This is a genomic window from Legionella nigrisilvae (assembly GCF_977063395.2).
The window spans coordinates 1-115,343 of record NZ_CDRUGZ020000021.1 but is presented as its reverse complement, the minus strand read 5'-3'; the positions used below and the strand labels follow the sequence as shown (position 1 = coordinate 115,343).

Here is a 115,343-nt window from a genome sequence, read left to right as displayed (position 1 = left end):
TATTCTGGACGAAGCCGACGAGATGTTGCGTATGGGCTTTATTGAAGATATTGAAACCATTATGGCAAAACTGCCCGAAGAAAAACAAATTGGTCTTTTTTCGGCAACGATGCCACATCGTATACGCCAAATTGCCAATACCTATTTGCACAATCCGGTTTCTATCGAAATACGAACAGAAACGGCAACGGTTAAAAGTATTGAGCAACGCTTTTTATTTGCTTCTGGACATCAAAAACCTGATGCATTATTGCGGGTGCTAGCTGTAGAAGAATATCAAGGGGTTATCGTATTTGTGCGCACTAAAAGCAGCACTGAAGAAGTTGCCGAGTGTTTACAACAACAAGGATTGCGCGCGATGGCCATTCATGGCGATATTACCCAGGCATTACGTGAACGCATTATTGCGCAATTCAGACAAGGAGCAATTGATATCCTGGTAGCAACAGATGTAGCTGCACGGGGTTTGGATGTAGAGCGTGTAACTCATGTAATTAACTATGATTTACCTCATGATAATGAAACGTATGTGCATCGTATCGGTCGAACAGGGAGAGCTGGACGTTCTGGAGTCGCTGTTTTATTCGTAACACCTAAAGAATCGCGTTTAATAACCAGCATTGAGCGACATACCCGTCAGCGTATTACCAAAGTAGCCGTACCCAATGATCATATGATCCAAGTGGCGCGGCAGGAACGTTTTATGGCCAATATTACTGCACGTTTGGAACATGAAAACTTGCCTTCATACAAACGCATCATTGAAGAGTACATTAAAGAACATGACGTTTCCGCTGTAGATGTTGCTGCAACACTTGCCTTATTACTCCACAAAGATCTTCCTTGGCAAAAGGAACAAGCGTTACCTAAAGCGTCACGTCCTGCTAAAGAGGGACGTGTTGAGCGTGGTGGCAAATTTGAACGTTCTCGGCCAGATGAGCGAAGAGGGGGTTCTAGTGACAAGAAGGGGTTCCGAGAAGGTCGTGAACAGCGTAAAAAATTTAATGACGACTTTGTAGAACAAGATTTATTCCGGATTGATGTAGGTAAAGTTCATGGAGTAAAGCCAGGGAATATCGTCGGTGCGATTGCCAACGAAGCGGGTTTACAAAGTAAACAAATCACAGGTCTGAAAATTCATGAAGATCATTCAACAGTACGCTTACCTAAAGGGATGCCTAAAGAGGTCATGAGTGATTTAACGAAAGCCTGGGTTTGTGGGCGCCAATTAAAAATAACCTTGATTGGTAGCGCTTAATAAAGTCGTAACCGGATCTCTATAAAAATATCCTTCCTCCGGGTGTTGTTGCACCCGGATACTTCCTCGTTTTATTCTTTCAGTTATGCTTTATAAGCCAAAAATGCTGCTGTGGTAGCGGCGGCAGCAATCACCACCAAGCCTGCAGTGACCGGTGTAAAAAAAACATAGGGGTTTTCAGTTCGTTCTATCTTATTTTTGAGATCGTTTTTAACATCTATAATCTTTTCTTTCACTGAATTAATTCGGTTATTGGGATTGGTATTTTCAGTTAAGAGTGGTAGATATTGTTCCAAAAATATTGTATTGGCAGCACTTAATTCTTGAACTCGTTCATCGTCTTCAGAGTAAAATGATAAAGAACTGCGAGCAATTGCTTCAAAAACAATGGCACTAAAATGTAATTTATCCTGTTCACTCCAGTGTGATGCATCAGTTATTTTGGAATTTAGTTGGTAACGAGAGGTAGGCGATTTATTTTCGAGATAATGATGAATTGCTTTGGCTAATTCATCCTCATCAGAAAGAATTTGTTCCATACAATCCAGACATTTAAGGAGGAAATTTTGTTCAAAAGTCATTTTTGGAGCTTCCCTGGCAAAAATACTAATATAAATATCTTTTGATTAAGGAGCAATGGGAAACCCTTCGAGATGGTCTTCTTGTCCATGAAATAAGCATATTTATGATTTAAATAGTTGATTTTAGAGTGACTGAATTTACTTAACCTTTTGATAAATATATTAAAATAATGAAAACTAGGTTTATGCAAAAAAATTGCTTATGAATGATCTTTCATACTATAATGCGGGTGGCTTTTTGTTTTTAAAATAACCAGATACACTCTTCAAAATTCAGTGCAGTAGCAATTTTATAATAAGATGTCACTGCTTTATTTAGGATTAGACTTAAGGGTATTCATGAAACTGTTAGCAACTATAGGGGCTTTTTTATTTTCCGGGATTATTTGGGCTACACCTCTTCATAATATAGTTGTATTTGGTGATAGTTTATCTGATAACGGTAATTTATATAAATTTATGAAGTATCAATTACCCCCATCCCCACCTTATTTCGAAGGTCGTTTTTCAAACGGACCTGTTTGGATCGAATATGTAATTGCTTCGTACTTCCCTGAAAACCCTGCGGGACATTTATTAGATTATGCTTATGGTGGTGCTGGTGTGTCTGAGGAAGAAGGGGCTGATGATGTCTTATTTACTTTAAGAAGAGAAGTAAATAATTATTTGATGGAGCATAATGATAAAGCGAGTGAAGACAGTCTTTTTGTAATATGGATAGGCTCAAATAACTACCTTGCTTTTCCATCTGATACCGAACAAACATTGCATGATGTGCATTCAGGAATTGTAAACAGCATCCATCGATTAGTAGAAAAAGGGGCGAAACATATTTTAGTGGTTAATTTGCCAGATTTAGGACGCACTCCCGCTGCAATTGAATTCGGTTCAATTAACGAAATGACTTATTATGCTCAAGAGCATAATAATATGTTAAATAAGTCCATTGAGGAATTTAAACAAAAATACCCCGATGTAGAGTGGTTATACTATGATTTGCATCAGGCATTTGAGGAAGTCATGATGCATCCTCAAGATTATGGATTCACCAATATCACGGGCACTTGCGTTAATTCTGTAGTGGATGAGATAACCAAAAAATCGGTTTTAAAAATGGCGGCAGCCGTCAAAAATAAAATTGCGCCGGATGCATGTAACGGTTATCTGTTTTTTGATTTAGTACATCCAACTGCCTTAGCGCACCAAATTCTGGGAGAAAAAGCCAGAATAATGTTGGATCAAGCGGGTATAGAATTAACAGATTAACTCGCCTTTAATTTATCTGGATGCAGCATATTTCCCTATGTTGTATCAAGCATAAATTGAGCTAGGAACATGTATTAGGATGATATGAAAAATAGTACAAGGATAGTTTTAATATTTTTTTTGGTATGTTCAGCTGCTTTTGCAGACAAACTAACCATCAAGGTAGAGGGCAAGAGTATCGATTTGCCTTATTGGCCCGCCAAGAAAGAAAAATATGGCGCAGTGCTCTTAGTAAATGGAGGAGCACAGCCACAATCTACCCTTCTGTTAGATAATCTGGCAAATGAATTAGCACAAAATGGATGGCAGGTTGTATTACTCAATAATAAAAGCAGTACTGCTGTAACCTGGATCAAACAATTTCCGGAAGTGGTCACGACTTTGCGGAATCAAAAAAACATGCGTATAGTGGTCGTACACTATGGGGAACAATTAAAAGAAACATTTGATTATCTTGAAAAACCCCCCGTTCCTGAAATTGAAGGATTGGTCTTGTTATCCGCATACGATATTCCTCCATCTAAAAATAAAAAGCCTAAATTAAATATGCCCGTCTTTGATATTGTTGCTCAGTTTGATTTTGATTTGACAAAAGAAGAGATGGCAGCAAGGAAAAAAGAATTTGGCCCGGATAAAAACAATTATTTAGCTTTAGAGATACCCGGTGCTCATCATGATTACGAATACAGTAAACAACTTCTCTTTTCATTTATTCATGGATGGATGGTAAAGTTGCCCAAGTTTCACCCTAAATCCCCTCCCGTGATGTACTCTTATTTAGGGCCGATCACCCCTTTTTTAAAAGATTCGGCTTTTAACTGACCCTGAAGATTTCTTTTGGTGCACTTTATTTCGATGAAGTTACCAGCCTTTACTGGTGCAAATTAATTCATAAGCTTTCACTATTTTCTGGGTTTTTTCATTGGCTATCTTAATCATTTCTTGGGGTAAACCTTGGGCAATTAATTTGTCCGGATGATTACGACTTAACAAACGCCTATAAGCCTTTTTTACTTCTTGTTTGGTGGCATTTGGCGATACCTCCAAAAGAGCAAAGGCATAATCCATATTGGTTTTACTGGGTTGGTAATTGTATCTACTGTAGGATGAATACGAGTGAGATGACGAGGAGGATTGTTGGGATTGTTGCTTCGCGTCATCGGGTGCTTCCGAGGAATAACTGGTGCCAAAATCTTCATAAAAACGATATTGTCTGTGCAGTGGTGCAAAATCGAGTTTCGAAAAAATTTTATCTAATATTTGGATTTTCTTTGTCCCAAGTCCATCTGCTTGGGCGGCGCGATACTGAATATCAATAAACAATCGTAACAAGTCACGATTATCCTTACAGGCCTTCTTTAATTGTGCAAGCACTTCATCTAAGTTAAATTGGGGTTTTTTGCCCTCATTAAATAATTGTTTTGCCCGAGTTTTTTGTTCACTACTTAAACGCATTTCGTCCATAAAAAGACGCGCCATGTCTAGTTCATGTTCCGAAACACGTCCATCCGCTTTGGCCAAATGTCCCATAATGGAAAAGGTGGCTTCGAAAAAAACATTTTGAATTGCTTTACGTTTTTCGGTGTAATACAGCCAATTAGGATTGGAAAAATAATTGTATAAACCCCGATCAAAGAAATTACCCACCAAAAGACCAAAGATAGCCCCTGTAGGACCGTCGATTAAATAGCCAAAAAATGCGCCAATAATCTTCCCCCACCACGTTGATACAATAAAAAAGTCTCGAAGAGACATTACAAAGGATTCCTTATATTTAGTACGTTAAATTGATTTTATCGCTTTATACCACACTTTAAGTATATACTGTCGGTTTTTGGGTTTGGTTTTATATGCGATTTTTTTACTCTTTTTTGATGTATTTGCTAAGTCCTTTTTTAATCATTCGTTTATGGTGGAAAGGAAGAAGCTTACCTTCATATAGGGAGCGTATATCCGAACGTTTTTTTCTTGGAAAGCATGATTATAAACCTTTTGATGCTTGGATTCATGCGGTATCTTTGGGTGAAGTAATTGCCGCCATCCCCTTGATTGATGCCCTGTTGGAAAAAAACTGGTCCGTATTGGTCACTACGATGACTCCAACGGGCTCAGAGCGGGTGCAAGCACGCTTTGGTAATAAGGTTACTCATCAATACATACCCTATGATCTTCCTTGGGTGCTCAAACGCTTCTTTAAACAAACTCAGCCGCGTGTTGGTGTGATTATGGAGACAGAGTTATGGCCAAATTTAATTTATGAAGCTCGTGCAGCACAGGTGCCACTGTTACTAGCTAATGCACGGATATCTGATGATTCCTTGAATGGATATAAAAAGATTAAATTTTTAATTAAACCTATTTTGAATCAATTCTCTGCCATTTTGGCGCAAGGTGAAGAGGATGCCAGACGTTATATCACTCTAGGTGCAAGAAAAGAGATAGTACATGTCTTAGGGAATATGAAATTTGATTTGCAAACCAATAAGATAGACAGCGAACGTTTTAGCGATTTAAAAAGTCACTGGGGCGCAGAGCGAGTGGCTGTGATTGCTGCAAGTACTCACGAGAACGAAGAAATGCAGATTTTATCGCATTTAAAACGATTGCAACAAGCAATCCCTGGGGTCGTTTTATTAATCGCGCCTCGTCACCCTGAACGGTTCCAAGCGGTTTATCACTTATGTCTGCAATCAGGTTTTAAAACGGGATTACGCTCGGATCTAAAATCCTTAAGTCCCGAAAACGAAATTGTTGTATTAGACAGCTTGGGTGAGCTTTTAGGTTTATATCAAATCAGTAATTATGCTTTTGTAGGCGGAAGCTTAGTTCCTGTAGGTGGGCATAATGTCTTAGAACCCATTGCGATGGGAGTACCGGTATTAAGTGGAAATCACATTCATAACTTTAAAGCCATTTGCGATGAATTACAGGCGGCTGAGGGAATCATGTTGGTGGATCAAGCAAATGCAGTGATTGATGGAATTATTAAACTGCATACACAGTCCGAGCTCCGTCAACAGATAATTCAAAATGCGACTGCCATTTTTGAGAAAAATAAAGGTTCAGTAGTACGGCATTTACAGCAAATCGAAGGGCTCATTTAGGTTCAATGTTTCGTTCAAGTCACCTTGAGGGAATCTATCCATCCAATTAATTCTGAACTTTGTTTTTGAGATGGATTCTTGCGTGCGAGGAAAAATGACATGAATTTGAGGTGAATGTCATGAATTTGTGTATCAAATTCGGGATGACCTAAGGTCTCCGAACTAACGTCGTTGCGTCGGGGATGAGGAATTCAGGTATTAAGTAATAGAACTCGAACGCACTGTATTGAATTTTGAAGAGGCCTCTTCTTTTCAGAAGAGGAGGTCTATTAAATTAAGAACCTTGATTTTGTTTTTCTTTAATCTCTGACAAGGTCTTACAATCAATACATAAAGTGGCTGTAGGTCTTGCTTCTAAACGTTTGAGGCCGATTTCGATACCACATGCTTCGCAATAGCCAAAATCTTCATTTCGCAAACGCTCTAAGGCATCCTCAATCTTCTTAATCAATTTACGCTCACGATCACGCGTACGTAATTCAATACTGAATTCTTCTTCTTGACTGGCTCTATCTGAAGGATCTGGAAAATTAGCCGCTTCATCTTTCATGTGCGTCACGGTGCGGTCGACTTCTTCCATCAACGATTGACGCCAAGCTAGCAATATTTTTTCAATATGTGCTAACTGCTTTTCATTCATATATTCTTCACCAGGGGCTTCCTTATAGGGGGTGATTCCCATACTACCTATCGCGTCGTTTTTCACGTTGTGTCGTCTCTCATTGGTTTTATCAATTAATTGCTCGGTCATTTTTAGCCTCCGTTCCCATGTACAACTTTGGGTTTACAGAAAGCGGTTAGGTATACCAAAAAACGATTGTATCATCAATAAAATTATCGCCAACCCCCACTTACTCTGTCATTTCCCTGTATATCTTGCCAACATTGTACGTTCTTATATTGTAATTCATTAAGTATAGTTTGTACTTTTAACTTTTGATCATACCCGTGTTCTAGCAAAATCAGGCCATCCGGTAACAGGTACTCATAACCTTGTTTAATAATACATTGTAGATCAGCTAAACCTTCTTGACTACTGACTAAAGCATTTCTTGGTTCAAAACGTAAGTCACCTTGGTGTATATGGGGATCCTGTTCTGAAATATAAGGCGGATTCGCAAGCAGTGCATGATATTGGCGTCGAGGGATAGTACTAAACCAATTGGATAAATGAAATGTTACATTCTTTATCTCATGGCGTTGTGCATTTTCTTGTGCAATATTTAAAGCTTCTGCACTGATGTCCGTCGCGATGATGTGCCAAGCGGGTCGCTCTTTAGCGAGAGCCAAGGCGATTGCTCCGCTGCCAGTTCCTAGATCAAGGACATAGGTATCTGGGCGATTGGGAATAAGCTCCAAGGCTAATTCCACTAATCGTTCGGTTTCATGTCGTGGAATTAAGGTATGCTCATTAACTTTTAAATTCAGGGACCAGAATTCGCGTTCACCAATGAGATAGGCAATGGGAACTCCTTGGGCTCTTTGGACTATTAAATTTTGAAAGAATTCCCATTGTTGTGAAGTAAGTAATTCTTCAGGATGTGCAAACAGGTAAGTCCTGGTTTTTTTTAAAGTGTGACACAGTAAAATCTCAGTTTCCAGATCCGGGGTTTTTCCCAGGGCAGAACGAATATTAATCATTTCGTCCCAGCTCTGCGAGTAATTCGGCATGGTACTCGCGTTTTAATGGTTCGATTACTAATGCTAAATTTCCTTCCATCACGTCATTGAGTTGATAGATGGTTAAGTTAATCCGATGATCCGTCAAACGTCCTTGAGGATAGTTATAAGTACGAATTCGCTCCGAACGATCGCCTGTTCCCACTAGGGATTTGCGAGTTTGTGCTTGTTCTTTCTTTTGTTTGCTTTGTTCTGCGTCCAGCAAACGTGTTTTAAGTAACGACATTGCTTTAGCACGGTTTTTATGTTGAGAGCGCTCATCCTGGCATTCTACTACCACACCGGTTGGGATATGTGTAATCCGTATGGCAGAATCCGTTTTATTGACGTGCTGACCTCCAGCGCCCGAAGAACGATAGGTATCAATTCGCAAATCATCGGGATTAATTTGAATGTCGTCAATCTCATCTACCTCGGGCATAATAGCTACTGTACAGGCAGAGGTATGTACCCGACCTTGAGATTCGGTTTCAGGAACACGTTGTACACGATGAGCCCCAGATTCAAATTTAAGTTGCGAGTACACAGCATTACCACTAATACGGACGATGATTTCTTTATATCCACCGTGCTCGCCATGGCTGGCACTGATTAACTCTTGTTGCCAACCTTTTCCTTCTGCATATCGACTATACATCCGATAAAGATCCCCTGCAAAAATTGCGGCTTCATCACCGCCTGTTCCTGCTCGGACTTCGAGATAAATATTACGTTCATCATCTGGATCTTTAGGTATCAAATGCCACTGTAATTGTTCATCAAGCTCTTCTATTTGTTGTTGAGCTTCTACTAACTCTTCTGAAGCCATAGAAGCCAGCTCTTCATCCTCTCCCTCGAGTAATTCGTTCAATGAGGACAAGTTATTTTTGGCCTCAACATAGGTGGCATAACATGTTGCTACGGGTTCTAGCTGCGCATATTCTTTCGAAAGAGTTTTAAACTGATTCTGATCTGCAATAACGGATGCTTCAGATAACAAGCGACCCACTTCTTCATACCGCTCAAGCATTTGTTGCAGTTTGAGTTCAAGAGATTTCTTCATAGGATGACTGATGTGTTGTAGTATTAAAAAGATATTGTGCCAAAGTAAATAAATCTTCCCGGCCATCTTTAGCGATTTGCCTTAAACCTGCAGTAGGGTTGTGGGTAAGTTTATTAACCAAGCGTTCGCTAAATTCATTTAAAACGACCTGCTGACATTGTCCTGCAGAAAGTTTTTTCAAAGCACGTTGCAACTCTTTTTGAGCCAAGTCTTGCATTTGACTGCGATAATCACAAATGACTTTTTTGGCTTTAAGTGAGCGATGTTTGCGGATGTATTTATTCAATTCTTCATCGATTAAGTGTTCCGCATGTAATGCGGCATTGCGTCTTTCTTCCATCCCTTTATTGATCATGAATTGCAAATCATCAATGTTATAAAGTTGGATTGGTCCCAATTCCTTAATGTTTTCTTCTACATCGCGGGGAACGGATAAATCCAAAAAAAACATGGGTGCATGATTTCTTTGATTTAATGCCTCTTCGACCAAACTTTTATTAAGAAAATGAATTGGACAATTTGTGGCAGAAACAATCACATCTGCTTGAGGTAAATATTCAGCAATATCAGTGATAGGTATGGTTTTTCCATTAAACGAGGTTGCAAGTTTTTCTGCATTTTCTAGGGTTCTACTTGCAACCATAAACCGTTCAACACCTTGCTGACGCAAGTATTTAGCAACTAAAGAAGCAGTTTCACCTGAACCAATTAAAAAAACATTAAGCGATTTGTAGTCTGTAAAAATCTGGCCTATTAATTGTACAGCAGCATAGGCAATTGAAACGGGATTTGTCCCAACCCCACTTTCCGTTCGTATTCGCTTTGAAGCACTAAAAACATATTCAAAAATTGGACGTAATTCTGTTTTTATCGCACCGAGGTTGCAAGCATGCTGGTAAGCTTGTTTCATTTGCCCAAGAATCTGGGGCTCTCCAATCATCATAGAGTCTAAACCACTGGCAACACGTAATAAATGCTTGATTCCTTGATGGCCTTTATGCACATAAAAAAATGGGGATAAGGAATCTAGTGGTAATTGATGTTCCTTGGTAAGCCAATGGGCAATGACTTGTGGGTCTTGGGTGTTGCAATATATTTCTGTGCGATTACAGGTCGATAAAATAGCCGCTTCATTCACTCCTGGAAGTTTTAACAAGCTATGGAGCAAGGAATCCTGGGTAGCCGGAGATAAGGCGACTTTTTCACGCACGTTTATTGGAGCAGTTTTATGATTTAGCCCGCAAGCAACAAACACCATAGGATATAAATTATTTGAATATGAATTATTGAGTTAATCGTGGAATTGTAAACGATTAGGCAGTAAATTTGTAGGGGCCTACTGTCTTATTTCTTATTTTGATTCTAAGTAAAGGATTCTATAACCTCAATGAGGTGCGGTATACCCAGCGTATGGCTGTATTTGCCGCTTAATAAAAAAAAAACTTAATTGTAAAATTAAAGTACATATTTATTCTGCCGCTAACAAGAATAGAGGGTTTTATACAAAATCCCAAGTACGGGGAGAGCATCATGGATATTATCCTGCAGGGCGAACATAGTGGCGAAGAAGCAGCAAAAAGCTTGGCACGTGTATTAGAATTATTTAAAGATCGATATCATATCGCTGGATTTCGGGAGATTCATTTAACGGTCACGTTAATTGATGAACAGGGTGATGATGTTGAATTGGTTGATAGCGAATCGAATCAGGCGTATCGTATTTTTGAGGTTTATAGACAAGGTTATGAACTCAACGGTAAGAAGGGTACACCGGTATTACAATTAATCGTAGATAACACGCGCCCTCGATAAAGGAGTAGCTTATGTTTTTGGCAATTATCGCCATTATTCTCACATTGATTTTGGTTGTTGGAATACATGAGGGGGGGCATGCATTAGTAGCACGCATATTTTCAGTAAAAATCAAAAAAATTTCTATCGGTTTTGGGAAGCCGTTATTAGTTTGGCAAAGTCGAAGTGGTTGTGAATGGGTATGGGCCTTTTTTCCATTAGGTGGTTATGTCCAGTTAGAAAATACGCGGATTAGTCCTGTAGATCCTAAAGATCATTCCGTATGTTTTGATAGAAAACCAATTTGGCAGCGTATTCTTATTTTATTAGCGGGAGCGGTGGCAAATCTGATTACCGCCTGGTTTGCTTTTATTCTGGTGTATAGCATCGGTCTTACCTATACGATGCCAGAAATCAAAGAAGTACTTCCCAACAGTATTGCAGCACAAAAAGGAATGCTTCCTGGGGACAAATTCAAATCAATTAACGGTTCTGCTACTCCGACTTGGAGCGATGTGGGAATGAGTTTGGTAACTCTTTGGGGAAAGGATAATATTCCAGTTACGCTGATTCGGGCTGATGGTCAAGAATCAAATACCACACTTGACTTAAGCCATCAGCAGTTTCATGGGACAAAAATATCTTTATTGACGGAACTAGGAATTAAACCGAATTTATCTGCACCAAAAAATACATTGCGGGCCTCATCCCTTATGGATGCCATACATAAAACGAATGTATTTATGGGGAACATGGTTTATTTTTTCCTGATGATATTGAAACAATTACTGACCGGAGTGATCCCTTTTTCAGTCTTATTAGGACCCTTAGGTATTTTTGCAGCGTCAGTGGCTTCACTCACCCAAGGAATGGTGGTTTTTCTATTCTTCATAGCCAGTTTAAGTTTGGCGGTTGCAGTAGTTAACCTATTCCCTATCCCAGGTTTGGATGGAGGCTCTATAGTGTATGCGCTCATTGAAAAAGTTCGTGGAAAAGCGGTCTCTGTACCTATGGAACTTTTATTGCATCGATTGGCATTTATAATATTTTGTGTCTTATTGGTCCATTTAATAATGAATGATCTGCAGCGAATCTAAATTATTTTCGATCTAGCTATTGCTCATGGGTGATTTACTTTCTCCTTGGAGGCCAATTACAATTGAGCACTTTAGATAAAAATGGGACAAATCATGTATCAGAAATTGCAAAAAGAAGAGCCAGTCGAACGGCAAACATCAAGTTATAAGCGTTTTTTTTCGACAGAAAAAAAGAAAAAAGGAGAATGTGATGGGATTCAAATTAAGATTGAAAATACTCACTTAAATATTGATAGAGGTAGCTTTGAAGGCAGTATTGGAGCAGCAGAAGAAGCAATTCAATCTTTTGCAGAGCACCATGAGATATCCTATAAATCTCTTGGACATGGTAATGCAACATTGATTGTTCAAGGAATGGAGCATAGCATTACACCCTATGGTATTGATATTCCCATGATGTTGAAATTTTGTAATATTGATGAGTCACAATTAACCCAGAAACTGGATATATAATAAAACCTTCAGCTCTTATCCGAGGTCCAGCAGCTTGACCTCGGAATCCAAAAGCATTGCTCTACAATCCTGGAAACCGCGGGGAGTAGACTAAGAGGGGGACTTAAGGGGCAGCGAAACCCTGGATCCGGATTTTTATAATTTACCCACCGTACGTGCACAGCACCATACATCTACCTGTTTTACTCCCGACTTTTTTAAAGCCAATGCCAGCTCATTTGCAGTGCTTCCGGTCGTTAAGAGATCATCAATAATTGCTACATGATGCCATGGAAGTTTTTTTGTTTTAAACGCATGGCGTAGATTTCTTTGTCGGTGTTCTCCATCAAGACTTGCCTGAGGTTCTGTATTAATGATTTTTTGGCAACTGGTTAAATCATAGGGTAACTGGAGTTTTTTGGCGAGTAAACGAACTAAAACGGCAGCATGATTAAATCCACGTGCCTTGATCCGTTGCGGATGCATGGGGACTGGGATTAAACATTGGGGCTTCGTTTCATGACCGAGAGAATTCACAATCAAGTGACTTAAAAAAGAACCCAGATAAAGACCATTATGGTATTTAAATTGATGCAAAAGACTACGCAGTGGCTCTTCAAAAATGTAATGAATAATTGTTCGATCGAAATAAGGAGTTTTTTTAATACAGCGACCGCAGACTAACAGATGCGTATCAGGTAACGGATAAGCGCAGTAATGACACGCAGGGCCTAAACGAGTCAGGAGCTCAATACACGCGTTGCATACCGCCATTTTGCAATTATGAAATTGGTTGCATAGAGCACATATTGAGTACAAGCGTAAACTTTGTGTTAAACTCCATATTTTCTGGCGCACGAGCGTTGGAATCCATTAATTTTTTCCTGGTTTTATAATGGCTGTTATCTACGAAATTAGCAAGGCATTTAATCAACATGCCGCTGAATATGAACGTACTGCTAAGGTACAACAAGAAATTGGAGTACGGTTACTCGATCGATTACAGTATTTGAATATGAAGCCGCAGCGTATTCTTGACCTAGGATGTGGGCCGGGCTTTTTTTCTTATGAATTGAGTAAAATGTATCCAAAGTCCCAAGTTATTGGTTTGGATTTGGCTCAGCTTATGTTAATCCAGGCACAGAAAAAACAAGGTTGGCGACGCAAATGGCCTTTAGTGGCAGCAGATATGTTGCATATGCCATTTGTTACAGGCACATTTGATTTAATCTTTGCCAACCAAGTTATTCACTGGGGCGGTCCTTTGCAGCGAGTTTTTCGAGAATTGAATCGAGTCATGAATGCCAATGGATGTTTGATGTTTACTACCTTGGGACCAGATACCTTTAAAGAATTGAAACATGCCTGGTCCGGAGTAAATAAGTATGCTCATGTGAACGAGTTTGCCGACATGCATGATGTAGGTGATTTCTTAATGTCAGAGCATTTTTTGGAACCAGTGGTCGATATGGAAGTATTGGCAGTGCATTATGAAACATTGCCCCAGTTATTACATGCTTTAAAAGCCCAAGGAGTAATCAATATTAATCCGCAACGAAACCAAGGTTTAACCGGGAAAACAGCTTGGCAACAATTCGAACAAAATTATTCTACCCAGCAAACTGCTAATGGAAAGTATCCATTGACCTATGAAGTCGTGTACGGACATGCCTGGAAGGGAGAACAAAGAAAGACAGAACTCGGGGTTGAAACCATGATCCCTATTTCACAGATAATAAGACGCAAGAGCTAAATATCTATTTTTTCTTAATTGCTTGATATTCTTGTAATGCTCTTTTCCTTGCTAGATTATGATCTATTATTGGTAGAGGATAATCTTGGCCTAGAGTGATGGGTAACTCATTTTGAGGGGCTTCCCAAGGTTTGTGAATCCATTTATTGGGAACCTGCGTTAATTCCGGTATCCATCTTTTAACGTATTTACCGAGGGGATCGAATTTTTCTCCTTGGAGTATGGGGTTGAAAATACGAAAGTAAGGTGCGGAATCAGTCCCTGTTCCCGCTATCCATTGCCAACTGGTGGAATTGTTTGCTAAATCAGCATCAAGAAGTGTGTACCAAAACCATTTAGCTCCTTCTCGCCAATCGATTAATAAATCTTTGACCAGGAAAGAGGCAACAATCATTCGTACTCGGTTATGCATGTAGCCGGTCCTCCATAATTCCCGCATCCCCGCATCGACAATTGGAAATCCGGTTAAGCCTTGCTGCCAGAGTTTGAGTTGTTTCTTATTTTTTTGCCATGAAAAAGCATTGAACTCTTGACGAAAATTTTCATGAGGTAAATTCGGAACATGGTAAAGTAAATGATAGGAAAACTCTCTCCAACCTAGTTCTGCTTGGAAGCATTCCACCGAACTTAAATTATATTTTTTTTGAAACTGGATTTGTTCGATTGCTCTCCATATTTGCCAAGGGCTGATTTCACCAAAATGTAAATGGGGTGATAGACGGGAGGTACCTTCTTGACTCGGTTCGTCACGAGATTTTTTATAATTTTGTAAGTGATTTTGAATAAAAAAATCCAGCTTTTTCTGGGCTCCAAGCTCACCGGGTTCCCAAAACTCATGAAATTCTTTTGCCCAATCAGGTTTTTTAGGTAAGAGGTTCCATTCGGCTAGATTTTCTGAACTTGTGTTAACGCTATTAGGCCAATTATGAATTACAAGATAATTGGGTAGTTCAATTTGCTGTAAACATTGTTTCCAAAATGGGGTAAACACTTTAAAGTACTCGCCGCTTTTATTTTTGATAGTCCACGGCTCATTAAGCAAACTCCCGTTGAACGAGGTGACTTTTATACCTAAGGTAGTCAACTCATTCTTAATGTGTTTATCCCGTGCAATACGTGCTGGCTCATAACATCGATTCCAATAAATCTCAGTAATTGCATGGTGTTCGATGAGTTTTTTTAAAATCTGTAATGCATTTCCTTTTTTAAAGCATAGCTTCAGACCCTGTTTTTTTAATTCATTTTGCAAACTAGCGAGGCTATGATGTAGCCACCAACCTTGAGATCCACCAATTAATTCGTCGAGGTCTTCTAAAATGTAAAGAGGTATGATCGTGCGATGATTTTTACACGCTTTATACAGTGCTGGATTATCATGACAGCGCAAGTCTTGACGAAACCATACAATTGCAATTGACATTTCTGATTCCTTTTAGGCATGGATTAACTTGAAATGACGGTAATTATTCGCTTTAACATTACTTTAGCAATATAACTGAATTTTACTAACTATCCAGTTTACTACGTTCGTGTAATTGTTGGGTTAAGTCAATCAATGCAAGTGCTTTCTGATCAAATATTTTGAGCGCATCGAATGCAATTTGATAATGCGCGTTAATTTCTTCTTCCAATTTACTTTTTGAATATAAGGTGGCAAATGTGGTTTTTTGGTTTGCCAAGTCAGAAGAGCGGCCTTTACCCAAGTCTGCAGGAGCATAATAATCTAAGTAGTCATCTTGCATTTGAAACACCAGACCTAAATGACTGGCATAAGTCCTTAAAGCAACTTGATGTACTTTGGATACTGTATGGGCATTTAGAACCATTTCAATGCACGCTAAAATAAGTCGACCCGTTTTAAGATAGTGGATTTCTCTCAGTTGTTTTTCGCTAGTAGAAGATTTCGCTAATTCAGACAAATCTAGGCTTTGTCCACTCACCATACCGCTAATGCCGCTAGCTTTAACCAGTTCAAGAGTCACCGCAATAACTTGTTGGGGTTCAATCAGCGGAGAAAGATGGGTCAAGAGAACTTCAACTGCCAAGGGTTGCATGCCATCACCGGCTAAAATGGCTGTTGCCTCATCAAAAGCTTTATGACAGCTCGGTTTACCACGACGCAAATCATCATTGTCCATTGCAGGAAGATCATCATGAATTAAAGAATAACAATGCGTTAATTCAATTGCGGCAGCAATAACATCGAGAATTTTTAGATCCAGATCCAGCAACTCTCCAGTTAAATAGACTAAAATAGGTCTAATTCTCTTTCCACCGGTGAACAGGGAATAATTAATTGCAGAACGTATCGTTGTGGCAGGCACAGAAGAGTTATTGATTATTTGTTTAAGAAATTCTTCATGCCGTTTTATGTAATTACTTATCACTTAATTGTTCATCCGAGCTGGGTTCTGCCGAGGTTAATGTTTCTATTTTCTGTTCGGCTTTTTGTAGCACATCCTGACAACTTCTAGCTAGGCTAATTCCTTTCTCAAATTGTTTCAGTGAGTCTTCTAAAGAGAGTTCGCCTTTTTCAAGTTGCCTGACAATTTCCTCTAGTTCCGTAATCGACTGCTCAAAATGCATACCTTGGCTCATAGATTTTGTCCTGATTGTGCAAAATGTACTGATTATACTGAGTTGTACTCAGGATTCAATGTCAGTAAATTAATTTTATTTGACTTGGATTTCCGGGTTACTCTTCGCTGCACCTAGTCTACCTCGGAATCGAGCGAGTGAAGATTCGATAGACGAAATCGTGTATATTAAACAGCAACCGAATTAGATGGAATAAGTATGAAAACGAAAACCCAATTTGTATGCAGTCAATGCGCCGCAATTTTTAAGCAATGGGCCGGACAATGCACGCAGTGTGGGGTATGGAATTCTATTGCTGAAGAAGGGATGCCGGTCAATAAAAATTCGCGCAGCGGTTCTTGGGTGAATCAACGTTCGGTAATCACTGCTGTAGAAGATGTAGTTATGGATAAAGAAGTACGCATGGATTGTGGTTTATCCGAATTGAACAGAGTCCTTGGTGGCGGTTTAGTTTATGGCTCTGTAGTTCTGATCGGGGGAGATCCGGGTATAGGTAAATCCACTTTGTTACTGCAAACTTTGGCAAATCTCTCCATGCAGGAAACCGTTTTATATGTCACTGGTGAAGAATCCTTACAGCAAGTAGCAATGCGTGCCAAACGCCTGGGATTGCCCTTGGCGGGGTTGAGGCTTTTAGCGGAGACACAGGTTGAATCAATTATTGCTCATGCCCAAAAAGAAAGTCCCAAAGTGATTGTTATCGATTCCATTCAAACAATTTTTACGGAAAATATAAGTTCTGCCCCAGGAGGAGTAAGCCAGGTACGTGAGTCGGCCGCTCAATTGGTTCGTTTCGCGAAGCTAACTCAGACCGCAGTGTTTCTAGTTGGACATGTAACGAAGGAAGGCGCTTTAGCCGGTCCACGAGTTTTGGAGCATATGGTAGACAGTGTTTTGTATTTTGAAGGTCAAAGTGACAGCCGGTTCCGAGTCATTCGTGCCATCAAAAATCGTTTTGGTGCAGTCAATGAGCTGGGTGTGTTTGCAATGACGGACAAAGGTCTAAAAGAAGTGGCCAATCCTTCAGCAATTTTTTTATCGCGTCAACCAGAACCTACTGCAGGTAGTGCAGTGATGGTTACTTGGGAAGGGTCGCGTCCAATGTTGGTAGAAGTCCAAGCGCTAGTTGATGAAGCACATGGACAGCAATCCAAACGTGTAACAGTTGGACTTGAGTCCAATCGCTTGGCTATTTTACTGGCTGTTTTACATCGACACGGAGGAATTGCTACCTACGATCAAGATATTTTTATTAATGTAGTAGGGGGTGTAAAAGTGACGGAAACGGGATCTGATTTGGCTTTATTAGCCGCCGTAGTGTCGAGTTTACGTAATCGAATTTTTGATCGGGAAACCATTATCTTTGGGGAAGTTGGGTTGGCCGGTGAAATTAGACCCGTACAAAGTGGACAAGAGCGATTAAAAGAAGCAGCAAAACATGGTTTTAAACGAGCAATAGTGCCTTTTGCCAATGCACCCAAACAGCAAAACTCGTCAATGCTGATCGAACCCGTTAAATATTTACACGAAGTTTTGGAAAAAATGTAATTCTGCAAGTGTAGCCTGAGTGCGCGCACTCGGGTTACGGCTTTTCCTGCACCTAAACCACACCCTTGGATCTCATTCCTATATGTAACGTTTCAAGAATTTATGACATGATGGATGAATAAAGTCTTTACCTTTTTTGATGTAATCAACGATAGGAGCAATGATGACTTTTCCAGCCAAGCTAAAATTTGATTTTATGGATATGCTAACCCGCAACAAGATTTCGTTTAGTCAGGGTTGGACGAATTTTATGGGCAACGTACGTAATCCCTCTGCCGTAGTTGTTGATGTAGACAGTGAAGCACAAGTCCAATTAATAATGAAAGAACTAAACCGGATGAATAAGGAACGAACTCCAAAAGATAAAATTACATTAAGAGCGACTGCCGGTTGGGAGAATAAAGACCAAAGTCAGAGCTGTTGTTTATTTCCATGGTCCAAAGTCCAAGAAGAAGAATATGGTAAAGGCAGTTTTTCCTTTTCAGAAGTGGTAGGAGGAAGAACCTCGGCTCAGGGTGAAGGTACCGACATTATTCTTCGTTTTAAAAAAAAATTTCACAAAGCGAAGGTTCTTGGGCCTCTGCACACAAAACCCGCATGGCTTAATCCCAACAATCCAATTCATCAACTTCCTGCCTTCTTGGTCGAAGTAAGTGCTGGAATGCAAATAGCTGAATATGCAGAGTTTTTGCGGAAAAATAATTTATCTTCTTCGACATTGAGTATGTTGAGTTGGGCAAGCTTGATAGGATTGCTTGGTCCGGGAGGACATGGTACCGGCCGAGACGAGCCGGCAGTAAGTGGCTTGATAGAGTCAATCCGAGTTTGTGATATGGATGGGGCTATTCGTGAACTCACTCCCGATCATCCTGATTTTCACACATTGTGTGCTGCACATAGCGGTTTTCTAGGCGTTATTCTTAGTGTCAAAATGCGCGCGGTACAGGCTTACAATTTACGTGAAACAATTGCACTATTTCATAATACCGAAGAGATGAAGGGCAAACTGGGGGATATATTAAAGAATAATCACTACGTGAGTGTTATGGGAATGCCCAGCTCGTCCCCTCTGGGTGAAAACGTTCATCAGTGGCAAGTGCGTATGTGGAATTACACTATGGATAAACCCACTCAAAAAAGTCAACCTACCTATTCACCAACAATTACATCTTTTGTTCAAGAGCTGGGATTAAGATTGGGTGAAGATTTAATGGATTTTTTGGTTAATTCGGAGTTAAAAGGTTTATTACCCGAGTTTATGTTAATTGCTGCAGCCCAGTCGATTGAGGAACGTGGAACAAAACCTATAATCGATTTTGAAAATCACCTCACTCATCCTCAAGTCGCTTTCCCCGAAAAATTACGTGATGTGGATTATTTTATTCCTGTTCAAGATGATAAAGCGGGGGAACATTTAGAAGCTATTTTGCACCAAATCGAAAATCAAGTTGTTAAGGCATCAAGGCTTGGGGAATATCCGATAACCTATGCGGTCTATGTTCGTTATTTGAAAGGGACTAATGGTGGATTGTCTCCAACCGGTACGAGTAGTCCTGATGAACATATTATTGCTTTAGATGTGGTCACTCACCCCGAAACACCAGGTATTGTACGTTTTGAAAAAGAATTTTTAGGGTTTTTGAAGGAACAAAAATTCGAAGTAAGAAACCATCTAGGAAAACAATTTCCCGCTGGGGTGGTTCATTATTCTCAGTTTTTAGATTCGAAAAACATGAAAGAATTTATCGAAGCAGCGCAACGGTGGAATGCGACACCCAATAAAAATGACGGAGCAGAGCGTTTGGCTATGGCTCCTTTTAATACCAATTATTTCCAAGAAATGCTTGATTTAAGCAAGGCTTTGGAAGCTGAATTAAAGAATAAGAGTATAAAAGAGGAACGTCTTTCCCACAAAGTGAAATCCATAGAATATACTAAAGAAGAATGTGTAAATTTTTTGATACGTCTCTATGAGGTGGTAGATTTAATGCCAGTCCAGAGCGAGGCAGCAAAGAATGCCAAAACGATTTTTCTAAAGGCGTGTGAGAATGAATTAGAAAATCGAAGGATACGGGATTTGGTGATTTCTTAACGAGTCTTACAGTGTAGTCTGGGTGTTTTACACAGGCTACACTCTAACGATGGTAGGATAATATATGGACATTACTCCTTTTTTTAAATTGATGGTTGATCGCGGTGCTTCAGACTTATTTTTCAGTGTAGGGGCGCCACCTAATATTAAAATAGAAGGGGTAATTTCTCCTGTAGGCCAAGTGCCACTCAAATCTCAACAAATGGCTGAAATCGCATTATCGTTGATGAGCGATGATCAGCGTAAAGAATTCGAGTCTACTTTAGAACTGAATATGGCACTCTCCATTGCTTCGGTCGGGCGTTTCAGAATTAATATGTTTCGCCAGCGTGGAGACATCTCGATGGTGGTGCGTTATATTAAGAATAAGATTCCTTCACTGGAACAATTAAATTTACCTCTGATTTTAAAATCAATTGTTATGGAGTTACGCGGCCTGGTTTTAGTGGTAGGTGCTACCGGTTCGGGTAAGTCAACCACCTTGGCATCAATGATTGATTATCGCAATGAAAATCAAAGTGGGCATATTTTAACCATTGAAGACCCCATCGAATTTATTCATCAACATAAAAAATCAATAGTGGATCAACGTGAAGTAGGTATTGATACGATGAGTTATGATAATGCGCTAGTCAATGCAATGCGTGAAGCCCCGGATGTGATTTTAATTGGTGAGATTCGTGAGCGCAATGCTATGAAGCATGCTATTGCTTATGCAGAAACAGGACATTTATGTATTTCGACACTTCATGCCAATAATGCAAACCAGGCTATGGATCGAATTATCAATTTTTTCCCTGAAGACGCCCGAAAACAGGTATTGATGGATTTGTCACTTAACTTACGGTCTATTATTTCAATGCGCCTTATTCCTGGTGTGAATAATCAGCGGATGGCCGCTGTAGAATTATTATTAAATACACCTTATGTTTCTGATTTGATCGAGAAAGGAAAAATTGATGACATTAAAGAGGCAATGGAACGCAGCACCGAACAGGGCATGCAGACATTCGATCAGGCTCTATTGAAATTATACCGCAGCGGAGCCATTTCCCAAGAAAATGCGATTAAGTATGCTGATTCCAAAAATAATGTGGGTTTGCAAATCCGTTTAAACAGCAGCGGAGATTTTGATTCTCAAAATGATACTTTAACCATTGATGAGAATTGATTTTTTTGTTCTTTATGTTAAAATTTAGCGCAACTTGATTCCGATTTATGGTTCATGGCTGCATTTTTTCAGATTAGAGATATTACTTTAGGACCGGCGTCACACGCATCGGGTCATGAGGCCTATCTTAAAGCGGTATATACTCCTCCCGATAAGGAAAAATCTCCTTACCGAATCATTTATAAAAAGAATAAATACGGACAACCTGGATTTTCTCGTTTTGAAGTGATGTTTAGTCAATTGGCTCGCCTGTTTTTATTGTCAAATCTAACTCCACCCAACAACCTGGTGGTAGATGATGACCAAAACATTCTTGGTTTGGCGGTTCAGCATCTTTGCTATGTTATAGCAAATAGGGAGGGGTTCGAGCATGATTTTTATACGTTAAATGATCCGAATACAGGTTGTGCCTCCACTCCTATAAGTCTTAGGGATCCTACTCAAATACCTATTTATTTTCTGGATAAGTTGCCGCAGGGTTTTTTTGCGCGCTTAGTTGAAGCGGAGATTGGAAAAAAATTAACCATTGATTATGACTCTTTAGCCAGCATCCTTTCGACTTCTTATACTTTGGAAGAAGATGACCTGCATAAAGGGAATTATGGATTTTATCTGGTAGAGCGCCATGGCAAACCTAGGGTAGTGTTCTTTAAAATTGATCATGATTTGATGTTTGTAGACAGCATCATGAGCTTTCAAACTCGCCGGCCGTTCCATTTAATACATGGGGCTCATGCGTTTGACATTATGGTCCAGGATCTTAAATCACTAACGTGTTTAACCTATTCTTCTAATTCCTATTGGCCAACCAAATTTAGCTATATTGCTAATCCCTTTGACAATAAGGAATATCATAATTATGCCGACATTAAAGCTTTTTCGTTATTAAGTAATAATCCTAAGTTCATTAAAGCAAAATGGAAATCATTTTATAAACATATTTTAATACCCCATGAGCTTATTGAGCAGACCCTTCAAGATTGTGTAGAGATGGATAATGCTGCCGTTCGGGCAGAAGTTGCATTGATGACTCAAACTACCATAGCAAGGCTTTCCCGTTTGCGAGCTGCATTATTCTCGGTAAAAGAGTTTCGAGATTATGTGGGAAATTTGGATAGTAAAAATACCCATGACTTATTGAAAGAAATTATTCCCCCCCATTTAATAACGGCGGCTCTAGTTGAAAAAGTTCGTACATCCTTTAAACGTTATAAGAGTTTATGCCTTAAAGGGAGTGGATTTGAAAAAGGGGATACGCCGTTACATACCGCAATTAAATTGGGTGAATATCGGTATGAAGAAACTTTAAGTATGTTTGGCCAGTTCATTAATGTAAAAAATAAAGCCGGTAAAACTCCTTTAGATTGTATAGCAGAACGAGTTCAAGCTGGATTAAATGATGAGGAGGATGTAACAAAAAATGGAAAGCTAATCCTCAAGCATCTAATTGAAAATGGGGCCCATATGACCGAAAAATTTAGAGCCTCCGGTCTTATGTCTTTAGTGAAAGCCTATACGTTTAAAAATCCTTATTTGGATAAAATCAAACCGAACATGAGTTATCCCGCGCTAAAATTGATTTTAAGAGATATAGGTGAAGATCATCATTTTTGTCTAAAATTTCAAAAGAATTTAGCCTTAGAATGTATTAAACGCTTTATTGAAGTGAATCAGAATCGGCCTAATTTTGAGAATACGCTGCATCATTTAAGATATGACATAAATGGTCGCTCATCTGAGGAAGAATCGGCAGGAGTAAAATACATACGTCAGCTCCGCAGTAAGTTATGGATTATACGCCAGCTACGTGGATTATACGGTTGGAGTTCTACACAATGGGAAATCAATATCTTGATTAACCGGGCTTTAGAGCGCAATCAATCCAAAGACTCCAATCTTTTTTCATTCTTTTCTTGTGGTCAGAAAAAAGAAGCTGCTTTGGAATATGAGTTGCAAGAATCCTATTGTGCAACATAACCCAGCCGATAATGACAAAAATGACCAACTTAATACCTCAAATGCTCGCGACGATTAAAAATTAATGCGTTTGCATTTCTCCAAGGTGGAATGGGTAATCATGTCGGCAACGGGCATACGCAGCGCCAATTTTAGTAGGATCCGGGTAAAACGCATAATGAGTCGCTTTGTAAGCACAACAGGGAACCGCACTCACAAAACAGCCCCTTTTAGCGTTCCAGCGGTAATGGCCATCTTCTGCAAGTTGCAATGTTTTGCCATCAAAACAGACATAACGTGGGTGCGAAGGAATTTCACCAATGACACACCCTTGAGCATAAATACAATCTATTAATGCAAATAATAGTCCAGTTAGTATTATTTTCAACGCTTAATCCTTTAATCTTGCTATAATAATGTTATAAAGTTAGTTCATCTTACCTCCTTTGTTCAAGCAAGATGTGATTAAGCAATGAAATTTAAGGTTAATTTAATAAAATAAGTTTAAAATAGATACATTATGGTTTGCGGAGTGTGCGAATATGCCTAAGAATAGAGAGCTTTTAGCAGTGTTAAAGGATACTGCAAAGTTACGAGGACCTACTGTTGTAGAAGCGGAAAGGAATAGTGCTTTAGACGAGTTGTTAAAATCCGATATCAATAATCCACAAGAATTTAGATCCGCAGTCCTATCACAGGAAAGTTTAACTTTTTGGCAGAAAATGGACAACTCAATTGCTCCTCCTGGTTGGGATTTAGGATCAATAAAACGAGGTGTTAGAGCTCTTGTATGGGTCTCTGCTAGACCCGTTCAAAATGATGATTTCTTGAGTACAAAACCGTCTGAGGGTCCCTCTTTCAAAGAAATAAAACAAGCAGCGGCAGAACAACGTGTCAAATTTTCATTAGCAGCCGCGCAAAATGATGTTTTAGTAGGCCTTTTAACCTCTGATTTTACCGATAATGGAACAATACTTAGACAATACTTAGCATCAAGGGAGAACTCTCTTGGACTTAAATTTGGTGAGATACATGGATGGAATCCAAGCAATGAGGATGTCCTAACCCATGCCTCTTTAGCTAAGATAAGAATAGAAGCAGCAAATCAGCTATTACTAAAATTAATAGCCAAACCCGAACTCACTGATCCTAAATTATTTGATGATCTGACCAAGGCAACAAATATAGGAGAATTTCAAACTGCTGCTAAAGCACTTATTACTGCAGGAGGGATTACTCTACCTCCTGGAAAAACACTAGATGATATAACAAATGGTTTAGCATTTGACTCCGTTGCTGTAGTTGTTGATGCAGCTACAAAGCGAAGAGATAACTTACTGGATCTAAAGGCTATAGCTGAGTTTGAAAACCAATTACAAATATTTAAAAGCAGCGCTACAAGCCCTGATCTTTTGGGAATGAAAAATACTCTCAAAAAAGGTCCAAAACCATTCATAGATGCTTTGGCTGCAGATGCAAAATTAAAAGAGGATCCTCAGCACCCGTACAAGAATAGAATGACGACATTGGAAGATAGTCAAAGAACAAATCTTGGAACGAAGCATCAACAACCATTATGTGAGCAATATCTTAAAGCAAAGATCTTAGCTGTAGATAAGGCGATTAATGATGCAAATTTACTCAATGCATTAAAAGAAGCAAGTAAGGCTAACTTAAAAACCCAATTAGAAACTTTTGTCGTAGCAGACGCAGATGATAAAACAATCATCGGCATGGCTGTAACCGATAGTAACTTAGCAGCGTTTAAAGTAGCTCTCACAGCGAATATTATAAAAAAAATAGGTTCTGGTGGCCAACCTGGTGATCTTAAAGCTCTAAAGGAGCTAGAAGCGGCTTCTGTAAATTTAGAGAGTTTCCGAAAAGAGCTGGTGAAAAAAGTCGGAAATGGGGTTGCATTTGAATTTGTTGAAGAAAATGATTTACCTGAATTAAGAAAGGCTCTTCGTGACCAGATCGGAGTTATTACACGAAAAGAACGCGAGAAGAAGTTCGAAACAGAAGTTGAAAAATATTCTCGTTTGGGTTCAAAAGCGCATCCAACACTAATTGATGTATTTAAACAACTACCCGAAACCAAACAAGCGGAAATAATGAAACCGGGTAAAGAGCACGAGTTGCTCTTTGTAATCAATGCAAAAAGTGCCGAAGAAATTAAGTATTATTGGGGAACCAAAGATGCCAAAGGCAATAACCTTGATTTGACCGGGCTTGTTCAAGAAAATGAACGAGCTGCTGCATTTAAGCAAATCATGAATCCCACAATAGCGAAAGTTTTGATGGGACTTCCTACTGTTACTCCAGCTATGGTGGGTGCGATAAATACAGCTTTATTAGCTCAAAAAGACAATATTTTTTCTAATCCGGGAGACTACAAAAATTTCATTGATGCACTTCATAACGCGTGTGGTGCTCCAGCTGCGCCATTTAATGGTACAGCAGCAAGTACAGGCTTTTATAAAGCTTTCAATCTGATAGATTATAATGATGGAAACTTAATTGATGCTTCTGCTAATGCTACACCTACTACGGTATCTGAAAAGATTCAAGACGAACATAAGAAAAATAAACTTTTATTTGAGGCTCACAAAACTGCATCTGGGATGGTTAATACCGGGTCTGGATCGCAAGTACAGCAGGCTTTGAGCGCAACAGAGAAAAAATTTGTGGAGATTATTGCGAGAGTAGCGCCGCAGCAGGCTAATCTTCTTAGCATAGATGATCAAGTTAATCCAATCTCACTGGAGATAAAAAGGCTTTATCAACAGACATTCGCATCAAGCACTAACGTTCACCAGTTTCTTGATAAACTGATTCCAGAAGATCAAGCCAATAGAGATCCAGCAAAGCGAACACTAAAAAATGAATTAAGCAAAGAGTTCACGCCAAGCGTTTACAATGAATTAAAAGGGATGAGAGTTAAGTCTCTTTTTAACCAAGGTGCCCGAGACCAACTCTACCTCATAAATGAAATCACCACAGATTTAGAGAGATTGCAAAAAGATAAGCCTGCTATTAAAAAACATAAAGGCCATTTAGAAGCGCTCGAAAAGAATCTCAATGCACTCCCTGCTTTATATAGCGGCGCAAACGAAGTTAAAGCAAAAAACAAAGCCGAGAAGATGTTAGAAGAATATAAGGCTTTGGAAAAACAATGTGATACGGTCATCGTGCATTTAGAACATGTTCGAGCCGAGCTTAAAGTCCGTCTTGATAATACACCTTCTGGTGCTCTACCTGCTGGTGACGTAAAGGATCAATTTAACCTTCTTCATAAGGAATTAAATAAAGAAATCATAGAGATTGAGGACCAGCTCAAATTTTACAAAAAAATAAAACAAAAAATATCGGGAGAAAATGGAGCCCTGGAACAAATAAAAGGCATACAGAATCGTAAGCTGACTGCTGTGATAGAGACAACATCAACGAGTTACACGGAACTCGACTTGGCTGATATACAAAAAATTGATGACGACAGAGTCTTTCCTATAAAGCCGGGGGCAAGAAACTCTAATTTAACCTCTGCAGTTACAAATACTAACGACTCTCCGACATTGCTGAAAATTCCGGATCAAGGTAAAATTCTTGGTATCAATACGTTTTATGGCACCAAGACTGACCCAAATAATCCTGGTCAACAGATAGATATAAAAGGACGTATTGCTATCAATTATCATCCTGAAGATGCCTTGCCCCCCAAATCATCTCTAGTAGGAAAAGATGTAGTCAGTTCCAGACCTATAAAGGTGATGATTGCCGTGCCCGTAGAAGATCCAGTTCATAGAGCGGATCAATCATTGAGAGCTGCCAAAGAATTGCTAAAAGACTGGGATGGCGAGAGTCTCATCAAATTAAAAGGATGGCAAGGTAAAGAAAAAGAGTTGGCCTATTTATGGACAGCAATATGTGTTTTAGGGGAGCACCACCCTAAATTTTCTCGTGATAAAATATCCGTTACCGGTACAGCGAACTGGAAACCCGATGGGGAACGCAACTGGAGAGGTTTTAAGGCCGAATCTGTATACAATAAAGTATTCATGGAAAGAGCCAGCGGAACCACGGCGGAACACGTAAGGGAGTTTACTGCTATAATCGCCCCAAAGAAAAGAGAAGAGGTGGATAAAGGCGTAAAAAAATCTACTTCATTCTATCGAGATACACTGACCGATACTAAAGAGCATAATATTGAAACAGAGGTTAACAAAGACTTGGCAGTAGAAGGAAAAGCGAAGACTTTAGGGGGTTAGATTTAGGAACTAATTACTAAAAGGGGTAATAGAATTGAATTCAAACCAACTGGCGATTGGTGTATTTGACTCAGGGATGGGCGGCTTAACGGTTTTACGAGCATTGCGGGAGAGCTTACCGCAAGAATCGTTTATCTATTTGGGGGATACAGCTCGACTTCCTTATGGGACTAAAAGTCCAGATACGGTAAAACAATATGCCATGCAAATGGCAAAATTGTTGGTAGAGCGGCGGATTAAGGCTTTGGTAATTGCTTGTAATACCGCTACTACAGCCGCTTTACCGTATTTACAGGAAATGTTACCCGGTATGCCGGTGCTTGGTGTGGTTGCACCAGGTGCCGCGGCAGCCGTTGCGGCAACTGAAAACAAACGTATCATTGTTTTAGCTACCGAAACAACGATTGCCTCCAATGCATACCAACAGTTAATCACGCAACACTTACCCCAAGCAATCATTAATACGCGCGCATGCAGTGTTTTAGTTGCCCTAGCAGAAGAAGGGATGGTCAACAATCAAGTAGCCCGCGAAGCGTTAAAACATTACCTGGATGGTTTTACCCATGAAGATACAGTGCTCCTGGGATGTACCCATTTTCCTGTTTTTAAGTCTTTGTTGAGCGACTTGTTACCTAAAGGAGTCACTATAGTCGATTCAGCTCATGCCACTTCCCAGGCCCTGTATCAGTTGCTTGAAAAACAGGACTTGTTGAATGATGCTCCTTCTTTGGGACGTTCGGTAAGTTATTTAGTAACCGACTCAATCAAGCGTTTTCAGATTGTTGGCGAGATATTTTTGGGCGATCGCTTGTCCTCTGAGGATATCGAGCTGGTGGATGTTAAAGGCTAAACGTAATTTCACTGTACATTTTGGCAACGCTGCAAACTATTTAAAAAACTTTCGTTCCCGCTTTCGCGGGAATGACATAGTCGGCGATGTCGTCGCTCCAAATTTATTCTTCCTTGGGTGGCCGACTCATTAGATTTTGGACCACTTGTTTTGGACTAATTTTTCCTTGTAGCAGTGCATTAATTTGTTCACAGATGGGCATTTCTACCTGCTGTTGTTTGGCAAGGAAGCATACTTGCGAAGCGTTATATTTCCCTTCTACGACTTGGCCAATTTGCTGTTCTGCATCGTTGATGCTGATATTTTGTCCTAAAAGTAAGCCGAAGCGGCGGTTTCGGGACTGATCATCGGTACAAGTTAAAACTAAGTCGCCGACACCGGCTAGACCAAGAAAAGTTTCTGCTCGTGCTCCCAAAGCTAATCCTAGGCGCTCCATTTCGGCCAGTCCGCGGGTAATTAATGCGGCTTTTGCATTCGCACCATATCCTAAGCCGTCACTGATACCACAGCCAATTGCCAAGACATTTTTAATAGCACCACAAATTTGCACGCCGATGAGATCATCGCTCAAGTACACACGGAGGTTATCATGATGAAGTAATGCACGCACCTCTTTTTGATATTGCGCATTATTGGAAGCTAAAGTCACTGCAGTGGGCAGGAAGTGAGCTACTTCTTTGGCAAATGATGGACCTGAAATAATTGCCTTAGGAAAAGTAGGACCAAAAGCTTGACTCACTAAATCACTTAATAATTGATGGCTTTGTGGATCAATACCCTTAGTCAGCCAAGCAAGTCCTTGAGGTGGTTTTTTTATTTTGCTGATAATTTCTCCAAAAGCATGGGAAGGAACAGCAATAATAACGAAATTGGCTTCGTTCATGCACTGATCAAAATCGGCTGAAGGTTCTAAAGTTTTAGGGAAACCAATATCAGGTAAATAGCGTGAGTTTGATTTTTTCTCAGTCATAAGAGCAATTTGCTGCGGATCATGTCCCCACAACAAAACACGATGTCCCACTTTGGCTAGGTGAATTGCCACCGCAGTTCCCCAAGAGCCAGCACCTAATATGGCAATGTTTTTTTGGTTCATTTTATGCTCTTAAAAAGGAGTGTATTGGTTAGCGAGATAAGCGTAGTATCTGAGTTGAAAAAATAGAATTCTTATTCCCACTCCCGGGTTAAGGCTTTGCCTAAACCCGGGCAAACAATACTTTAGTTCATACTTAGTATTTTTAAGCTTGGCCTTCTTTTTGTTTTTCTGCAACTTGTTGCATGTATAACGCATCAAAATTAATAGGTGCCAATACCAGTTGTGGGAAACTGCCACGAATTACTTGTGAGGTAATTGCTTCACGGGCATATGGGAATAAAATATTGGGGCAGAAGCTGTTTAATATATGATCCAGTTGATTGGCTGGAGCACCCTGAATGGTGAAAATACCTGCTTGTTTTACTTCTACAAGAAATGCAGTTGCTTTTTGGTTGCTTACGGTGGCAGTTACTGTTAATACTACTTCATAAACACCTTCTTCCAGTTTGGTGTTGGAAGTATTGAGTTCGAGGTTTAACTCGGGTTCCCATTGTTGTTGAAACACAGCAGGCGTATTCGGCGTTTCATAAGATAAATCTTTAATATAAATCCTTTGAATCATGAATTGGGTTTCATTTTGGTTTTGCGCTGGGTTTGCTTGTTCGCTCATGATATTGCTATCCTCTTAGTAATTGATCGAGTGTTCCCTGGGCATCCAGGGCATATAAATCATCGCAGCCACCGACATGTTGGCCATTAATAAAAATTTGCGGTACTGTATGTCTTCCGCTTTTAGCTATCATTTCCTGACGTAATTCGGGCTGTAAATCAATGCGAAGGTCAGTAAATGAAGTACCTTTATGGTTTAATAATTCTCTGGCTTTGACACAGTAGGGGCAATAACCCGTACTGTACATAATTATTTCTGCCATAATCTATTTTCCTTTAACCAAGGGTAATTCTGCATTTTGCCAGGCAGTAATTCCGCCGCTAAGTACATGCGGTTGGTACCCTTGGGCGCGAATTTTGTTGGCTAGGGTTTGGGCTTCCATTGCTCGTGTAGCAATTAGGATAAGGGGAGTATTTTTATATTTATCCATTTTCTGTTGTTCAAAATCCTCGTTTTTGGCATTGATCGCATCAATAATATGTCCTTGTTTAAAGGCATCTTTGTCACGCAAATCGATGACTACAGCATTCTCATTATTGATCAAATCAACAGCTGCCTGAGGAGTCAGTTCTTTTGCTTTCTTTTTCTGTGTAAACAACTCATTGATGAATATAAGTAATAAAACCACAATAAGGGCAAGCCATAACTGCCAATGATTTATGATAAATTGACCTAAATGTTCCATGTTCTCTCTTGATATTTTATTTATGTAGCGAATTATCCTCAGAATAGGGCATGAACGCAAGTAAAGGAACTATATAAAAATAGCATTGGTTGAGCACAACTAAACTCGGGTAAAGGGATGGTGCCAACCAGGGGTGTGGTTAGCGCTGTTTTTTAAGCAGCACATAGACTGCACCGTTCCCACCATCCTTTGGTAAGGCGCTATGGAAAGCTAAAACCTCCTCGAATTGAGGCAACCAACGGTTCAGTAAATTTTTAATTACGGGTGGTGCACCGAGATGGCCTCCTTTGCCGTGAATTATTAATAGACATCGTTTACCCTGTTCGGCCTGGGTTTGAATAAACTGGCATAAAATGTCCTTCGCTTTTTCGCCTTTTAAACCATGTAAATCCAACCGTGCTTCCCAGAGAATTTGTCCATTTCTTAATGCTTTTAATCGCTGGTGGGAAATACTTGGATGTGAATAGGAAAGGGTGGTTTCAGAAAGTACCGTGTCCACAATCATATCCGACAAGTAATATTCCTTTATTACGGGTGTGACTGATAATTTGCTCTTTTGGGTGGGAATTGAAGGCTTAGGTTCAGAATTTTTTACCCGCTGGGTTTTTTCATTTAATGGTTTTACCGAGCTCATGTGTTCACGGAACAGGGCTTTGTCTTCATCGGATAAAAAATCATCAGCCATTTTTTACTAGAAATGATTAAGTGATAAGAGAAGTATAACTCAGGTAGAGGGCGATTGTACCTTGGATTTGAATGCGGTAGATGTAAGTGGGGTCTAACTTCTACTATTTAAATTAAACTGTGTGCCCTGAGGCTACATTTGTTGTTTAACATAGGGTACAATTTGTACTTTTTCTGGATGAGAATCGTAATCCCATGAGCAATTATATACTTAAAGAAACGGAAGAATTAGACACCATTTTGGATTTTTTACGTTTTAGTGTGTCCTGCGCAATGAATGCGAATTTGTATTATGGTCACGGCACGGATAATGCTTGGGATGATATGCATTCCTTGATTTTGAGAAGTTTATTTTTGCCCTACGATTTAGAATCAAATTGGCTTAATGCACGCTTAACTACTAGTGAGAAAAAACATTTACATCAGCAATTGGAAAAACGGATTAATCAACGAGTACCCGTCCCGTATTTAATCAAAGAAGCTTATTTTTGTGATATTCCATTTTATGTGGATGAACGGGTTCTCATTCCTCGCTCTCCCATAGCTGAACTGATCAAAAATGAATTTTCTCCTTGGGTCAATGCAGAGAAAGTACATCGTATTTTAGATTTATGTACTGGCAGCGGATGTATTGCGATCGCCTGTTGCTATGCTTTTCCGGAAGCTCAGGTCGATGCAGTGGATATTTCTAGTGAAGCACTGGCTGTTGCTGCAATCAATCGTGAACAACTCGGTGTGGAAGAGCAACTTAATTTAATTGAATCAGATTGTTTCTCGAAAGTGCCCAAGGTAGGCTATGATTTAATAGTGAGTAATCCTCCATATGTAGGTAAGGAAGAGATGCAAACCTTACCTGACGAATTCCGTCATGAGCCTGTGTTGGCTTTGGAAACGAGTAATAATGGATTGGCCATTGTCGAAACAATTCTTAATAACGCTTATGATTATTTAAATGAAGAAGGTGTTCTGATTGTTGAGGTTGGGAATAGTGAAGCAGCTTTATGTGAGGCCTATCCTCAGGTTCCTTTCACTTGGCTGGAAATGAGTCATGGGGGACAGGGGATATTTTTGTTAACGAAGCAGCAACTAAAAGAGTACTTGAATGTCCGGTAATACCTTTGGCACTTTATTTACAGTAACAACTTTTGGTGAAAGCCATGGTCCGGCTATTGGCTGTGTGGTTGATGGTTGCCCGCCAGGATTACTGTTAAAAGAAGAAGACATCCAGCCTTTTCTGGACAAACGCAAACCGGGGCAATCCAAATTTACAACACAACGCCGAGAAGAGGATAAAGTACAGATCCTTTCTGGTGTTTTTGAGGGTAAAACTACAGGCGCTCCTATAGCTTTATTGATTCACAATACAGACCAACGTTCTCGGGATTATGAAGAAATTAAAAATTTATTTCGTCCTGGGCATGCAGATTTTACTTATCATCATAAATACGGCCATCGGGATTATCGTGGTGGTGGGCGCTCTTCAGCACGAGAGACTGCAGCACGTGTGGCAGCCGGAGCTATTGCACGCTTGTATTTGCAGCATCATTTAAACCTGGAAATTGTGGGTTATTTGCAACAAATGGGTGATCTGGTTTTGCACTTTGCAGATGAATCAGAGATTTATAATAATTCTTTTTTCTGCCCTAATAATACGCAGATTCAGGAACTTGCTCATGCGATCGAGCAATTAAGACGCCAAGGGGATTCAGTAGGCGCTCGCGTCAAGGTACTTGCTAAAAATGTACCTGTAGGACTTGGAGATCCTGTATTCGATAAACTCGATGCCACACTAGCTTATGCTATGATGTCTATTAATGCAGTTAAAGGTGTTGAAGTGGGTGCAGGTTTTGCAGCCGTGAATCAGTTAGGTTCTGTGCATCGCGATCAAATGTCTCACCAGGGTTTTCTTAGCAATCATGCGGGAGGAATTCTAGGAGGGATTTCTACGGGACAAAATATAGAAGTTAGTATTGCGCTAAAGCCTACTTCAAGTATTACAACTCCGGGAAAGACACTCAATGTTTTTGGCGATGAAGTAACCGTAGTGACTAAAGGGCGGCATGACCCTTGCGTGGGAATTAGAGCGGTGCCTATCGCTGAAGCAATGATGGCTTTAGTTTTAATGGATCATTATTTGAGACATAAGGCATTGATTTCTAATTCATAATTGGAAAATGCCCAGAATTCTCACCCTTCAATGGAGAGGGGATATACCCCCCTTTTTTTACTTGGGAAAGAAAGTGCCCGTAAGGGCTCATAAGCATATAGAAGAGGTCATAAATGAGCAGAGAATTAAATGTAGCCATAGTTGGGGCCACAGGTGCAGTTGGCGAAACTTTTCTAACCGTATTGGAAGAACGAAAATTTCCAATAAAGACGCTCTATCCTTTAGCTAGTTCTCGTTCCGTTGGTAAAACAATAACATTTAAAAACAAACAATTGGATGTTTTGGACCTCGCTGAGTTTGATTTTAGCAAAGCGGATATCGCCTTATTTTCGGCAGGTGGGTCGGTTTCTAAAGAATATGCGCCTAAGGCGGCTGCAAGTGGCTGTGTGGTTGTTGATAATAGCTCTTGTTTTCGTTACGAAGATGATATTCCTTTAGTAGTTCCCGAAGTCAATGCACATCGTATTGCTGAATATAAAAACAGAGGGATTATTGCCAATCCGAATTGTTCTACCATTCAAATGGTTGTGGCCCTGAAGCCTTTGTATGATGCTGTAGGAATTACCCGCATTAATGTTGCCACCTATCAATCCGTTTCTGGGACCGGCAAGAAAGCGATTAGCGAATTGGTTTCCCAAGTAGGAGACCTTCTGAATGGCAGACCTGCGCAGGTGAACGTTTATCCGCAGCAGATTGCCTTTAATGCCATTCCTCATATTGATCAGTTTGAAGAAAATGGTTATACCCGCGAAGAAATGAAAATGGTGTGGGAAACACGCAAAATTATGGAAGATGACAGTCTGATGGTTAATCCAACCGCAGTGAGAGTTCCTGTTATTTATGGGCATTCGGAGGCCATTCATTTAGAACTAAAAAAACCTTTAACTGCTGAAAAAGCACGGCAAATTCTTTCTAAAGCTCCCGGTGTTAAAGTGATTGATAATGTAAATAAAACAAGCTATCCGACTGCAATAAAAAATGCGATTGGCAAGGATGATGTATTTGTTGGTCGAATTCGAGAAGATATTTCTCATCCAAATGGATTAAATTTATGGGTTGTTGCAGATAACATTCGTAAAGGTGCTGCGTCTAATGCTGTGCAAATTGCTGAAATTTTGCAACGAGAGTATTTATAGTTTCAATGGTTTTTCGATGCCTTCTCCTCTTGGTGGGGGGGAAGGATCTTCATCATGCCAACATAGTATTTCGATCAAACAGATCGTTAAAAAAATCCTCCTACTTTTTATAACCTAAGTTATACTTTGATTAATACGATTGGATTTTTGAAAATATGCTAAATGAATATTATTTAACTGATGATATTGAAGAACCTGTTCTAGCGAGCAGTATTTTATCTTATGCTACTCCTCGTGTTTCGGGTAAACGTTTTAATGAATTAAAAACAGGACAAATAGCCTGGGAAGCAAAACTGGATCTTTCTGATTTATCACCAGAGGGAGCCCGTAACGCTTTGTTGCAGTTTATCCAAAAACAGATAAAGATGCATAAACAATGCATACTTATCACTCACGGTACAGTAAGTTCTAGAAATACTCCGCCAGTATTAAAAAATTTAGTTAATCACTGGCTGCCACAAATCAAAGAGGTTACTGCTTTTCACAGCGCTCTTCCGAAAGATGGTGGCATTGGTGCTGTATATGTTTTGCTAAGATCAGCCTTGGATTTGCCCGTACCTACACGCATCGAGAAGAGTACTTCTTTTTTGGTTGCCGAAACCAAGGCTATGGAACGACAGAGGCGTCTGGCTGAACAACAAGGCGAGCGACGGATAGCCTTAGTGAAAGCCCGCGAGCATTCCGATTATGAACCTTCGCCAGGTCCTGAAGGCGAGTTGCAAAATAATATTTTACAACATCCCGCGTTAGACAGTCAGCGTTATGATGGCGTGGACTCTCCTTTAAACCCTGAGCCACCTTTGAATACTGATGCCCGACGTGAGTTTGATAATGAGCTACGCAATCAGGAACAAGAAAAACAACTGCGTTTAGGTAATATGCCCAAATTTAACAATACACCTAAACCTAGAGGTCCTTATTAATGACTATTGCAAGTGACATAATCAGTCGTCGAATGCCTGATTTTGAAGCTTATCTTCGAGCAGGTGAATCGCTGGACGATATTGATGAATATGGTTTTACACCCTTAATTGAGTGTGCTATCACACGTCAAATAGAAATTGCCGAACAATTAATTGCTCGAAAGGTGGATGTCAATAAAGGAGATGTAACCGGACGAACTCCTTTACATTGGGCTGTAGATAATAATGATGTTGCATTGGCACGTTTGCTCTTAGATCATGGCGCAGATCCCAATGCGTATACCCGCAATGGGCTTTCTATATTGGTTTATCCGGTATTACGTAATCAAGACACGCTCAAACATTTACTTTATCAATATGGGGCAAAGCTTGATTTTGCCCTTGATTTTATTAATGGCAAATTGGTTGGGCATCGTTTTGAATTACAAGGTGATGTAGATATAGTTAATGCTAAAGGTGAGTTTATTGAACTTGATTATGAAGGATTCATTCTTGAATTTACCGTTGCCGTGATAAGAGATGCTTTAAGACGCTTTATCAATAGTTATTCAACCCGCCATTTACGTGAGTATTTTCCCTTAGCTTATGTAATCATGGACGCGTTTACGCTTGCAGAAGAACTGTTACAATATCAACACTTACCGTTCCTTAGTGCACAACATATTCAAAGACTCGACGATTTATTAAAAGTCCCTATGTTAATTCTGCCCGCTGCAAGTCGAGGTCATGCAATGGGCTTTATTCGTTTTGGTCAATGGTGGGCTAAAATTGATCGCGGTGAAAACAGTCTCCAGGAAGGAAGTGTTAATATCTATAAAATTACTCGCCCAGAAGCACTAAATGCTCATTTTTTAGAAAATTTTCTTTATAAAAAACAAGCCAGAAATTTTTTCCATCAGAAGATCAACCATCAACTAGGCTTGGTACCGGTAGCAAAGATTCCCATTAGTTCGCAAATTAGCGGCAATTGTTCTTGGGCCAATATACAAGCCATTGTAGCAGTTGCTTATGCCATTCAAGAATTGGAGAAAAACGGGTTTTTAAACTCAGATCCTGCTATGGCCTTTTACAATGAATGGGTCGCATGGGATAAGGATCGGGCTATAGATGAATGCATCCAGCGTTTTTATTTGGCCAATCCTGTGCGTAAAGCCAGTATTGCGGCAATGTTAGGGGGTGTTTTATTCCAAGCATTAAATTATGAGAACGAACGGCATTTAGAGATGGCGGAAAAAATACTTAAAATTCTAACCCTGCCCGATTATGAATATATTTTGAAAAGTTATCTTGAAGAGTACTGCATCAAGCGACTGACTAAAAAAGGCAATAATTTACTCAAAATCCTCGATGATTGCGGCATTAATCCCAATATTGGGGTCAACCCTATTGCTACAGGCTTATGATTCTTTGAAACGTAATTATAGTGCAGGGTCCTATCGTCTTATTGTGCTTATTTTTTCGGCTATAATCTAAAGGTAAGAACAATAATATCCTGATAAGGAGATCTCTATGTTGAAGTGGGCGCTCATATTTTTGCTAATCTCCATGGTTGCGGGATTATTTGGTTTTCGTGGTGTTGCCTCTAGATCTGCCAAGGTCGCTAAAGTGCTTTTCTTTTTATGTATAATTATTTTTCTGACTATTTTAATTTTATTCATATTTGGGACCGCATCCCTCATTTCAGCACCGTAAATTTTTTTATCTGGGCGATACCCTCTCCCTCAGGGGAGAAGGTGAACTTAATTACAAGAATAGTTAAGATAGCGAGGCAATATCAATCACAAAGCGATAGCGGACATCGCTTTTCACCACTCGTTCATAAGCGTCATTAACTTGTTGAATAGGGATTAATTCGATATCCGATACAATGTTGTGTTGGCCACAAAAATTCAGCATTTCTTGAGTTTCCTCAATGCCTCCAATGACGGAGCCAGCCAGGCTTCTACGTTGAGCAATCAGGGGAAATGGATTGAGCGGTACAGCCTCTTCAGGAATTCCGACCACCACCATAGTGCCATCACGTTTGAGTAGTTTGATGTAATCTTCCCAATTAATTTTTGCAGAAACCGTACAGATAATGAGATCAAAATAATTTTTTAATTTTGGAAAAGTATTCGAGTCTGAAGAAGCAAAAAAATGATCAGCACCCAGACGTTTACTGTCGGCTTCTTTATTCTGAGAGTGACTCAAGACGCTTACTTCGGCGCCCATTGCATGAGCCAGTTTCACGCCCATATGTCCCAGTCCTCCCAATCCTAAAATAGCAACACGTTTTCCAGGACCGATATGCCAGTGTTTCAGAGGGGAATAGAGTGTTATTCCAGCACAAAGAAGGGGGGCTGCTGCATCCATAGGTAAGTTTTCTGGAATTCTTAGAACGTAATTTTCATCCACAACAATTTTGGTCGAGTAGCCTCCTTGAGCTAAGTTGTTACTATTCGGCTCATAATTGTTATAGGTGAAAGTTATTCCCCCCTCGCAATACTGTTCTAACCCTTCATGACAACTTTCACATCGTCGGCAAGAATCAACTAAGCAGCCAACCCCCACATGATCGCCAACTTTAAATTTACTGACAGAGGAACCGACTTGACTCACGATACCAATAATTTCATGCCCAGGAACCATTGGAAATAGGGATCCTCCCCATTCATCTTTAACTTGATGAATATCTGAATGACAAATACCACAATAGTGGATTTCAATCAGTACATCATTTTTTCCAACTTCACGACGATTAAATGAATAGGGGGTCAGTGGTGCTTTGGCCTTTTGAGCTGCATAACCTTTTACAGGTATCATTTAAACTCTCCTTGTTAATGGGTAGTCATATTTTTATCATCCTTTAAAAAGTGTATAACTTATTCCGTTGTAATGCGTATTGTAGAGATAAAATTAAATTGTGATACCTAAAGCAAGCTTAACTTAGTGCCATTCCTACATGGGGGATTTCTTTATTTAATTCATCAAAAATCCCGCCTTTAGAAACAAGAGCTTTTTCAAAGGATTCTAATTTTCTCAGCGAGTCTGTTTTAGTATTAAAAAAGGTGCCTAGATAACCTTGTTCACAATATAATGCAGTCAAAATGCCCGGGGCAATAGTTAAGCCTGCAATAATTCCGCCTATTGCTTTGACACATATAATAAGTGATTTTAATATAGGGTTGAGTTCATTATACCACTTTGCCCAACCGCGATATTTGCCAAACTCTTCTTTGGCACTTTGAATTGAATCGTGACAAGTTTGTTTGAACTTTGTAAAACTTTTTTGTGAAAGAGGATTATTGAAAAAACTAGTCCCAGCATCGAGCAGGCTTGAGCCTAATAATTGCGCAATAGGAGCTACGGTTGAGTAATTGGGGTCGAAGTTATCATTTAACAGAGGTGGTTCCTCGGAAGTATGAGGCTCATAAGTTTTAGTTCCTTTATCTGCCAACTCATGTAATTTAAACTTGAGCATTTGCAGCAACTGATTAAATTTATGTTCTTCTCTTTCAATAGCCAACATAGCTGCAAATTTTTCTTCCACTTTTGGCAATGTCTGTTGAATTGAACGTTGTTCAAAATGTTCTGATAAATGATTATTGACTTTTTCGACCAAGCGATCGACTAGAACTGAGAGATTATTATCAGCAATCTTATAAAGAGCAAGTTTTTTTCTAAGGAGTAGAAGTGCTTCTAAATCAAGCTCTAATAAATTACCTGCTGCCACAAATAAAGAGGAGGATTTGATGGAAAATTCAATATTATCGTCGGGGAGAATCACCGAATAGATGGTATGAAAAATATTATAAAAACAATGTCCGCTATTAAAAGTACTCTCTGGAAACTTATGTTCAATTCGATTTACAATTTGAATAAATTGAGTTTTTTCATCTTCACTAAGTGAAGATTCTTTTAAACTGGGATTAAGACCGAACTCCAAAGCGGAACGTCGTTTATTATCTTGAAAAAAAATATTACTTGTATGGCCTTGACGGAAGATACACTTCAGAGATTTACCTTGCAGGGGGTGCAATGCCCCGGCTGACTCGAGCACCATATATTCGATAATATCAGTACGTTGTAGTTGCTGTTCTTCGTAGTAAAAACCGGATTGATTTAAGTGATCTACAATAAGTTTATAGAAAGACATAATTTTATAATAAATGATAAAAAGGTGCGAAACTCTAACATAAATTTGCACCACTTCCATTATATTTTATTAATTATCAGATGGTTAAATCTTCTTGTTGGGTTAAAAGACAAGAACGTTTGCTCAGAATTATTTTCGGGGAGATGAAAGTTTTTTAATGCGAGGAGTAATCACCTGCGGATTCTTGAATCCAGTTCTGGATGAAACAAAGCGAAATCGGATTTTCTGATAAAAGAGTTCCCCAGGTTTCGGCATTCGCCTCACCCAGGGTACATTTTCAACATTATTCCTTTATTGCTGGTTCTCTTTTTTTATTGCTTTCTCCCTTGGCAACAGTGGATTTGATATTTCCTTGTTGTTGACCTTGTTGACCTTGTTGACCTGTTTTTCTTCGATTTTGGTTGGAAGGAGAAGTATTACCTGTATTGGTACGTTGCTGTTGTTGTTGATTACCGCTAGGCCGACGTCGTCGATTTTGCGATCTTCTATCACCAGAACTTCTAGAAGATTTGGCTTGCGGCTGATTACGGCCTGGGATTTTTTTAGCTTGATTTTGTGGCACTGCAGCCGCAGAGTCTGTATGTCCACCGAATAAGCTGGACCATAAACGTTTGATGAAACTAGTTTGGCCACTTTTTACGGGTTGATGTTCTGTAAATGGTTTGACAGCGGGTTCATCCCGTAAAGAAGCTTCTGCCTCACTGCTGGTAACGTGTAATTCAGGCTGTTGAATTAAAGAATAACTGGGTTTTTTAGATTTACCCACATTATCCTCTTTAAGCCGAGTAATCGTATACTGGGGTAAGTGCATATAAGGATTGGCGATAATTACTACCGAAACGCCATGTCTCTTTTCAATATCTTTAATGAAATTACGCTTCTCATTTATGATGAACGTTGCCATTTCTGCAGGAAGTTGTACTTGTATCTCAGCGGTCTTTTCCTTTAATGCTTCTTCTTCGATAAGACGCGTAATCGAGAGCCCGTGAGACTGAATGTTACGAACAGTCCCTCGTCCTTCACACCGTGGGCAAACTTCTTGAGCGCTTTCGCCTAAGGATAATCTTAGGCGTTGACGAGACATTTCTAATAGTCCAAAACGAGAAATACGTCCAACCTGAATCCGTGCTCTATCAGCTTGCAAAGCTTCTTTTAAGCGATTCTCAACATCACGTTGATTTTTACTGGAACTCATATCGATAAAATCGATAACGACCAGACCACCCAAATCACGTAGACGTAATTGACGGGCAATTTCGTCAGCTGCTTCAATATTGGTATTGAAGGCGGTGGCTTCGATATCTGATCCACCCGTTGCTTTGGCTGAGTTTACATCAATTGAAACCAGAGCTTCGGTTCGGTCAATCACCAAAGCACCTCCAGAAGGCAACATAACTTGGCGTTGATATGCCGTTTCTATTTGGCTTTCAATTTGATAAAAATTAAACAAGGGGATACTGCTGTTGTAAAGCTTCAAATTGGGCAGGAATTCAGGCTTTACTCGCTCAATATATTGCTTGGCTTTAATATAAGAAATCTGATCATCAATGATGATTTCGCTGATTGACTTGCGTAAGTTGTCGCGAATGGACCGAATGATGACATCACCTTCTTGATGGATCAAGCTAGGAGCAAGTTCTGTGTTGTAAGCCTGTTTGATTGATTGCCATTGATTACACAACATATCCAGGTCATCTTGCAACTCTTCTTGGCTTTTGCCAACGCCTGCTGTACGGATTATAAGCCCCATATCATCAGGAAGAGTCAATGCGTTAAGTGTTTCACGTAATTCATCACGTTCTTCTCCCTCGATACGTCTGGAGATACCACCAGAGCGAGGATTGTTAGGCATCAGAACTAAATAGCAGCCTGCCAAAGTGATATAGGTAGTGAGTGCTGCACCTTTGCTACCACGCTCTTCTTTGTCTACTTGAACCAATAATTCCTGACCTTCACGAATTAATGAAGTAATGGGAGGCTTTTCATCGCCAAACTCTTCAGGATTTTTGCTTAAATATTCAGGTGCAATTTCTTTAAGTGGCAAAAAACCTTGACGCTTAGAACCGTATTCTACAAAAACGGCATCGAGACTGGGCTCCCGTCGGGTGACGGTTGCTTTATAAATATTCCCCTTTTTCTTCACTTCACCAGGACATTCAATATCCAGGTCAAATAAATAACGATCTTTGATAAGTGCAACACGAACTTCCTCAGTTTGAATTGCATTGATTAACATTTTTTCCATCTATTACCCCAATATTAGGGCGCCGTCATTTAAGTCGAGATAGTATAAGGCTCAAAATTCCTTAGAGGTTCAATTGGATATACTGACATTGATACGCTTTGGGTTGAGGCCTGAATTTTCTGTGCATCGATGCACACATCTGTATGCTTTGTTGCAATATTTGAAAACCCGGGAGTTTCACCACAAGAAGGTAATAGGTCAGTAGCACCTGGAATTGAACAATAAGCGATGTGATCTTTAAGCGAACCCATGGCCGTATAAACAGACTTTACGCAGGTTACCTGTTCAATAGACCTCTTTACTGCACTGGATAACTGCGTCATCGGTACGCGGCTCGAATCTTCATGTACTGAGGAGTACGCTCCGGTTCGGTGCTTCGTTTTCCCGAGCATGTATTTCCTTGCAGCGAGTTTCGAAAGGGGTCTAAAGATAGGTGCATGCTCTGAAATATACTGGTTACAAATCAAACGGGTTGAAATATGAAGCCAAAGGCGTGCGAAAGCCCGGAAATAATTCGTAATCGGTATAAAGCATGTCTGGCATGCGTAGGTTTCTGTCAAAAATATGCTCAATTTATCTCTGGCATTGGGTTGCTTCCTTATATCTGCTTAAATGGAAGCGCTATTTCTTATGTAACTATAATTTAACAAGTAAATCACTCATTTAGGGCGGGTCAAGACCCAATTTCCTTAATGTTCAGCATATACTTAAAGTAAATAGTCACGCTTTTTTTATTTAAATGCGTTATAATTCGGTTGCATGGAAATTTTCCCACGCTACAGGCGATCATACCAAAAAAATCACGCCCAGCAAACAGGTTTATTGACAATGAGTGAAGTTAGTTATAAAGAAATCAGTAATGAAGAAGAAGGACAACGTCTCGATAATTACCTGATTCGTATTTTGAAAGGTGTTCCTAAAAGCCATATCTATAGAATTATTCGTGGTGGTGAGGTACGAGTTAATAAAAAAAGAGCCCAAGCTAATACACGATTATATGCTGGTGATAGTGTACGTATTCCTCCCATTCGTTTGTCAGAATCGAAAGAGGTGTTTGTAGGTGACGCCTTGGCAAAACGACTTACCGAATGCATTATTTTTGAAGATTCTTGTTTCTTAGTAATCAATAAGCCGGCAGGTATCGCAGTTCATGGAGGAAGTGGTTTAAGTCTCGGTGTGATCGAGGCGTTGAGAAAAACAAGACAAGATTTAGCTTATTTAGAATTAATTCATCGTCTCGATAAGGAGACGTCAGGTTGTCTTTTATTAGCCAAAAAAAGAAGTACTTTAAGGGCAATGCATGCATTGCTTGAAGCGCGTGAAGTACAAAAGACTTATTGGGCATTACTGACCCATCGCTGGGAAGGTAAAAAACAGGTGACTGTTCGTGCCGCACTTGAAAAAAATATTTTAAAATCAGGTGAACGTATTGTTTCGGTTAAACAAGAAGGGAAAGCCTCGGAAACAGGTTTTAAACTTCTTGAAAACTATCAACATGCTTGTTGGGTTGAGGCCACTCCAAAAACCGGGCGCACACACCAAATTCGTGTGCATAGTGCCCACTTAGGACATGTTATAGTTGGCGATAAAAAATATGGATCACTTGCAGGAGAAATAGAAGGGATAGATAATCTGGATCATCGTCTTTTTTTACATGCGCGATCCATTCAATTTGAATTGAATGGTACAAAGCATTTGTTTCAAGCTGATGCAGATAACCATTTTTCTACCGCACTAAAACAGTTACGTGCGAGGAGCGTAGTGAGCAATGAGCAATCCATATGATTTAGTAGTATTTGACTGGGAAGGTACTATTGCGGATACTTTAGGAATCGTTTTACATATAGTTGCTACAGAAGCGAATTTATTAGGATTTGGTAATTTTGATCCGTACCAGGCCAGAAAATATGTTGAGTTGGGTTTAGTGCAAGCTTTGCGGAAAACATATCCCCATTTGACTACTACACAACATCAACAATTATTACAAGCCGTACAATTAGCCATGCATTCTCGATCAACGGATGTCTGTTTGATGCCTGGAGTACGTGAACTGATCTATCAGTTGCATGAGGCTAACATAACCCTTGCGATTGCAACGAATAAAGGACAGCAATCTTTATTACGTGCCTTGCAGACTACGGGTCTTGATAAAATATTTAAAATAACCCGCTCTGCGGGACAGGTTCCAGCGAAACCTTGTCCGCAAATGTTGGAAGAGATTATTGAAGAACACGGTGGAACTGCAGCTACCACATTAATGATAGGCGATTCGCTTACAGATATGGAAATGGCAAAGGGTCTCCAAGTTACTGCCGTAGGAATAGACATTTATCATCAACAAGAAGAGTCTGCACTTAAAGCTGCCGGTGCAGTTGTTGTATTCGATGATTATGAACAAATAGCAGGTTTTTTAAATTTATCGAAGAGTAGTTAAACCCATACATATTATCTGTAGGCATGGTGAGAAAATAAAAACGAGTCCGAATTCATAAAATCCAATTCGCTCAGGCTCCATTTTATTTGTAGACTACTCAAAGGATGGGGGTTGCTTTATTTCGTCTTATGTAAAGGGAGTATCAAGCGTTGAGTACATTAACCAGTTTGCCAAATTTATTAACTTTACTGCGCATTGTTTTGATTCCAGTATTTGTTATTGTATTTTATTTACCGTTTTCTTTCGCACATATGCTGGCAGCATGCATTTTTGGTGCAGCAAGCTTTACTGATTGGTTGGATGGATATTTGGCACGTAAGCTCAAAATGATGTCTCCTTTTGGTGCTTTTCTTGATCCTGTCGCTGACAAGTTACTCGTTTCTACAAGTTTATTGTTGTTAGTCGGAGCTAAAGAGATTAATTATATTACTATCCCGGCGATTGTAATTGTTGGGCGTGAAATTGTTATTTCTGCGTTACGCGAGTGGATGGCGGAAATCGGCCGACGTGCAAGTGTTACGGTTGGATATGTGGGAAAGATAAAAACTTTTCTGCAAATGGTCGCTTTGATTTTATTATTGGCATTCAATTCTTTAGATACTTGGGGCGGAATTTTTGGTTTTGTCCTGCTGTATGTGGCAGCAATTTTAACGATTTGGTCGATGATTATTTACTTGGCAATTGCATGGCCCGAATTAACGAAAAAAAATTAACTTTATTATTGACAGGGTGTTAAATTTCGGTAGAATCACACCCCGTAGAGACGCGGGAATAGCTCAGTTGGTAGAGCACAACCTTGCCAAGGTTGGGGTCGCGAGTTCGAGTCTCGTTTCCCGCTCCAAATTAAAGCGACACAAAAGTCGCTTTTTTTTTAGAGCTTGAAGAAGTATTAGAAGTATCAATGAGGCTGTGTGGCAGAGTGGTCATGCAGCGGCCTGCAAAGCCGTGGACGCCGGTTCGATTCCGGCCTCAGCCTCCAAAATCAATTTGCCCAGGTGGCGAAACAGGTAGACGCAAGGGACTTAAAATCCCTCGGAGGAAACTCCATGCCGGTTCGATTCCGGCCCTGGGCACCAATCACCAATCATTCTGAAGCGAACAAGACTAAAGCCAGAATCGCAAAGACCATACCCAATCCATGTTTTAATGTTAATCCTTGTTTAAGAAATACAACGCTAAGTAGTAGCGTGATCATAGGATACATAGAGGTGACGAGTACGACTGGCATCGTAGGTCCATTACGTAGTGCCAAAATGAAAAAAATGCAGGCAATACCACTCGCTAAACCATTCAATAAGCCATAGGTGCTTCCTTTGGGACAAAGATCCAATTTAAAATCAAGTAATATCAATGCGATGATGCCTGAAATTAAAACGCCAATGCTTGAATAAAAAGTGATCGATAAAGGATTAATAAAATTTGATGCTCTGGTACCCCAATATCCCCAGGCACCATAAAGAAATAAAGCAATGAGCGAAGGAAAATACCAAGAGCTAGGATTCATACAAATTACCTTACCTGATAACAGGTTTACAGATTAGTTATATAGGATAAGGTACTTTATTAAGATAATACAACCGAATATTCTTTCTCGAGGCTAAGTTAAACATTTAACCTTATTGCCTGACTGAAATTTAATATGTAAAGATAATTGCCATCTTTGCGAAAGATTTCGTTTCTCAATGTGGGTTTTTATTGGATCCTTTGAACACTCTCTTAACTTAAAGAAATCGGACTCATCTACCTAGGTTGCTATTTGGAGTCGATGCCTGGGCAATTGCTGCTTGTTCGGACTGAAATTCCAGTTCTCTTTGCTGGTCTAACCATTCAATTAATCGAGGACGAAAGGTTCTAAAAAATAAATAAAAACGATTGGATGAGCGAATCTTGGCTCCTTCATCCTGTTGATATAAAGACATCAATTTTTTTGGGGTTGTTAGTTTTAAATTTAAAGCAATTTTATCTGCGTGAAAGGCGATATCAGTCAAATCATGATTCGTTAATTTGAAAAAATCTTCAATGATTTCACGACCTTCTATTTTGAAATCGTTGAGAGTAAATTGATGTTTTGCAAAATAGTCACTTTTTTTTCCATTGGCTGTTTTTAGGTCTTGTTTTGCACCAGCTGCAATAAGCTCCCTACTTAAATCATCAAAATGATAAAATCTTGCCCAATGAAGTGCGGTCATTCCTTGCGCATCCGCGTGGTTTACGGTGCAACCTAATTCATGCATTTTACTCAATATATGTCTTGCTGCTTCTTTATCTGCCAGTTTACATGCTAATAACAGAGCTGTATTGTCATAAGAAGTCGCTAAAAGAAATTTTGAATTGGCTAAATGCAATGCCTGTTGCAGCTTCGATGGATTACGTTCAATAATGGCTTGATGTAAGGGGGTATTTGTAGGTACTTCATCATCATAACTGTCTTTATCATGAACAGACAACTGGCAATATAGATTTAGATTTTTTAATGTTTCTTGATATGAATCTAAGCATTGTAATTCTTTAAGATAGATAGCAAAAAAATTTTTAAGCGCGTTTGAATGATGTAATAAAGACAAGGTGGGTTCTAAAATATGAGGATTTAACAAATCATGATCCCGTAAATAGCTCAGAAGGGATTGAAGAGTTTCTATGCTGCTTTTATATCTTAGTTGGGGCAACATGGATTGTATTATTTCTCTTTGTACGAGACCCAGTTTGTTGATGAATTTAAAAAAAGTGCTGAGGGATAAAATAGCCTCCACTGAAAGATTTGTCTCTATTAATAATTCTGCGAGTAATGGGATTAAGTGATGAGGAAGACTTTTACAAAGCCCAAATACATCAAAAATCAAATACCATTCACTGTATTCTTCTATATATAGGGAATCAGAATCCCCTTTATCCATAGCAAAACGGACCGGAGTAACGTGGCTAAGTGCGGTATAACGAACAAGCTTGTTTTCTTGTGCTAGAAAACAAAGGAGATCATAAATTTTATCCTCTTGCTCCGGGGCGAGCCTTATCGCTTTGACCAGAGCTATTCGCGTTTCCAGATTCGTATTTTTATCCGTAAACACCCGTAGAGCCCAGATCGGATTAGAAAAACGTTTGGTTTTAATGAAGGACACAAGATGAAGGAAATCAGTGAGCTGATCAAGAGCTCCTCCGGATGCAGTTAAGCTAAGTTCTTCACTTAACAAAGCATCAATTTCATCAAAATGCACGTCGGGTTTATTAACTAAAGCAGTAATCTTATCGCTAAAAAGGATTTTTTTTACGTTCCTTTCTGATGAGGCCATAATGTTCCCTCATTAAAATATTAAATTTTTTATCACGAGTTACTTATATATAAGATAAGGCTCTGAAAAGACTCAAGTTATACCTGCTATGGAGAAACAATTGTTACTTCTACAAGAGAACAATATTTTGCCATTGTGCACATCTTCATCATTTCAGTCAATTTGTTTATCTTCCTGGTTGAGGGCTAAAACTTAAGAATTCTAAATGATTGATTACATGATCATTGTGTAAAACCACTAATACTGCGGAACTGAAACAATACTATTATTAATCCCTTAATCAGTGACTTATTATTGAAATCAATTCTATTCGGCGCCTCTGACTAAATATCCACAAATTCTGTGGATAACTATGTGAGTTAACTGATGAAGAAATAATAAATAACAGAACTCTGCATAAGGTATATCGCTTGGATGATTTTTTCTCTACAATAAGACTTTAACCAAAATAAAAGCAAACATGTATAAACCATTAGCCCTTTTTATGGGGTTACGCTATACGCGGTCAAGAAAGAAGAATCATTTTGTCTCCTTTATTTCGCTGAGTTCAATGCTAGGTATTGGCATAGGCGTTATGGTTCTCATTACCGTCTTATCGGTAATGAATGGGTTTGACCAACAAATACATAATCGATTTTTTGGAATGGCTCCTGAGATTACGGTTTCTGGACCCAATGAACGTCTTAGTGATTGGCCCGAAGTAGCTAAAAAAATTCAAACGGTTCCGGAAATCAAGGCACTTGCACCCTATGTAGGTGGGCAAGGATTAATGGTTCATGAGGGACAGGTTTATCCTATTGTTCTAACAGGTGTGTTGCCTGAAAAAGAAGAAACGATGAGCCATTTACAAAAAAAACTATTGGCCGGAAATCTAAGTAATTTAAAGGATTTTGGTATTATTCTGGGTAAAGGGCTTGCAGATAATATGGGAACGATGATTGGAGATAAGGTAACAGTCATGATTCCCCAAGCAACTGTAACTCCCGCTGGAATGATTCCTCGTTTTAAACGATTCACTGTAGTAGGGGTTTTTTCTGCAGGAAGTGGATTTAATTTTGATACAAAACTGGCATTCATCAATATGGGAGATGCCCAAAAGTTATTGCAAATGGGCGATGAAGTAACTGGAATCAAAATGAAAATAGCGAATGTCTATCAAGCACCTGAATTAACTTCTCGATTATCCCATTTGTTAGGTGAAGAATATCAAGTAGGTAATTGGACACAGCAATATGGAGCATTTTTCCAGGCAGTTAAAATGGAAAAAACGATGATGTTTATGATTTTATTGCTGATTATCGCAGTAGCTGCGTTTAATTTGGTCTCTTCTTTGGTAATGGTTGTTAATGACAAACAAGCAGAGATCGCGATTTTAAGAACCATTGGTGCAACTCCTTCCACAATACTATGGACATTTATTGTTCAAGGAATGATGGTGGGAATTGTAGGCACAATTTTTGGTTTGGTCGGTGGATTAATATTGGCAAAGAATGCAACTACAATAGTGAATCATCTGCAATCCTGGTTTCATTTTAAAGCCTTATCATCCAGTATTTATTTTGTTGATTATTTGCCTTCTAAAATTCTATTGAGCGATCTATGGAAAGTTTGCGTTATGGCATTATTAATGAGCTTTTTTGCAACAATTTATCCTGCATGGCGCGCCTCAAAAACAGTGATTGCGGAGGCTTTGCATTATGAGTGATATTATTTTAAATGCTAATAAATTATGTAAGTCCTATAACGACGGCGCTTCGAAAGTGAATGTATTACGCGGGATAGACTTATCTATAGGTAAGGGCGAACGTTTGGCAATTATTGGTCCTTCAGGCTCCGGTAAAAGCACTTTATTGCATTTATTGGGTGGGCTGGATAAACCCACAAGTGGCGATGTATGGATAAAGGGTACCAATTGGCAAAAGATAAATGAAAAACAGCGTTGTAAATTACGTAATCAAGGTTTGGGATTTATATATCAATTTCATCATTTGTTACCGGAGTTTACCGCACTTGAAAATGTTTCCATGCCGCTATTGTTAGGAAATGTTTCAGTAAAGGATGCAGAGGCAGAAGCGAGTAAAATGCTCGATGACGTTGGCCTTAAAGAAAGAAAAACACATAAGCCTGCACAGCTTTCTGGAGGAGAACGGCAAAGGGTTGCAATAGCTCGAGCCTTGGTGCACCAACCTTATTGTGTCCTGGCTGATGAGCCTACAGGAAACCTGGATCAAACTACTGCAACGAAAGTATTTGAGTTAATGCTGGAGTTGAATCGAAAAAGAAACACTGCTTTGGTGATTGTGACTCATGATCAGCAATTAGCAAGACAAATGGATAGAGTTCTAGTGCTAGGAGAGGGGATGTTATTAGAAGGTTAAAGAAAGTACTGACCTAGTCTTAGTACTGTTTCAGATAAGGATTATCAACAAACAGAGGAGTTAACAAGGATGTTTAAGAAAAAAGCAGTCAATGTCAGTGAAACTGCCGAGAGTACTACTAAGGAAGCTACCTCAGTTAATTTTAAGAATTTTCTTGAAGGTGCTAAAAAGGACGCCAAGAAATATGATCTGATTGATACCGGCGTCACAACACCCTCTTATCCATTTTTATCACCCCAAAACAAATATAAAAGATTGAAACCTCAGATCCCGCCGTTTATTGTTCAGGGACTACAAATTATGGATGAAGAACCATTCGAGCCAAAGCCCACTTCACCATAAACAACTATCGGATAATTGTTAAACCCCTATGTGAGTAAGATTTTAGCTCGATTAGGAAACCCAGGGTTACGGTAGGTCGTAACCCTGGGTTTTTAAGGATTCCTGGGGCAGGCGTTTCACCCATGATAACGTAAGTTTTCTCTTAATAATCCGCGTGTCCTGGTGTACGAGGGAAAGGAATTACATCTCGTACGTTGGCTAAACCGGTGACATAGCTTACCAAACGCTCAAAACCTAAACCAAATCCTGCATGCGGCACAGTACCGTATCGGCGAAGATCTCGATACCATTGATAATTCTCTTTACTTAGATTGCATTCTTCGATTCGTCTATCTAGAACATCGAGACGTTCTTCGCGTTGACTTCCCCCGATAATTTCACCGATTCCAGGTGCTAAAACGTCCATAGCAGCGACGGTTTTTCCATCATCATTGAGGCGCATATAAAAACCTTTAATTTCTTGGGGATAATTAGTCAGAATTACTGGTTTTTTACAATGAACTTCTGCTAAATAACGCTCATGCTCTGATTGTAAATCCAAGCCCCAACTTACAGGGAATTCAAATTTTTGGCCGCATTGTTCCAAAATTTTAATCGCATTAGTATAGGTCATGACTTCAAAATCTGAATCTGCAATATGCTCTAAACGTTCGATACATCCTGGAGCAACAAATTGGTTGAAAAATTCCATATCATCCATACGTTCTTCCAAGACCGCTTTGCATAAATAGCGCAACATTCGTTGGCTTAAATCACAAATATCTTTCAAGGTAGCAAAAGCGATTTCAGGTTCAATCATCCAGAATTCAGCGAGATGGCGACTGGTATTTGAGTTTTCAGCACGAAATGTTGGGCCAAAAGTGTATACTTTTGACATAGCCATACAATATGCCTCTAAGTTGAGTTGCCCAGAAACGGTAAGAAAAGTCTCTTTACCAAAGAAATCTTTGTTAAAGTCAATTTGGCCGAATTCATTTTTAGGTACATTCAAAAGATCTAAGGTGGATACACGAAACATTTCACCCGCGCCCTCACAATCACTAGAAGTAATTATAGGGGTGTGGATCCAGAAGAAACCTTGTTCGTGGAAAAAACGATGAATGGCTTGCGATAAACAATGACGGATTCGAGTAACAGCGCTAATTGTATTTGTACGAGGACGAAGATGAGCTACCTCTCGTAGAAATTCCAGCGTATGACGTTTTGCCTGAATAGGATAAGTATCTGGATTTTCAACCCAACCCACGACTTTTATAAAGTCAGCTTGAATTTCAAATGATTGGCCTTTCCCTTGGGAGGCAACCAGCTTTCCTGATGCAATCAAAGAACAGCCAGCGTTGAGTTTCGTGACTTCTTCATGATAATTTGCTAAACCATCGGTAGCTACGATTTGAATGGGAGCAAAACAGGAACCATCATGCAGGCTAATAAAAGACAATCCTGTTTTTGAATCACGCCGGGTCTTTACCCAACCTCTAACGGTAACGTGTTCATCAATTTTGATTTCACCATCCAAACATTGTTTTATGGTAAAAACTTCGGTCATTTTTAACTCCTCACTCTATATATTCGTGCATGGTAATAAGGTATGTTTAAAGTACTTTTTAAATTCTATCCGTCTGCATACGCTGATTGGGATAAAGCGCAGATGTAGCATTACATCAAGCTTAACCTATTGAAGAATTAGTTGGGTTAACGAGTCTGGATATGCCAAAATCGTAATTGGGAACCCATGAGTATAGATACCTTTAACTAAAAATGAGATGATACACTGGGGTTATTCGCATTTCTACTATCTTAGTGCTAAAACCTATTGATTTTCTCATTCCAGTACGTTATTCCTAAGGCAAAAATTAACCTGTTTCAATTATCGTTGAGGCACCATTATGTTGCGAAAAGTATTATGCATCTCGTTGTTTTTGTGTTCCTTTGTTGTTTCAGCAAAAGATACCGTATTAAAATTATATAGACCTTATGGTGAGGTATCAGAGCAGGTAGTTCCTCAGGTGAAAAAAGAGCTTTTAGGTGAATGTTACTCTCAATCTCAATTAATCATTCGTGAAGATGCCTGGCGTTGTATTGCAGGGGGTAAAACATATGATCCGTGCTTCGTTAAAGCAGGTCCGAATAGGACTGAAGCTTTATGCCCTCGCTCTCCCTGGAATGGAGACAGTGTGCAGATTAAAGTTAAAGTGCCTTTGAATAATGAGCAACACAAAACATTAGATATGTCTCGCACTTATCCTTGGGGAATCGAGTTAACCAATGGAGAGCAGTGTCGCGCGATTAAGTCGGATATGATTTACGACCAAATGCCCGTGCGTTATAAATGCAGTAATAAAAATTACTTGGTTGGTTATTTACAACGATGTAAAACGGTATGGAGTATGCTTGAAAAAACACCTCAGGGTGTTGTAACTGTAGAATTAAGTAAAGTTTGGTTCTAATAGAAGATAAATATCTGCCTGTAAGCCTATTTATTTTTCATTTTATAAAAATTTTAGTTGATAATGTCATTAAAAAACCTGAAAATTCCCCTTTTTTAAAGCTAATATTTTTTGTAAAGGATCAAATATGCAACAAAAACAAGAAACAATATTTGAGGATTCCCGTTTCCTTAAAAATGAAAACGAACTGAATCAATTACAAAGTTCTGAGGTTTATCTGCCTCATAGAAAAGTTCAATTATTAAAAGAAAATATAAAAAAACTAAACGATGTAATACATTATTATGATGATGCAAATTTGCAAATTCGCATTTTGGCTAAACTAGGCGAATATAATGCTACTTTATCAGCGGTATTAGCTTCTATTGTTAATCCAACACAGAGGGATATAGCCGATCAACTTGAGTCCATAGCACTTGCTCAAGAGTATAATCCCGAAACAGTCAATAAATTAGATGAACAATTAGCTACTAGTCTGCAAGAAGAAGAATACTTTACTCAAATATTGGGCCAGGAATTTGGCAAACAAATAGAAATTGAAAAAAGGTGTTCCAAACTGCGATTCTTTAAATCGGACACCAATAAATTGACAACACAGGATATGGCTGAAGAGGAGCATCCAGGTGAGCCCTCATTGAAATAACGTGTTGGAATGTTATTCCCTACTTAAAACTGTACTAAGGCAACGCCATATGACGTTGCCAACAACGGTTGCAGATTTAAATCCGGGTAACAGCACTTATTCCGGAACTGCTTTCCTAAATGGCTCTAGAGTTAGACAATGAGCATTGATTTCATTAATAAGAGGATAGTTATCCATTGCAAAATGAAAGCGGTTGGCATTATAGACTTGAGGGATAAGACAAAGATCGGCCAAAGTTACTCCATCGCCAAAACAAAAGGGCTGGCTCCGTTTGATATTCAATAACTTCGCTTCAAAGGCATCAAATCCTGCTTTAAGCCAGTGGTGGTACCATTCTGTAACTTGTGGTTCATTTGCTTGAAACTGCTCTTTTAATCGATTTAATACTCTTAAATTATTTAGTGGGTGCATATCACAGGCTACGATTAAGGCAAGAGATCTTAGGGTCGCTCTATCGAAAGAATTTTGAGGTAATAATGCGGGGTTAGGATACATCTCCTCCAGATAGTCTATGATCGCAAGTGATTGGCTTATAACCTGGCCGTTAATTTCTAAACTAGGTACTAATTCTTGCGGATTTACCTCTCTATATTCAGCACTATGCTGCTCACCACCATGATTCACTAAATGAATGTTAATTTTTTCATAAGTGATATTCTTTAGGTTCAGAGCAATACGCACCCGATAACATGCTGTGGAGCGAAAATAATCATAAAGTTTCATGGCTTATTACCTGTTTAACAACTTGATCAATGGCTCCAAACAAGCTTTTACCGTGTTTATCGAACATTTCAATACGAATTCTATCTCCAAAACGCATAAAAGAAGTTTTTGCTTGGCCCTTTTCTATAATTTCCAACATCCGTCTTTCGGCAATACAAGAAGAACCTTTACTGCGGTCGAGATTAGAAACAGTCCCTGAACCAATAATAGTCCCGGCACTGAGTACTCTGGTTTTTGCTGCATGTTGAATCAGTTCTGGAAAAGAAAATGTCATATCAATTCCAGCATTGGGTTGACCAAACAATTGGCCGTTCAGATGACTCAATAAAGGTAAATGCACACGTTGTCCATCCCAATCCGTACCTAGTTCATCGGGAGTAATCGCTACGGGAGAAAAACTGCTCGAAGGTTTGGAATGGAAAAAACCAAAACCTTTTGCCAATTCATCCGGTATCAAATTACGTAATGAAACATCGTTGACGAGCATTAATAGTTTAATGTGCTGTCCTGCATTTTTATGGCTTATACCCATGGGAACATCATCTGTAATAACTGCAACTTCTGCTTCAAAGTCGATACCAAATGCCTCATCCGCAACTGATATGGGATCTCTAGGTCCCAGAAATGAATCAGAACCTCCCTGATACATCAATGGATCAGTCCAGAAATTCTCTGGTAATACTGCACCCCGAGCCTTGCGTACAAGTTCGACATGGTTCACATAGGCACTGCCATCAGCCCATTGATAAGCACGTGGTAAGGGAGAGGTACATTGTTGTGGATCAAAATCGAAGGTGTTTTCCAAATAGCCTTCATTAAGTTGTTGGTAAACATACTCTAACTGTTCTTTTACTGCATCCCAATGATCGAGAGCATTTTGTAAGTTGGGTGCTATTTGGGGCACAGGTCGTGCAAGAGTCATTGCTTGATTGACGACACATAGCTCACCGTCTCGTGATGATTTTGATTTTAAACTGGCAAGTTTCATAAGCTCCTCATTTATATACTGGATGAAGCAGAGTGTAAACGAATTTTGAAAACCCTGGGTTTCCGTTTAGCATCACTTCATTAAGTTATGAATTTTGTCATCCCGCGTAGGCGGGAATCCATCGCTGAATGCCTTTGGCGTCCAATTAGAATTGGATCCCCGCCTACGCGGGGATGACAAGGTCACGAATGATAGTGGCGCTTGGTTAACCAGATGTATTCTTTACACAGATTCTTTTAAAGTACCACGTCGGATTTGATCACGTTCAATGGCCTCGAATAGTGCCTGGAAATTACCTTCACCAAATCCCTGATTTCCTTTGCGATGAATAATTTCAAAAAATACTGGACCAAAGATATTTTCGGTGAAGATTTGCAGTAATAATCCATGTTTCGGATCGTGTTCACCATCGATCAGAATTTTTTCTTCTTGAAGTTGTTTGACGGGTTCGTGATGCCAAGGGAGACGATCATGCAACATTTCATAATAGGTGTCGGGAACATCAAGGAATTTAACACCTTGTTCTCGTAATGAATGTACCGTCTCGTAAATATTCTCAGTGGTTAATGCGATATGTTGAATGCCTTCGCCTTTGTATTCGTGAAGAAATTCTTCAATTTGTGAAAAATCATCTTTAGATTCATTTAAAGGAATTTTGATTTTTCCACAAGGACTACCTAAAGCTCGACTTAATAAGCCAGTCATTTTTCCTTTAATATTAAAATAACGAATTTCCTGGAAGTTAAAAATGGATTCATAAAATTGAGCCCATTTATCCATATTGCCTCGGAATACATTATGGGTTAGATGATCAATCATCACCAAGCCATTACCCTCTAATTGTTTATTCGCTTGATGTTCCCAGTGGCCAGAGAAGGGTTGATGTTGATCATCAACAAAATAAATCACACTCCCCCCGATGGCTTGAATACCAAGTAAGCCATGATGTGCATGTGCGCAATCTTCAAAAACTATCGCTCCATGTTGTAGAGCATATTCAAAAGCTGCTTTAGCATTTTTTACTTTAAATCCCATGGCGCATGCACCGGCTCCATGAGTGTTGCTGTGTGTTTCAGCTTGGCAATTCGTGGCAGCATTCACTATAAATTGAATCTCACCTTGTTGAAATAATGTGATGTCTTGGTTTATATGGTGGGCAGTAGCTTGGAAACCCATATCAGTGAATTGTTGATGCAGGCGTTTTTTATCTGGACCTGAAAATTCTAGGAAGGCAAAACCATCTAATCCACAAGGGTTGTTGTTTGATTGCATTGTTATTACTCCTTTAAAAGTATTCGGTACTTAAAAAATCCTTTCCTATGAGACGGGAAAAACAAGAATCGTTTGCCTAGGTGACACTGCGAACCCAGGAATTTTTGAAAACCTGGTTGCGGTGTACATCATAAGGGCTAACGTTATGTCTTAAGATGGCTGTACTAAAAATAATCCATCAGCTATAGGTAACAAACTAATAAAAACACGTTGATCATTTTTAAGTAATTCATTAAGTTTTCTGATTTCTCTGGTTTGTCCACCCGTTTCATTTTCATCGATTACCTTACCATCCCAGAATATATTATCAATAGCAATTATTCCCTGAGGCTGAATGAGTTTTAATGCCAGTTCATAATAATTCACGTAATTGGTTTTGTCGGCGTCTATAAAAATAAAATCGAATTTTTGCTCCCAACCTTCGGCAATTAAAGCATGTAATGTATCTAATGCTCGACCCAGTCGTAATTCAATTTTATGATCCTGTTTCGCTTCTTTCCAAAAAGGATGTGCCTTGCTCGTCCATTCTGCACTGATGTCACAGGTAATCAGTTTACCATCCTCAGGAAGCATTAAAGACATGGCCAAAGCACTATAACCAGTAAAGGTTCCTAACTCCAAAACATTTTTGGCGCGGACTAAACGCAAAAGAAATTGCATAAACTGTGCTTGTTCCGGCGCAACTTGCATGTTTGCAAGTTCCATGGTGGATGTCACTTTGCGTAGACCCGTTAAGGAAGGGTGCTCACGCAAAGATTTATCCAGCATGTATTCATAAAGTTCAGGAGTTAGGCTTAAGTGTTTCATATCATTCGTTCTTTTTAAGATAATTTTTCTTTTGCCAAATTATCTGCAATTTCGCTGGTGGGTAGATTTTCTTTAACCGACAGAGTGAAGATTTCAGTTAGATGGGTATAAATCGCATCAATCTGTTGGTTAATTTGTTCTTCGGGAGTATGAAGATATTTAGATGCAGCAAAAATTAACCCTCCCGCATTAATGACATAGTCTACTGCAAATAAAATACCTTTATCATGTAATTTTTTACCATGATAGGTATGAGCGAGCTGGTTATTTGCTGCACCTGCAATAATTGTAGTTTGCAATTGAGAAATAGTGATGTCGTTGATAATCGCACCTAATGCACAAGGAGCAAAAACATCACAAGGAACTTTGTGAATTTGATCCGTACTTACAGCTTTAGCACCCAACTCAGTAACCGCGCGATCGACTGCGGCTGCAGAGACATCAGCCACAGTTAGGGTAGCTCCTAATTCATATAAATGTCGGGCCAATATAAATCCGACATGTCCCAAGCCTTGGATGGCTACATGAATTCCGTTTAGACTTTCCTTCCCTAGTTTGAAGGCAACTGCTGCTTGGATACCCCGTAGAATACCTTGAGCCGTAGAAGGAGATGGGTCGCCATCATACTTAGATAAGCTCGCTACATAAGGAGTATGTTCTGCAATAATATCCATATCCGGCAATTCAGTTCCACTATCCAGAGCAGTAATGTAACGGCCATTTAATTCGTGAACAAATCGACCAAATTGATGCATGTACTGAGCTCGATCAAATGGACCTTTAGGTTTTATAATCACTGATTTACCACCACCTAATGGCAAGTTCACGGACGCTGCTTTAAAACTCATTCCTCGAGCAAGGCGCATTGCATCTTGAATCGCAGCGTAAGTATTCGGATACTCGATAAAACGGCAACCTCCTAAAGCAGGTCCCAATTTTGTATTATGAATGGCGATTATTGCTTTCATTCCAGTTATGGGATCTACTTTAAAATGTAAGTCACCAAAACCATGAGAGAGGGCGTAATCGAGGAAATCATCATCGGCTATCATTTGGTTAGTATTTGATATATTGTCCACAGAAATCATTGCTTTTGCTCCTCTTGCAAATATTTTGCAGAAGTTATATTCCTATTTTTTGATTAAATCAATGGTACAGTTAATAATTTGGTGTCTTTAGGTATGCTGGTATACACTTATTTATTAATTCATCAGACTGGAGAGTGTTATGCGCCAAGTGTTTGTGAAAATGCTGATTTTAATGCTAGTTACACCGTTTGCTTTTGCTGCAGAGATTATACCGCCACCTATTCCACGACCTCAATTGGTTCTGGACAAAATTGATTTTCAACTTTCAGCAAAGCAGTGGGTTACAACTCAAACTGCATTATTAGGCGTCAATATTAATGTAACCCTAACCAATGCTGATTTGGTGAAAGCACGAACTGATATTATGGACCGCTTGAATAAAATTGCAAAAGGCGAGTGGCATTTGACTGAATTCGATCGATCCCAGGACAACTCTGGTCTCGAGAAGTTATATGTTCAAGCACAAGCACGAGTTAATCAAAGCGTGTTAACTGATATTTATAAAAATGCCAAAGACGTGAGTTTACCTGGGGCAAAATATGAGATAGGCAGTGTCGATTTTAAACCAAGCTTTGATGAAACACAGGCTGTTTTAAGTCAGGTTCGCGAACGATTGTATCAACAGGTGAATGATGAGCTTGCGCGGATTAATAAAGCTTACCCAGGGCAAAATTATAGCCTTAGTAGTTTGGATTTTATTGAAGGAAACAATCCATCTCAACCACGGCCTTATCAAGCTAAGACGATGAATACGATGATGGTAGGCGAGTCAGCCGCTTCAGCACCTGCATTAACTGTCAGTAATGAGTTAATATTAACTGCAGTGGTTGAGGTTGCCTCAAATAGGAAGCAATAAACAACGACCAGAGTGGCTTGTCATACATTGAATCCCATGGGGCAAGCCCTATTATGGCAAAATGTAGGATATTAATAACAAGAATGTTTAATAACAGGGATGATGGTAACAAGGGGTAGGTAATTAATAGCTGGCTGCTTGTATAAAAACTCGTATTTACACAAGGGGAATTAATTGTTGGTTGTTGAAAAAATTATTGGGCATCGAGGAGCTTCGGCTTATGCTCCTGAAAATACTTTGGCTTCATTTGATAAAGCTTTGACTTTAGGATGTCGCTTCATTGAGTTTGATGTAATGTGTAGCGCCGATGGAGAGCCTTTTGTAATTCATGACGATAATTTAAAAAGAACCACGAACGGACGTGGCGAAGTGGGCTTGGTTGAAGCGAGTTATTTGCAATCTTTGGATGCAGGTTCATGGTTTTCGCGGCAATTTAAAGGGGAATCTATTCCTCATTTTAAAGAAGTTTTGAAATGGTTATCTTTTGCAGGTGTACAGGCAAATGTGGAAATCAAACCTTATCCGGGTGCAGAAGAACAAACAGCTGTAGCGGTGATGAGTCATATCCAACGGTATTGGCCCCAAGATAAAGAGTTACCTTTAGTTTCCAGTTTTTCTTGGGATGCCCTTGTATTATGCCGCAGTATTGCACCAGAAATGCCTTTAGGTTTGCTACTTCATGAATGGGATGAGCAATGGCAACAAAAAGCAAAGCAATTGGAATGTTTTTCCATTCATTTTAATCGAAGAGTGTTAACCGAGCAGCGGGTAAAAGCAATCAAAGCTGCGGGCTATATTCTTTGTGCTTATACGGTGAACCGCAGACGTTTGGCTAATAAATTATTTGGCTGGGGCGTCGATGCGGTCTTTAGTGATTATCCCGACTTACTCGCATGAAAAAAATACTTCTTTATTTATTCATTATCTTTTCTACCTTCTCAGTCCAGGCAAAACGGGTAGAGTTAATGTTTTGGCATGGAATGGCTGGGCATTTAGGGGAAGAAGTGAGATTTTTGGCTGATGAATTTAATCACAGTCAAAGTCAATACACTATTAAACCGGTTTATAAGGGCAATTATGTAGAAACATTAACGAGTTTTGCTGCTGCATTTAGAGCACATCACCCGCCTGCGATAGTACAAATTTTTGAAGTGGGTACTGCCATTATGGAGTCACCAGAGGGGGTAATCAAACCGGTAGATGAACTTATGCAGGAACAAGGAATAACCTTGCCCAAAGAGGACTTTATTCCGTCTATTCGTGAGTTTTATAGTAAAAATGGGCACTTGATGGCTTTGCCTTTTAACCTCTCCGTTGCAACTTTGTATTACAACCTGGATGTCCTTGCCAAAGTTGGTTATTCCCAGGCTAATTTTCCGCGCACCTGGGGTGAAATGGAAGTGCTGGCAAAAAAGTTAAAAAAAGCAGGTTATGATTGTACTTATACTACAGCCTATCCAGGCTGGGTGCTTTTTGAATCGTTTTTGGCGATTCATGGATTACCTTTGACTCAGGATAATCCGGTTCGCGCCGTTTATGTAACACCACAATTGGTCCGTCATTTTGAACGTTTGCAGCGTTGGTACACACTGCATTATTTCAGATATGCAGGCAGAGTTGATGATGCCACCATTTTATTTACTAGTGGGGTTTGCCCCTTATTTAGCCAATCATCGGGTGCTTATAACAGTTTATCTGCCTTGGTACCGTTTCATTTAGGCATTGCTAGTATGCCTTTGGATACCTCAGTAAGTCAGGTGAGGCACGCAAATGTTGCCGGAGGAGCTGCGTTATGGGCAGTAGCGGGTCAATCGGAGACTCATTATAAGGGAATAGCGCAATTTTTTGCGTTTATTGCAAAACCTGAAATACAGAAGCGATGGCATGAGCAAACTGGTTATCTTCCTATAGGCTTACAAGGAATTTATGCGGATATTTTGCAAAGCAGTACTCATCCTACCTTATTAATGGCACGTACTGATTTAACAGGGGAGGTTTTGGAAAAAACATTACCTCGCTTTGGGCCACAAAATCAGATTCGCGGTATAAACGATGAAGTCTTAGAGGCAATGTTTGCAGGTCTTCTGAGTCCGAAGGATGCGTTGCACGAATCTGCGGTACGTACTGATCATGTGTTGTGGCGCTTTGCTAGGAATACTAAAGGACAATAATCAATTAATTCGTTCTGGCCATGAATATATGGGATGGAGTTATACGGAGTTTTAATCTATGAATATAAAAAAACCTCCGCCGAGGCGGAGGTTTAATCTAGGTAAAAGAACACTTATCTCAAATTTAGAGAGTTAGTTCTTGTTTTATTCCAAGTTGCTCTTCCAGTTTTGTTGCATTTTTTTGCATTTTTTCCAATGTTGTGCTTCCTTCTTGGATTACTTTTTCAAGTTTAGTATTCTCAACCTTTAGCAGTTCAATGTCCTTTTCTATGATTGAGATGTTTTGTGCTATTTCTTCGAGTGCTCCCTTCGTGTCACTTGCACCTATTCCCATTGCTGGTCGCAAAAGTGATTCTCTCACCCACTGAAGATAGTAGAAGGGATTTCTAGCAAATTCCGTTGGAAGATTTTGTCCTAATTTTCTTCCTGGGAGAATCGATAATTCGTCTACAGACTTAGCTAATTGCTCGAGTTTGTCTTTTACTTTTTCTTTTATGTCTAAGGTCTTTTTCAAATCATTTAATCGTCCCTCAGCCAACTCCAAGTTCTTCTTCTGTCTCTCAATCTCCTGGGGTAACGGTTGATATTGTTTAAACAGACTAGAAGTTTGATAGCTTCGTATTACACTTTGAAGGCTAATAATAGCTTTTTCTTCTAATTGTGCCTGTTTTTCTCGGTTCAACATTACTGCTCTTGTTTTTGCTGCCGATTCTTTAGGATCAATAATCTCTTCTACAGTAAGAATTAAACCTTTACCTTCATATCGTTTATCAATGTATTGTTGAGCACGAGCTAAAACATCTTTATTTCGTACACAACGACCAGTTGCCTGCGGACCTGAAAGTATTCCGTTAATCACATTAATATCTGATTCAATTACCGGCGAATAAGTGTTGATAATTTGCACGTTTAAGATATCTTTGATACTAACTCCGGTTGCAATGACCGGATCCGCTACAATCTGTGTCCTAAGGCCTACTTCAATTTGAGCAAGTTGATCATCAATTGTTGATTGCTGTGTCCCCATATCAATTGCACTGGCATAACTTTCAGTCGCTTTTAAAGCTTTTAAGTCAACTGGAGCAGCTTTGGTTACAATATCAGATATAGGTTTTGAGGCTTTGATGCTGCTAACCATTTCTTCTGCTCTATCCAAAATCAACTTGACAATGGCATCTTTTTGCTCTGCAGGCAATTTGGAAATGGGGGCTCCCAACTTCGTCAATGCTTCATTTAATTTTATTCTGCTTTTCCCTTCACAATCTTTCAGCTTAGACAAAAACATCTCATGAATCTCGCCATTTCTTATCTTATATTTTGCGATATGCTGATCCCAGTCTTTTATATATTCTTCCAGTTTATGAGTTCGGTCCTTTTCAGCAAGATCATTAGGTTTTTCATTAAAGACAAGTGCAAGCGCGTAGCTATTTATTGTTCTTTGAATATCTTTTTGCTGTTCTTTATCGATATCCCTTTTTAAATCTACTGGGCGTACTGGAACTTCTTGTTCTATTGTTGTCTTCTCCACTCCGGCATTGAACTTTTTAGCCAATTGCAATTTTGCTTCAATTTCAGAAGTTCGTCTTAATTCAGCAACTTTAGCTTGGAATTGTTCAATCGTGGGGCCATCTCCCTTTGCAATATTTTGATAAATTTCAGCTAATTTCTCACGAGTCGCTTTGTCATCGGAGAAAGCCATATTGCGTTGACAACGAATACGATTCAATTCCAACGCTTGCTCAATGGCCATTTCTTGAGCTTTAGAATCTTCAATATCAGTATGTGCTTCCTTTATCTTTTCTTTTAATTCAACAGGATCCGTATAACCATTCATTCCTTCTTTAAGATAATAATCATCAAAGTAATGGCTTACAGCTTCAGTAACTAAATCTTTCTCTGCCAGATATGCTATTTCTGGTTGAATGGGACGAATTGTTCCTAACTCAATTGCTGCCCCAAGACTTAAATCATCTAGAGGTTCACCCGAGAAAAGATCATACAATTTGGAAGTGGGTGTAGCTGTTAATGCCAGAATTGAATTTCGATCCTTTAATCCTTTTAAAATTTGAGCGTCTTCATCATTAAATGTATGACGATGGCTTTCATCGATTAAAACCATGGAATCTTTTATTTCACCAGCAATAATTTTGAACAAAGGATGCTCAGCTTGTAAAACGATTTGATCAAAATGCTCCTCAGAAGTATCTGCAATCACAGTGGCAAAATATTCTTTGATGGCTTGGATATCAAGCTCAGTCAACGGCTGATCCCAGTCAACGTCAACATTTCGTTTTAGGGTATCAAAAGTAAACACGGTAGGAGTATGCTTATTACCATTGATAACACCAGCACCAAGCATCTTTTGAGTTTCAAGTGATTGTTGATCAACCAAGGTTTTATCAGGAACAATCATAACGGTGCGTCCAACAGCTTGAGCAATACCAGCCATAACGATACTCTTACCTGAACCGGTTCCCATCACTGCAAGTCGTTGTTCTTTCCCTATTTTCAGACTGTTGTAAAATTTAGCTAATATTTCTGTTTGATAAGCATGTGGAATGAAAGATTTGGTTTCTACAGATAACCCTTTCTTAGTGACCGCATGAAGATCACCTTCTTTGTCATAAATCAATTTAACCGTTGCGGTCTGAGCTGGATCAAAAAATAATTTTCCTCGGCTCACTTCAGCTTTTAATTTACTGGTGATCTTAACAGTATATTCTTGTTTGTCATCTTGAATTCCATCATAGGTCATATCAACAGTGTAAATAGCACCACCGATAGTAATTGCGGCAATGAGATGTGGCTTACGGTCTTCTTTTTCGACCCAATGACTTTTTGACTCACCTGGTTTCCCTGCCTGTGCTAAAATCGCTTTCACGACATTACCAATTTTAGGCTCTTTCTTTGAGTTTTCTATATCAATAAGTTTTTCCGCCTGACCTACTGTAACTACTGCCCCATTAGTAACAACTTCTTTTAATAAGTGAACAGCTGCAACGGTATCGGTGTAATCTTTAAGATCTTCAATTTGTTTTTCAACAATTTTACTTTCTGCGCCCATATGATTCTCCCCTTAAGAATGCTTTTTAACTTTATTTAGGTTAGGTCATTGTGAGTTTATTAGTGGATGTAGGTCACAATTTACCTAATAGAGGGGATTATACAAAAAAAATATTAAGTGACTATTAAGTGATTTCATTGAAAACAAATTAATCATTTGGAGGTATAATTAATAATACAGTCGTAGTGAAGAAAAGATGGATTGTATTTTTATTATTTACTGTATTTTAAATTTCTTTTCTTTGTTAATATTTGTGGCTAGATGGCTCTTTTTTAATGACATATAATTGAGTCTTTTGTTTGAGAAAAGATGACACACAACAGGATAGTAAGGGCGAGGGCGGAAAATGGCATATCTTAAGTTCAATCAAGGTGGGATAAAAAATAAAATTAATACTCGCCTTATTAGTTTAGGTCTAGAACCTGATGATCGAATGATGAAAACTCTTGAAGAGAATCCCCAATACGTGAATCGTCTTACTTCTTTATTCAATGTCTTAAAAAAATATAAGATTGTATTGAATGATTCGCTGCATAGGGCGATAGCAAGTAATGTCGCTCAGGCAGGAGCGCTGGTTGACTTATTAGAATTTATGCACGCAGAAAAGATTGATCTCGCATTTATATCAATAGAACGTTTATTGGCGAGTGCAAAATCTGAAACCACCCTAAAACAAGGGATGCAAATACTTAAAACTCATAATTCACTTAATTCTGCGAGTTTGAATCTGATGTTCCTTTATCCGGAACAATCTTTATTAATTGCTGATTTAATCGTTAATTTTCAAAAACACGCATACTCTACTGATAAAATAATTGAAAAGCTTGATCAATTTTCAGTAGAGAATATAAGTACAGTGATTGAACTCCTAACGATGCTGTTAAATAAAAATCTCTATTATTTTGAATGTTTCGATATTCTTTTAAGACAACAAGAATATGTACATAAAATTTATGAAGGTGCTAAAAAACTTGCTGCGGAAGATAAACTTGCACCAAGTTATTTCGAGGTTGTTGAGAAGTTCCCTAAAAACGCCAATATTTTTGCAAATATTATTTTGTTATTAAATCATGGGTCAATAATTGATTATCGAAAAACTGAAGATGTATTAATAGCAAGCAAATTAGGAATTGGGGAGTTTCATTTTTTGACTCATTTGCAGCAGGCAAATATGTTAGATGTGGAAAACTATAAAAAAATTTGCCAATATAATCATCCTATTTTAACCAATCCGGAAGTGATTGAACTATTTGGCAGTCTTCCCTTATTTGAAGAATTCGATAAAACTGAGTTAGAAAAAATGCTGACTTTAATTACTGAAGATCCAAGTCTAGATATTCATTTAGCTGAATTCATTGAACTGATTCAAAAACACCAGTTCAGCAACAAGCCCCATTTATAAGCAGATGAAATTTTTTTTGCTTAATACTGCTGTTATGTGATATATTTTGTCCTTAGAGAACAATTTAAGGACAGTTATGGCTGATACTACTAATTGCCAAGAGCCCGGACCAGTGGGAAATAGAAGCACTCAAACAATGCTCAGAGCTCTAAATGATGCTGCAAAAGCGGAGGAGCCGGTTAACGATTTTGTTAGCCGTTTGAGAAGGTTAAATTTGGAACCTGATGAGGGAATGCTCAGACTTCTTTCAGACTATCCTAACTATGGTAATCGTCTCATTTCTTTATTCAAGATGTTTAAACAAACTAACGTTTCGATGACTGATAAGCTTTCAGATATCATTTCCAAGAATATTAGCAGTGTCGGTGGAGCGGTCAATTTGTTAGGATTAATAAAGGAACTAGAGATTGATCCTCAAACGATTTCATTGGTCTGTTTATTTGATGCTGCGCGATTTGATTTAAATATAGCTCAAAGTGCACGTGAACTTCACCATCAAGGCCAACTTGATTTAGCTACTTTTAAATTGTTGCTTAATTACCCAGAGCAATCACTTGAAATTTCAAGATTACTCATTAATCTTCAAGAACATGCATACAATGTTGAAAGTCTTGTAGAGAGGCTTGGTGCCAGTTCGATTACCGCCAAACATATGAGCACCATACTGGATCTACTTAATTTAATGCTTGAGAATGAGAGCTATTACTCAAATGCAGTTGATATTTTTTTAAGACAAGAACAATATATCACTAAAATTTATGAAGGGGCTATAAAACTTGTATCTGAACATTATCCCTTGTGTACCTATTTTGAGCTGATTGAGAAAAATCCACAAAATGCTAATGTTTTTGCGAAAAATATTTTGTTATTCCACAATGCATCACTCATCAAACCTGATAATGATTTATTCGAGATAAGCAAGTTAGGGGTCGGAGCATACCATTTCATGAAACATTTACAACAAGCAGATATGTTAAGTGCCGCGAACCTTCAAACAATGGGTAAGCCCAATAATATATTGAATCAAAAAGAGGTGATTGAAAATTTAAGTAGTCTTCCTTTAATCACCAACTTCGAAAGTGAAGAATTAGCACAGATGTTAGAATTAGCGAACAAAGAGGAAGTTTCCCCGAAAGAGATTCAAATCTTCAATGCACTACTAAAGGATCATCTTATTTCATCCAGTATCTGCGCACCCTCTCTAAGTAACTGAGCAAACAGCTTCGCTGTTTGCTTTCCTTTACAAATCAAACTTGAACTCAACACAGGTCAACTTACTTCCAATTTGAGGTAAGATTAAAAGTCTGATGCCCATCAATCTTTTAATTTCCCTGGTATTGAAGTTTTGGCAGAGCATTCAGTTGCAGCTGAATTGCTTGCTGCCGGGCAGCTTCATCTTCTTTTTCTTTTATGGCAAGAGCATCATTAATGGCATTAAGCTCAGTTTCTTGTTGGATAATTTCAGGACTGTCCAGAGATGTATCAGCATCTACGGGCACGTCTGGGTAAGCTACTTGTGGCGGATTATACCCAGGAGCATAAGTATAATGGATTGGTTGATATGTTGTTCCAACCACATAGGCAGTTGGAGCGCAACCAGTGAGAATAAATGCTATTCCTAAGAGACTACCGGTCCAGGGTTTCTTTATCATAAGACATTGCCTTTAAAGCCTATTGGATTAGCTTTTTTGCTTAATATTGTATAATTATAGATCAAAAGGTTGAATAACTGTTCTGTTTCGGGGTGCGAAGGACACGTGAGTTGAAATACGGATCATTTGGTAGCCTCCCGGTTCCTGCTTTATGGAGCCGGGCGTGGACAGTTATAAGGGTTCTAGGAAATTCTCAAGACTAGGTTTTTGGCCCAAGCGATACTGATAAACAATATAGAACGCCATGATATTCTTTAAATAATTTCGCGTTTCTTGCCAAGGTAAGGTCTCTATCCAAACATCAATCTCTTTAGGAGGATGGGTTTTTAACCAATAAACAACTTGTTTTGGTCCTGCATTATAGGCTGCAGCCATGAGGATGGGGTGATTACCGAACCGCTTTGCAAGCTGTTTTAAATAAGCTACACCAATATTGATATTCTTTTGAGATAGAAACAACTGCTTTTGATCATTATAAGGAATCTTGTCAGCTTTTGAGACCACTCTCGCCGTATAAGGCATGACTTGCATTAGACCTCGAGCACCTACCGAAGAAGTTGCATCATCTCTAAAGCCACTTTCCTGCCGAATAATTGCGTAAATAAATTCCGGTGCAACCGCATATTTTTTAGAATAAAGTGAAACGCTATTTTTATAAGCCAACGGAAACCTTAACGAAAGTTGGTTATTTAAGGTTTCGTTATTGCTCAAATAGACCGATTTACCATGCCATTCAAGTTTTTGATCAATCCAGTAGACCAAGGCACTCGCCTCATCTTTGGGTAATTCACTAATGAAATCATTGAGCAAACGTGATGCTTGAAGCGTTTGTTTGCTGGTGTAGAGCGTTTCGATTTGATCAATAAAGGCCTGATAGGGTTTCAAAATCTCCAAGTTTGTGGTCGGAGTTTCATTGGTAAAACTGGGGTTCTTATTAAGATGGAGACTGGCTAGAAAACCATAATACTGTCTGTTTTTGGCTAAAGGTTCATAAAGAGTTCGCGCCTCTACTTTTTTTCCTTGTTCTTCTAAGGAGCGTGCTAACCAGTACTGCCAACAGGGTTCACTTTTCCGTTTGGAATCATTAATTAATTCAGCGACTTGAGGCCAGTTTTTTCGTTTTAAAGCAAAACGTATTTGCCAATCCAATAATACATCATTGTAGTATTCTGGTTTCACTTTGGTAAACCATTGCAAGGCATCTTCATGATTTCTCATGGCCTTATAAAGTGCAATATGGGCTAAAAATGCTTGGTTCTGCGCTGAGTTTAGCATTTTTTGAGTTTTACTTTGTTGCCATAATTTAAGCGCTTTATTCATATTAATTGAAACCATACGCTTAAGGCCATAAAGATAGATGCTGCTATTTAATCCACCTGGAGGTAACTTAATAATGTTCTCCGGATTTTGATAAACGGCATTTAAATTATTCAACTCAGCTAAATGAGGTGTTTTATATTGTTTTAATAGATATCGTGCTAATTGAATATTGCGTTGATCTAAAGCCAAATCAATTCGTTGGGTAATTAAATTTTGATCAAAGTTATTATCTTTAAGAAGAATATCAAACAAACTGTTGCAAGAAGGAGGTTTTGATTCACCGCTCAGCCATAAAGGGATAGATTCTTTCAGGGCTTCTTGTTCTTTACCCGTATTGTATTTTGCAATTTGTTCATAACAAACAAGATTCAAATCATTAGAGGGTTGATAATATTGGCTAAAGTGGATCCAATCTCTATTCTTAGCCAATTCATACAGCCACTTTTCACGCAATTTTGTGGATAAAGGAGTTGTTCCACTAATGAAATCCAAAAAGGTTTCGCTGGGTGTGGCTGTGGTTGGAAGATTTTGGGTAAAGGATAAATAGGTATTAAAACGTTGCATATAGGCTTCCCCTGAGAGGGCAAGGCAAACCTGAGAACTAAATATTCCACATAGGAGTAAAATAATTTTTTTCATAACTGTCTTAATTAATTTCTTGAATATTTGCTAATTGTTTTCGCATGGCATCAATTGTTTCTTTATAATTTTTGCTCTTGAAAACTGCAGCACCGGCTACAAATTGGTTTGCACCCGCGCGCGCCAAAGTAGCAATATTATCAATGTTTACTCCCCCATCGACACACAGATCAAGTTGAGGATAGAGTTTCCGGATTTGTGGGATTTTATCAATAATTTCAGTTATCATTTTTTGTCCCCCAAAGCCTGGATTTACGGTCATGATCAGGACAAAGTCTAGTTTATAGGCACACCAGGTCAAGATTTCAATGGGTGTAGCTGGATTTAATACAAGACCTGCTTCACATCCTAAATCTTTTATAAGGTTCAAACTGCGATCAAGGTGTATGGTGGCATCTGGATGAATACTAATTCTTTTTGCTCCTGCATTTGCGAACGATTCAATGAGTGCATCAACAGGTTCAACCATCAGATGAACATCAATGGGGAGGTGCGGAAAACGCTTGCGAAACGCCTCACAGAATGCCGGTCCAAATGTTAGATTGGGTACATAATGATTATCCATGACATCAAAATGAATAAAATCTGCTCCCGCATTCATTACAGATTCTACTTCATTGCCCAAACACATGAGATCCGCAGATAAAATCGAGGGTAAAATATGATAAGTCATAGGAGTAGTTTTTTTAATTTGAATAAGTATTATATCATATGCTGTCTTAAGAAAACATTCTACGATGTTGTATCAAGAGGGTTGGATTTTATTGTCTTTAGTGAATGAAACAAACCTATGCAAGGCTCGTTGCAGCTTGAAAATTTGGTCAAAATATGAGACAATATGTTTCTATTTCTGCTCTTGTAATTTTTGAAAATTATCTCAGATAATGCAAGATTACAGAGACCTAATCATGCTTTTTAGGGAGGATAATATGAATCAAAACTGGCCTACCAGAGACAGAGATTTACAAGCAGCCCGTGTGATTATGGAAGAATATGCGAGTGAACGTGAAAGTGACTCATTAGGTCTTTTTGAAATTGTGGTCGATCAAACGGAAAAAAAAATGAGTTTCCGTTTATCCGCATGGGTCGTTACTTTAGCAAAGCATTTTAATTCAATGTATGGACTAAGTCAGGGCGATTTTGTAACGCGACAAGTGATTACACGTTGTCTTACTCAAGGACAGACCTTACATTAATAAGATTTTCCAACAAGGCCTGGAAAAAGAGCACAGGATCTAATCCAGGCTTTCATAAGAACTAAACATCTCAGATTATACCCATTCTCCGGTGCACTTAAAATTCAAAAAGGTATTTATCATAATTCAATTTAAAGTCCTTAGAATTTTGGAATTGGACGAGGGCTTGATTTATTTGGGTTAATAAATCTGGATCAGCAGGATTGATGGCTATTCCATAGCCATGACCGTACATGTAGGGTGGGCCTATTAATTTAAATGAATCTGCAGAATTCGATGCCCAATAAACAGCCGTTGCATTATCCAGCAAAATAATATCTACATCGCCTCTGCCTAATGCTGATAATTGGTCTTCAATGCCAGGATATTCCTTAATATTGGGATTTTTTACACCCATCTCTAAAAGTTGGTCTAAAAATACGGTCCCCGATTCGAGTCCTATGGTTTTAGTATTTAACAAATCGAGATTAAAAGGTTCTTTGGAAATAGACTTTCTTTCTAAAAATCGCGAATAACTGAGTAAATAAGGTAAACTGAAATTGACTATTTTAGCGCGATCCTGAGTAATCGTTATCGAACTGACTGCGACATCTAATTTTTTGCTGGCAACTGCATCGATCAATTGAGCAAAACGCATCACATGAAAGGCACATTTCCGATTCATGATTTGGCATAGACTGTTCATCATATCAACATCGAAACCATAGGCTTCATTATGAGATCCTTGCATCACAAATGGGGGATCAAAGCTCTCAATACCTACATCTAAAGGTTCACCCAGAGCAAAGAGCGAGGAAGTAGAACAAATAAATGCAATCAGTATTAATCGAATCATTTTGAATCTATGAATTGTTATTGATTTTTATAGGTTATATTATAACGAGAGTATTAATTTTGGGAATGAAATATAAGAAATTTATGCAAATAGAAATTCCTGAGTTATTGCAAGCAAAAGCATGGTTCATTGAAAAACATCTCTCTGGTGTGCACCATCCTTTGCGTGAAAGTGCCATTAAGTTACTTCTTATTAGTGATTATGCATCAAGGCAGATTCAATTATTAAAAATATTACTTATGGAAGATGAATGCTGTTCTTTGCTGTCACGTGAAGACTACTTTCATGCTTTAAAAAATATATCATTCCAACAGCCGCAAGCCTCTTATTTACGAGCCTTGCGTCAATTTCGTAATACTCATTTTTTACGCTTACTGCTTCTAGAACTATCCGGTATTGCAAACACAGAGCAAATTCTCTGCGCCTGGTCTGATTGCGCCGATGCACTTATTTTGCACGCAATAGATTATTGCAAACACGAGTTGTCCGGACGTTATGGTATTCCGCGGGATAATGCCGGAGATGAAGTCGAGTTATACACGCTGGCAATGGGAAAGCTGGGAGGAAGAGAGTTAAATTATTCTTCTGATGTGGATCTTATTTTCGCATATACGATGGTCGGAGAAACCGATGGTGAGGAGCATATTGATAATCAGCATTATTTTAGCCGATTGGTTCAGCAACTGGTGCAAACATTACAAAATGTAACTGCAGATGGATTCGTGTTTCGGGTCGATTTAAGATTACGCCCCAATGGAGACAGTGGACCCCTGGTTTCAAGCTTGGCTGCAATGGAAACTTATTACCAAGAGCAAGGGCGTGATTGGGAACGATATGCTATGGTTAAGACTCGGGTAATTACTGAGAACGTAGATGAGCTCCAACCCTGGTTTAAGCGTTTAATTGTTCCTTTTGTATATCGCCGCTATGTGGATTTTAGCGTTATTGAATCGTTGCGTAGTATGAAAGCTATGATTGAGCGGGAAGTTCAATTAAATCCACGTTTGGATGATATAAAACGAGGTCGAGGTGGCATTAGGGAAGTAGAGTTTGTTATTCAGAATTTTCAGTTAATACGGGGTGGTCGTTTGCCCCAATTACAAGAACAAAATGCTTTGACGGCACTTACTGTTTTAAAGCACGAGAAATTATTACCTCATACTGACGCTTTAAAACAAGCGTATCTTTTTTTACGGAAACTCGAAAATACCCTCCAAAGTTTAAATGATCAGCAGACTCATTCATTGCCCGAAGATCTGGTGAAACAAAAGCAAATTACTCTCGCTATGGGATATCTTTCTTGGGACGATTTAATTAATAAATTACATAAATATCAGCGTATTATAAGTTTCGCATTCCATTCAGTACTTGGTAAAGTTAAAGATTATGAAGATGAGAAAAGACTCTTAGCCAATCAATTATCCAGCCTTTGGCAAGGACATGTTGAAACCAGTATGGCAATTAATTTGTTAACCAGCTTAGGTTTTGAAGATGCGACGCATTGTTATCAAATGATCCATTCTTTTCGTCATAGTCCTCGTTGTCGTCGGTTAACCCAAGGCGCACGCATGCGTCTGGACCGATTCATGGTGATGTTACTTGCTGAACTCACTCAGGTTGAAAAAACGGATGAAGTTTTATTACAAGTTATGCACCTGTTGGAAAATATTGTTGGTCGTAGCGCGTATCTTGCTTTATTAACCGAGAATCCTCAGGTTTTAACTGAATTGTTGTTTTGGTTTGCCCAAAGTCCGTTTATCACTTCTTTATTAGTGAACCAACCCTTTTTGTTGGAAGTATTGTTGGATCAAGGACAAGAATGGCGTCCTCAATCCTTGCATCAATTGCAAAGGCTATTGATAGAAAAACTAGCTCATCATCCTGATGTGGAAGTGCAAGAGGAATTATTGCGCCAATTTAAACTTACCAATTGGTTAATGGCTGCACGTGCTGAACTATATGGTTTTTGTAATGCAGTACGTATTGGTCAATTTTTGTCTGATGTAGCACAAGTTATTGTAAATCAGGTTTTAGTGATCGCAAGCGAACAATTGGATTTACGATATCCGGAGATGGAACAAGCCAAATCACATTTTGTAATTATTGCGTATGGTAAGCTGGGAAGTCGTGAAATGAATTATGCTTCAGATTTGGATTTGGTTTTTTTACATTCTGCGAAACCCGCAGAAGAGGGATTGATTACTCGTTTAACTCAAAAAATTTTGCATATGCTAACAACACGTTCTCAGTCTGGAGTACTTTATACAGTAGATACACGTCTTAGACCTTCTGGTGCAGCGGGGTTGTTAGTAAGTCACGTTGATGCTTTTGTGGCATATCAAAAAAATCAGGCTTGGACATGGGAACATCAGGCGTTACTAAAGGCGCGTGTTCTGACAGGAAATACCCGGATCAGGAATACATTTCTGCAATTGAAAAAATCGGTATTATTGTTAGCACGCGATAAGCCTACTTTGCTGCATGATGTATTAGCGATGAGATCCAAAATGGAACAGTATCAAGATAGGAATTCTATTTCGGGTGGTTTGTTGGACCTGGAATTTTTAGTTCAGTTTTTAATACTCCATCTAGGAGAGCCTTCTTCAGCTCGATACACTAATACATTAAGTCAATTACATCATTTGTTCTTAGTAGGTGCGTTAAGTAAAGAGCAGTACACTTTCTTTAAAAAAGCATATAAGAAACACCATCAATTACTGCACCAAAATTTGCTGCGTCCCGGCAGTGTAAAGGACCAAAGCCTGCAGGATGAAATATTAGCAATGTGTAAAGAAATTTATAATCGCACTCTGTAGCCTGTTGGCGCGCTGCGAACCCCGGTGATTAAAGGAGAGATTCGCATTAGTAATCTAGGTTATAGCTGCGCCTTCACTCTGGTTACTTCAAGCTAGTGGTTGAATTCGGCATAAAGGTCGTAATCATCACTATCTGTGATAACTACCTCGGCAAAAGAGCCCGCTTTAATACCCGGAGTAGGTGGTAGGATAACAAGACCGTCAATTTCCGGAGCATCACTTTGGCTGCGTGCGATAATTTGTTCCTGCCCTACCTCATCAATTAAGACGGTTTGGATGCTACCTATTTTATTTTCCAGTTTATTGCGACTAATTTCTGCTTGTAATTGCATAAAACGATGATAACGTTCCTCTTTAATTTCTTCGGGTACTGGATCACTTAATTCATTGGCCTTGGCCCCTTCCACCGGAGAGTATTTGAAACAACCTACTCTATCCAACTGTGCTTCCTCAAGAAAGTCGAGTAGTTCTTCAAACTCCTCTTCTGTTTCCCCAGGAAAACCCACGATAAAGGTCGAGCGGAGAGTGATATCTGGACAAGTTTCTCGCCAAGAAGCAATGCGTAATAAAGTGTTTTCACTGCTTGCAGGACGTTTCATTGCTTTGAGTATCCGTGAATTAGCATGTTGTAATGGAATATCCAAATAGGGGAGAATCAATCCATCACGCATTAAAGGGATAATCTCATCTACATGCGGATAAGGATAAACATAATGCAGGCGAACCCAAATACCCAGCTCGCCTAATTGTTCGCATAAATCATAAAAACGTGTGTTAACTGTTTTGTTTTTCCAGCTGACAGGTTGATAGCGTGTATCTACCCCATAGGCGCTAGTATCCTGAGAAATCACCAAAATTTCGTTAACCCCTGCATCTTTTAATTTTTGGGCTTCAGTTAAAACCTGGGCCATGGGGTAACTTTGTAACTTTCCACGCATTGTAGGGATAATGCAAAAGGTACATTTTTGATTGCATCCCTCAGATATTTTCAAGTAAGCATAATGACGAGGGGTTAATTTAATCCCTTGTGGCGGAATAAGTTGTGTAAATGGATCCACCGGCGGAGGTAAATGCTGGTGAACTGCATTAATTACTTCTTCATAGGCATGCGCACCGCTAATGTGCAAAACATCAGGGCAAGCTTCTTTAATAATTTCCGCTTTAGCGCCTAAGCAACCGGTGACAATAACACGTCCATTTTCAGCCATTGCTTCTTTTATGGTATCCAATGATTCTTTGACCGCACTATCAATAAACCCACAGGTATTAATTACTACCACACCTGCATCTTGATAACTGGATACTAATTCATATCCTTGTGCACGCAGTTGGGTAATGATACGTTCTGAATCGACTAATGCTTTGGGACAACCCAGGCTAACAAAACCTACTTTATGATTCATAAAACTCTAACTGTAAAAAAAGTGAACGAATTATACCTCTTAATGCATCTTATTGTCGACAGGATTCTTTGATTTAAATCATTTTTTGATGGAACTTACTTGATTATTATTTTGATTTAAAAAGGCATACACATTAGCCATGGTTTCATTCCATGAAGGAAAGTTCTCGTAGGTGGAAAGAGAAGAAATACTCATTTCCATTAACATGTCTCGATCTTTAATTAATTTGATAATGTAATCTCGAAGCATAGTGCTATCTCCGGGTTCGATCAAGAATCCATTAATCCTATCATGGACAATTTCCGGAACCCCTCCAGTGTTACTTGCGATAACGGGGATACCTGCTCCCATTGCTTCGGTATAAACAATTCCATAACTCTCAAAATAGGAAGGAACAATCAATACATGCTGTGAGAGCAGTTCCTTTTTCAAGTGTTCAATATCCAGTAAGCCATGAATTTTGATATTTGCTTCTAGTTTTAAGGTGCGAATCATCGTGAAGATTTTTTGGGTATACTTAAAATCAAAATTAAAATCACCAACGATGGATAATTGCCATAAGTCGTGATCTATTTCGGATAAGGCCTGAAGGAGTAGATGCAGCCCCTTGTTATATAATAAATTGCCAACAAAAATAATCATGAATTTGTTATTTTGACACTTAAATTTAATGTTATTTTTTTTAATATCCAATTGCAGGCGATCTTTACCAGGGTAAGCAATCAATGAATTTTGATGGGATCCAATAATTTTGAAGATGGATTGTTCTGTAGAAATACTATTGAAAATAAAACCATCGACTGACTTAAGGTATAGACGCTCGATTTTTTTGGTTATCCATTTAGTCCAAAAATGGTGTAATGCATGCGCTTGTAACAAATGCACAATACTTATAATCGGAAAATCCCTTATTTTTTTTAGCTTGTTATTCAAAATAAATAATGAACTAAAATTCATTTCATCTTCTAGAAGAACATCAGGAGAAAACTCAATCACTTCGTTGAGGAGTTTTTTTGAAAAATTATAGCTAAGTAATCCCCAAAAACCTTTTGGCTGTTGGGAGAAAACCTTAACGACTACTCCTTGTGCACGTAGATATTCAACTAACTTATGGTCATAAATATAGCCACCCGTAGTGGTATTTAGGGACCCATATACAATTAATCCTACGCGCATTTTGCTTCTCGATAGCTGGCTTGAGCAATCTCATCTTCCCATAATCGCACCGTAATTTGGCTGCTCGTTGGGAGTTCAAAATGATGATTAAATTTTTGCCAGAGAATTTTAGAAAACAATTCAAGACTCGGATTTTGATTCTTAAACTCAGGGAGCTCATTTAATGTTTTATCCTGGAAATAGGATATTAATTGGTCAATACGTGCTTTTACTTCAACAATATCAATCAGGAAATTGTATTGATCCAGTTTTGTATCTTCAATTTCGAGTTCGAAACTATAATGGTGAGAATGTCTCTCATTTTCTGCCCCAAAATCTTTTCCGATTAAAAAATGTTGGGCAATGAAATTTTTTCGTAACATTAGACAATGCATTTTTACACCTCATAAGTTAAAGTGATAAATAAAGTATCCTTTGGATTAGAAGCCAATAATTGATACGCTGCATCTGCCTCCGTAATATGAATGTTATGCGAAATAAAACGAGACGGTTTTATTTTTTCCAACATGTTAAATGCAACTTCGATACGTCGCTCTTTAGTCCATCTGCCTTGAAGTTCAGAAGCAATGGTACTGACTTGACTGGCGATGACTTTAATTCGATTTCGATGAAATTTACCTCCTAAATCAATAGAACATGATTTTCTGCCATACCACGACCCTAGAACGATGCGTCCCTCAAAAGCTGCAAACTCAATGGCAGTATTGAGCGCATCCGGATTACCGGTCAATTCATAAATAAGATCTATCGTGTTCTGTTGTGACTGTTCCAGGTATTGATTAAATTGCAACTTAAGATCTGGATGTGTGGCATCAAAAACATATTCTGCCCCTAACTCCTTACATAAGGTTCTTCTTTTTTCATATAAATCAATTCCTATAAGGGTAGTTAAGGGGAATTGTTGCAGTAAGGCAGTAGTAAGAATGCCTACCACACCCAGCCCTAAAATGAGAACATTTTCTCCAATCAAAGGAGAGCCATCTAATACTAAGTTGATTGCTGTTTCCATATTGGGTAGGAATAAAGCATCATAGGGCGATATATGCTCGGGTAAAAGGATTAGATGTTGTTCCTTTGCGCAAAAATAACTTTCATGCGGATTGAAGACGAAAACCCATTTATTTAATAAGTGGTTTAATTTTTTATTGCCTGTCTCAATGACTTTCCCCACAGAACAATAACCATATTTAAATGGATAATTCAGTTTGTGCCTAAGCGAGGGAATGCTTGTATCAATGCAGAGGTCGGTGGGCATTAAACCGCGATAAAAAAGCATTTCCGTCCCTGCACTGATGCCTGACAAGACATTTTGCACTAACACTTCATCTGTTTTTGGCCTGGGAATTGATTCTTCCAGGACAGAAACTTGGTTAGGTTTATTAAAATACAATACATGGTTTTTCAATGTAGATTCCTTTCTATATCAGCCATGATAATAATATCCTTGCCGAGTTTATATTGAAGTACGTTTTTTAGTTGAGGAAAGCCTACGTGTTCCTTTATTTCTTTCGATAATACCGAAACTCCGCCAACGAAAATGGGAGCTACCGTTATAATTACTTTGTCGACATGGTTTTCATTAAGAAAATTGGTGATAATGCCTCTTCCGCCTTCCACCATTACTGTCTTAATACCCAAAGTAAATAACTTTTCTAAAGTTTGGTTTAAATCTGTTCGACCTTCACTTGTTGCATCAACTTGCACGACCGTCGCATTCATTTCATTGAGTAATTTTTGTTTTTCCGGATCCGCCTGATCGGTAGTGAAAATTATAGGAGGTTTTGAGTTTTTCAAAACCCGTGCAGTTAAAGGAATACGCAGTTTACTGTCTAATATAACAACTTGTGGATTATTCCCTTTATAATGTCGTACGGTTAGAAGAGGATCATCTGCAATAATGGTTCCCACTCCAACCAAAATGGCATCATTTTCAGAACGCAATTTGTGCGTCATTACTAGAGATTCTTGAGAGCTCAACATGAGTCTTTTTTTGCGGTGAAATGAAATGGAGCCATCCAAGCTTTGTGCATAAGCCAAGGTGACTAAAGGTTTTTTCTTTTTAAAGAAAGAAGAACATTTTTCGTATAACTCTTTGAGATCTTCTTCTTCAAAAACATGGTTCATTTTTTGGGTTTTAGTCAACAGATAAAATGCATTATGATGGTGTATAGAACCTTTGATAGGGACTCTTGAGGTGACATTTAATTGATACTGATTGAGCGCTTCAATTTTTTTAGGATTATTAGTAAGCAAACGAAGCGATTTGATTTGTAATTCTTTTAAAATTTGAGCGGCCACTTCATAAGAACGCTCATCTCCTCCATGACCTAATGCTAAATTCGCATCCACTGTATCCTTACCCTGATCTTGTAAGTTATAAGTGCGTAATTTATCGATTAATCCAATTCCCCGTCCTTCTTGGCGAAGGTAAATAATAATTCCCCGACCTTCAATAGCAATTTGACTCATACTCAATTGTAATTGCTCACCACAATCACAGCGTAAGGAGCCTAAAATATCGCCTGTCATACATTCGGAATGAATTCGAACTAAAATATTATCTTCGTTATGTACTGCACCATAGGTGAGTAATAGATGCTCTTTATCATCTTGATTTGTAGTAAAGAGTGAAAGCTCAAAATCCCCATATTTTGAAGGAATTGCTGCAGAAACTTCTTTTTTTACAATCAGTTGATTATCCATAATCTGTTCCTTAGACGGAATTCCGCCCCTCAGGTTTCTTATTGCCTATATAACTATAGTCCATAAAAAAAGACGGTCAACTTATAATCACTTAAGTAAAACAATAATCACAGCATCCATTTATATTTGTAGGTGTGTTATTTATGAGCATCGTTAATTTTGGGAAAGATTTGGGAATTACTAGCATCTGTTGAGCAGCTGTGACAGGAATAATCCACTTTAAAGCTGAATAATTATGAAAAAATGCATTGTTATCTTCAAAGAGATTAAGGTAATCCTTAGGATTATTCTATTTGATTTAAGATTTTTAAAAACTTATTTGCTGAAACTTCACCCACCACTGTAAGACTATTAAGCTCTTTACCTTGGGCATCTAAAAAAATAAAAGTTGGAGGTGCTACCACATGAAAGTGGTTGAGTAGCGCTTTATTTTCGGCATTGTTTGCGGTGACATCTATTTTTATTACCGTAAAGCGAGCTAATTCTTTTTGCACCTGAGGATCTTTGAATGTAGTTGTTTCCATTACTTTACATGAAGTGCACCAATCCGCATAAAAATCCAGCATCACGGGTTTGCCATAGGCATCCGCTATTGCTTGTTTTATCGTGGTCAAGCTCTGATCCTGCTGTAGTTTAATGGGGGCAGCGCTCGCGGATTGTATGGTTAAAGGTTGTAATGGATTTGTGGCACCCATACTGGCACCCACTAAAATCAAGAACCCATAGACGAGGAGAATGAGCCCTATACCCTGATTGAATTTTTCGCGATGAGTCACAGAATAGGTGAGGGCACCACTGTAAATCCCTGAAAAAATGAGTAAGCTTGCCCAAAGGAGCATGCTGATCAATGGGGGAGCTATTCGAGCGATGAGGGTAATGGCAACGGCAATAAAAATAATGCCAAATAGGGATTTGATGGTATTCATCCAGTCGCCAGTTTCAGGTAACCATCTGCCAGCAGAAGTCCCAATGAGAAGAAGTGGAGTGCCCATTCCCAAACTTAAGACAAATAAAGTCAGACATCCTAAAAGAACATTCCCGGTCTGAGCAATATAGGTTAATACTCCAATCAGTGGCGCAGTTACACAAGGCGAGAGAATCAGAGTGGATAAACACCCCATAATTGCGGCCCCAAAATAGTGCCCGCCCCTTTGATTACTGGAGCCGTGTATTTTCGCTTGCCAAGAATGGGGTAGCTTAAATTCATAAAATCCAAACATGGATAAAGCCAGCAGAACAAAAATCAGGCTAAATACTCCCAAAGCCCAAGGTGATTGCATGCTAATTTGCAAGTTGGCTCCTAGCAAAGCCACTACAGCCCCAATGATTGAATAGGTAATCGACATGCTAAGTACGTAGCTTAGCGAAAGAAAAAATGCTTTTCTTGTGGTAATTTCTTTACCATGACCTACAATAATTCCTGATAAAACCGGAACCATAGGTAGAATGCATGGTGTGAATGATAAAAGTAAACCAAATCCATAAAAAGAGAAGAGAATTAGGAACCAATTGTGGCTCAAAAAGATTTTAGTCACCCCATCATTTTGTGATTCTTCAGTAACTTCGGGCTCAATATTTGGGAGTGGCTCCAAATTCACGTGTGCTAAAGCCAAATCATTATCTATGGACAATTGAATTTTCTTAGTTTCCGGAGCATAACAAAAACCATCATCAGAACATCCCTGATAATGTAAATCAATTAAGGCATCTCCTGGCTTATTCCCTAAAATTCCAACGGGAATAGTGACTTGATTCCGATAGACAGAAAACTCATGTCCTAATTTATCTATTTTTTTCTCCGGGGGGGGAAAACGCAGGGTTCCTAAATGAACTGTGCCATTTTTTTCCGTTGTTAATTTGATGCGATCGCTATAAAGAAAATAATGGGGTTTGATCTGGAAATTAATTGCAAATGTATTAGGATCAATCTTGTTTGCATTCACATGAAATACTTCAGCAGCCGGAAGTGGGTTTGCATGGAGAGCAAATGTAGTTATGCAGCAAAATAACAATAAAAACCATTTTCTCATCTGAAAACCTTTATAATTCGGAGCTTAAAATAGATATATGGGTTACTATATCAGAACATCCCGTAGTGTGAATAAAAATAAATACTAAAATTTTTTTATTTTAACCCTTGAAACTTATTTTCTTGTCCCCATATGACTGTCAGTGACATTACAAATTGACTTTTAAGTTTAATTAATCAGGAGATAGAAGCATGAAAATTCGTCCTTTACACGATCGAGTTGTTGTTCGTCGTCTGGAAGAAGAACGTACTACAGCTGGTGGTATTGTTATTCCAGATAGCGCCACTGAAAAACCAATGCGTGGTGAAATCATTGCTGTTGGTGCTGGTAAAATCCTGGACAACGGTGATGTCCGTGCGTTGGCAGTAAAAGTGGGTGATGTTGTCCTGTTCGGCAAATACTCAGGGACCGAAGTGAAAATCGACGGTAAAGAACTGGTTGTGATGCGTGAAGACGACATCATGGGTGTAATTGAGAAGTAATCGATTCATTAGGAGAGAGAGATAATGGCTAAAGAATTACGTTTTGGTGACGATGCGCGTTTACAAATGCTCGCTGGTGTTAATGCATTAGCTGATGCAGTGCAAGTAACAATGGGCCCACGTGGTCGTAATGTGGTATTAGAAAAAGCTTATGGTGCTCCAACTGTTACTAAAGACGGTGTATCTGTTGCTAAAGAAATCGAATTCGACCAACGCTTCATGAACATGGGCGCGCAAATGGTTAAAGAAGTTGCTTCTAAAACTTCTGATACTGCTGGAGACGGTACTACTACCGCTACTGTATTGGCTCGTTCGATTGTGGTTGAAGGGTATAAAGCAATTGCTGCTGGCATGAATCCTATGGATTTGAAGCGCGGAATTGACAAAGCAGTTACAGCAATTACTAAAAAATTGCAAGCAATGTCTAAGCCTTGCAAAGACAACAAAGCAATTGCCCAAGTAGGTACCATTTCTGCTAACTCTGATGAAGCAATTGGCGCTATCATCGCGAGTGCAATGGATAAAGTTGGTAAAGAGGGTGTTATTACTGTTGAAGACGGTAACAGCCTTGAAAATGAATTATCTGTTGTTGAAGGAATGCAGTTTGATCGTGGTTATATTTCTCCATACTTCATCAACAATCAACAAAACATGACTTGTGAACTTGAGCATCCATTCATTCTGTTGGTTGACAAGAAAATCTCCAGTATTCGTGACATGTTGTCTGTATTGGAAGGCGTTGCTAAATCAGGTCGTCCATTGTTGATCATTGCTGAAGATGTTGAAGGCGAAGCCTTAGCTACTCTAGTAGTTAACAACATGCGTGGTATTGTTAAAGTATGTGCTGTTAAAGCTCCTGGTTTTGGTGATCGTCGCAAAGCAATGTTGCAAGACATCGCAATTCTGACTCATGGTGAAGTAATTTCTGAAGAAATTGGTAAGAGCTTAGAAGCTGCTACTTTGGAAGATTTAGGTACTGCAAAACGTGTCGTAGTAACCAAAGAAAATACTACGATTATTGATGGCGAAGGTAAAGCGGCTGAAATCAATGCGCGTATCGCTCAAATTCGTGCTCAAATCGAAGAAACTACTTCTGATTACGATCGTGAGAAATTACAAGAGCGTGTTGCTAAACTTTCTGGCGGTGTTGCGGTTATCAAAGTTGGTGCTGCTACTGAAGTAGAAATGAAAGAGAAGAAAGCTCGTGTTGAAGATGCATTACACGCTACTCGTGCTGCTGTAGAAGAAGGTATCGTAGCGGGTGGTGGTGTTGCTTTAATCCGTGCACAAAAAGCTCTGGATTCTTTAAAAGGCGACAATGACGATCAAAACATGGGTATCAACATCCTACGTCGTGCTATTGAAGCACCTATGCGCCAGATCGTATCAAACGCTGGTTATGAAGCTTCAGTAGTTGTAAACAAAGTAGCTGAAAACAAAGACAACTATGGTTTCAATGCTGCGACTGGTGATTTTGGTGACATGGTTGACATGGGTATTTTAGATCCAACTAAAGTAACTCGTATGGCACTACAAAATGCTGCTTCTGTAGCAAGTTTGATGTTGACTACTGAGTGTATGGTTGCTGATTTACCGAAGAAAGATGAAGGTGCTGCTGATATGGGCGGCATGGGTGGAATGGGTGGTATGGGAGGCATGGGCGGCATGATGTAAGCCTCTCTCCATTTCTATCCTTTGAAAACCCGCCTTTATGGCGGGTTTTTTTTATTTAAAAATAATGGAATTTTTACCGTGTATCATCCAAAATGAGGAAGAATAATAAAGTCAGGAGCCATGATGGGAGCAATGATTAAAAAGTTGGAAGTGGTTTTAGCAGATACCTATGCTTTGTATCTTAAAACTCAAAATTATCACTGGCATGTTAAAGGAGCGCAGTTTAAAAGTTTGCATGAATTATTTGAAATGCAATATAAGGCATTGGCAGAGGCGGTGGATGAAATTGCAGAGCGAATTTTAATTCTAGGACATAAAGCCCCAGCTACTTTTACAGCATTGAATCAATTAAAAACAATTAAAGATGGTGACTCGAATATTGATGCGAATCACATGGTAAGTGAGCTGGCTCAAGATCATGGAAGTTTGGTCAAAGATTTAAACGCCGCAGTGAAACTCGCACAGGAACATGATGATGAAGGGACCGTTGCGTTGCTCAGTGAGCGTATTGGGGCCCATGAAAAAGCACGCTGGATGTTGAACGCGTCTGTGGGCTAAATCTATTCATAACCCGGGTTCAGCAAAGCGGAGCCCGGATCTTCGGTTTCACTTCTTTTATCTGGCGCCAAGGGTTTACTTATTCTTTATCACTTTCTTTTCGGCACTTTTTTTCATGACAATGATGCTAATGCGTCTGTTTTCAGGACTGTAGGGATCTTTTAAATTAAGAGGCACAGTGGATGAAAACCCTGACACGCGTAAAACTCTATCAGGATTGAAACCTGCTTTAACCAACGCGCGTCGGGCGGCATTGGCTCTTTGGGCTGACAATTCCCAGTTAGTGTATTCTAATTCATCAGGATTGTGGTAGGGATGGGCATCGGTGTGCCCTTCAATGGTAATTTTATTGGGGACGTTATTCAGTAGTTTTGCAATTTGGATAAAGACATGCTCCATGCCTGGATTTAGTTTATCTGAACCCACATCAAACATAGGTTTATTTTGATTATCGATTAATTGAATGCGTAAGCCATTTTTTACGACTTCCATAATTAATTGATTTTTTAAACCAGCAAGAGATGGATCTTCTTTGATGCTTAAATTAATTTTTGACTTTAACTCTTCAAGTTTTTGGGTTTCAGATTCGGTGGATTGAATTACTTGAATATCTTGGGCTTTTTTATTCGGAGCAGAGGGGTGGTCTGTGGTTGAAACTTGACCATTAGTATCTTTTACTTTAGGTCCGCCCCCTTTAAGATTAAGTTGCTGATTACCCACGTTCTCACCACCAAAAAAAGTGATTTTCAGTGGTTGTTTAAAGTACTCGGAAATACCGTCTTTTTGCGCTTTATTTAGAGAAGCAATCAACCACATTAACAAGAAGAAGGCCATCATTGCGGTTACAAAATCAGCAAAAGCAATTTTCCACGATCCTCCGTGATGCTTATGTTGATTTTTTTTTACCTTTCGAATTATCGGAGCTGTGCTAGATTTTCCTTTATTGCTGTCATTCATGTTCTAACCTCATTAGCCCGGAGTGGGTTCTGCAGAAGAACTTTCCTCTGAATTGGATGAGGATGCTGCCGGCTTAAAATTTTTGATTTCTTCATTGAGTTGGGTAAAGGAAGGACGTTGTGCGGAAAACAATACTTTACGTCCAAATTCAACGGCAATAATAGGTGGATTGTTGTGTAAACTCGCCAAAATTGTAGCTTTGATACACTGCAGCATCAATTGCTCCTGATTGGCATGATGCTCCATTGCTGAGGCTACAGGACCAACAAATCCATAGCCGATTAAAATACCTAAAAAAGTACCTACAAGGGCATGGGCAATGAGAACTCCTAATTCTGGGGGAGGCAAGTTTATAGATTCCATGGTATGCACTACACCCAGAACAGCCGCAACGATACCAAAAGCGGGCATAGCATCAGCAAGTTTGGATAGGGCATTAGCAGGAATCATTTCTTCTTCATGATGCGATTCAATTTCCATATCAATTAAAGCCTCCAACTGAAAAGGTTGGAGGTTTGAAGTGATGATTAATCTTAAATAATCACAAATGAATTCAATAATATGGTGGTTTTTCATTATCGAAGGGTAGGCATTGAAAATCGCGCTTTCTTTGGGGGCTTCAATGTCAGTTTCTAAAGACATTAATCCTTGTTGGCGTGCCTTATTCAGTAGCGTGTATAATAGGCTTAGTAAATTACTGGAAGTATCCTTAATAGATTTTTCTCCCCGAAAAACCTTCGGTAGCGCTTTCAACAATGATTTTAATACTGCAGCACTATTCCCAACAATCAGTGAGCCTATGGCTGCACCACCTATTATAAGCAACTCAATAGGTTGAAATACTGCAGCCAGGTGGCCTCCACCCAAAGCGAATCCCCCAAAAACACAAAGTAATATGACAACATAGCCAATTAAAATTAACATTTTTAAACGATCTCCAAATTCCTTTTGAATCTTCCGTATTCTTTATTTAAGGTAATCGTGCACTACACGACCATAAGGTAAAGTGAGATCCGTTAATAAATGTACTCCATTTACTATGCGTTTTACTGGCAAGTTTGCTACTGGTGCCAAGGCATGATGTTTCATTTCCAATTGAGCCGGTCCTTTCCATGCACCTTTGATGACGACATTTTCAAGGAAGTATTCAACGAGCTCACAAACTCGAACAGTCCCATCAACATGAGGAATGATTTTTAGCAAGTAATTGGGCGTAGCGAGTGATTCAGCCACTTTTTTTATATCCAGTGCTTCGTATTTATAACCCATAGTTGCCGTAGCAATTCGACAAGGTCCATATTCTAAAGTACCCAACAACGTTTCATGAACTACTTCCAGTTTAGGTTGGGCCAGCTTTTTGGGAAATCCCCAAATTTCTCGACCGCCAGCAATAGGAGGAAGATCGTCTAAAAACATAGCATGCGTATAATTTCCTTTTTTCCCTTTATAGCTGACTGGGATAACTTGGCCTGATTCGGTATAGTCCCCAAATCCTGTTGAGTCGGGCATGCGAATAAATTCGAACTTAACTAAAGGTTCTACTACTTCTAATGGTTCTGGAACCACTTCACGGAGCAGCTCTATATCCGTTTCATAGGTAATAATTAAAAATTCCCTATTGATAAAACGGTAAGGGCCACGAGGATAACATGGACTGGTCAGTGGCATGGCAAATGCTTGTTTGATGACCTCTGCTTCATTCATTTTTCAGACTCCTCTTTTAAATGTTTATTTGGCGACATGTCATATACAGCAATGCCGTTTGTATCGGGTATTTTTTGGTCCCAGGGAGATTTTTTGACAGCTTTTCTTCCATCCTTGTACCCATTTTGTATGCGTTCCAGGATACTCTTTTTTGAAAATTCATAATCTTTCGAAGAAAACTCAGTCTCATCATGTTCATATAAAAAGCGAACTAAAGAAATGGTAGATTGATGTCCACGGGCCATGCACAGTTTAAGTTCTGGATTCCCTTTTTCCGATTCAGGAATATAACGTGAAAGCACGTGAATGGTATTTTTTAATGCATGTATTTGTTGGTACATTTCTACGGCTTGTGCAAAACGGCTGGAATACTCTATATCCTTTCGACGCTTCATTACGGCATCCAAGGACGTTGGGTATAAGCCATAGGAGTCAAATAAATGAATTGCAAAACACAGTAAATGACGAGGGCATTGATTGACAGATAAGATGTACGTTGCTGGAGAGTTACTGGATATTCCACCATCCCAGTAGTATTTCCCTTCAATTTCAACCGCTGGAAAACCAGGAGGCAATGCACCACTGGCCATAATATGCTCGGGACCAATTTTTGTGTTTTGTGAGTCAAAATAAACCATTTCGCCTGAGCAAATTTCAACGGCACCAAGGCTTATGCGGGTCTCATTGGAGTTATTGAGTCGATCAAAATCAATAAATTGTTCCAGAGTCGATCTTAAACTCTTGGTGTCGTAAAAACTTATGGTATCGGGTGTATCGTAATATCCCATAAGCAGGGGAGGAAAACGGGGTGAAAAAAATCCGGGTTGTCCCATAATTAATGCAGTTTGGGCGGATAGAAAATGTTCGATTTTTCGACTTGCAACATCATCGGGAAGCAGCCTACTCTCGAGAAAAGAGGGGGTAGCTATGGTCTCCCAAAATTGATACATTTTTTCAACCCGTATTTTGGGTGGATTGCCTGCGGCAATTGCCGCATTAATTGCGCCGATTGAGGTGCCTGCGAACCAGCTTGGATAGTAGCCTGCTTCATCCAAAGCACGCAAAACCCCTACTTGATAGGCCCCTAAAGCGCCTCCACCCTGAAAACAACAAGCAACATGATGGTGCGTTGTAACTTTTTTTGTTCGCGCCATAGGCCTTACTCCATGAACCATCCATGACTAACAATCAGCGACTGACCGGTCAAGGCATTTGATTCAAAAGAAGCAAAAAATAACGCGGTTTGTGCTACGTCATCCGTGGTAGTGAATTCTCCATCCACTGTATCTTTAAGCATTACGTTCTTAATAACTTGTTCTTCGGTAATTCCTAATTCTTTAGCTTGTTCAGGAATTTGTTTATCGACGAGTGGTGTACGTACAAATCCTGGGCAAATCACATTCGCTCTAACATTATGGGCGGCCCCTTCTTTGGCTACCACTTTACACAAACCCAGCAAACCATGTTTTGCAGTCACATAAGGTGCTTTTAATTTAGAGGCTTCTTTAGAATGGACTGAACCCATATAAATAATGCTTCCCCCTTTTCCAGAGTCATACATGTGTCTTAGGGCTGCTCGAGTTGTTAAAAAGGCTCCATCCAATTGGATTGATATTAACTTTTTCCAATCAGAAAAGGAGAGTTGTTCCACAGGACTGATGATTTGAATTCCTGCGTTGCTGACCATAACGTCAACCCCACCAAAGTATTTAGCAACTTCATCTACGCCTTTATCCACTTGGTTTTCATCGGTGACATTCATGGCAACAGCCATGGCTTCTCCACCTTTAGATTTTATTTCTTCTGCTGCAAGATTGGCTTGTTCCAGATTTAGATCTGCAATGGCAACTTTAGCACCTTCTTTTGCATAGACTAGAGCGATTTCTTTACCTATGCCGCTGGCGGCCCCTGTAATTATTGCTACTTTATTTTTTAAGCGCATGAGTACAATCCTTGTATTTTGAGTTAATGATCAGATATTTAGGCTTATTTAAAATTCTTTAAGAAGTATAGCAATGGAAATTTGATATTGCCTTATATTCCTAAGATTTTTGTTAGATATAGAAAAATAGGTTATCAAGGACTGTTATCCTAAAGGTTAAAGAGCGAACAAAAACGGCAAATTACCCGAGTATAATTATGATGGTTCACTTTTGGTTCTTCCTGGATTCTAATAATTCTTGTTAAGTGTTAGGAGAGGGGATTTCAAATACGAAAATCAACCCCCTTAACCTCTTGGAGGTTAAGGGGAAGTTCAGTTGTATTAGTAGTAATAATAAGGGCGATAGTATCGGCCGTAATAGTATGCACGGCGGTCTTGATTTTGACCGATTGCATTTCCGACTAGTGCTCCAGCGCCTGCACCAATTACAGTTCCGAGTGCACTACCTCCAGATACAGCATAACCGATACCTGCACCGGCAGCACCACCTGCAGCAGTACCTACTTGAGTATTGGTGCATCCCCCAAGCATAAAAGCTGATACCCCAACAAAAACTAAGGGAGCGATAATTTTTTTCATAGTGTAACTCCTTTTTATAGTTTTCAGGATTTCTGCATTAATAGAGCACGATTCAATACAATAAATCCTAGTTGCTTCATCTTCACTATGATTCTAGTACAAAAAAAACATTTTATGTAAAATAATTGACCACATTATGGATTGCATGTTTTTTTTTAATATCAAATTTTACTCTTACCCATATTTTCCAGTAGTATTAGTACTATGAAGAATAATAAAAAACAGAGGACTTTATGTTTAAAGGAAGCATAGTAGCTTTATTAACACCCATGAAGAATGATCAGATTGATGTCCCTCGTTTGCGAGAGTTAGTCGAGTTTCATATTGAAATGGGAAGTCATGGTATTGTTGCTGCGGGGTCTACCGGTGAATCAGGTACCTTATCCCATGAAGAAAAATTACTGGTTATTAAAACAGTAGTAGAACAAGCGAAAGAACGAATCCCTGTTATTGCCGGTACTGGCATGAATGCAACCCGAGATTGTATTCAATTAACCAAAGAAGCCATGGAATGTGGTGCACATGCCGCACTCATTATGACTCCTGCTTATATCAGACCGACTCAAGAGGGGCTATATTTGCATTATAGTCAAATCGCTGAAGCGGTTCCTATGCCTATTATTCTATATAATGTGCCAACGAGAACGGCATGTGATATGTTACCTGAAACGGTCGGAAGACTTGCGAAGATTTCCAATATTGTGGGAATAAAAGATGCGACGGGACAGATGACTCGATTACAACAAATTTTGCGACTTTCAGAAGGCAGTATCGATGTGTATAGTGGAGATGATTTTACTGCCGCCTCCTGGATGTTGGCAGGTGCGAAGGGGAATATTTCAGCAGCAGCTAATGTGGTTGCCAAACTAATGGCTAAATTATGCGACTCGGCCTTAGATGGCGATCATGCGGCATGCTTACGTTTAAACGAACAATTAATGCCTTTATATGAATTATTGTTTGTTGAAACCAATCCAATTGCAATAAAATGGGCAGCGAACAGAATGGGGTTAATGGATAATGAATTAAGATTGCCATTAACTCGTTTATCAAAAGAGCATCATGAACCATTGGAAAAGATGATGAAGAGTTTGGAGTTGATTTAAGTGAAAAAGTTGGGTTTTATTTTTTTTGTAACACTTGTGCTCTGTGGCTGTAGTCGTTATGCCAGTAATGGTGAACATCTTTATTTGAGTAGTCGAAATGGTCCCTCATTGGAAGTTCCACCACCATTAACGAAAGCAAATATTAGTAATTTTTATGATTTGCCTGAACAGAACCAGGATGCACGTGTAAGTATCGCGCCACCTGTATCATAAGGGGTTTATTATGACGCCATCAGAATCAGCTGAGTTACTTATTGTACAGGAGTTGTCGCAGCGTATTGTGGAAGCGCAACGTAAAATCAGGATTCTTGATAGTATTAAATGGGATGAATCAATAAGAAAGGATTTTTTTAAACATAAAGGCAAAAAGCTTCCAGCTGTCGATAAAGAGTATTATGACAAAAAGCCTTTACCTTTTGATGTCCATGATAAACAAGAAGAATTCCGGATTATTTTACGAGATACCCAGAACCAACTTGGACAATATTCTACTTTAACTCGTTTAATACGTCGGCAGTGCGAGGAATACAGTCGGGCTACGCAGATGCTTGCCAAACGAGGTACTCCCGCGTTTTCAGAATTGGCCACAGAATTGTATGGCAGTCCAAACGATGTATTCTATGCGGGCGGGCCCCGTATGTCTGAGATGGGTACTTTACTCTTTGATGTCTTAACAGGGCTTAGTGTTCAGTTACAGTCTGAAGCCGACGTAAAGCGTTATACACCCCAACAAGCTCAAGAAATTCTACAAACACGATTAGGCCAATTTTTCGACAAACATCCTGGTAAGGTCACCGTAATGGTCAGTGACGATATGATTGCCGATGCTTCTGCAGGTGCAGACAGTATTAAATTGAGTCAGCAAGCCATGTTTAGTGACCGAGATATTCGTTATCTTGAAGTACATGAAGGCTGGGTGCATGTAGGGACCACCCTCAATGGTTCCATGCAGCCTAATTGTTTTTTTCTTTCTAAAGGGTCTCCTTCCAGCAGTGTTATTCAGGAAGGTTTGGCGGTGATTACGGAAATTGTTACTTTTTCTTCATATCCTAGTCGCATGTTAAAGATTACTAATCGGGTGATTGCTTTGGACATGGTGACTCAAGGAGCAGATTTTCTCGATATTTATAATTATTTCATGGAATGTGGGTTAAGCGAAGAAGACAGTTACAATCAATCTGTACGTGTCTTTAGAGGAAGTACGCCTACAGGTGGCCCGTTTACTAAAGATTTATCTTATGCCAAGGGATTTGTATTGATTTACAATTACATCCGTTTTGCGATCAGCCGCAAGCATGTTGATTCCATTCCTTTATTGTTTACGGGGAAATTAGTTCTTGATGATTTGCCTTTACTTACCGAACTTAAAGAGCGGGGAATTTTATCCAATCCTGTGTACCTTCCGCCTCCATTCCAGGATCTAGCTGCGTTAAGTGCATGGATGAGTTTTTCCTTGTATTTGAATCAATTTGATCTAAATGAAATCCAAAAGAATTTTCGCTTTTTGATTGTTTAGAACATCGGCGTAGCTTAGGCAAAGCGCAGAGAAAGCCAGAAGGGACCATTGGCTCATTCCGGGGTTCTCCCAATCTAGCCAGCGTGGTGGCCGTAAATTGAGGGCATTTCAGTATAGAGAGCCTGGGTTACGGACTTTGCTTTCACCCAGGGCTAAGACATTTATGATTAAGCTTTACACGCAACAGCCTGGGCAAGCTCAACTGGTTCTTCTTGTTTCCGTTGTTGAGGAAAGAAGCGAGACAAACTGTAATTTACATTAGGTTTCTCTTGCTCTTGTATGGTTTTTAAAAGCCCAGGATATTCGTCCAAAAGCAATTGAGCTTGTTCTTTAATGTAGGAATCATTCGATTTATTAATCATATTGAAATAATAAGTCGCGGTTTGTAGATCCTTAGCATCATTTGAGTTCCCTAAAATTTGTACCATAACAAGCATGGCGTTAGTACATTTCAAATTAGCCGCCTGCCGCATGGTTTGTTTGTATTCAGAGGACGTGGGTGGATAAATATGGGCTAAGTGATATAAAGCCATAGGATTATCCCGAGCTAACGCGATCATTTTTGGTAAATGTTGGATCACTGCTTGTTGTAAAACATGATCGTTAGGTGATCTATGTAGTTGATTTACCAATGCCGCAAATTCATTACTTGAAGTGGCCATATCCTACCCCCTAACGTGACTACATACCCTTGTAGGATAAAAGATCAAGGTTAAGGTAAGATTAAGGGGGGGATGCTTTACGATTTTTTTACGCTTTCAAATGCTGCCCATCCTAAATGGAACAACATATGGGCCAATATCGCGGCAATAAGTCCCCATTGCCAAAATAAATAGCCAAAAAGTAATGATTGATAAAGGCTTAGTATAATTAGCGAGTAAATAAAACGTCTGGTAGACGTACAACCGGAAGCGATGTACACAGGGAGCTGGCTTACTACCAATACCAAACCGCTAATAAAAATTGAAATCCAGATGATTAAGCTAGGGTATTGGTTTGTAAAGAGTAACGCAAAAAAGGTTGCAAGGTTCATTAAACCCCAGCGGCCAATAATTTCTTCTACGACACCACCATAAAGAACACAGCCATCTACCCCCAGGGCGGTGCGTAAACGAGTCATGGTTTCCATATTGTTCTTATCGACGATGCGTGCGATGAGGCCATAATAGAGAATTAAAAAAATTATTACCCCCACCACGGCATACAAAACAGTAGGTAATAAAATAGGAATTAATACACTGACTCCTGCTGTACCTTGCAGCAGAGCCTCAAGCCTTGCGTCATGTAAACCGGTCGAGGGAGATAACACGGCGCCTGCAAAGCTGAGAATAAAGATCATAAATAAGGTTTGCAAAATGGCGAAGCGACTCATTCTGTTCTTTAGTTCTTCGGAATTATTCGGCAATAAAAAATAAATTAAACGTTTAATAGCAATGACGACGCCAGGGATGGATAAGCAGAATAGAACGGTGATCAAAGGCCAATTGATTGTCATTTTTTATCCTTAAATAGAACTGCATAGAAAAAGCCATCCATACCTTGTTCTCCGGGTAAAATTTGTTGACCATGCCCTGTTGCCCGTCCCCATGGCCTAGGTTCTCTTATTATCGTACAGTCAGAATGGGTTGCAACAAAATTTGCGATTTGTTGCTCATTTTCAACAGCCATTACTGAACAGGTAGCATAAACAAGTAAACCACCTTTTGCGAGCAAGGGCCATAAGCAATTCAGCATGTTGTGCTGAATTTTGGTTATGGTAACAATTTCTTCATTATTACGTAATAACTTAATATCGGAGTGGCGTCGAATAACCCCTGTTGCAGAGCAGGGGGCATCCAATAAAATACGATCAAATAGTTGGCCATCCCACCACTTGGCGGGAGTTAAGGCATCCCCTTCGACTAAATCGGCATGCAAGTTGAGCCGATCTAAGTTTTCTTGAACTCGCTTCAATCGTTTAGCATCAACATCTAAGCCAATACACGCGGACAGATGGGGTTCCTTTTCTAGAATATGACACGTTTTTCCTCCGGGAGCGCAGCAGGCATCGAGGAGGCGTAATCCAGGTTCTAAAGACAGTAAAGAGGCTGCTAATTGTGCTGCAGCGTCTTGAACAGAAACTCGTCCCTCTGCAAATCCTGGAAGTTTGTGCACATCACACGGTTTGCTTAAAGTAATTCCTTCAGCTGCTGTAGGGTGAGGTTCAGCGGCAATGCCTTCTTGATTTAAAATTTGAATGTATTCAGTAACTGAATTTTTTTGCCCATTTACCCGTAAGGTCATGGGTGGATGCATATCATTTGCTTTGGCAATTTCTTGCCAGTTATTCGGCCAATCTGCTTGCAAACGTTCCAGCAACCATTGGGGTTGGCCATGAATAAATCGAGTATCTTTTTTTAAGCGTTCCAGAATTTCTTTTTGCTGGCGGCAGAAATTGCGTAAAACAGCATTGACTAAACCCTTTGCCCAGCTTTTTTTGATTTTTTCAAGTAAGGAAACTGTTTCTTTGACTACAGCATAATCAGGTGCTTGCATGTAGTGCAATTGATAAAGCCCTATGAGTAATGCAACCCAAATTTCCAGTTCTTTCGGTTTTTTTTGCAGTAAGCATTCCGCGATAGCTTGTAAACGAAAATAATGACGACAAAAACCGAAGCAAATCTCTTTGGTCATCGGGGTGACTTCGGCTGTTGCAGGCATAAGTTGCGATAAAGAGGATTTCTCAGTTAATAACTGAGTTAAAATTTTTAAAGCGTGCAGTCGTTCGTTCTTGTTCATCAAAACACAAACCCTGCATGTACTTGTGCTTTTTTGGAGTTTAGCCAATCGGCAATTGAGATTACTTTAGCACCTGGAAGTTGGATTCGTTCTACCAGCAGACTTTGGTTTCCAGTTGCAATCAACATGCCTTTTTTGTCGATGCGAATGACGGTACCGGGTGCTTGTGAGAATGATTGGTTTACGACAGTTGCTTGATGAATGCGCAACGCTTCCTCCCCAAGGGTTGTATAGGCGATGGGCCAAGGATTAAACGCACGAATTTTTCGGTCGATTTCTGCAGCTGAGTCCTGCCAATTGATGCATGCATCTTCTTTGTTAATTTTGCTGGCATAAGTAGCCAAATCATTATTTTGAATTTCAGGTTTTTCAGTGTGGGTGGCTAATTCATCGAGGGTTTGTAATAAAGGTCTAGCCGAAATCTGTGCCAGTTTGTCATGTAAGGTTTGTGCAGTCTCTAATGCCGTGATCGGGCAGGCAACCTTGTGAAGCATAGCACCGGTATCCATGCCTGCATCCATTTGCATAATCGTAACCCCGGATTCGGTATCCCCATGAAGGAGTACAGACTGAATAGGGGAGGCACCACGCCAACGAGGCAACAAGGAGGCATGCACATTAATACAACCTAAGCGTGGAATTTCCAACACTGCTTTAGGTAAAATCAATCCATAAGCAATCACCACTAAGACATCAGGTTTTAAAGCTGCAAGCTCTGCAATTGCTTCGGGATTTTTAAAATTCACAGGTTGAAATACTGGAATATTATGATTTAAAGCCCACTCTTTTACCGCGGAAGCTTGTAGTTTTCTACCCCGACCAGCAGGACGGTCTGGTTGAGTATAAATGGCTTTAATATGATGTTTTGAATGCAACAATGCCTCAAGACAAGGCAAACCAAATTCTGGAGTTCCAGCAAAAACTATATTCAATGTACTCATGGTAACTACCTGTCGATCAAGGATCGTCTTTAAGGGACGCATCTTTATGAAAAATCTTGTGGAACCGACAAGACCTTATCTACGTGCATGTTGGCGCTTGAATTTATCTAGTTTTTTTCGTGCCATAGCTTTTTTTAACGGAGATAGTAGATCAATAAACAGTTTGCCATTCATATGATCAATTTCATGCTGCAAACATTCGGCAAGTAAGCCTTCTGCTTCAATCTCAAAAGGTTTTCCGTTTCGATCTAAAGCTTTGACGGTAACTTTTTCGGCACGAATAACTGTATCATAAGCCCCAGGAACAGAAAGGCAGCCTTCTTCAAATTTTTTTTCACCTTCTGACGCAATAATTTCAGGATTAATGATAACCAATTGGTTCTGCTTGTCTCCCATAATATCTATAACGGATAGACGCAAGCTCACACCAATTTGAGGTGCTGCAAGTCCGACGCCCCGTGCGTCATACATTGTTTCAAACATATCGTCGATTAAAGTTTGCAATTTATCATCAAAATGCACAACTGGTTTTGCCACATCTCTTAATCGAGAGTCAGGTAAATATAGAATCGTATGAATGGCCATTGTTTATCTGGTTCTCTGTACAAAAATCATGTTAATATTATCCTTCATATATTGTAAGGCTGCAAGATATTCCAACAAAGGATTGACTCTAATGAGATTTATTCTCTTTATATTCTTTTTTTTCCTATCTAACTTAAACTATGCATTAAGTTTAAAAGCAGATGCTCCAGGACGTTATGTTGTGCAACCCGGGGATACTTTATGGACAATAGCCAATCGCTATCTCAATAATCCATGGGAATGGAAGCAGCTTTTGCAGGCCAACCCTCAGCTAAAGAACCCTAATCGTTTATACCCAGGAGCTGTGCTTGTTTTACGTTATTCCAAAAACCAACCTTACCTTAAAGTATTATCCAATGGGACAATAAAGTTATCTCCTAATGTCCGTCCTTTGCCTTTAGATGAACCCATTCCTGCAATCCATTTAAGCGATATAAAGCCATTTCTAAATGAATCGCTGATATTAGATCAGGATGTAGTCAGTAGGGCCCCTTATATTGTTGCGTTGATAGGGGAACACATGTTAGGTGGTCAAGGAGATGAGGTCTATGTTCGAGGATTACATCCAGCACGAGAAATTCCCCCTGGCGGGATTCCTGCCTATTCTATTTTTAGAGGGGGGAACGATTATGTGGATCCAAAAACTAAGGAACTCTTAGGATATCGAGCCGATTTGATTGGTTATGCCGAGTTGATAGCGGGGGGTGAGCCAGCAACTATTTTATTAACCAGCATTAACGAAGGAGTTAGAATACATGATAGTGTTCTGATTAATAATAGTCCTGAATTTAACTTGTACTTTGAACCTAAAGCACCTCTCTTTATTGTAAGAGGCTATATTATTGACATGCCTAATGGGATGCCTAGTGGGAATGTTGAAGAGGCTGCAGGGGGTGTGGTGGTTATTAGTTTGGGTGCTCGTGATGGATTGGAAGCTGGGGATGTTCTCGGTATTTATAGGGAGTCAGGCACTGTTAATGACCCCAAAAATCCTTTGATCCCTATTCGATTACCGCCTGAACGTATTGGTGAGCTTATGGTGTTTCGGGTGTTTAGTAAAACAAGTTTTGCCTTGGTTGTTCGGTCAACACGCGCTGTTAATTTATTAAATTATGTGGCTAATCCATGAATAATTTACCCTATTATCTTGCATTAAACCGAATAGAACGAGTGGGTCCCCGCACCGTTATCAAACTACAAAATCGTTGGCCTGAGTTGCAGCAAATGTTTCAACTCTCCGTCACTGAACTCGAACAAGCGGGCTTACCGGGGGGGGTAGCGCAGGCTATAGCTCAATTTGATATGAATGTGATTGAAGAAGACTTGCGTTGGTTGCATGCAGCAGACGATCATCATCTTCTTACCTGGGAGTCTCCTGAATATCCTTCTTTACTAAAGGAAATTACGGATCCCCCCATTGTTTTATATGCTAAAGGCCAGCTTGCCTGTTTAAATCAGCTTAAACTTGCAATAGTAGGAAGTCGTAATCCTACAGTAACTGGAAGTGAAAACGCACGACACTTTGCAAAGGCAATCGCTTCGCATGGAGTGGCTATTGTGAGTGGTTTGGCTCTAGGTATTGATGCGCAAGCTCATCAAGGTTGTTTAGAGGCCGAAGGGCAAACAATAGCCGTGTTAGGGACAGGAATTGATCGAATTTATCCCCATCGGCATCAGGCATTATCACAAAAAATTACTCAAAATGGCCTATTAATAAGCGAATTTCCTTTGAAAAGTCCTCCTATCGCTGGACATTTCCCCCGAAGAAATCGTATAATAAGTGGTTTATCATTGTGCATTTTGGTTGTTGAGTCGGCAATCAAGAGTGGATCACTAATCACGGCACGAATGGCCTTAGAACAAAATCGAGATGTTTTAGCGATCCCGGGCTCCATTCACAATCCTCTGGCTCGAGGGTGTCATTACCTGTTGCAGCAAGGAGCCAAATTAGTTACTTCAGTTGTGGATGTTCTTGAGGAGTTAGGAATTGTTTCGGAACCGCAAACAGCTGATAAAGCTATTTTACCTCTTGCCAGCGGGAATAAAAACCTAGTAAAGTTCATTGGCTTTGAAATGACTACAGTGGATCAGATCATTTTACGTAGCGGATGCACCGTTGAGCAAGTCACAAGTGAACTTGCAGAATTAGAATTAAATGGGGCTGTTGTATCTGTGCCCGGTGGTTATATGAGGTGTTAGTATATGAAAGATAACTTATTTGAGATGTTATTGAGTTTATTTGAACAAAGTCTTACTCAACTACAAGAAAGCCATAAAACCGCTGATTCGGATGCAACGGAACTAAATGAAGATGAAGACGTAGCTTCTGAAGAAGTTTTACATTTGAAATTACAACAACACACATCAACTCGTATTTTCACTTACGATGAGCAAATGAAACTGACTAAGGCCAGTTATCAATTTCTCATGCGTATGAAATTATGGAAAGTTCTTAATACCGAATCATTTGAAATGATTATGAATCAATTATTATTTTCTGAGTCTCGCATCGTTACTCTTCAAGAAACTAAATGGACAATAAGAAATGCTTTGGCGACTTCATTGAATGAAGAACAATTGGCTTTTCTTGATTTAGTTCTTTATCAAACAGAAGATGAATTGACATTACATTAAAAGATCGTCTATTACCTATATTACTATAAGTTGGTGATATTTCATTTTCAGCCTCACTATCCCATGTTGTTCTCAAACGTGGGTATTGGGATGCTTAGGGATGAAGTGAAAAGGATAAGGTTAACGTTATATGAGTAAACATTTGGTGATTGTTGAATCACCCGCAAAAGCGAAGACAATTCAAAAATATTTAGGCGGTGATTATGAGGTTGTAGCCTCTTATGGACATGTGCGCGATTTGCCAGCACGTAAGGGGTCCGTTAATCCCGAAAAACAATTTGCAATGACTTATGTTCCTATTGAAAAGAACTCGCGTCATATCGAAACCATTGCCAAAATGCTCAAAAAGTCAGATTCCTTATTCCTCGCAACGGACCCTGATCGCGAGGGTGAAGCTATTTCTTGGCATATTTTTGAATTAATGAAAGAAAAAAATCTTACCAAAGATAAACCTATTCATCGAATTTTTTTCAATGAAATTACTAAATCAGCAATCCAGGACGCCATAAATAACCCACGTTCAATTTCCATGGATTTAGTGAATGCGCAACAAGCTCGACGTGCGTTGGATTATTTGGTGGGATTTAATTTATCTCCGTTGTTATGGAAGAAAGTTAGAAGAGGGCTTTCTGCGGGCCGTGTACAAAGTCCAGCGCTGCGACTTATTGTCGAGCGAGAAGAGGAAATTGAACGTTTTGTTGCTCAAGAATATTGGAAGATTTTAGCGGAGTGCCTTCATACAAAAGTATCTTTTGAGGCGCGATTGACGCATTACAAAAATGAAAAACTGCAGCAATTTACGGTATCCAAAGAAGAACAGGCTCAACTCATCAAAGAGGACCTGATTCGTCAAGCCCAGGGCTCTTTACTCGTAACTCAAATTGAGAAAAAGCAACGCAAACGTAAACCTTCCCCCCCGTTTATCACCTCAACCCTCCAACAAGAAGCTGCACGAAAATTGGGTTTTACCGCCCGAAAGTCGATGATGGTTGCGCAACAATTGTATGAAGGTATAGATATTGGAACGGGGACTGTGGGTCTTATCTCCTACATGCGTACCGACTCAGTGAATTTATCGTCAGAAGCAATAGAGGAGACACGACAATTTATTTCGGAACGTTATGGTGCCGATAATTGTCCTGCAAGCCCCAGAGTTTATAAAACGAAATCTAAAAATGCTCAAGAAGCGCATGAGGCAATTCGGCCCACATCTATTAAACGAACACCAGAAATGGTGCAATCGGCTTTAACTACCGATCAATACAAACTCTACAGTTTAATTTGGAAGCGTACCGTAGCTTGCCAAATGGCTGATGCAATTTTGGATACGGTTGCTGTTGATTTAAGTTGTGGTGAAGGCAATATGTTCCGTGCGAATGGTTCGACAATTACGTTTCCTGGTTTTCTCTCTGTGTATGAAGAAGGGCGTGATGATACCAAAGACGATGAAAATGAAGGGTCGTTACTACCTGCATTGAACGTCGGTGAGAAAGTCAAAGTACAAGATATATTAGCCAACCAACACTTCACTGAGCCGCCGCCAAGATATTCTGAAGCAACTTTGGTTAAGGCACTGGAAGAATATGATATTGGACGACCGTCCACTTATGCGTCGATCATTCACACATTGCAACAGCGTGAATACGTTATTGTTGATAAGAAAAGATTCTTTCCAACGGACGTTGGTCGCATAGTAAATCGCTTTTTGACCGGTTATTTTACCCGGTATGTAGACTATAAATTCACTGCTGAACTTGAAGATACCCTGGATGCCATCGCCCGGGGTGAAAAAGAATGGATTCCGGTTTTAGAAGACTTCTGGCAGCCATTTGTCCAGCAAATTCAAACTACGGATGAACAGGTACAACGTAAAGATGTAACCACTGAAGTTTTAGATGAAGAGTGTCCAAAATGTGGAAAACCCTTATCCATAAGATTAGGTAAACGTGGACGCTTCATTGGCTGTACGGGCTATCCAGAGTGTGATTACACGCAAGATATCGCAGGTCAGGATCATGAAAAAAATGAACCTGAAGTGGTCGAGGGAAGAGTATGTCCGTCTTGTTCCAGTTCCCTGCATATAAAAACAGGACGTTATGGTCGTTTTATTGGTTGCAGTAATTATCCTCAATGCAAGCATATGGAACCTATAGAAAAACCAGCTGACACAGGGGTGGAATGTCCTAAATGCCATGAAGCAAAAATCTTGCAACGCAAATCAAGAAAAGGAAAGATTTTCTATTCTTGTGGAAATTATCCTAAATGTAATTATGCTCTCTGGAATGAACCGATAAATCATCAATGCCCAAACTGTAATTGGCCGATTTTGACGGTAAAAGAAAGCAAAAAGTTTGGTCGACAAATTCTTTGTCCACAAGAGGGATGTGGTTATTCTTCAAAGGAAGAACTTGAGGAATCTAAATAGACCTTTTAATCCTGGGTACGGTGTGTACCGCGCCCAGGGTATAAAATGGTTTTGATCAATAAAAATCAATATTAGTCGTCGTCACATCTAACGGACCTACTGGATAAGAATAAACCGATACGGGTTCAACAACGGGTGCAACAGCAGGAGTAACAACGCGTGTGACAGCAACAGGTCTGTAGGAAACTACCGGTCGATATCTGACTACAGGTTTGTATGTAACTGCTGAGGTATATGAAATTGCCGGTGTGTATACCGGTGTATAAGCGGTGGTGCAACAACATCCTGCCAAAGCAATACTTCCTAAAAGAATAATCCATTTCATTATGTAGCCCCCTTTAATGGATGCCTACAAAAAGTGTAGATTATTTAAACATTAAACTCAAGATTTGAACTATTAAGGCCTTTGTAACTGTGGAGCAGTTCCCTTTCTCTATGAAAATAAACTCATTCTTCCTGTTCATTTTGAATCAGTATATACTCATCATTTTCTTCTTAGAAATAACTCAAACAGGATGTAATGATGTTAGACAGGACCATTGTAGTTGATGAGCAATTTTTAAATCGAGTACAACAAGCAGATTTTCCCAAACCCCATAGTACAATGTGTCCGGAAACGGCGGAATTGGATAAGAAAACTGCTATCGAGCTCTTTGATTCGCAAATCAAGTCACGTCTTCTTGATTTGATTGCCAGACAGCTCAAGGAAAAAGGTTTATCATTTTATACCATTGGCAGTAGCGGACATGAGGGTAACGCGGTTTGGGGGCAAGTTTTTCGTCCCGATGATATGGCCTTTTTGCACTATCGAAGCGGCGCTTTTTATTTACAGCGTGCTAAAAAGGTACCAGGTACTGACGGAGTTAGAGACATTTTACTTTCTTTAGTTGCCGCATCTACTGATCCGATTTCAGGAGGACGACACAAAGTTTTTGGTAGTGTTCCTCTAAATATACCGCCACAAACTTCAACCATTGCTTCGCATTTACCCAAGGCTTTGGGTGCTGCATTATCGATTACGCGAGCCAAAGAATTAAACATTCAAAGTAACCTAAATCCAGACTCAATCATTATTTGTTCCTTTGGAGATGCATCTACAAACCATGCTTCCACGCAAACCACTTTAAATGCTTGCTCATGGATTGCCCAACAAAATTATCCTGTTCCCATCGTGTTTATTTGTGAAGACAATGGAATAGGAATTTCAGTACCCACACCACCTCAGTGGATAGAGCGCTCCATCAGTTCTCGACCTGGTTTGCATTATATTGCTTGTGATGGCTTGAATATTGCTGATGCCTATGCGAGCGCACAAGAGGCAGAGTACTTGGCGCGGGTCAAAAAACAGCCTGTTTTCTTACACATGCGTTGTGTCCGTTTATTAGGGCATGCAGGATCAGATATTGAATCACAATATTGTACGCAAGCGGAAATCGAAGCTCGAGAAGCGCAAGATCCTTTATTGCATACGGCGGGTCTTTTATATCGCGAAGGTTGGATGAGTATTGAAGACCTATTGAGTTTATACCAAAGTAATAAAGATTTAATTGCAGCCAAAGCGGTGGAGGTCATAAGACAGCCTAAACTCTCCAGTGCCGAAGCCGTAATGTCTTCATTGATTCCCAGCGGACCTAAGAAACAACCATTTCCTTTGCCGAGCGAAGAACAGCGCGCAAAAGTTTTTGCCAATGCCTTTTCACAATTAGCTCAAAAACGAAATTTATGCCAGCAGATCAATTTTGCTTTGACTGATTTAATGCTGCAATATCCTAATATGCTGATTTTCGGTGAAGATGTTGGCAAGAAGGGTGGGGTTTATAGAGTGACCGCCGATTTACAGGCTCGTTTTGGACAACGCCGAGTATTTGATACGATATTAGATGAAACCACAATTCTCGGGACTGCAATTGGCATGGCGCACAATGGATTTATTCCCGTCCCAGAAATCCAGTTTTTGGCTTATTTGCATAATGCTGAGGACCAGCTTCGTGGCGAAGCCTCCACGTTGTCCTTCTTTTCCAGTGGCCAATATCAAAACCCTATGGTTTTGCGTATAGCCTCATTGGCTTATCAGAAGGGATTTGGGGGGCATTTCCATAATGATAATTCTATTGCTGTGTTACGCGATTTGCCGGGTGTAATTGTCGCCTCTCCTTCAAATGGACCTGACGCAGCAAAAATGTTGCGTACATGCATGCGTCTGGCGCATGAAGAGGGAAGGGTAGTCGTCTTTTTAGAGCCAATTGCTTTGTATATGACCAAAGATTTGCATGAAGCGGGTGATAATGGATGGTTATTTAATTATCCAGCACCTGATGCTCAGATCGAGCCGGGAGAAGTAGGTGTTTTTGGAGAGGGCCCCACAGTCATATTAACCTATGCCAATGGATATTATTTATCACGGCAAGCTGCAAAGGTACTGCAAGAAGAACACAAGATTGCTGTGAAAATAGTCGATTTACGTTGGCTTAGTCCCTTACCGGTCGAAGCAATTTTGAAAGAAATAGCCAAAGCGAAACAAGTATTAATTGTCGATGAAGGCCGACAAAGTGGCTCAGTAAGCGAAGGATTAATGACCATGTTGTTGGAAGAAGCCTCATCCAAATTGAAAATAAAACGAATTACCGGCAAAGATTGCTTTATTCCTTTGGGTAATGCTTGGCAATATTTGTTACCCAGTAAAGAAAGTATTATTGAAGCGGTAATTGCGTTACAGTCAGATAAAAGGGAGAAAGAAAGTGGACGACTTGTTGTTTCTTGATGATCAATTAAACGGTGATGAACGCATGATACGTGATAGTGTCGCGCGGTTTGTTACTAATGATGTAATACCTTTGATGGTAGAGTCTTTTGAACATGCTCAATTTCCACGCGAGCTTATTAGAAAATCTGCAGAAATGGGGTTGTTGGGTTTGACCTTACCGGCGGAATATGGTGGGGCAGAGGCTTCATACGTGGCTTATGGCCTAGTGTGCCAGGAGTTAGAACGCGGAGATAGTGGCTTACGTAGCTTTGTTTCGGTACAAAGTTCTTTATGTATGTTTCCCATATTTCGTTTTGGTTCTGAAGAACAACGATTGCGCTTTTTACCTGGAATGGCTACAGGTGAGATCATTGGCTGTTTCGGCTTGACTGAGCCTGATTTCGGTTCCGATCCTGCGGGCATGAGAACTACTGCCAAAAAAGTTAAAGGCGGATGGACTCTTAATGGTGCAAAAATGTGGATCACCAATGCACCCATTGCTGATATTGCTATTGTGTGGGCAAAAACCGATGAAGGGGTTCGTGGATTTATTGTAGATACTAAATCTGAAGGATTAAGATGTCCTGAAATCAAATTAAAGATGTCATTGCGTGCTTCAATCACCGGCGAATTAGTATTTGATAATGTTTTTGTTCCTGATGAAAACTATCTTCCTGGCAGTGAAAAAGGTTTAGGGGCTCCTCTGAGTTGCTTAAGCCAGGCACGATATGGAATTGCTTGGGGGGCGATGGGCGCGGCAATGGCTTGTTTTGATATTACTCGCGACTACCTGTTAGAGCGTAAACAATTTGACAAACCTTTGGCATCATTTCAGCTTATTCAAAAAGATCTGGCAGATATGTATACTGAAATTATTAAGGCACAATGTCTTAATTTACAAATAGGCCGAATAAAAGATAATCATCGTGAAAATCCAGTGATGATTTCTCTGGCTAAAGGTAATGCATGTCGGGAAGCATTAAATATTGCACGAAAGTGTAGGAATCTATTAGGTGCTAATGGAATCAGCCTTGAATATCATGTGATTCGTCACATGCTTAACTTAGAATCAGTCTTTACGTACGAGGGCACAGATAACGTTCACACTCTTGTACTAGGAAAACATATTACAGGAATTAATGCTTTTGCTTAAACCAAGCACAAAAACGGTTAAGCACCAAGCTCAATGACTTAAACGTAACCCGTGAATTCTAACGGGTTACATTCTATTTCACCCACGACAAGTCATTGGCATCGGTAGAGTTTAACAGGAGTTCCTTTCTCAAAAATGGAACTTATCTTCATGCAATGGGATTGTGTGAAGTAAAGCAGGTTTATTGGGCAACTTACAGGAGTATCTATGTTTAAAATGATTTTAAAAAGAGCGTTAATATTAAGTTTACCTGTATTGAGCATGAATGTGCAGTCCGGGCCAAGCAAAGAGTTTTTAGCCAATCAATGCTATGAGCTTTCTCGAGTTATAATATCCTTGGCGGATAATCAGGAAAAAAAGAGCTGCACCAATAAGCTTTATAGAGCTTCCGTACAAATGAGCACTGCAGCCCTTTTAATAATGGAAGACTCTTCTGATGTAGCAAAAGAGATATTGAATAATGCAGTAGCAGACCTGCAATATGCAGAATTACTCAGCTGCAAACAATACATTCAAATCGCACACTCTAAATTTGAAGCTCAGAAGATTAAAACATTATTGTAATAATGATACTCTTCAAGTGCTTATAGAAGCCTTGAAGAGTTTGAGGAGCTTTTAGTGTATTCCTATTTAAAAATTCTATTTTTAGTTCTTATTATTTTTGTTGTTGGCGTTGCAATTGGCGTGCAGTTCCATCCATCAATTCATGAATTCATGGAAAAAATCTGGAATAAGCTCACTCGAGAACAAATAATGGAAGAAGTGCATTTTTGTCCTCCAGCTCATATCGTCCAACAACATCAATATAACCCTGAAGCATTTCAAGTCGACAAATTATATTGGCAGATGGAGTATCAAGGCTGGAAAGCACCTGAGAAGATAAGCTTTATGCAAGCACTCATTAATTCTAATAATAATTTAGTGTGTTATTACCACTGGCCAAATCCAAAAGATAAAGGTACTTATTTATGGCTGACCATTCACTTATCCCCCTCTGTAAATCAAATAGTGACCCCTTATGGACCCTACTGGACCATTCAAAAGGAAGAGATGCAATCACTATGCAGTGCAGGAATAAATGCCTGTGGCATTTTGCTTTCAGAAAGTGCTAAAAGAATTATTCCTCAAAAATAAATACTTTAGCAGTACCCGGGTAGGGCGTAGTAAACCCGGGTTCTGAGCTCAACGTTCCCGGGTGTCGCTAGACTCCACCCCGATTAAAAATACTCGTTATTCGATAACCCCTTGTTATTTCCCCCAGACTTAGTTATCATTTGCCATCAGATCGGGGCGTAGCGCAGCCTGGTAGCGTACTAGCATGGGGTGCTAGTGGTCGAAGGTTCAAATCCTTCCGTCCCGACCAGTCTCATCAAGGGTTATAACGAATCCACATCCCCTAGCATGAATTCTTGGCTACACTTCTGGCTACACTTTCAAAATTTTCCATAGGCTAGTGTGTAAAAAAAATAGCTCCTCAATTCAATTGCCACTTTCATCTATTGAATTTATAATCGGCACTCTGCTAAAAAATAATTTTGAACAAGGAGATGTGATGAAAGAATTTTATATTAATAGAATCGATGCAGAAGAAGATAAAGATGAGTATATGCCTTGGTAACTAAAGAAGAGAAAAAGTATTCCATCTGATATTTTGCTGTAGAAGTAGTATGAAATTAATCTTAAACAATGATGTGTTTGCAGTAATCGATGATTTCTTAGAGCCATCCCCTTTTGAAAAAATTTGGAATTTTATTCAAACTGAAAAATTTAAGTTTGTTCATTCTTCTAGATGGATAAATGCTTTTAGTCTCGAGGATGGCGCTCCTCTGTGGGGTAACGTTACTATTTCTCATTCAAGGCCTGAACCCTGCACTACAGAGCAAATTTACCCTACCGATACAACAATTGATTTATTTATACAGGCACTAATTGTGGGCTCTGCGGAGTTTTCTCATTTAATAGGGTTTAAAGATAGAGATTGGGACTTTTTCTATGCTAGGCCCTACCTTTACCCAAGGGGTTCAGGACTTTCTTGGCATACCGACGGAAAATATAAAATCTCAGGCGCGTATGTTTATTACTGTCATCCTAATTGGGATATGAATTGGGGAGCCGAATTATTAATTAATCCTATACACCAGCAAGAATTTGAATATCCTGAAGTCTCTTTAATTAATAATGAGATGAAAAAAGCAGGGTTCCACCTTAATAGCTCAGAGTTGAATAACTATATTGGCGATGGAATAGGCTATTATATCGTACCGAAACCTAATCGATTGGTTATTTTTAAAAATAATATTTTGCATTGTATAAAAAAAGTAGAAAATGCAGCAGGAAATCATGTACGGGCATCGATAACTGGTTTTTTTATGAGTAATGACAAAATACAGGAAGTGAAAGGGGGGCTGAAAAGACCATTCATTTATAATTATTAGTTTGAGCCCCACCAAATTATAGACAACCCCCAATCTTAATATGCTTGGAATTAAGAAATGAATTTAGTGCACGAAATATCCCCTACACAGGCTCAAGAAAAAGTAAATTTTGTTATTTTGATACCTCATACGGATGAAGTTACTTTATATAACCCTATACTTAGGGAAGAAGATGTTCCTTATAATGAACAACCAAGTCATTATCAATTTAAAAAATGGTCTGCTTGGTGTTCTGCTCATTTCTCCTCTTATTACTACTTTGTTAAGTATAAAAATGCTCTCTTAAGATGTAAGCAATTTTTGTATGATTTTGGGCCTTTATCAACATTAGATCATGCTGCTTTATACGATCATTGGGTTTGGGAAATGAAACCCCACGTTTTGAATCAGGAAAGTATTTGTTGGATTGGTTATGATTATTCGAAATCTAAAACGTTAAGTTTTTTATCCCATGGAACTAATATTGAACTTCGTTTACTTGAAGGAAATTTGAAGGATGAGGAGTTCTTAGATCTTTGTAAATTTTTTTCTCCTCTTTCATCATCAAGTGAAATCTTAGAAAAGAGCTTTTTTGAACTATCGTATTGGTCACGCTACAACAACTGCGTAGAAAATGCGTGCATTAATAGAAATGAATATAAACCACCTTCAAGTTTATGGAATTTAAGATGGCCAATGCATAATATCCTTAGAAGTAGCAGGCCGGATTCCTATACTAAGTATTTAAACCATCTTAACTTAGACTTTATTCCAGATAGCCAAATTATTTATGGTAATGAAAATCAAGTAGAAGAAATTCAATTTGTTATGTTTCCGAAGAATGAAAAGAAAAACCAAATTGCATGGTTTCGTGTTTTCAATAAAGCCTCTTTCCCAATAAAGAAGCCAGCACTTTCTAGATTGCCAAATATGAATTCATTTAGTGGATACAGTAATTTTAATTTAACTGTCCTAAACCCGAAGAGTGATATGATTTCCAGCAATATATACATTGCCAGTGTTAATAATTGTTATGGGCCACATGATGCTCTGTGGTGGGATAATGAAAATACTTATTTACTACAGCTAAGCGCTAGTGCTAATAACTCTATAGAGTATTTTAAGGGAATTTTTTGTCAACTTATGGATGACAAACGATCAATGGACTCATGCACTTTTAGTATGGATATATTAAGCTAGCACCAAAAGCTACCAGTAAAGCTCCAATCCACTGATATTGGGAAATCTTTTCACCAATAAAATAAGCAAATATTTGCGCAAATACCACTGAGGTATTACGAAGAGTAAGGGCTAGACCAGCTTCAGCATGACGCAATCCAATTAAAAATAGCAAGAAAGATAATGCACTTATAATTCCTCCTAGAGAAGTCATTTTCCAATTGGATTTAACTTGTTCTTTGAATATTTGTCTTTGTTTTTTCTTCATCAAAAGAAAAACACAAGGCAAAGCAATCCATAAAGCTGCAGAAAAGAGCGCAGCTGGGTTTGCACCATATGCTAAAGAACGACCGTAGCATAAATGATAACCAGCAATGCAGATGCCACATAGAACAGGAAATAACAGTTGTCTTGATTGATCAGGGTTAAAAGTTTGGCTTGTTAGTATCAATCCAAAAAGAACAGAGGATACACCAATGACACTAAATAAATTTATATTTTCACCAAGGAAGCATGCTGAGATAAACCAGACAATTACCATGGCGCTACCTCGCATAATAATGTAGGCTTTCCCAAGCGAAGACTGACTAAAACTGATAGCTAATGTGATTATATAGCCTCCTTCAAATAAACCGGAGGTTAGTGCCCATAAAAAGGAATCAGATGTTTCAAACAATGGACCAGAGAAAAGAGGAATAAATAGAAGCGAGAATACAGTTGCAAAACTCATAATTCCCAATACTTCGTAATAGGGAGTTGAATTGCGTTTGGCAAATGTATTCCATGTTGCATGGAGTATTGCGGATAAAATTATAAATACACCAGAACCCATTTCAGTTCATTTTGAGTTAAATAATCGATTATTGTAACATTGAATCAACGGGCTATAATACTTGTTTAAAACCTAATAGAAGTTTCAAAGTGGTTTTAGAGTTTAAACTAGTAGAAAAGAAGCCCCAAAGAGGGGCTTAATAGCTTGAAAAAATATATGCCTGTCCACCAAACTCTACCGAACAATAATCACTAATAAAAAGATCACGAGCAAAAGCTTCATAATCAAAATAGCAGATCAAACTATCCGGCAATTGATGGGCATAACAGTCATCAAATAACTGCCTGGAAAAATCAACCTCTGAATCATAACAACCTTGGTAATGCTCCTCCAACATAGTTTGTGCATCATCTATCGAATAGTCAGAGAGAAGAGCTAAACCCAGCTCCCCGTGTTCTTGGATAAATGAGGTGTACTCCACAATATTGCATATTGATTCGTACTCATGGATTTTGATGCTGCCGAATCCTTCATAATCATGTATGGCATATTCTTCAGCATTGGGTTCAGGGCTGTTATCCAGCATTTCCCAGATTTCTTCTATGATGTCATCTTCGCTTTGCGTGGCATCTATCCAAACACCATACAATATGGAGTTATTGTAAGAGGCTAAACAGGCAACGTAGATTGAAGGGGTGTCCATGGGATTATCTCCTTGTGTTAAGGGGGCAATCCCACACAGGAGCTTGCTCCCGTGGTAGGGTATGATCAAAACGGTAGTTCTTCTGAATCGGGTTGCAGTATTTCTCGCATCTGAGCCATGTGCTGTTCTGCGGTTTTGCTGCTTGATTCATCAGTAGATTTGGGTGTGCTGAGTAGCTGAATATGGCTGACAACAATGCTTAAGGCTTGACGCGCTTTACCTTCATTGTCAGTCCATTGATTAGAACGTAGTTTGCCTTCAAGGTATACTTGCGCCCCTTTCTTTAAATATTCAGTCACTTTAGTCAGCTTTCCAAAAAGCACTAGCTGATACCATTCCACTCTGGTTTGCCATTCATCATTCTGTTTGAATGACTCATTGGTTGCTAAAGTGGCTGTGACAAAAGATTGTCCGTCTTTTCCGGTGATGCTTTTAGGATCAGCCCCTAAATTGCCGATTAATTGAACGCGGTTTAAAGATGCAGTCATTGTATTCTCCTGTTATTTGTTAAATGTGAGCGCATAACAGAAAAACATCCGCATAGGCAGATGGTTTTCTGTTATGCAGATAAGACTTAAATCGTTTCAATCAACAAGCGATTCGTTGAGTATCAAACAGTTTGACAAAAGAAATCAGAGATTCCAGTTTGTGCATACTTAACTCTGCTTGCTGAATATCATGGGGATTGATTTGCAGTCGGTGGCGACTTAAATCATTGACACAACAATTCAGCTCAAACAGCAAATGTTCGATCTCAAATTGTGCTGGTTCCAGTTGTTGCATTATAGGCTCCTTGGAAATAGGGAGGATTAGCCCCAAAGGGACTATTAATCCCAATTGGGTTATGCAAAAAGATCACCGAAACATCGGTTGATTTACCTGGTTATTAATGATGATGTGCTCGAAGCACTCCTCGGGCGCAAGGCCGTAAAGACAACTCCTGATGGGGTTTCCCTGCTAAACGCTTTGCCATGGAATTAGGGAACAAGATGGCATATCACAAGACCTGTAGGTTTCGTCAGAATCGCACTGACTCTTCAGTTGTGTTGCTTTTAGATTATCAAGCCAGAACTGGAAATCAAGCGCTTTTTCCAAATGATAGTAAATGAACTTATTTGAAAATTTATTAATACACAGTTTTCTGATAAGTGATACAATTCAAAGATTAGCTCCCCGTTATTTGAGTATTATTTAGATGATTAAAGCCTCCTCAAATGAGTTGCGTTTTTGTTTCAGACCAATGAATAAATCTCAACATGAACTTGTTCTGGCGTGGATTCATCAGCCACATATTAATGAATGGCTTCATGGTGATGGTCTAAGTAATACGATTAAAGACATTGATCAATTTTTAAGTGATGGGGAATCGTGGGCTACTCATTGGATAGCCTATGATAATGAAATCCCATTCGCTTATTTAATTACTTCTGAAATAGAGAAATCAGAAGAATATCTTGATGGTGCAGTTACTCTAGATTTATTCATTTGCAGATTGGATTATATCGGTAAGGGATTATCAGTATGGATGATTCATGAGTTTATTTTAAGTCAATTTTCTGATGCAAAAATAGTGCTTATTGATCCTGAGATCTCTAATGAGCGTGCGGTTCATGTTTATAAAAAGGTTGGTTTTGAAATTATTGGAGAATTTCTAGCTTCATGGCATCCAGTGCCACATTATAAAATGAAATTGTGTATTGAAAAGCTAAAAAAACAAAAAGTGTCAGCCTAAATAAATTTTGGTTATGGATACTCTGGAGTGGCCGAGGTCTCTACTTATAATTCCACGGGCTTCACGATCTATTGCTTTTTCTGATTGAGACAAATATTTAGATGATTTTCCACCCTCAATTGGACATTTTAATGACTGTTTATCTGGAGAAAGCTGACTCGTGATTTCATGATATCTTTTTTGAGCATAGGCATGACGCAGACCATGGCACTTTTTAAGTCCCAGCTTTTCTGTTTCAGTTTGGTATTGCCTTAAATATTGTTTATAGGTTTTGCCTTTGGGGATCAATGATCGACCATGAGGTACTTGCTTAATCGCTTTTTCTAGCCATTCTTTTTGTTCATCGTTGGTGATATCTATGGATCTCCCAATACCGCCTTTTGTCCAGCTGGATTTTAATATTAGACGGTCCCCTCTCCAAGCATCACTGATAACTAATTTCATTGACTCTTCACGGCGTAAACCAAAGAGGCATTGGGCCTCAAGAGATAGACGTATCATTGGATTTTCGCATTTTGAGAAATCTACGTTAGTGATGGCTTTGTTATGTGTTGGCACATAATTCCGCTTGTCAATTTGATAATGATCATTGCTCGGCTTGATCAATTCTGGTTTATTGAGCCAGATAGATAACTTCCTTAGTTTAGACATGTAATTTTTGATAGTAGCGGGGTTTTTACCCAGTTTTTTCCAGTGCTCTACTAACACATAAATGTGTTTTGATTTTAGCCCTTTAACATGAGCAACCATAAAACCCTGGTCATGTAGATCCTTAATGCAGCGATTTAAGATATGGCGTGTGTCGGCTTTGCTGGCATGGGAATATACGCCTAACTCTTTGACACATTCATTGATCGAAAATAATGCGCTTTTCAGCTTTGATTTACTCATGGAGGTATGCCCATAGTGTGTTGCGGGATTTTATTCCCAGTTCATCATGTAATACTAAACAGGTTTGGTAGTTGCCCAGAATCGGTAGTAAGTATTCGTACATCTGTCTTGCATATAAATAACGCCAGGATTTTTTTATTGGGATGCTGTGGTCTACCAGTGCATGATTCCAATCTAGCTTGATGCGTTTGTAGCTAAAAAAATGTACCAGGCTTTGCCTATTGGTTAGTTGTTCTAAATCAGACAGAATATTTTTTTGGATTTCATTTCTGATAGGAATGGTTCTATCCACCGAGTTAAAAGTGATCTCGCGTGTGAGCGAGAGTTTATGTTCTTTAATATGGATACCTGGCCTAATATGTATTGCTTCACTAAAAGTTAGGCCAAATTGTGTTTGCAGTGCCATGATGATACGTGGTGTCCTATCAGAGAATGATTCCCAGAGGTTAGGTTGCCATTTTAATCGTTGGCGTTTTGGCTTTTTTCTTTGCAATTGCAAGGATTTGTTATCAATATTGAGTATTTGACAATCAATATCCTGTAAATAATTTCTGATAATTGTCATGTAACGCATAATCGTGGCGTCTTTGACACGGTCTTTTTTCCAATATTCAACCAGCTTTTGAATATGCTCTGATTTCATGACTTGCCATGAGGTAGGCACATCACCAATGCAAAATAAATCATCAATCATTTTTTGTATGACGTAAGCACGCTTTTTCTTTTCTTGATAGCTGCCTCGGTTATCAAGCTGAAAGTACCGATTAGCAGTTTGTCTTAAGGAATATTGTCTCATCATCCAATCCGAAAATTCATTTGCCCTGTTTCTGGTTTAGTGTTGGTCGAGCGGCTCACTCAAAAATGAAACCTGGCAAAAGCCATAAAGCTCGAAGTTGGGGGGCAAAACAATCGTTATAAGGCAAACGATCTCGCCGATTATTACAGTTTTTCTAGTGGTTATTTCTCCTTATTTTGCTGATTAATAAAAACGACAAGACAATGGGCCTTGTCACAAGTCCATGGTCAAATTGAAATAAATTGACTTAAACTCCCGAGGGAGTTGCCCTGCCGGATGGCAGAGATTCCTAGATGGTTTTCCCGACTGAACGTCTAGCCACAGAGTTAGGGAATGAAGTGGCTTTGCACAAGACGTTGGATACGTTTCGCTGGAATCACACCAGCTCTTCAGTTGTGCTTCATTAAAAAGTACCAAAGCGGTGCTTGCTGCGCAAGGGTTTGAAGAAGAGAATTTTGTCCTGACGCCAGACGGGCGCCAGGACAAAATGCGCTAATGTTTTGATTTTACCCGGTAAAATCAAGGTTGGTTTTCTGCGTCACTGCACAAAATTGCAGTGACGCAGAACAGAGGAGTAGAATACGATGCATTAATGATTGGGTTATATATTGTCAAAGGATACTCTGAATCAGACTTACGTTCATTGCCCCTCAAAAATTTGTTTTGTGTAGTCTAAACTTGGAGGGATTATATGTATGCAGAAGAAGGATTAATATTAATTTTATAGAACTGGGGAACATGAAAATTTTTATTGGAATATCAAAAAAATAAGGGGGCATGACTCACATGAAGCATATCAGACTGTCTAAAATAGAAAAAATGAGCTTTTTTAAGGTTGTTCTTATTGTTATTTTTTTCTTCACAGCAATAAACGCCTATGCAGGCAAGGAATCCTATCATATTAAATATCATAAAGATTCCAAAATAAAAAATGTATCTTTATCCAATATCGAGATATTAATAGAGTTCCATCGTAATGGAAATTCAATTGGGAGAATTACTACAAAAACAAGTAATACTCAAGATATTAAGATAGACAACACTTATGGAAAAAATTTGATTATTCATATCCTATCAATGAATATTGATGGAAAAAGGATAAGATGCTGGGGTGTATCGGTAATCCCCCCATTTTTAACTGACACTAAAAGTAGAAACCTAGGCTGCTAGAGCCAATTTTCTTTTGGGTGGTATACCTCCAATAGCCGAGTTAGGACGTTCATTGTTATAAGACCAAAGCCACTT

General features: G+C 39.2%; 109 protein-coding genes and 4 tRNA genes (1 of these 113 running past the window's edge). 57 read left to right on the top strand and 56 right to left on the bottom strand.

Annotated features, from left to right (window positions below; all coding sequences use genetic code 11):
* Positions 1 to 1,258 carry the 3' portion of a DEAD/DEAH box helicase gene (locus tag ACWTE2_RS11745; protein ID WP_454785467.1) on the top strand. The gene continues 458 nt to the left of window position 1, outside the view, so 1,258 of the gene's 1,716 nt are visible here — the last part of the coding sequence; its start codon lies off the left edge, out of view; the stop codon is at positions 1,256 to 1,258.
* An 83-nt stretch (positions 1,259 to 1,341) separates the two neighbouring features.
* On the opposite strand, the gene ACWTE2_RS11740 is transcribed toward ACWTE2_RS11745, so the two are convergent.
* Positions 1,342 to 1,839: a hypothetical protein gene (locus ACWTE2_RS11740; RefSeq protein WP_182392638.1), complete on the bottom strand. Its 498-nt coding sequence runs from the start codon at positions 1,837 to 1,839 to the stop codon at positions 1,342 to 1,344.
* Positions 1,840 to 2,178: 339 nt separating this feature from the next.
* On the opposite strand from ACWTE2_RS11740, the gene plaA reads away from it, so the two are divergent.
* On the top strand, positions 2,179 to 3,105 hold the full coding sequence (plaA, locus tag ACWTE2_RS11735) for a GDSL family lysophospholipase PlaA (RefSeq protein ID WP_454785466.1): 927 nt from the start codon (positions 2,179 to 2,181) through the stop codon (positions 3,103 to 3,105).
* Positions 3,106 to 3,189: 84 nt separating this feature from the next.
* Positions 3,190 to 3,927, top strand: a complete 738-nt coding sequence (locus ACWTE2_RS11730) for an alpha/beta hydrolase (protein WP_454785465.1) — start codon at positions 3,190 to 3,192, stop codon at positions 3,925 to 3,927.
* A gap of 39 nt (positions 3,928 to 3,966) precedes the next feature.
* On the opposite strand, the gene djlA is transcribed toward ACWTE2_RS11730, so the two are convergent.
* A complete protein-coding gene (gene djlA, locus ACWTE2_RS11725; RefSeq protein ID WP_454785464.1) occupies positions 3,967 to 4,860 on the bottom strand; it encodes a co-chaperone DjlA in 894 nt (297 codons plus the stop codon).
* A 95-nt stretch (positions 4,861 to 4,955) separates the two neighbouring features.
* Between djlA and waaA the strand changes: the two genes are divergently transcribed.
* Positions 4,956 to 6,209: a lipid IV(A) 3-deoxy-D-manno-octulosonic acid transferase gene (gene waaA / locus ACWTE2_RS11720; RefSeq protein WP_454785463.1), complete on the top strand. Its 1,254-nt coding sequence runs from the start codon at positions 4,956 to 4,958 to the stop codon at positions 6,207 to 6,209.
* A 274-nt stretch (positions 6,210 to 6,483) separates the two neighbouring features.
* Here the strand turns inward: waaA and dksA are convergent, their stop codons facing one another.
* The 4 genes from dksA to hemA form a co-directional block, all read right to left on the bottom strand.
* Positions 6,484 to 6,960: an RNA polymerase-binding protein DksA gene (dksA, locus tag ACWTE2_RS11715; protein WP_031562609.1), complete on the bottom strand. Its 477-nt coding sequence runs from the start codon at positions 6,958 to 6,960 to the stop codon at positions 6,484 to 6,486.
* A gap of 83 nt (positions 6,961 to 7,043) precedes the next feature.
* Positions 7,044 to 7,850, bottom strand: coding sequence for a peptide chain release factor N(5)-glutamine methyltransferase (prmC, locus tag ACWTE2_RS11710; RefSeq protein WP_454785462.1), 807 nt, complete (start codon positions 7,848 to 7,850; stop codon positions 7,044 to 7,046).
* Entirely contained in the window at positions 7,843 to 8,931 is a 1,089-nt protein-coding gene (gene prfA / locus ACWTE2_RS11705; RefSeq protein WP_182392644.1) for a peptide chain release factor 1, read from the bottom strand. Before prfA ends, prmC begins: the two co-directional genes overlap by 8 nt.
* Complete coding sequence (gene hemA, locus ACWTE2_RS11700; RefSeq protein WP_182392645.1) at positions 8,915 to 10,189, bottom strand: glutamyl-tRNA reductase; 1,275 nt, start codon at positions 10,187 to 10,189, stop codon at positions 8,915 to 8,917. Before hemA ends, prfA begins: the two co-directional genes overlap by 17 nt.
* A 272-nt stretch (positions 10,190 to 10,461) precedes the next feature.
* Here hemA and ACWTE2_RS11695 point away from each other — a divergent pair, with 272 nt between their 5' ends.
* The 3 genes from ACWTE2_RS11695 (at position 10,462) to ACWTE2_RS11685 (ending at position 12,272) form a co-directional block, all read left to right on the top strand.
* Entirely contained in the window at positions 10,462 to 10,743 is a 282-nt protein-coding gene (locus ACWTE2_RS11695) for a hypothetical protein (protein ID WP_182392646.1), read from the top strand.
* Between the two features lie 11 nt (positions 10,744 to 10,754).
* A complete protein-coding gene (locus tag ACWTE2_RS11690; RefSeq protein WP_454785461.1) occupies positions 10,755 to 11,819 on the top strand; it encodes a M50 family metallopeptidase in 1,065 nt (354 codons plus the stop codon).
* Positions 11,820 to 11,912: 93 nt separating this feature from the next.
* Positions 11,913 to 12,272, top strand: coding sequence for a hypothetical protein (locus ACWTE2_RS11685; RefSeq protein WP_454785460.1), 360 nt, complete (start codon positions 11,913 to 11,915; stop codon positions 12,270 to 12,272).
* Positions 12,273 to 12,407: 135 nt separating this feature from the next.
* Here ACWTE2_RS11685 and ACWTE2_RS11680 read toward each other — a convergent pair whose 3' ends face one another.
* Positions 12,408 to 13,109 (bottom strand): ComF family protein, encoded by a 702-nt coding sequence (locus ACWTE2_RS11680; protein ID WP_454785459.1) that lies wholly within the window; start codon positions 13,107 to 13,109, stop codon positions 12,408 to 12,410.
* Between the two features lie 37 nt (positions 13,110 to 13,146).
* Here ACWTE2_RS11680 and bioC point away from each other — a divergent pair, with 37 nt between their 5' ends.
* Entirely contained in the window at positions 13,147 to 14,004 is an 858-nt protein-coding gene (gene bioC, locus ACWTE2_RS11675; protein WP_182392649.1) for a malonyl-ACP O-methyltransferase BioC, read from the top strand.
* A 4-nt stretch (positions 14,005 to 14,008) separates the two neighbouring features.
* Here bioC and ACWTE2_RS11670 read toward each other — a convergent pair whose 3' ends face one another.
* The 3 genes from ACWTE2_RS11670 to ACWTE2_RS11660 form a co-directional block, all read right to left on the bottom strand.
* Positions 14,009 to 15,424 carry a cryptochrome/photolyase family protein gene (locus tag ACWTE2_RS11670; RefSeq protein WP_454785458.1) on the bottom strand — a complete coding sequence of 472 codons (1,416 nt, stop codon included), beginning with the start codon at positions 15,422 to 15,424 and terminating at the stop codon, positions 14,009 to 14,011.
* An 85-nt stretch (positions 15,425 to 15,509) separates the two neighbouring features.
* Positions 15,510 to 16,391, bottom strand: a complete 882-nt coding sequence (locus ACWTE2_RS11665; protein WP_182392651.1) for a polyprenyl synthetase family protein — start codon at positions 16,389 to 16,391, stop codon at positions 15,510 to 15,512.
* The gene (locus tag ACWTE2_RS11660; RefSeq protein WP_182392652.1) at positions 16,381 to 16,602 is read right to left on the bottom strand and encodes an exodeoxyribonuclease VII small subunit; all 222 of its coding nucleotides are present in this window, start codon (positions 16,600 to 16,602) and stop codon (positions 16,381 to 16,383) included. The genes ACWTE2_RS11665 and ACWTE2_RS11660 overlap by 11 nt, the downstream gene beginning before the upstream one ends.
* A gap of 198 nt (positions 16,603 to 16,800) precedes the next feature.
* Here ACWTE2_RS11660 and radA point away from each other — a divergent pair, with 198 nt between their 5' ends.
* From radA to ankK, 4 genes are all read left to right on the top strand, one after another.
* Positions 16,801 to 18,150 (top strand): DNA repair protein RadA, encoded by a 1,350-nt coding sequence (radA, locus tag ACWTE2_RS11655; RefSeq protein ID WP_182392653.1) that lies wholly within the window; start codon positions 16,801 to 16,803, stop codon positions 18,148 to 18,150.
* 160 nt (positions 18,151 to 18,310) lie between these two features.
* Positions 18,311 to 20,242, top strand: coding sequence for an FAD-binding oxidoreductase (locus ACWTE2_RS11650; protein ID WP_454785457.1), 1,932 nt, complete (start codon positions 18,311 to 18,313; stop codon positions 20,240 to 20,242).
* 64 nt (positions 20,243 to 20,306) lie between these two features.
* The gene (locus ACWTE2_RS11645; protein WP_454785456.1) at positions 20,307 to 21,413 is read left to right on the top strand and encodes a PilT/PilU family type 4a pilus ATPase; all 1,107 of its coding nucleotides are present in this window, start codon (positions 20,307 to 20,309) and stop codon (positions 21,411 to 21,413) included.
* A 54-nt stretch (positions 21,414 to 21,467) separates the two neighbouring features.
* Complete coding sequence (gene ankK / locus ACWTE2_RS11640; protein ID WP_454785455.1) at positions 21,468 to 23,390, top strand: Dot/Icm T4SS effector AnkK/LegA5; 1,923 nt, start codon at positions 21,468 to 21,470, stop codon at positions 23,388 to 23,390.
* Positions 23,391 to 23,451: 61 nt separating this feature from the next.
* Here the strand turns inward: ankK and ACWTE2_RS11635 are convergent, their stop codons facing one another.
* Positions 23,452 to 23,757: a hypothetical protein gene (locus tag ACWTE2_RS11635; RefSeq protein WP_454785454.1), complete on the bottom strand. Its 306-nt coding sequence runs from the start codon at positions 23,755 to 23,757 to the stop codon at positions 23,452 to 23,454.
* Positions 23,758 to 23,911: 154 nt separating this feature from the next.
* Between ACWTE2_RS11635 and ACWTE2_RS11630 the strand changes: the two genes are divergently transcribed.
* Together ACWTE2_RS11630 and murI are read left to right on the top strand one after the other, a co-directional pair.
* On the top strand, positions 23,912 to 27,634 hold the full coding sequence (locus tag ACWTE2_RS11630) for an interaptin (protein ID WP_454785453.1): 3,723 nt from the start codon (positions 23,912 to 23,914) through the stop codon (positions 27,632 to 27,634).
* 34 nt (positions 27,635 to 27,668) lie between these two features.
* Positions 27,669 to 28,484 carry a glutamate racemase gene (murI, locus tag ACWTE2_RS11625; RefSeq protein ID WP_454785452.1) on the top strand — a complete coding sequence of 272 codons (816 nt, stop codon included), beginning with the start codon at positions 27,669 to 27,671 and terminating at the stop codon, positions 28,482 to 28,484.
* 103 nt (positions 28,485 to 28,587) lie between these two features.
* Here the strand turns inward: murI and ACWTE2_RS11620 are convergent, their stop codons facing one another.
* The 5 genes from ACWTE2_RS11620 to ACWTE2_RS11600 all read right to left on the bottom strand — a co-directional run bounded on the left by ACWTE2_RS11620 (position 28,588) and on the right by ACWTE2_RS11600 (position 31,557).
* The gene (locus ACWTE2_RS11620; protein WP_454785451.1) at positions 28,588 to 29,577 is read right to left on the bottom strand and encodes an NAD(P)H-dependent glycerol-3-phosphate dehydrogenase; all 990 of its coding nucleotides are present in this window, start codon (positions 29,575 to 29,577) and stop codon (positions 28,588 to 28,590) included.
* 142 nt (positions 29,578 to 29,719) lie between these two features.
* Entirely contained in the window at positions 29,720 to 30,187 is a 468-nt protein-coding gene (gene secB / locus ACWTE2_RS11615; RefSeq protein WP_182392661.1) for a protein-export chaperone SecB, read from the bottom strand.
* A gap of 7 nt (positions 30,188 to 30,194) precedes the next feature.
* On the bottom strand, positions 30,195 to 30,449 hold the full coding sequence (grxC, locus tag ACWTE2_RS11610; RefSeq protein WP_454785450.1) for a glutaredoxin 3: 255 nt from the start codon (positions 30,447 to 30,449) through the stop codon (positions 30,195 to 30,197).
* Between the two features lie 3 nt (positions 30,450 to 30,452).
* Positions 30,453 to 30,872 (bottom strand): rhodanese-like domain-containing protein, encoded by a 420-nt coding sequence (locus tag ACWTE2_RS11605; RefSeq protein ID WP_182392663.1) that lies wholly within the window; start codon positions 30,870 to 30,872, stop codon positions 30,453 to 30,455.
* A gap of 139 nt (positions 30,873 to 31,011) precedes the next feature.
* Positions 31,012 to 31,557 (bottom strand): Smr/MutS family protein, encoded by a 546-nt coding sequence (locus ACWTE2_RS11600; RefSeq protein WP_454785449.1) that lies wholly within the window; start codon positions 31,555 to 31,557, stop codon positions 31,012 to 31,014.
* A 194-nt stretch (positions 31,558 to 31,751) separates the two neighbouring features.
* On the opposite strand from ACWTE2_RS11600, the gene prmB reads away from it, so the two are divergent.
* The 6 genes from prmB (at position 31,752) to ACWTE2_RS11570 (ending at position 37,474) form a co-directional block, all read left to right on the top strand.
* A complete protein-coding gene (gene prmB, locus ACWTE2_RS11595; RefSeq protein WP_454785448.1) occupies positions 31,752 to 32,669 on the top strand; it encodes a 50S ribosomal protein L3 N(5)-glutamine methyltransferase in 918 nt (305 codons plus the stop codon).
* Positions 32,659 to 33,723, top strand: a complete 1,065-nt coding sequence (gene aroC / locus ACWTE2_RS11590; protein WP_454785447.1) for a chorismate synthase — start codon at positions 32,659 to 32,661, stop codon at positions 33,721 to 33,723. Before prmB ends, aroC begins: the two co-directional genes overlap by 11 nt.
* Positions 33,724 to 33,836: 113 nt before the next feature.
* Complete coding sequence (locus ACWTE2_RS11585; protein ID WP_454785446.1) at positions 33,837 to 34,859, top strand: aspartate-semialdehyde dehydrogenase; 1,023 nt, start codon at positions 33,837 to 33,839, stop codon at positions 34,857 to 34,859.
* 155 nt (positions 34,860 to 35,014) lie between these two features.
* Positions 35,015 to 35,782 (top strand): Smr/MutS family protein, encoded by a 768-nt coding sequence (locus tag ACWTE2_RS11580; protein ID WP_454785445.1) that lies wholly within the window; start codon positions 35,015 to 35,017, stop codon positions 35,780 to 35,782.
* Complete coding sequence (gene ankH, locus ACWTE2_RS11575; RefSeq protein ID WP_454785444.1) at positions 35,782 to 37,185, top strand: Dot/Icm T4SS effector AnkH/LegA3; 1,404 nt, start codon at positions 35,782 to 35,784, stop codon at positions 37,183 to 37,185. Before ACWTE2_RS11580 ends, ankH begins: the two co-directional genes overlap by 1 nt.
* A 106-nt stretch (positions 37,186 to 37,291) precedes the next feature.
* Complete coding sequence (locus tag ACWTE2_RS11570) at positions 37,292 to 37,474, top strand: DUF1328 domain-containing protein (RefSeq protein ID WP_182392670.1); 183 nt, start codon at positions 37,292 to 37,294, stop codon at positions 37,472 to 37,474.
* Positions 37,475 to 37,537: 63 nt separating this feature from the next.
* On the opposite strand, the gene ACWTE2_RS11565 is transcribed toward ACWTE2_RS11570, so the two are convergent.
* From ACWTE2_RS11565 to ACWTE2_RS11555, 3 genes are all read right to left on the bottom strand, one after another.
* Complete coding sequence (locus ACWTE2_RS11565) at positions 37,538 to 38,584, bottom strand: NAD(P)-dependent alcohol dehydrogenase (RefSeq protein WP_454785443.1); 1,047 nt, start codon at positions 38,582 to 38,584, stop codon at positions 37,538 to 37,540.
* Between the two features lie 118 nt (positions 38,585 to 38,702).
* The gene (locus ACWTE2_RS11560; RefSeq protein WP_454785442.1) at positions 38,703 to 39,917 is read right to left on the bottom strand and encodes a hypothetical protein; all 1,215 of its coding nucleotides are present in this window, start codon (positions 39,915 to 39,917) and stop codon (positions 38,703 to 38,705) included.
* A 283-nt stretch (positions 39,918 to 40,200) separates the two neighbouring features.
* A complete protein-coding gene (locus tag ACWTE2_RS11555; RefSeq protein ID WP_454785441.1) occupies positions 40,201 to 42,162 on the bottom strand; it encodes an Rne/Rng family ribonuclease in 1,962 nt (653 codons plus the stop codon).
* Between the two features lie 828 nt (positions 42,163 to 42,990).
* Here ACWTE2_RS11555 and ACWTE2_RS11550 point away from each other — a divergent pair.
* From ACWTE2_RS11550 to ACWTE2_RS11525, 6 genes are all read left to right on the top strand, one after another.
* The gene (locus ACWTE2_RS11550; protein WP_454785440.1) at positions 42,991 to 43,947 is read left to right on the top strand and encodes an RluA family pseudouridine synthase; all 957 of its coding nucleotides are present in this window, start codon (positions 42,991 to 42,993) and stop codon (positions 43,945 to 43,947) included.
* Positions 43,931 to 44,596, top strand: coding sequence for an HAD family hydrolase (locus ACWTE2_RS11545; protein WP_454785439.1), 666 nt, complete (start codon positions 43,931 to 43,933; stop codon positions 44,594 to 44,596). Before ACWTE2_RS11550 ends, ACWTE2_RS11545 begins: the two co-directional genes overlap by 17 nt.
* A gap of 149 nt (positions 44,597 to 44,745) precedes the next feature.
* Complete coding sequence (gene pgsA, locus ACWTE2_RS11540; RefSeq protein ID WP_182392677.1) at positions 44,746 to 45,309, top strand: CDP-diacylglycerol--glycerol-3-phosphate 3-phosphatidyltransferase; 564 nt, start codon at positions 44,746 to 44,748, stop codon at positions 45,307 to 45,309.
* A 52-nt stretch (positions 45,310 to 45,361) separates the two neighbouring features.
* Positions 45,362 to 45,437 (top strand) — tRNA-Gly (locus ACWTE2_RS11535).
* Between the two features lie 64 nt (positions 45,438 to 45,501).
* Positions 45,502 to 45,575 (top strand) — tRNA-Cys (locus tag ACWTE2_RS11530).
* A 10-nt stretch (positions 45,576 to 45,585) separates the two neighbouring features.
* Positions 45,586 to 45,672, top strand: a tRNA-Leu gene (locus tag ACWTE2_RS11525).
* An 8-nt stretch (positions 45,673 to 45,680) separates the two neighbouring features.
* Here the strand turns inward: ACWTE2_RS11525 and ACWTE2_RS11520 are convergent.
* Both ACWTE2_RS11520 and ankQ read right to left on the bottom strand, forming a co-directional pair.
* Complete coding sequence (locus ACWTE2_RS11520) at positions 45,681 to 46,100, bottom strand: EamA family transporter (protein WP_454785438.1); 420 nt, start codon at positions 46,098 to 46,100, stop codon at positions 45,681 to 45,683.
* Positions 46,101 to 46,332: 232 nt separating this feature from the next.
* Positions 46,333 to 47,883 carry a Dot/Icm T4SS effector AnkQ/LegA10 gene (gene ankQ / locus ACWTE2_RS11515; RefSeq protein ID WP_454785437.1) on the bottom strand — a complete coding sequence of 517 codons (1,551 nt, stop codon included), beginning with the start codon at positions 47,881 to 47,883 and terminating at the stop codon, positions 46,333 to 46,335.
* 460 nt (positions 47,884 to 48,343) lie between these two features.
* On the opposite strand from ankQ, the gene ACWTE2_RS11510 reads away from it, so the two are divergent.
* From ACWTE2_RS11510 to ACWTE2_RS11500, 3 genes are all read left to right on the top strand, one after another.
* Positions 48,344 to 49,588, top strand: coding sequence for a lipoprotein-releasing ABC transporter permease subunit (locus ACWTE2_RS11510; protein WP_182392680.1), 1,245 nt, complete (start codon positions 48,344 to 48,346; stop codon positions 49,586 to 49,588).
* A complete protein-coding gene (gene lolD / locus ACWTE2_RS11505; protein WP_182392681.1) occupies positions 49,581 to 50,261 on the top strand; it encodes a lipoprotein-releasing ABC transporter ATP-binding protein LolD in 681 nt (226 codons plus the stop codon). Before ACWTE2_RS11510 ends, lolD begins: the two co-directional genes overlap by 8 nt.
* 69 nt (positions 50,262 to 50,330) lie before the next feature.
* Positions 50,331 to 50,603 carry a hypothetical protein gene (locus tag ACWTE2_RS11500; RefSeq protein WP_454785436.1) on the top strand — a complete coding sequence of 91 codons (273 nt, stop codon included), beginning with the start codon at positions 50,331 to 50,333 and terminating at the stop codon, positions 50,601 to 50,603.
* A gap of 142 nt (positions 50,604 to 50,745) precedes the next feature.
* Here ACWTE2_RS11500 and asnS read toward each other — a convergent pair whose 3' ends face one another.
* Complete coding sequence (gene asnS / locus ACWTE2_RS11495) at positions 50,746 to 52,149, bottom strand: asparagine--tRNA ligase (RefSeq protein ID WP_454785435.1); 1,404 nt, start codon at positions 52,147 to 52,149, stop codon at positions 50,746 to 50,748.
* Positions 52,150 to 52,489: 340 nt separating this feature from the next.
* Here asnS and ACWTE2_RS11490 point away from each other — a divergent pair, with 340 nt between their 5' ends.
* Both ACWTE2_RS11490 and ACWTE2_RS11485 read left to right on the top strand, forming a co-directional pair.
* The gene (locus ACWTE2_RS11490) at positions 52,490 to 53,050 is read left to right on the top strand and encodes a hypothetical protein (protein ID WP_454785434.1); all 561 of its coding nucleotides are present in this window, start codon (positions 52,490 to 52,492) and stop codon (positions 53,048 to 53,050) included.
* Between the two features lie 127 nt (positions 53,051 to 53,177).
* Positions 53,178 to 53,693 carry a hypothetical protein gene (locus tag ACWTE2_RS11485; RefSeq protein WP_454785433.1) on the top strand — a complete coding sequence of 172 codons (516 nt, stop codon included), beginning with the start codon at positions 53,178 to 53,180 and terminating at the stop codon, positions 53,691 to 53,693.
* Positions 53,694 to 53,789: 96 nt separating this feature from the next.
* On the opposite strand, the gene maiA is transcribed toward ACWTE2_RS11485, so the two are convergent.
* The 5 genes from maiA to ACWTE2_RS11460 form a co-directional block, all read right to left on the bottom strand.
* The gene (maiA, locus tag ACWTE2_RS11480; protein WP_454785432.1) at positions 53,790 to 54,416 is read right to left on the bottom strand and encodes a maleylacetoacetate isomerase; all 627 of its coding nucleotides are present in this window, start codon (positions 54,414 to 54,416) and stop codon (positions 53,790 to 53,792) included.
* Positions 54,403 to 55,404 (bottom strand): fumarylacetoacetate hydrolase family protein, encoded by a 1,002-nt coding sequence (locus ACWTE2_RS11475; protein WP_454785431.1) that lies wholly within the window; start codon positions 55,402 to 55,404, stop codon positions 54,403 to 54,405. The genes maiA and ACWTE2_RS11475 overlap by 14 nt, the downstream gene beginning before the upstream one ends.
* A 222-nt stretch (positions 55,405 to 55,626) precedes the next feature.
* The gene (gene hppD, locus ACWTE2_RS11470; RefSeq protein ID WP_454785430.1) at positions 55,627 to 56,676 is read right to left on the bottom strand and encodes a 4-hydroxyphenylpyruvate dioxygenase; all 1,050 of its coding nucleotides are present in this window, start codon (positions 56,674 to 56,676) and stop codon (positions 55,627 to 55,629) included.
* 150 nt (positions 56,677 to 56,826) lie between these two features.
* The gene (locus ACWTE2_RS11465; RefSeq protein ID WP_182392689.1) at positions 56,827 to 57,483 is read right to left on the bottom strand and encodes a class I SAM-dependent methyltransferase; all 657 of its coding nucleotides are present in this window, start codon (positions 57,481 to 57,483) and stop codon (positions 56,827 to 56,829) included.
* A 14-nt stretch (positions 57,484 to 57,497) separates the two neighbouring features.
* Complete coding sequence (locus ACWTE2_RS11460; RefSeq protein WP_454785429.1) at positions 57,498 to 58,571, bottom strand: Leu/Phe/Val dehydrogenase; 1,074 nt, start codon at positions 58,569 to 58,571, stop codon at positions 57,498 to 57,500.
* Positions 58,572 to 58,710: 139 nt separating this feature from the next.
* Here ACWTE2_RS11460 and ACWTE2_RS11455 point away from each other — a divergent pair, with 139 nt between their 5' ends.
* From ACWTE2_RS11455 to ACWTE2_RS11445, 3 genes are all read left to right on the top strand, one after another.
* Complete coding sequence (locus tag ACWTE2_RS11455) at positions 58,711 to 59,427, top strand: hypothetical protein (RefSeq protein ID WP_182392691.1); 717 nt, start codon at positions 58,711 to 58,713, stop codon at positions 59,425 to 59,427.
* A 177-nt stretch (positions 59,428 to 59,604) separates the two neighbouring features.
* Entirely contained in the window at positions 59,605 to 60,324 is a 720-nt protein-coding gene (gene ugpQ / locus ACWTE2_RS11450) for a glycerophosphodiester phosphodiesterase (protein ID WP_182393593.1), read from the top strand.
* Entirely contained in the window at positions 60,321 to 61,598 is a 1,278-nt protein-coding gene (locus ACWTE2_RS11445) for an extracellular solute-binding protein (protein WP_454785428.1), read from the top strand. The genes ugpQ and ACWTE2_RS11445 overlap by 4 nt, the downstream gene beginning before the upstream one ends.
* 124 nt (positions 61,599 to 61,722) lie before the next feature.
* On the opposite strand, the gene ACWTE2_RS11440 is transcribed toward ACWTE2_RS11445, so the two are convergent.
* Positions 61,723 to 64,662 carry a DEAD/DEAH box helicase family protein gene (locus ACWTE2_RS11440; RefSeq protein ID WP_454785427.1) on the bottom strand — a complete coding sequence of 980 codons (2,940 nt, stop codon included), beginning with the start codon at positions 64,660 to 64,662 and terminating at the stop codon, positions 61,723 to 61,725.
* A gap of 346 nt (positions 64,663 to 65,008) precedes the next feature.
* Here ACWTE2_RS11440 and ACWTE2_RS11435 point away from each other — a divergent pair, with 346 nt between their 5' ends.
* Both ACWTE2_RS11435 and ACWTE2_RS11430 read left to right on the top strand, forming a co-directional pair.
* The gene (locus ACWTE2_RS11435; RefSeq protein ID WP_454785426.1) at positions 65,009 to 66,064 is read left to right on the top strand and encodes a hypothetical protein; all 1,056 of its coding nucleotides are present in this window, start codon (positions 65,009 to 65,011) and stop codon (positions 66,062 to 66,064) included.
* A 76-nt stretch (positions 66,065 to 66,140) separates the two neighbouring features.
* Positions 66,141 to 67,277: a hypothetical protein gene (locus tag ACWTE2_RS11430; RefSeq protein ID WP_454785425.1), complete on the top strand. Its 1,137-nt coding sequence runs from the start codon at positions 66,141 to 66,143 to the stop codon at positions 67,275 to 67,277.
* 109 nt (positions 67,278 to 67,386) lie between these two features.
* On the opposite strand, the gene ACWTE2_RS11425 is transcribed toward ACWTE2_RS11430, so the two are convergent.
* The 3 genes from ACWTE2_RS11425 to rpe all read right to left on the bottom strand — a co-directional run bounded on the left by ACWTE2_RS11425 (position 67,387) and on the right by rpe (position 70,348).
* On the bottom strand, positions 67,387 to 67,716 hold the full coding sequence (locus tag ACWTE2_RS11425) for a hypothetical protein (protein ID WP_454785424.1): 330 nt from the start codon (positions 67,714 to 67,716) through the stop codon (positions 67,387 to 67,389).
* 171 nt (positions 67,717 to 67,887) lie between these two features.
* Positions 67,888 to 69,675 (bottom strand): transglycosylase SLT domain-containing protein, encoded by a 1,788-nt coding sequence (locus tag ACWTE2_RS11420; RefSeq protein ID WP_454785423.1) that lies wholly within the window; start codon positions 69,673 to 69,675, stop codon positions 67,888 to 67,890.
* A gap of 7 nt (positions 69,676 to 69,682) precedes the next feature.
* Positions 69,683 to 70,348 (bottom strand): ribulose-phosphate 3-epimerase, encoded by a 666-nt coding sequence (rpe, locus tag ACWTE2_RS11415; RefSeq protein WP_454785422.1) that lies wholly within the window; start codon positions 70,346 to 70,348, stop codon positions 69,683 to 69,685.
* Positions 70,349 to 70,604: 256 nt separating this feature from the next.
* Between rpe and ACWTE2_RS11410 the strand changes: the two genes are divergently transcribed.
* The gene (locus ACWTE2_RS11410; RefSeq protein ID WP_182392699.1) at positions 70,605 to 70,871 is read left to right on the top strand and encodes a hypothetical protein; all 267 of its coding nucleotides are present in this window, start codon (positions 70,605 to 70,607) and stop codon (positions 70,869 to 70,871) included.
* A 97-nt stretch (positions 70,872 to 70,968) separates the two neighbouring features.
* On the opposite strand, the gene ACWTE2_RS11405 is transcribed toward ACWTE2_RS11410, so the two are convergent.
* Complete coding sequence (locus ACWTE2_RS11405; protein WP_454785421.1) at positions 70,969 to 71,706, bottom strand: transporter substrate-binding domain-containing protein; 738 nt, start codon at positions 71,704 to 71,706, stop codon at positions 70,969 to 70,971.
* A gap of 83 nt (positions 71,707 to 71,789) precedes the next feature.
* Between ACWTE2_RS11405 and glnE the strand changes: the two genes are divergently transcribed.
* Positions 71,790 to 74,522 carry a bifunctional [glutamate--ammonia ligase]-adenylyl-L-tyrosine phosphorylase/[glutamate--ammonia-ligase] adenylyltransferase gene (gene glnE / locus ACWTE2_RS11400; protein WP_454785420.1) on the top strand — a complete coding sequence of 911 codons (2,733 nt, stop codon included), beginning with the start codon at positions 71,790 to 71,792 and terminating at the stop codon, positions 74,520 to 74,522.
* A gap of 92 nt (positions 74,523 to 74,614) precedes the next feature.
* Here the strand turns inward: glnE and rimO are convergent, their stop codons facing one another.
* The 6 genes from rimO to dsbD all read right to left on the bottom strand — a co-directional run bounded on the left by rimO (position 74,615) and on the right by dsbD (position 81,834).
* The gene (gene rimO, locus ACWTE2_RS11395) at positions 74,615 to 75,925 is read right to left on the bottom strand and encodes a 30S ribosomal protein S12 methylthiotransferase RimO (protein WP_454785419.1); all 1,311 of its coding nucleotides are present in this window, start codon (positions 75,923 to 75,925) and stop codon (positions 74,615 to 74,617) included.
* 78 nt (positions 75,926 to 76,003) lie between these two features.
* On the bottom strand, positions 76,004 to 77,101 hold the full coding sequence (locus tag ACWTE2_RS11390; protein WP_454785418.1) for a glycosyltransferase family 4 protein: 1,098 nt from the start codon (positions 77,099 to 77,101) through the stop codon (positions 76,004 to 76,006).
* Complete coding sequence (locus ACWTE2_RS11385) at positions 77,092 to 77,463, bottom strand: 6-pyruvoyl trahydropterin synthase family protein (RefSeq protein ID WP_255464324.1); 372 nt, start codon at positions 77,461 to 77,463, stop codon at positions 77,092 to 77,094. The genes ACWTE2_RS11390 and ACWTE2_RS11385 overlap by 10 nt, the downstream gene beginning before the upstream one ends.
* A gap of 14 nt (positions 77,464 to 77,477) precedes the next feature.
* A complete protein-coding gene (locus tag ACWTE2_RS11380) occupies positions 77,478 to 78,506 on the bottom strand; it encodes a zinc-dependent alcohol dehydrogenase (RefSeq protein ID WP_454785417.1) in 1,029 nt (342 codons plus the stop codon).
* Positions 78,503 to 79,804 carry a GTP cyclohydrolase II gene (gene ribA / locus ACWTE2_RS11375; RefSeq protein WP_454785416.1) on the bottom strand — a complete coding sequence of 434 codons (1,302 nt, stop codon included), beginning with the start codon at positions 79,802 to 79,804 and terminating at the stop codon, positions 78,503 to 78,505. The genes ACWTE2_RS11380 and ribA overlap by 4 nt, the downstream gene beginning before the upstream one ends.
* 284 nt (positions 79,805 to 80,088) lie before the next feature.
* Positions 80,089 to 81,834, bottom strand: a complete 1,746-nt coding sequence (gene dsbD, locus ACWTE2_RS11370) for a protein-disulfide reductase DsbD (RefSeq protein ID WP_454785415.1) — start codon at positions 81,832 to 81,834, stop codon at positions 80,089 to 80,091.
* A gap of 191 nt (positions 81,835 to 82,025) precedes the next feature.
* Here dsbD and groES point away from each other — a divergent pair, with 191 nt between their 5' ends.
* From groES to ACWTE2_RS11355, 3 genes are all read left to right on the top strand, one after another.
* Positions 82,026 to 82,316, top strand: coding sequence for a co-chaperone GroES (gene groES / locus ACWTE2_RS11365; RefSeq protein ID WP_182392708.1), 291 nt, complete (start codon positions 82,026 to 82,028; stop codon positions 82,314 to 82,316).
* Positions 82,317 to 82,340: 24 nt separating this feature from the next.
* The gene (groL, locus tag ACWTE2_RS11360) at positions 82,341 to 83,990 is read left to right on the top strand and encodes a chaperonin GroEL (protein WP_182392709.1); all 1,650 of its coding nucleotides are present in this window, start codon (positions 82,341 to 82,343) and stop codon (positions 83,988 to 83,990) included.
* A gap of 123 nt (positions 83,991 to 84,113) precedes the next feature.
* Complete coding sequence (locus ACWTE2_RS11355) at positions 84,114 to 84,548, top strand: Dps family protein (RefSeq protein WP_182393594.1); 435 nt, start codon at positions 84,114 to 84,116, stop codon at positions 84,546 to 84,548.
* Between the two features lie 75 nt (positions 84,549 to 84,623).
* Here the strand turns inward: ACWTE2_RS11355 and motB are convergent, their stop codons facing one another.
* The 6 genes from motB to ACWTE2_RS11325 all read right to left on the bottom strand — a co-directional run bounded on the left by motB (position 84,624) and on the right by ACWTE2_RS11325 (position 89,730).
* Positions 84,624 to 85,505, bottom strand: coding sequence for a flagellar motor protein MotB (gene motB / locus ACWTE2_RS11350; RefSeq protein ID WP_454785414.1), 882 nt, complete (start codon positions 85,503 to 85,505; stop codon positions 84,624 to 84,626).
* Between the two features lie 12 nt (positions 85,506 to 85,517).
* Positions 85,518 to 86,429, bottom strand: coding sequence for a flagellar motor stator protein MotA (gene motA / locus ACWTE2_RS11345; protein WP_454785413.1), 912 nt, complete (start codon positions 86,427 to 86,429; stop codon positions 85,518 to 85,520).
* A gap of 42 nt (positions 86,430 to 86,471) precedes the next feature.
* Positions 86,472 to 87,209 (bottom strand): acetoacetate decarboxylase, encoded by a 738-nt coding sequence (locus ACWTE2_RS11340; RefSeq protein ID WP_454785412.1) that lies wholly within the window; start codon positions 87,207 to 87,209, stop codon positions 86,472 to 86,474.
* The gene (locus tag ACWTE2_RS11335; protein WP_454785411.1) at positions 87,206 to 88,363 is read right to left on the bottom strand and encodes a patatin-like phospholipase family protein; all 1,158 of its coding nucleotides are present in this window, start codon (positions 88,361 to 88,363) and stop codon (positions 87,206 to 87,208) included. Before ACWTE2_RS11335 ends, ACWTE2_RS11340 begins: the two co-directional genes overlap by 4 nt.
* A gap of 5 nt (positions 88,364 to 88,368) precedes the next feature.
* Positions 88,369 to 89,151, bottom strand: a complete 783-nt coding sequence (locus ACWTE2_RS11330) for a 3-hydroxybutyrate dehydrogenase (RefSeq protein WP_454785410.1) — start codon at positions 89,149 to 89,151, stop codon at positions 88,369 to 88,371.
* A 321-nt stretch (positions 89,152 to 89,472) separates the two neighbouring features.
* Positions 89,473 to 89,730, bottom strand: a complete 258-nt coding sequence (locus ACWTE2_RS11325) for a glycine zipper domain-containing protein (RefSeq protein WP_182392715.1) — start codon at positions 89,728 to 89,730, stop codon at positions 89,473 to 89,475.
* Positions 89,731 to 89,963: 233 nt separating this feature from the next.
* On the opposite strand from ACWTE2_RS11325, the gene dapA reads away from it, so the two are divergent.
* From dapA to ACWTE2_RS11310, 3 genes are read left to right on the top strand one after another with little or no spacing between them, the layout of a single operon-like run.
* On the top strand, positions 89,964 to 90,836 hold the full coding sequence (dapA, locus tag ACWTE2_RS11320) for a 4-hydroxy-tetrahydrodipicolinate synthase (RefSeq protein WP_454785409.1): 873 nt from the start codon (positions 89,964 to 89,966) through the stop codon (positions 90,834 to 90,836).
* Positions 90,837 to 91,049, top strand: a complete 213-nt coding sequence (locus ACWTE2_RS11315; protein ID WP_182392717.1) for a hypothetical protein — start codon at positions 90,837 to 90,839, stop codon at positions 91,047 to 91,049.
* Between the two features lie 10 nt (positions 91,050 to 91,059).
* Positions 91,060 to 92,352 carry a flavohemoglobin expression-modulating QEGLA motif protein gene (locus ACWTE2_RS11310; protein WP_182392718.1) on the top strand — a complete coding sequence of 431 codons (1,293 nt, stop codon included), beginning with the start codon at positions 91,060 to 91,062 and terminating at the stop codon, positions 92,350 to 92,352.
* 167 nt (positions 92,353 to 92,519) lie between these two features.
* On the opposite strand, the gene ACWTE2_RS11305 is transcribed toward ACWTE2_RS11310, so the two are convergent.
* From ACWTE2_RS11305 to def, 5 genes are all read right to left on the bottom strand, one after another.
* Positions 92,520 to 93,014: a hypothetical protein gene (locus ACWTE2_RS11305; protein WP_182392719.1), complete on the bottom strand. Its 495-nt coding sequence runs from the start codon at positions 93,012 to 93,014 to the stop codon at positions 92,520 to 92,522.
* A gap of 77 nt (positions 93,015 to 93,091) precedes the next feature.
* Entirely contained in the window at positions 93,092 to 93,847 is a 756-nt protein-coding gene (locus ACWTE2_RS11300; RefSeq protein WP_454785408.1) for a CPBP family intramembrane glutamate endopeptidase, read from the bottom strand.
* Positions 93,844 to 95,130 carry a 16S rRNA (cytosine(967)-C(5))-methyltransferase RsmB gene (gene rsmB / locus ACWTE2_RS11295; RefSeq protein WP_454785407.1) on the bottom strand — a complete coding sequence of 429 codons (1,287 nt, stop codon included), beginning with the start codon at positions 95,128 to 95,130 and terminating at the stop codon, positions 93,844 to 93,846. Before rsmB ends, ACWTE2_RS11300 begins: the two co-directional genes overlap by 4 nt.
* The gene (gene fmt, locus ACWTE2_RS11290) at positions 95,130 to 96,071 is read right to left on the bottom strand and encodes a methionyl-tRNA formyltransferase (RefSeq protein WP_454785406.1); all 942 of its coding nucleotides are present in this window, start codon (positions 96,069 to 96,071) and stop codon (positions 95,130 to 95,132) included. Before fmt ends, rsmB begins: the two co-directional genes overlap by 1 nt.
* A gap of 75 nt (positions 96,072 to 96,146) precedes the next feature.
* Complete coding sequence (gene def / locus ACWTE2_RS11285; protein WP_182392723.1) at positions 96,147 to 96,656, bottom strand: peptide deformylase; 510 nt, start codon at positions 96,654 to 96,656, stop codon at positions 96,147 to 96,149.
* 91 nt (positions 96,657 to 96,747) lie between these two features.
* Here def and ACWTE2_RS11280 point away from each other — a divergent pair, with 91 nt between their 5' ends.
* From ACWTE2_RS11280 to topA, 4 genes are all read left to right on the top strand, one after another.
* Positions 96,748 to 97,785, top strand: coding sequence for a LysM peptidoglycan-binding domain-containing protein (locus ACWTE2_RS11280; protein ID WP_454785405.1), 1,038 nt, complete (start codon positions 96,748 to 96,750; stop codon positions 97,783 to 97,785).
* The gene (gene dprA, locus ACWTE2_RS11275) at positions 97,782 to 98,855 is read left to right on the top strand and encodes a DNA-processing protein DprA (protein ID WP_454785404.1); all 1,074 of its coding nucleotides are present in this window, start codon (positions 97,782 to 97,784) and stop codon (positions 98,853 to 98,855) included. The genes ACWTE2_RS11280 and dprA overlap by 4 nt, the downstream gene beginning before the upstream one ends.
* 3 nt (positions 98,856 to 98,858) lie before the next feature.
* Positions 98,859 to 99,290 (top strand): DUF494 family protein, encoded by a 432-nt coding sequence (locus ACWTE2_RS11270; protein ID WP_182392726.1) that lies wholly within the window; start codon positions 98,859 to 98,861, stop codon positions 99,288 to 99,290.
* A gap of 130 nt (positions 99,291 to 99,420) precedes the next feature.
* Positions 99,421 to 101,715 (top strand): type I DNA topoisomerase, encoded by a 2,295-nt coding sequence (gene topA / locus ACWTE2_RS11265; protein ID WP_454785403.1) that lies wholly within the window; start codon positions 99,421 to 99,423, stop codon positions 101,713 to 101,715.
* Between the two features lie 55 nt (positions 101,716 to 101,770).
* On the opposite strand, the gene ACWTE2_RS11260 is transcribed toward topA, so the two are convergent.
* A complete protein-coding gene (locus ACWTE2_RS11260; protein ID WP_182392728.1) occupies positions 101,771 to 102,040 on the bottom strand; it encodes a hypothetical protein in 270 nt (89 codons plus the stop codon).
* 198 nt (positions 102,041 to 102,238) lie between these two features.
* Between ACWTE2_RS11260 and ACWTE2_RS11255 the strand changes: the two genes are divergently transcribed.
* The 7 genes from ACWTE2_RS11255 (at position 102,239) to ACWTE2_RS11225 (ending at position 109,225) form a co-directional block, all read left to right on the top strand.
* A complete protein-coding gene (locus ACWTE2_RS11255; protein ID WP_182393595.1) occupies positions 102,239 to 104,476 on the top strand; it encodes a dehydrogenase E1 component subunit alpha/beta in 2,238 nt (745 codons plus the stop codon).
* Positions 104,454 to 105,611, top strand: coding sequence for an acyl-CoA dehydrogenase family protein (locus ACWTE2_RS11250; RefSeq protein WP_454785402.1), 1,158 nt, complete (start codon positions 104,454 to 104,456; stop codon positions 105,609 to 105,611). Before ACWTE2_RS11255 ends, ACWTE2_RS11250 begins: the two co-directional genes overlap by 23 nt.
* A gap of 207 nt (positions 105,612 to 105,818) precedes the next feature.
* Positions 105,819 to 106,175, top strand: a complete 357-nt coding sequence (locus tag ACWTE2_RS11245) for a hypothetical protein (RefSeq protein WP_454785401.1) — start codon at positions 105,819 to 105,821, stop codon at positions 106,173 to 106,175.
* A 54-nt stretch (positions 106,176 to 106,229) separates the two neighbouring features.
* Positions 106,230 to 106,745 (top strand): hypothetical protein, encoded by a 516-nt coding sequence (locus ACWTE2_RS11240; RefSeq protein ID WP_454785400.1) that lies wholly within the window; start codon positions 106,230 to 106,232, stop codon positions 106,743 to 106,745.
* Positions 106,746 to 106,897: 152 nt separating this feature from the next.
* Positions 106,898 to 106,974, top strand: a tRNA-Pro gene (locus tag ACWTE2_RS11235).
* Positions 106,975 to 107,278: 304 nt separating this feature from the next.
* Positions 107,279 to 108,046 carry a 2OG-Fe(II) oxygenase gene (locus ACWTE2_RS11230; protein WP_014842633.1) on the top strand — a complete coding sequence of 256 codons (768 nt, stop codon included), beginning with the start codon at positions 107,279 to 107,281 and terminating at the stop codon, positions 108,044 to 108,046.
* A gap of 57 nt (positions 108,047 to 108,103) precedes the next feature.
* The gene (locus ACWTE2_RS11225) at positions 108,104 to 109,225 is read left to right on the top strand and encodes a hypothetical protein (RefSeq protein ID WP_014842632.1); all 1,122 of its coding nucleotides are present in this window, start codon (positions 108,104 to 108,106) and stop codon (positions 109,223 to 109,225) included.
* On the opposite strand, the gene ACWTE2_RS11220 is transcribed toward ACWTE2_RS11225, so the two are convergent.
* From ACWTE2_RS11220 to ACWTE2_RS11205, 4 genes are all read right to left on the bottom strand, one after another.
* Positions 109,203 to 110,036, bottom strand: coding sequence for an EamA family transporter (locus ACWTE2_RS11220; RefSeq protein WP_014842631.1), 834 nt, complete (start codon positions 110,034 to 110,036; stop codon positions 109,203 to 109,205). The genes ACWTE2_RS11225 and ACWTE2_RS11220 overlap by 23 nt on opposite strands.
* A gap of 136 nt (positions 110,037 to 110,172) precedes the next feature.
* Positions 110,173 to 110,679 carry an antirestriction protein ArdA gene (locus tag ACWTE2_RS11215; protein WP_014842630.1) on the bottom strand — a complete coding sequence of 169 codons (507 nt, stop codon included), beginning with the start codon at positions 110,677 to 110,679 and terminating at the stop codon, positions 110,173 to 110,175.
* A 65-nt stretch (positions 110,680 to 110,744) separates the two neighbouring features.
* On the bottom strand, positions 110,745 to 111,167 hold the full coding sequence (locus ACWTE2_RS11210) for a single-stranded DNA-binding protein (RefSeq protein WP_014842629.1): 423 nt from the start codon (positions 111,165 to 111,167) through the stop codon (positions 110,745 to 110,747).
* Between the two features lie 100 nt (positions 111,168 to 111,267).
* Positions 111,268 to 111,462: a hypothetical protein gene (locus ACWTE2_RS11205; RefSeq protein ID WP_014842628.1), complete on the bottom strand. Its 195-nt coding sequence runs from the start codon at positions 111,460 to 111,462 to the stop codon at positions 111,268 to 111,270.
* Positions 111,463 to 111,874: 412 nt separating this feature from the next.
* Between ACWTE2_RS11205 and ACWTE2_RS11200 the strand changes: the two genes are divergently transcribed.
* Positions 111,875 to 112,411, top strand: coding sequence for a GNAT family N-acetyltransferase (locus tag ACWTE2_RS11200; RefSeq protein ID WP_014842627.1), 537 nt, complete (start codon positions 111,875 to 111,877; stop codon positions 112,409 to 112,411).
* Here ACWTE2_RS11200 and ACWTE2_RS11195 read toward each other — a convergent pair.
* Positions 112,403 to 113,302, bottom strand: coding sequence for a phage integrase N-terminal domain-containing protein (locus ACWTE2_RS11195; RefSeq protein ID WP_014842626.1), 900 nt, complete (start codon positions 113,300 to 113,302; stop codon positions 112,403 to 112,405). The two genes, ACWTE2_RS11200 and ACWTE2_RS11195, sit on opposite strands and share 9 nt — an antisense overlap.
* Entirely contained in the window at positions 113,295 to 114,098 is an 804-nt protein-coding gene (locus ACWTE2_RS11190) for an integrase (protein WP_014842625.1), read from the bottom strand. The genes ACWTE2_RS11195 and ACWTE2_RS11190 overlap by 8 nt, the downstream gene beginning before the upstream one ends.
* Before the next feature lie 786 nt (positions 114,099 to 114,884).
* On the opposite strand from ACWTE2_RS11190, the gene ACWTE2_RS11185 reads away from it, so the two are divergent.
* Complete coding sequence (locus ACWTE2_RS11185) at positions 114,885 to 115,268, top strand: hypothetical protein (protein WP_044497860.1); 384 nt, start codon at positions 114,885 to 114,887, stop codon at positions 115,266 to 115,268.
* Positions 115,269 to 115,343 lie beyond the last annotated feature (75 nt).

Coding starts and splice junctions, on each gene's coding strand:
- grxC (WP_454785450.1), bottom strand. CDS start 30,449: ATGGCAGAAATAATTATGTACAGTACGGGTTATTGCCCCTACTGTGTC.
- groES (WP_182392708.1), top strand. CDS start 82,026: ATGAAAATTCGTCCTTTACACGATCGAGTTGTTGTTCGTCGTCTGGAA.
- ankK (WP_454785455.1), top strand. CDS start 21,468: ATGGCTGCATTTTTTCAGATTAGAGATATTACTTTAGGACCGGCGTCA.
- ACWTE2_RS11740 (WP_182392638.1), bottom strand. CDS start 1,839: ATGACTTTTGAACAAAATTTCCTCCTTAAATGTCTGGATTGTATGGAA.
- ACWTE2_RS11510 (WP_182392680.1), top strand. CDS start 48,344: ATGTATAAACCATTAGCCCTTTTTATGGGGTTACGCTATACGCGGTCA.
- ACWTE2_RS11580 (WP_454785445.1), top strand. CDS start 35,015: ATGCTAAATGAATATTATTTAACTGATGATATTGAAGAACCTGTTCTA.
- topA (WP_454785403.1), top strand. CDS start 99,421: ATGAGTAAACATTTGGTGATTGTTGAATCACCCGCAAAAGCGAAGACA.
- ACWTE2_RS11220 (WP_014842631.1), bottom strand. CDS start 110,036: ATGGGTTCTGGTGTATTTATAATTTTATCCGCAATACTCCATGCAACA.
- ACWTE2_RS11255 (WP_182393595.1), top strand. CDS start 102,239: ATGTTAGACAGGACCATTGTAGTTGATGAGCAATTTTTAAATCGAGTA.
- ACWTE2_RS11195 (WP_014842626.1), bottom strand. CDS start 113,302: ATGAGTAAATCAAAGCTGAAAAGCGCATTATTTTCGATCAATGAATGT.
- hemA (WP_182392645.1), bottom strand. CDS start 10,189: ATGGTGTTTGTTGCTTGCGGGCTAAATCATAAAACTGCTCCAATAAAC.
- ACWTE2_RS11630 (WP_454785453.1), top strand. CDS start 23,912: ATGCCTAAGAATAGAGAGCTTTTAGCAGTGTTAAAGGATACTGCAAAG.
- ACWTE2_RS11670 (WP_454785458.1), bottom strand. CDS start 15,424: ATGTCAATTGCAATTGTATGGTTTCGTCAAGACTTGCGCTGTCATGAT.
- ACWTE2_RS11520 (WP_454785438.1), bottom strand. CDS start 46,100: ATGAATCCTAGCTCTTGGTATTTTCCTTCGCTCATTGCTTTATTTCTT.
- ACWTE2_RS11485 (WP_454785433.1), top strand. CDS start 53,178: ATGCAACAAAAACAAGAAACAATATTTGAGGATTCCCGTTTCCTTAAA.
- ACWTE2_RS11455 (WP_182392691.1), top strand. CDS start 58,711: ATGCGCCAAGTGTTTGTGAAAATGCTGATTTTAATGCTAGTTACACCG.
- ACWTE2_RS11355 (WP_182393594.1), top strand. CDS start 84,114: ATGGGAGCAATGATTAAAAAGTTGGAAGTGGTTTTAGCAGATACCTAT.
- ACWTE2_RS11435 (WP_454785426.1), top strand. CDS start 65,009: ATGGCATATCTTAAGTTCAATCAAGGTGGGATAAAAAATAAAATTAAT.
- ACWTE2_RS11430 (WP_454785425.1), top strand. CDS start 66,141: ATGGCTGATACTACTAATTGCCAAGAGCCCGGACCAGTGGGAAATAGA.
- ACWTE2_RS11585 (WP_454785446.1), top strand. CDS start 33,837: ATGAGCAGAGAATTAAATGTAGCCATAGTTGGGGCCACAGGTGCAGTT.
- groL (WP_182392709.1), top strand. CDS start 82,341: ATGGCTAAAGAATTACGTTTTGGTGACGATGCGCGTTTACAAATGCTC.
- ACWTE2_RS11225 (WP_014842632.1), top strand. CDS start 108,104: ATGAATTTAGTGCACGAAATATCCCCTACACAGGCTCAAGAAAAAGTA.
- ACWTE2_RS11645 (WP_454785456.1), top strand. CDS start 20,307: ATGGACATTACTCCTTTTTTTAAATTGATGGTTGATCGCGGTGCTTCA.
- ACWTE2_RS11650 (WP_454785457.1), top strand. CDS start 18,311: ATGATGACTTTTCCAGCCAAGCTAAAATTTGATTTTATGGATATGCTA.
- ACWTE2_RS11490 (WP_454785434.1), top strand. CDS start 52,490: ATGTTGCGAAAAGTATTATGCATCTCGTTGTTTTTGTGTTCCTTTGTT.
- motA (WP_454785413.1), bottom strand. CDS start 86,429: ATGTTAATTTTAATTGGCTATGTTGTCATATTACTTTGTGTTTTTGGG.
- def (WP_182392723.1), bottom strand. CDS start 96,656: ATGGCCATTCATACGATTCTATATTTACCTGACTCTCGATTAAGAGAT.
- ACWTE2_RS11730 (WP_454785465.1), top strand. CDS start 3,190: ATGAAAAATAGTACAAGGATAGTTTTAATATTTTTTTTGGTATGTTCA.
- ACWTE2_RS11185 (WP_044497860.1), top strand. CDS start 114,885: ATGAAGCATATCAGACTGTCTAAAATAGAAAAAATGAGCTTTTTTAAG.
- ACWTE2_RS11280 (WP_454785405.1), top strand. CDS start 96,748: ATGAGATTTATTCTCTTTATATTCTTTTTTTTCCTATCTAACTTAAAC.
- ACWTE2_RS11405 (WP_454785421.1), bottom strand. CDS start 71,706: ATGATTCGATTAATACTGATTGCATTTATTTGTTCTACTTCCTCGCTC.
- ACWTE2_RS11660 (WP_182392652.1), bottom strand. CDS start 16,602: ATGAGCCAAGGTATGCATTTTGAGCAGTCGATTACGGAACTAGAGGAA.
- fmt (WP_454785406.1), bottom strand. CDS start 96,071: ATGAGTACATTGAATATAGTTTTTGCTGGAACTCCAGAATTTGGTTTG.
- ACWTE2_RS11215 (WP_014842630.1), bottom strand. CDS start 110,679: ATGGACACCCCTTCAATCTACGTTGCCTGTTTAGCCTCTTACAATAAC.
- ACWTE2_RS11245 (WP_454785401.1), top strand. CDS start 105,819: ATGTTTAAAATGATTTTAAAAAGAGCGTTAATATTAAGTTTACCTGTA.
- ACWTE2_RS11560 (WP_454785442.1), bottom strand. CDS start 39,917: ATGTCTTTCTATAAACTTATTGTAGATCACTTAAATCAATCCGGTTTT.
- ACWTE2_RS11300 (WP_454785408.1), bottom strand. CDS start 93,847: ATGACAATCAATTGGCCTTTGATCACCGTTCTATTCTGCTTATCCATC.
- lolD (WP_182392681.1), top strand. CDS start 49,581: ATGAGTGATATTATTTTAAATGCTAATAAATTATGTAAGTCCTATAAC.
- ACWTE2_RS11695 (WP_182392646.1), top strand. CDS start 10,462: ATGGATATTATCCTGCAGGGCGAACATAGTGGCGAAGAAGCAGCAAAA.
- glnE (WP_454785420.1), top strand. CDS start 71,790: ATGCAAATAGAAATTCCTGAGTTATTGCAAGCAAAAGCATGGTTCATT.
- ACWTE2_RS11500 (WP_454785436.1), top strand. CDS start 50,331: ATGTTTAAGAAAAAAGCAGTCAATGTCAGTGAAACTGCCGAGAGTACT.
- hppD (WP_454785430.1), bottom strand. CDS start 56,676: ATGCAATCAAACAACAACCCTTGTGGATTAGATGGTTTTGCCTTCCTA.
- ACWTE2_RS11460 (WP_454785429.1), bottom strand. CDS start 58,571: ATGATTTCTGTGGACAATATATCAAATACTAACCAAATGATAGCCGAT.
- waaA (WP_454785463.1), top strand. CDS start 4,956: ATGCGATTTTTTTACTCTTTTTTGATGTATTTGCTAAGTCCTTTTTTA.
- dprA (WP_454785404.1), top strand. CDS start 97,782: ATGAATAATTTACCCTATTATCTTGCATTAAACCGAATAGAACGAGTG.
- ACWTE2_RS11200 (WP_014842627.1), top strand. CDS start 111,875: ATGATTAAAGCCTCCTCAAATGAGTTGCGTTTTTGTTTCAGACCAATG.
- radA (WP_182392653.1), top strand. CDS start 16,801: ATGAAAACGAAAACCCAATTTGTATGCAGTCAATGCGCCGCAATTTTT.
- ACWTE2_RS11465 (WP_182392689.1), bottom strand. CDS start 57,483: ATGAAACACTTAAGCCTAACTCCTGAACTTTATGAATACATGCTGGAT.
- ACWTE2_RS11190 (WP_014842625.1), bottom strand. CDS start 114,098: ATGAGACAATATTCCTTAAGACAAACTGCTAATCGGTACTTTCAGCTT.
- ACWTE2_RS11230 (WP_014842633.1), top strand. CDS start 107,279: ATGAAATTAATCTTAAACAATGATGTGTTTGCAGTAATCGATGATTTC.
- ankQ (WP_454785437.1), bottom strand. CDS start 47,883: ATGGCCTCATCAGAAAGGAACGTAAAAAAAATCCTTTTTAGCGATAAG.
- ACWTE2_RS11385 (WP_255464324.1), bottom strand. CDS start 77,463: ATGTTACGAAAAAATTTCATTGCCCAACATTTTTTAATCGGAAAAGAT.
- ACWTE2_RS11305 (WP_182392719.1), bottom strand. CDS start 93,014: ATGGCCACTTCAAGTAATGAATTTGCGGCATTGGTAAATCAACTACAT.
- ACWTE2_RS11545 (WP_454785439.1), top strand. CDS start 43,931: ATGAGCAATCCATATGATTTAGTAGTATTTGACTGGGAAGGTACTATT.
- ACWTE2_RS11310 (WP_182392718.1), top strand. CDS start 91,060: ATGACGCCATCAGAATCAGCTGAGTTACTTATTGTACAGGAGTTGTCG.
- secB (WP_182392661.1), bottom strand. CDS start 30,187: ATGAGCGAACAAGCAAACCCAGCGCAAAACCAAAATGAAACCCAATTC.
- ACWTE2_RS11335 (WP_454785411.1), bottom strand. CDS start 88,363: ATGGCGCGAACAAAAAAAGTTACAACGCACCATCATGTTGCTTGTTGT.
- bioC (WP_182392649.1), top strand. CDS start 13,147: ATGGCTGTTATCTACGAAATTAGCAAGGCATTTAATCAACATGCCGCT.
- ACWTE2_RS11600 (WP_454785449.1), bottom strand. CDS start 31,557: ATGGCTGATGATTTTTTATCCGATGAAGACAAAGCCCTGTTCCGTGAA.
- asnS (WP_454785435.1), bottom strand. CDS start 52,149: ATGACCGAAGTTTTTACCATAAAACAATGTTTGGATGGTGAAATCAAA.
- ACWTE2_RS11565 (WP_454785443.1), bottom strand. CDS start 38,584: ATGATACCTGTAAAAGGTTATGCAGCTCAAAAGGCCAAAGCACCACTG.
- ankH (WP_454785444.1), top strand. CDS start 35,782: ATGACTATTGCAAGTGACATAATCAGTCGTCGAATGCCTGATTTTGAA.
- ACWTE2_RS11685 (WP_454785460.1), top strand. CDS start 11,913: ATGTATCAGAAATTGCAAAAAGAAGAGCCAGTCGAACGGCAAACATCA.
- ACWTE2_RS11270 (WP_182392726.1), top strand. CDS start 98,859: ATGAAAGATAACTTATTTGAGATGTTATTGAGTTTATTTGAACAAAGT.
- prmC (WP_454785462.1), bottom strand. CDS start 7,850: ATGATTAATATTCGTTCTGCCCTGGGAAAAACCCCGGATCTGGAAACT.
- ACWTE2_RS11205 (WP_014842628.1), bottom strand. CDS start 111,462: ATGCAACAACTGGAACCAGCACAATTTGAGATCGAACATTTGCTGTTT.
- plaA (WP_454785466.1), top strand. CDS start 2,179: ATGAAACTGTTAGCAACTATAGGGGCTTTTTTATTTTCCGGGATTATT.
- dapA (WP_454785409.1), top strand. CDS start 89,964: ATGTTTAAAGGAAGCATAGTAGCTTTATTAACACCCATGAAGAATGAT.
- ACWTE2_RS11410 (WP_182392699.1), top strand. CDS start 70,605: ATGAATCAAAACTGGCCTACCAGAGACAGAGATTTACAAGCAGCCCGT.
- ACWTE2_RS11330 (WP_454785410.1), bottom strand. CDS start 89,151: ATGCGCTTAAAAAATAAAGTAGCAATAATTACAGGGGCCGCCAGCGGC.
- prfA (WP_182392644.1), bottom strand. CDS start 8,931: ATGAAGAAATCTCTTGAACTCAAACTGCAACAAATGCTTGAGCGGTAT.
- rpe (WP_454785422.1), bottom strand. CDS start 70,348: ATGACTTATCATATTTTACCCTCGATTTTATCTGCGGATCTCATGTGT.
- maiA (WP_454785432.1), bottom strand. CDS start 54,416: ATGAAACTTTATGATTATTTTCGCTCCACAGCATGTTATCGGGTGCGT.
- dksA (WP_031562609.1), bottom strand. CDS start 6,960: ATGACCGAGCAATTAATTGATAAAACCAATGAGAGACGACACAACGTG.
- ACWTE2_RS11210 (WP_014842629.1), bottom strand. CDS start 111,167: ATGACTGCATCTTTAAACCGCGTTCAATTAATCGGCAATTTAGGGGCT.
- ACWTE2_RS11390 (WP_454785418.1), bottom strand. CDS start 77,101: ATGCGCGTAGGATTAATTGTATATGGGTCCCTAAATACCACTACGGGT.
- ACWTE2_RS11420 (WP_454785423.1), bottom strand. CDS start 69,675: ATGAAAAAAATTATTTTACTCCTATGTGGAATATTTAGTTCTCAGGTT.
- ACWTE2_RS11690 (WP_454785461.1), top strand. CDS start 10,755: ATGTTTTTGGCAATTATCGCCATTATTCTCACATTGATTTTGGTTGTT.
- ACWTE2_RS11260 (WP_182392728.1), bottom strand. CDS start 102,040: ATGAAATGGATTATTCTTTTAGGAAGTATTGCTTTGGCAGGATGTTGT.
- djlA (WP_454785464.1), bottom strand. CDS start 4,860: ATGTCTCTTCGAGACTTTTTTATTGTATCAACGTGGTGGGGGAAGATT.
- ACWTE2_RS11550 (WP_454785440.1), top strand. CDS start 42,991: ATGAGTGAAGTTAGTTATAAAGAAATCAGTAATGAAGAAGAAGGACAA.
- motB (WP_454785414.1), bottom strand. CDS start 85,505: ATGAATGACAGCAATAAAGGAAAATCTAGCACAGCTCCGATAATTCGA.
- ACWTE2_RS11555 (WP_454785441.1), bottom strand. CDS start 42,162: ATGGAAAAAATGTTAATCAATGCAATTCAAACTGAGGAAGTTCGTGTT.
- ACWTE2_RS11340 (WP_454785412.1), bottom strand. CDS start 87,209: ATGAATGAAGCAGAGGTCATCAAACAAGCATTTGCCATGCCACTGACC.
- ACWTE2_RS11425 (WP_454785424.1), bottom strand. CDS start 67,716: ATGATAAAGAAACCCTGGACCGGTAGTCTCTTAGGAATAGCATTTATT.
- prmB (WP_454785448.1), top strand. CDS start 31,752: ATGAGCAATTATATACTTAAAGAAACGGAAGAATTAGACACCATTTTG.
- ACWTE2_RS11570 (WP_182392670.1), top strand. CDS start 37,292: ATGTTGAAGTGGGCGCTCATATTTTTGCTAATCTCCATGGTTGCGGGA.
- ACWTE2_RS11605 (WP_182392663.1), bottom strand. CDS start 30,872: ATGGAACATTTAGGTCAATTTATCATAAATCATTGGCAGTTATGGCTT.
- ACWTE2_RS11445 (WP_454785428.1), top strand. CDS start 60,321: ATGAAAAAAATACTTCTTTATTTATTCATTATCTTTTCTACCTTCTCA.
- rimO (WP_454785419.1), bottom strand. CDS start 75,925: ATGAATCATAAAGTAGGTTTTGTTAGCCTGGGTTGTCCCAAAGCATTA.
- rsmB (WP_454785407.1), bottom strand. CDS start 95,130: ATGAACAAGAACGAACGACTGCACGCTTTAAAAATTTTAACTCAGTTA.
- ACWTE2_RS11440 (WP_454785427.1), bottom strand. CDS start 64,662: ATGGGCGCAGAAAGTAAAATTGTTGAAAAACAAATTGAAGATCTTAAA.
- aroC (WP_454785447.1), top strand. CDS start 32,659: ATGTCCGGTAATACCTTTGGCACTTTATTTACAGTAACAACTTTTGGT.
- ACWTE2_RS11325 (WP_182392715.1), bottom strand. CDS start 89,730: ATGAAAAAAATTATCGCTCCCTTAGTTTTTGTTGGGGTATCAGCTTTT.
- ACWTE2_RS11620 (WP_454785451.1), bottom strand. CDS start 29,577: ATGAACCAAAAAAACATTGCCATATTAGGTGCTGGCTCTTGGGGAACT.
- ribA (WP_454785416.1), bottom strand. CDS start 79,804: ATGGATAATCAACTGATTGTAAAAAAAGAAGTTTCTGCAGCAATTCCT.
- dsbD (WP_454785415.1), bottom strand. CDS start 81,834: ATGAGAAAATGGTTTTTATTGTTATTTTGCTGCATAACTACATTTGCT.
- ACWTE2_RS11475 (WP_454785431.1), bottom strand. CDS start 55,404: ATGAAACTTGCCAGTTTAAAATCAAAATCATCACGAGACGGTGAGCTA.